119 protein-coding genes and 19 pseudogenes (1 of these 138 running past the window's edge) are annotated in these 114,107 nt (G+C 54.4%); 83 read left to right on the top strand and 55 right to left on the bottom strand.

Annotated elements, in window-relative coordinates; translation table 11 throughout:
• The 3 genes from cysC to GKE73_RS26330 form a co-directional block, all read left to right on the top strand.
• Positions 1–417: the 3' portion of an adenylyl-sulfate kinase gene (gene cysC / locus GKE73_RS21175; protein ID WP_230371668.1), read on the top strand. Its footprint begins 147 nt before the window's first position; 417 of the gene's 564 nt are visible here — the last part of the coding sequence; the start codon falls outside the window, past its left edge; its stop codon occupies positions 415–417.
• Positions 418–823: 406 nt separating this feature from the next.
• Positions 824–1,147 carry a phosphatase PAP2 family protein gene (locus GKE73_RS21170; protein ID WP_230371667.1) on the top strand — a complete coding sequence of 108 codons (324 nt, stop codon included), beginning with the start codon at positions 824–826 and terminating at the stop codon, positions 1,145–1,147.
• The gene (locus GKE73_RS26330) at positions 1,144–1,425 is read left to right on the top strand and encodes a phosphatase PAP2 family protein (RefSeq protein ID WP_376767461.1); all 282 of its coding nucleotides are present in this window, start codon (positions 1,144–1,146) and stop codon (positions 1,423–1,425) included. The genes GKE73_RS21170 and GKE73_RS26330 overlap by 4 nt, the downstream gene beginning before the upstream one ends.
• Positions 1,426–1,716: 291 nt before the next feature.
• Here the strand turns inward: GKE73_RS26330 and GKE73_RS21165 are convergent, their stop codons facing one another.
• Together GKE73_RS21165 and GKE73_RS21160 are read right to left on the bottom strand one after the other, a co-directional pair.
• Positions 1,717–1,950, bottom strand: a complete 234-nt coding sequence (locus GKE73_RS21165; protein WP_230371666.1) for a hypothetical protein — start codon at positions 1,948–1,950, stop codon at positions 1,717–1,719.
• A 321-nt stretch (positions 1,951–2,271) separates the two neighbouring features.
• Positions 2,272–2,733 carry an RrF2 family transcriptional regulator gene (locus GKE73_RS21160; RefSeq protein ID WP_230371665.1) on the bottom strand — a complete coding sequence of 154 codons (462 nt, stop codon included), beginning with the start codon at positions 2,731–2,733 and terminating at the stop codon, positions 2,272–2,274.
• A gap of 258 nt (positions 2,734–2,991) precedes the next feature.
• Here GKE73_RS21160 and GKE73_RS21155 point away from each other — a divergent pair, with 258 nt between their 5' ends.
• The 5 genes from GKE73_RS21155 (at position 2,992) to GKE73_RS21140 (ending at position 7,243) form a co-directional block, all read left to right on the top strand.
• Positions 2,992–3,942, top strand: coding sequence for an oxygen-binding di-iron domain-containing protein (locus GKE73_RS21155; RefSeq protein WP_245394146.1), 951 nt, complete (start codon positions 2,992–2,994; stop codon positions 3,940–3,942).
• Positions 3,942–4,385, top strand: coding sequence for a rubredoxin (locus GKE73_RS21860; RefSeq protein WP_245394153.1), 444 nt, complete (start codon positions 3,942–3,944; stop codon positions 4,383–4,385). The genes GKE73_RS21155 and GKE73_RS21860 overlap by 1 nt, the downstream gene beginning before the upstream one ends.
• Positions 4,386–4,409: 24 nt before the next feature.
• Positions 4,410–5,525 carry an FAD-dependent oxidoreductase gene (locus GKE73_RS21150; RefSeq protein ID WP_230371664.1) on the top strand — a complete coding sequence of 372 codons (1,116 nt, stop codon included), beginning with the start codon at positions 4,410–4,412 and terminating at the stop codon, positions 5,523–5,525.
• 486 nt (positions 5,526–6,011) lie between these two features.
• Positions 6,012–6,521 (top strand): PaaI family thioesterase, encoded by a 510-nt coding sequence (locus tag GKE73_RS21145; RefSeq protein WP_230371663.1) that lies wholly within the window; start codon positions 6,012–6,014, stop codon positions 6,519–6,521.
• Positions 6,522–6,850: 329 nt separating this feature from the next.
• On the top strand, positions 6,851–7,243 hold the full coding sequence (locus GKE73_RS21140) for a PAS domain S-box protein (RefSeq protein ID WP_230371662.1): 393 nt from the start codon (positions 6,851–6,853) through the stop codon (positions 7,241–7,243).
• Positions 7,244–7,639: 396 nt separating this feature from the next.
• Here GKE73_RS21140 and GKE73_RS26325 read toward each other — a convergent pair whose 3' ends face one another.
• From GKE73_RS26325 to GKE73_RS21130, 3 genes are all read right to left on the bottom strand, one after another.
• Positions 7,640–8,128 (bottom strand): peroxidase family protein, encoded by a 489-nt coding sequence (locus GKE73_RS26325; protein ID WP_376767460.1) that lies wholly within the window; start codon positions 8,126–8,128, stop codon positions 7,640–7,642.
• 102 nt (positions 8,129–8,230) lie between these two features.
• Entirely contained in the window at positions 8,231–8,731 is a 501-nt protein-coding gene (locus tag GKE73_RS26320) for a peroxidase (protein WP_376767459.1), read from the bottom strand.
• Positions 8,683–9,738 carry a peroxidase family protein gene (locus GKE73_RS21130; RefSeq protein WP_230371661.1) on the bottom strand — a complete coding sequence of 352 codons (1,056 nt, stop codon included), beginning with the start codon at positions 9,736–9,738 and terminating at the stop codon, positions 8,683–8,685. Before GKE73_RS21130 ends, GKE73_RS26320 begins: the two co-directional genes overlap by 49 nt.
• A gap of 566 nt (positions 9,739–10,304) precedes the next feature.
• Between GKE73_RS21130 and GKE73_RS21125 the strand changes: the two are divergent.
• Together GKE73_RS21125 and GKE73_RS21120 are read left to right on the top strand one after the other, a co-directional pair.
• Positions 10,305–10,865, top strand: a pseudogene (locus GKE73_RS21125) (hypothetical protein); the annotation flags it as partial.
• 271 nt (positions 10,866–11,136) lie between these two features.
• The gene (locus GKE73_RS21120) at positions 11,137–11,544 is read left to right on the top strand and encodes a diguanylate cyclase (protein WP_312854603.1); all 408 of its coding nucleotides are present in this window, start codon (positions 11,137–11,139) and stop codon (positions 11,542–11,544) included.
• A 427-nt stretch (positions 11,545–11,971) separates the two neighbouring features.
• Here the strand turns inward: GKE73_RS21120 and GKE73_RS21115 are convergent.
• The 13 genes and pseudogenes from GKE73_RS21115 to GKE73_RS21060 form a co-directional block, all read right to left on the bottom strand.
• A pseudogene (locus tag GKE73_RS21115) lies at positions 11,972–14,943 on the bottom strand (Tn3 family transposase).
• 2 nt (positions 14,944–14,945) lie between these two features.
• Positions 14,946–15,503, bottom strand: coding sequence for a recombinase family protein (locus GKE73_RS21110; protein ID WP_001162010.1), 558 nt, complete (start codon positions 15,501–15,503; stop codon positions 14,946–14,948).
• A 117-nt stretch (positions 15,504–15,620) separates the two neighbouring features.
• A complete protein-coding gene (locus GKE73_RS24400; protein ID WP_280955271.1) occupies positions 15,621–15,902 on the bottom strand; it encodes a TolC family protein in 282 nt (93 codons plus the stop codon).
• On the bottom strand, positions 15,839–16,507 hold the full coding sequence (locus GKE73_RS24395; protein WP_280955270.1) for a TolC family protein: 669 nt from the start codon (positions 16,505–16,507) through the stop codon (positions 15,839–15,841). The genes GKE73_RS24400 and GKE73_RS24395 overlap by 64 nt, the downstream gene beginning before the upstream one ends.
• 5 nt (positions 16,508–16,512) lie before the next feature.
• Positions 16,513–17,022: a TolC family protein gene (locus GKE73_RS21100; protein WP_230371659.1), complete on the bottom strand. Its 510-nt coding sequence runs from the start codon at positions 17,020–17,022 to the stop codon at positions 16,513–16,515.
• An 84-nt stretch (positions 17,023–17,106) separates the two neighbouring features.
• Positions 17,107–17,580 carry a cytochrome c gene (locus tag GKE73_RS21095; protein ID WP_230371658.1) on the bottom strand — a complete coding sequence of 158 codons (474 nt, stop codon included), beginning with the start codon at positions 17,578–17,580 and terminating at the stop codon, positions 17,107–17,109.
• A gap of 28 nt (positions 17,581–17,608) precedes the next feature.
• Complete coding sequence (locus GKE73_RS21090; protein ID WP_230371657.1) at positions 17,609–18,319, bottom strand: ABC transporter ATP-binding protein; 711 nt, start codon at positions 18,317–18,319, stop codon at positions 17,609–17,611.
• Between the two features lies 1 nt (position 18,320).
• Positions 18,321–18,509, bottom strand: a complete 189-nt coding sequence (locus GKE73_RS26840; RefSeq protein WP_230371656.1) for an ABC transporter permease family protein — start codon at positions 18,507–18,509, stop codon at positions 18,321–18,323.
• Positions 18,506–18,868, bottom strand: coding sequence for an FtsX-like permease family protein (locus tag GKE73_RS26835; RefSeq protein ID WP_230371655.1), 363 nt, complete (start codon positions 18,866–18,868; stop codon positions 18,506–18,508). Before GKE73_RS26835 ends, GKE73_RS26840 begins: the two co-directional genes overlap by 4 nt.
• Positions 18,853–19,233, bottom strand: a complete 381-nt coding sequence (locus GKE73_RS26830; protein ID WP_230371654.1) for an ABC transporter permease — start codon at positions 19,231–19,233, stop codon at positions 18,853–18,855. Before GKE73_RS26830 ends, GKE73_RS26835 begins: the two co-directional genes overlap by 16 nt.
• On the bottom strand, positions 19,208–19,426 hold the full coding sequence (locus GKE73_RS26825) for a hypothetical protein (protein ID WP_230371653.1): 219 nt from the start codon (positions 19,424–19,426) through the stop codon (positions 19,208–19,210). The genes GKE73_RS26830 and GKE73_RS26825 overlap by 26 nt, the downstream gene beginning before the upstream one ends.
• Positions 19,427–19,513: 87 nt before the next feature.
• The gene (locus GKE73_RS21065; RefSeq protein ID WP_230371652.1) at positions 19,514–20,671 is read right to left on the bottom strand and encodes an efflux RND transporter periplasmic adaptor subunit; all 1,158 of its coding nucleotides are present in this window, start codon (positions 20,669–20,671) and stop codon (positions 19,514–19,516) included.
• On the bottom strand, positions 20,661–21,206 hold the full coding sequence (locus tag GKE73_RS21060) for a TetR/AcrR family transcriptional regulator (RefSeq protein WP_230371651.1): 546 nt from the start codon (positions 21,204–21,206) through the stop codon (positions 20,661–20,663). The genes GKE73_RS21065 and GKE73_RS21060 overlap by 11 nt, the downstream gene beginning before the upstream one ends.
• A gap of 339 nt (positions 21,207–21,545) precedes the next feature.
• On the opposite strand from GKE73_RS21060, the gene GKE73_RS21055 reads away from it, so the two are divergent.
• The 4 genes from GKE73_RS21055 (at position 21,546) to GKE73_RS21040 (ending at position 24,905) form a co-directional block, all read left to right on the top strand.
• Complete coding sequence (locus tag GKE73_RS21055; protein ID WP_280955280.1) at positions 21,546–21,779, top strand: DUF932 domain-containing protein; 234 nt, start codon at positions 21,546–21,548, stop codon at positions 21,777–21,779.
• A gap of 791 nt (positions 21,780–22,570) precedes the next feature.
• On the top strand, positions 22,571–23,452 hold the full coding sequence (locus GKE73_RS21050) for a trans-sulfuration enzyme family protein (RefSeq protein WP_230371649.1): 882 nt from the start codon (positions 22,571–22,573) through the stop codon (positions 23,450–23,452).
• An 8-nt stretch (positions 23,453–23,460) separates the two neighbouring features.
• Entirely contained in the window at positions 23,461–23,754 is a 294-nt protein-coding gene (locus GKE73_RS21045) for a PLP-dependent transferase (protein WP_230371648.1), read from the top strand.
• Positions 23,755–23,972: 218 nt separating this feature from the next.
• Complete coding sequence (locus GKE73_RS21040; RefSeq protein WP_230371080.1) at positions 23,973–24,905, top strand: IS5 family transposase; 933 nt, start codon at positions 23,973–23,975, stop codon at positions 24,903–24,905.
• A gap of 148 nt (positions 24,906–25,053) precedes the next feature.
• On the opposite strand, the gene GKE73_RS21035 is transcribed toward GKE73_RS21040, so the two are convergent.
• From GKE73_RS21035 to GKE73_RS24390, 3 genes are read right to left on the bottom strand one after another with little or no spacing between them, the layout of a single operon-like run.
• Positions 25,054–25,812 (bottom strand): tyrosine-type recombinase/integrase, encoded by a 759-nt coding sequence (locus GKE73_RS21035; protein ID WP_230371647.1) that lies wholly within the window; start codon positions 25,810–25,812, stop codon positions 25,054–25,056.
• The gene (locus GKE73_RS21030; protein ID WP_230371646.1) at positions 25,796–26,008 is read right to left on the bottom strand and encodes a hypothetical protein; all 213 of its coding nucleotides are present in this window, start codon (positions 26,006–26,008) and stop codon (positions 25,796–25,798) included. Before GKE73_RS21030 ends, GKE73_RS21035 begins: the two co-directional genes overlap by 17 nt.
• A complete protein-coding gene (locus tag GKE73_RS24390) occupies positions 26,005–26,139 on the bottom strand; it encodes a hypothetical protein (RefSeq protein ID WP_280955269.1) in 135 nt (44 codons plus the stop codon). Before GKE73_RS24390 ends, GKE73_RS21030 begins: the two co-directional genes overlap by 4 nt.
• 171 nt (positions 26,140–26,310) lie before the next feature.
• On the opposite strand from GKE73_RS24390, the gene GKE73_RS21025 reads away from it, so the two are divergent.
• Entirely contained in the window at positions 26,311–27,162 is an 852-nt protein-coding gene (locus GKE73_RS21025; RefSeq protein WP_230371645.1) for a DNA-binding protein, read from the top strand.
• A 670-nt stretch (positions 27,163–27,832) separates the two neighbouring features.
• Positions 27,833–28,297: a hypothetical protein gene (locus tag GKE73_RS21020; protein ID WP_230371644.1), complete on the top strand. Its 465-nt coding sequence runs from the start codon at positions 27,833–27,835 to the stop codon at positions 28,295–28,297.
• A gap of 148 nt (positions 28,298–28,445) precedes the next feature.
• Here the strand turns inward: GKE73_RS21020 and GKE73_RS21015 are convergent, their stop codons facing one another.
• Positions 28,446–28,826, bottom strand: a complete 381-nt coding sequence (locus GKE73_RS21015; RefSeq protein ID WP_230371643.1) for an ATPase — start codon at positions 28,824–28,826, stop codon at positions 28,446–28,448.
• 443 nt (positions 28,827–29,269) lie between these two features.
• Here GKE73_RS21015 and GKE73_RS21010 point away from each other — a divergent pair, with 443 nt between their 5' ends.
• The 15 genes from GKE73_RS21010 (at position 29,270) to GKE73_RS20945 (ending at position 41,965) form a co-directional block, all read left to right on the top strand.
• A complete protein-coding gene (locus tag GKE73_RS21010; RefSeq protein WP_230371642.1) occupies positions 29,270–30,349 on the top strand; it encodes a type IV toxin-antitoxin system AbiEi family antitoxin in 1,080 nt (359 codons plus the stop codon).
• Complete coding sequence (locus GKE73_RS21005) at positions 30,349–30,552, top strand: hypothetical protein (RefSeq protein ID WP_230371641.1); 204 nt, start codon at positions 30,349–30,351, stop codon at positions 30,550–30,552. The genes GKE73_RS21010 and GKE73_RS21005 overlap by 1 nt, the downstream gene beginning before the upstream one ends.
• Positions 30,540–30,695, top strand: a complete 156-nt coding sequence (locus GKE73_RS21000) for a hypothetical protein (protein WP_230371640.1) — start codon at positions 30,540–30,542, stop codon at positions 30,693–30,695. The genes GKE73_RS21005 and GKE73_RS21000 overlap by 13 nt, the downstream gene beginning before the upstream one ends.
• Positions 30,695–31,246: a hypothetical protein gene (locus GKE73_RS20995; RefSeq protein WP_230371639.1), complete on the top strand. Its 552-nt coding sequence runs from the start codon at positions 30,695–30,697 to the stop codon at positions 31,244–31,246. The genes GKE73_RS21000 and GKE73_RS20995 overlap by 1 nt, the downstream gene beginning before the upstream one ends.
• A 9-nt stretch (positions 31,247–31,255) precedes the next feature.
• Positions 31,256–32,959: a DEAD/DEAH box helicase gene (locus GKE73_RS20990; RefSeq protein ID WP_230371638.1), complete on the top strand. Its 1,704-nt coding sequence runs from the start codon at positions 31,256–31,258 to the stop codon at positions 32,957–32,959.
• Between the two features lie 17 nt (positions 32,960–32,976).
• Complete coding sequence (locus GKE73_RS20985) at positions 32,977–34,266, top strand: hypothetical protein (RefSeq protein ID WP_230371637.1); 1,290 nt, start codon at positions 32,977–32,979, stop codon at positions 34,264–34,266.
• Positions 34,267–34,297: 31 nt separating this feature from the next.
• Positions 34,298–34,546 carry a P-loop NTPase fold protein gene (locus GKE73_RS27075; protein WP_280955268.1) on the top strand — a complete coding sequence of 83 codons (249 nt, stop codon included), beginning with the start codon at positions 34,298–34,300 and terminating at the stop codon, positions 34,544–34,546.
• Positions 34,507–35,919 (top strand): Qat anti-phage system ATPase QatA, encoded by a 1,413-nt coding sequence (gene qatA, locus GKE73_RS20980; RefSeq protein ID WP_280955267.1) that lies wholly within the window; start codon positions 34,507–34,509, stop codon positions 35,917–35,919. Before GKE73_RS27075 ends, qatA begins: the two co-directional genes overlap by 40 nt.
• Positions 35,843–36,145, top strand: coding sequence for a hypothetical protein (locus GKE73_RS20975; protein WP_230371636.1), 303 nt, complete (start codon positions 35,843–35,845; stop codon positions 36,143–36,145). Before qatA ends, GKE73_RS20975 begins: the two co-directional genes overlap by 77 nt.
• A 94-nt stretch (positions 36,146–36,239) precedes the next feature.
• Positions 36,240–37,127 carry a Qat anti-phage system associated protein QatB gene (gene qatB / locus GKE73_RS20970; RefSeq protein ID WP_230371635.1) on the top strand — a complete coding sequence of 296 codons (888 nt, stop codon included), beginning with the start codon at positions 36,240–36,242 and terminating at the stop codon, positions 37,125–37,127.
• Between the two features lie 108 nt (positions 37,128–37,235).
• On the top strand, positions 37,236–37,556 hold the full coding sequence (locus GKE73_RS20965) for a hypothetical protein (RefSeq protein WP_230371634.1): 321 nt from the start codon (positions 37,236–37,238) through the stop codon (positions 37,554–37,556).
• The gene (gene qatC, locus GKE73_RS20960) at positions 37,538–38,491 is read left to right on the top strand and encodes a Qat anti-phage system QueC-like protein QatC (RefSeq protein ID WP_230371633.1); all 954 of its coding nucleotides are present in this window, start codon (positions 37,538–37,540) and stop codon (positions 38,489–38,491) included. Before GKE73_RS20965 ends, qatC begins: the two co-directional genes overlap by 19 nt.
• 13 nt (positions 38,492–38,504) lie before the next feature.
• Positions 38,505–39,257, top strand: coding sequence for a Qat anti-phage system TatD family nuclease QatD (gene qatD / locus GKE73_RS20955; RefSeq protein WP_230371632.1), 753 nt, complete (start codon positions 38,505–38,507; stop codon positions 39,255–39,257).
• Between the two features lie 522 nt (positions 39,258–39,779).
• Positions 39,780–40,523 carry a hypothetical protein gene (locus GKE73_RS20950; protein WP_230371631.1) on the top strand — a complete coding sequence of 248 codons (744 nt, stop codon included), beginning with the start codon at positions 39,780–39,782 and terminating at the stop codon, positions 40,521–40,523.
• A 161-nt stretch (positions 40,524–40,684) separates the two neighbouring features.
• Positions 40,685–41,965 carry a hypothetical protein gene (locus GKE73_RS20945; protein ID WP_230371630.1) on the top strand — a complete coding sequence of 427 codons (1,281 nt, stop codon included), beginning with the start codon at positions 40,685–40,687 and terminating at the stop codon, positions 41,963–41,965.
• 48 nt (positions 41,966–42,013) lie between these two features.
• Here the strand turns inward: GKE73_RS20945 and GKE73_RS20940 are convergent, their stop codons facing one another.
• From GKE73_RS20940 to GKE73_RS20845, 21 genes and pseudogenes are all read right to left on the bottom strand, one after another.
• On the bottom strand, positions 42,014–42,163 hold the full coding sequence (locus GKE73_RS20940; RefSeq protein WP_230371629.1) for a hypothetical protein: 150 nt from the start codon (positions 42,161–42,163) through the stop codon (positions 42,014–42,016).
• Positions 42,156–42,638, bottom strand: a complete 483-nt coding sequence (locus GKE73_RS26820) for a site-specific integrase (RefSeq protein ID WP_446686360.1) — start codon at positions 42,636–42,638, stop codon at positions 42,156–42,158. The genes GKE73_RS20940 and GKE73_RS26820 overlap by 8 nt, the downstream gene beginning before the upstream one ends.
• Positions 42,631–43,128 (bottom strand): tyrosine-type recombinase/integrase, encoded by a 498-nt coding sequence (locus GKE73_RS26815; protein ID WP_446686359.1) that lies wholly within the window; start codon positions 43,126–43,128, stop codon positions 42,631–42,633. The genes GKE73_RS26820 and GKE73_RS26815 overlap by 8 nt, the downstream gene beginning before the upstream one ends.
• 41 nt (positions 43,129–43,169) lie before the next feature.
• Positions 43,170–43,226 (bottom strand): annotated as a pseudogene (locus GKE73_RS26810) (hypothetical protein); the annotation flags it as partial.
• A gap of 350 nt (positions 43,227–43,576) precedes the next feature.
• On the bottom strand, positions 43,577–43,900 hold the full coding sequence (locus tag GKE73_RS20930) for a hypothetical protein (protein WP_230371628.1): 324 nt from the start codon (positions 43,898–43,900) through the stop codon (positions 43,577–43,579).
• A gap of 151 nt (positions 43,901–44,051) precedes the next feature.
• Positions 44,052–44,216: pseudogene (locus tag GKE73_RS20925) on the bottom strand (IS256 family transposase); the annotation flags it as partial.
• A 182-nt stretch (positions 44,217–44,398) separates the two neighbouring features.
• Entirely contained in the window at positions 44,399–45,508 is a 1,110-nt protein-coding gene (locus tag GKE73_RS20920; RefSeq protein ID WP_312854602.1) for a TolC family protein, read from the bottom strand.
• Positions 45,509–45,990: 482 nt separating this feature from the next.
• Positions 45,991–46,335: a calcium-binding protein gene (locus GKE73_RS20910; protein WP_230371627.1), complete on the bottom strand. Its 345-nt coding sequence runs from the start codon at positions 46,333–46,335 to the stop codon at positions 45,991–45,993.
• A gap of 148 nt (positions 46,336–46,483) precedes the next feature.
• A complete protein-coding gene (locus GKE73_RS24380) occupies positions 46,484–47,101 on the bottom strand; it encodes a calcium-binding protein (protein WP_280955277.1) in 618 nt (205 codons plus the stop codon).
• Positions 47,099–47,307: pseudogene (locus GKE73_RS20895) on the bottom strand (putative Ig domain-containing protein); the annotation flags it as partial. The pseudogene GKE73_RS20895 and the gene GKE73_RS24380, both read right to left, overlap by 3 nt.
• The gene (locus GKE73_RS20890; RefSeq protein ID WP_230371626.1) at positions 47,252–48,133 is read right to left on the bottom strand and encodes a putative Ig domain-containing protein; all 882 of its coding nucleotides are present in this window, start codon (positions 48,131–48,133) and stop codon (positions 47,252–47,254) included. The gene GKE73_RS20890 and the pseudogene GKE73_RS20895, both read right to left, overlap by 56 nt.
• Positions 48,130–49,935, bottom strand: coding sequence for a calcium-binding protein (locus tag GKE73_RS20885; protein ID WP_230371723.1), 1,806 nt, complete (start codon positions 49,933–49,935; stop codon positions 48,130–48,132). The genes GKE73_RS20890 and GKE73_RS20885 overlap by 4 nt, the downstream gene beginning before the upstream one ends.
• A 27-nt stretch (positions 49,936–49,962) precedes the next feature.
• Positions 49,963–50,106 (bottom strand): annotated as a pseudogene (locus tag GKE73_RS26305) (calcium-binding protein); the annotation flags it as partial.
• Positions 50,049–50,726, bottom strand: coding sequence for a calcium-binding protein (locus GKE73_RS20880; RefSeq protein WP_312854605.1), 678 nt, complete (start codon positions 50,724–50,726; stop codon positions 50,049–50,051). The pseudogene GKE73_RS26305 and the gene GKE73_RS20880, both read right to left, overlap by 58 nt.
• 70 nt (positions 50,727–50,796) lie before the next feature.
• Positions 50,797–51,894 carry a calcium-binding protein gene (locus GKE73_RS20875; protein WP_230371624.1) on the bottom strand — a complete coding sequence of 366 codons (1,098 nt, stop codon included), beginning with the start codon at positions 51,892–51,894 and terminating at the stop codon, positions 50,797–50,799.
• Between the two features lie 85 nt (positions 51,895–51,979).
• The gene (locus GKE73_RS20870; RefSeq protein ID WP_230371623.1) at positions 51,980–53,758 is read right to left on the bottom strand and encodes an SPM autocatalytic domain-containing protein; all 1,779 of its coding nucleotides are present in this window, start codon (positions 53,756–53,758) and stop codon (positions 51,980–51,982) included.
• A gap of 4 nt (positions 53,759–53,762) precedes the next feature.
• Positions 53,763–54,272: a hypothetical protein gene (locus GKE73_RS20865; protein WP_230371622.1), complete on the bottom strand. Its 510-nt coding sequence runs from the start codon at positions 54,270–54,272 to the stop codon at positions 53,763–53,765.
• 88 nt (positions 54,273–54,360) lie between these two features.
• On the bottom strand, positions 54,361–54,684 hold the full coding sequence (locus GKE73_RS20860; RefSeq protein WP_230371621.1) for a beta-barrel domain-containing protein: 324 nt from the start codon (positions 54,682–54,684) through the stop codon (positions 54,361–54,363).
• Entirely contained in the window at positions 54,627–55,070 is a 444-nt protein-coding gene (locus tag GKE73_RS20855) for an HlyD family secretion protein (RefSeq protein WP_230371620.1), read from the bottom strand. Before GKE73_RS20855 ends, GKE73_RS20860 begins: the two co-directional genes overlap by 58 nt.
• Positions 55,057–55,782 carry an HlyD family secretion protein gene (locus GKE73_RS20850; RefSeq protein WP_230371619.1) on the bottom strand — a complete coding sequence of 242 codons (726 nt, stop codon included), beginning with the start codon at positions 55,780–55,782 and terminating at the stop codon, positions 55,057–55,059. The genes GKE73_RS20855 and GKE73_RS20850 overlap by 14 nt, the downstream gene beginning before the upstream one ends.
• Before the next feature lie 6 nt (positions 55,783–55,788).
• Positions 55,789–57,929 (bottom strand): annotated as a pseudogene (locus GKE73_RS20845) (type I secretion system permease/ATPase).
• Between the two features lie 212 nt (positions 57,930–58,141).
• Between GKE73_RS20845 and GKE73_RS20840 the strand changes: the two are divergent.
• The 3 genes and pseudogenes from GKE73_RS20840 to GKE73_RS20830 all read left to right on the top strand — a co-directional run.
• Positions 58,142–58,712 (top strand): annotated as a pseudogene (locus tag GKE73_RS20840) (IS5 family transposase); the annotation flags it as partial.
• A gap of 316 nt (positions 58,713–59,028) precedes the next feature.
• Positions 59,029–59,499: a DUF4172 domain-containing protein gene (locus tag GKE73_RS20835; RefSeq protein ID WP_230371722.1), complete on the top strand. Its 471-nt coding sequence runs from the start codon at positions 59,029–59,031 to the stop codon at positions 59,497–59,499.
• A complete protein-coding gene (locus tag GKE73_RS20830) occupies positions 59,397–60,053 on the top strand; it encodes a Fic family protein (protein ID WP_230371618.1) in 657 nt (218 codons plus the stop codon). The genes GKE73_RS20835 and GKE73_RS20830 overlap by 103 nt, the downstream gene beginning before the upstream one ends.
• A 321-nt stretch (positions 60,054–60,374) precedes the next feature.
• On the opposite strand, the gene GKE73_RS20825 is transcribed toward GKE73_RS20830, so the two are convergent.
• Positions 60,375–61,333 (bottom strand): IS5 family transposase gene (locus tag GKE73_RS20825; protein ID WP_230371617.1). Its coding sequence is split into 2 segments (ribosomal slippage): positions 60,375–61,261 and positions 61,261–61,333, totalling 960 coding nucleotides; the frame shifts between segments, so codons are not numbered across the junction.
• A 66-nt stretch (positions 61,334–61,399) separates the two neighbouring features.
• Complete coding sequence (locus GKE73_RS20820; protein ID WP_230371616.1) at positions 61,400–61,807, bottom strand: hypothetical protein; 408 nt, start codon at positions 61,805–61,807, stop codon at positions 61,400–61,402.
• Positions 61,808–62,161: 354 nt separating this feature from the next.
• On the opposite strand from GKE73_RS20820, the gene GKE73_RS20815 reads away from it, so the two are divergent.
• The 7 genes and pseudogenes from GKE73_RS20815 to GKE73_RS25150 all read left to right on the top strand — a co-directional run.
• Positions 62,162–63,283: an anti-phage protein Upx-like protein gene (locus GKE73_RS20815; protein WP_230371615.1), complete on the top strand. Its 1,122-nt coding sequence runs from the start codon at positions 62,162–62,164 to the stop codon at positions 63,281–63,283.
• 50 nt (positions 63,284–63,333) lie between these two features.
• Positions 63,334–64,418 (top strand): annotated as a pseudogene (locus GKE73_RS20810) (anti-phage protein Upx-like protein).
• Positions 64,402–64,872, top strand: a complete 471-nt coding sequence (locus tag GKE73_RS20805; RefSeq protein ID WP_230371613.1) for an anti-phage protein Upx-like protein — start codon at positions 64,402–64,404, stop codon at positions 64,870–64,872. Before GKE73_RS20810 ends, GKE73_RS20805 begins: the two are co-directional and overlap by 17 nt.
• 28 nt (positions 64,873–64,900) lie before the next feature.
• Positions 64,901–65,977 (top strand): anti-phage protein Upx-like protein, encoded by a 1,077-nt coding sequence (locus GKE73_RS20800; RefSeq protein WP_230371612.1) that lies wholly within the window; start codon positions 64,901–64,903, stop codon positions 65,975–65,977.
• 1,082 nt (positions 65,978–67,059) lie between these two features.
• A pseudogene (locus tag GKE73_RS26300) lies at positions 67,060–67,281 on the top strand (GGDEF domain-containing protein); the annotation flags it as partial.
• Complete coding sequence (locus tag GKE73_RS26295) at positions 67,262–67,594, top strand: GGDEF domain-containing protein (RefSeq protein ID WP_376767467.1); 333 nt, start codon at positions 67,262–67,264, stop codon at positions 67,592–67,594. The pseudogene GKE73_RS26300 and the gene GKE73_RS26295, both read left to right, overlap by 20 nt.
• Before the next feature lie 317 nt (positions 67,595–67,911).
• A pseudogene (locus GKE73_RS25150) lies at positions 67,912–68,022 on the top strand (IS200/IS605 family transposase); the annotation flags it as partial.
• A gap of 1,063 nt (positions 68,023–69,085) precedes the next feature.
• On the opposite strand, the pseudogene GKE73_RS20790 reads toward GKE73_RS25150, so the two are convergent.
• Positions 69,086–69,220 (bottom strand): annotated as a pseudogene (locus tag GKE73_RS20790) (IS3 family transposase); the annotation flags it as partial.
• Between the two features lie 195 nt (positions 69,221–69,415).
• Between GKE73_RS20790 and GKE73_RS20785 the strand changes: the two are divergent.
• From GKE73_RS20785 to GKE73_RS20715, 15 genes are all read left to right on the top strand, one after another.
• Positions 69,416–69,913, top strand: coding sequence for a 3'-5' exoribonuclease (locus tag GKE73_RS20785; RefSeq protein WP_230371610.1), 498 nt, complete (start codon positions 69,416–69,418; stop codon positions 69,911–69,913).
• Between the two features lie 372 nt (positions 69,914–70,285).
• A complete protein-coding gene (locus GKE73_RS20780; protein WP_230371609.1) occupies positions 70,286–71,068 on the top strand; it encodes a hypothetical protein in 783 nt (260 codons plus the stop codon).
• On the top strand, positions 71,043–71,258 hold the full coding sequence (locus GKE73_RS20775) for a P-loop NTPase family protein (protein WP_230371608.1): 216 nt from the start codon (positions 71,043–71,045) through the stop codon (positions 71,256–71,258). The genes GKE73_RS20780 and GKE73_RS20775 overlap by 26 nt, the downstream gene beginning before the upstream one ends.
• The gene (locus GKE73_RS20770) at positions 71,251–71,634 is read left to right on the top strand and encodes a hypothetical protein (protein ID WP_230371607.1); all 384 of its coding nucleotides are present in this window, start codon (positions 71,251–71,253) and stop codon (positions 71,632–71,634) included. Before GKE73_RS20775 ends, GKE73_RS20770 begins: the two co-directional genes overlap by 8 nt.
• Complete coding sequence (locus GKE73_RS20765) at positions 71,631–72,209, top strand: hypothetical protein (protein WP_230371606.1); 579 nt, start codon at positions 71,631–71,633, stop codon at positions 72,207–72,209. Before GKE73_RS20770 ends, GKE73_RS20765 begins: the two co-directional genes overlap by 4 nt.
• A gap of 194 nt (positions 72,210–72,403) precedes the next feature.
• Positions 72,404–72,790, top strand: coding sequence for an AAA domain-containing protein (locus GKE73_RS20760; protein ID WP_230371721.1), 387 nt, complete (start codon positions 72,404–72,406; stop codon positions 72,788–72,790).
• Positions 72,791–72,842: 52 nt separating this feature from the next.
• Positions 72,843–73,502, top strand: a complete 660-nt coding sequence (locus tag GKE73_RS20755) for a DEAD/DEAH box helicase (RefSeq protein WP_230371605.1) — start codon at positions 72,843–72,845, stop codon at positions 73,500–73,502.
• 49 nt (positions 73,503–73,551) lie between these two features.
• Positions 73,552–76,923, top strand: coding sequence for a VPA1262 family protein (locus GKE73_RS20750; RefSeq protein ID WP_312854601.1), 3,372 nt, complete (start codon positions 73,552–73,554; stop codon positions 76,921–76,923).
• Positions 76,924–77,017: 94 nt separating this feature from the next.
• Positions 77,018–77,659: a YkgJ family cysteine cluster protein gene (locus GKE73_RS20745; protein WP_230371603.1), complete on the top strand. Its 642-nt coding sequence runs from the start codon at positions 77,018–77,020 to the stop codon at positions 77,657–77,659.
• A gap of 243 nt (positions 77,660–77,902) precedes the next feature.
• Positions 77,903–78,079: a DUF3606 domain-containing protein gene (locus tag GKE73_RS20740; RefSeq protein ID WP_230371602.1), complete on the top strand. Its 177-nt coding sequence runs from the start codon at positions 77,903–77,905 to the stop codon at positions 78,077–78,079.
• Positions 78,080–78,375: 296 nt separating this feature from the next.
• Positions 78,376–78,693, top strand: coding sequence for a hypothetical protein (locus GKE73_RS20735; RefSeq protein ID WP_230371601.1), 318 nt, complete (start codon positions 78,376–78,378; stop codon positions 78,691–78,693).
• Between the two features lie 14 nt (positions 78,694–78,707).
• Positions 78,708–79,397, top strand: coding sequence for a type II toxin-antitoxin system PemK/MazF family toxin (locus GKE73_RS20730; protein ID WP_230371600.1), 690 nt, complete (start codon positions 78,708–78,710; stop codon positions 79,395–79,397).
• Positions 79,398–80,554: 1,157 nt separating this feature from the next.
• Positions 80,555–80,896, top strand: coding sequence for a hypothetical protein (locus GKE73_RS20725; RefSeq protein ID WP_230371599.1), 342 nt, complete (start codon positions 80,555–80,557; stop codon positions 80,894–80,896).
• A gap of 20 nt (positions 80,897–80,916) precedes the next feature.
• The gene (locus GKE73_RS20720) at positions 80,917–81,258 is read left to right on the top strand and encodes a hypothetical protein (protein ID WP_230371598.1); all 342 of its coding nucleotides are present in this window, start codon (positions 80,917–80,919) and stop codon (positions 81,256–81,258) included.
• A gap of 65 nt (positions 81,259–81,323) precedes the next feature.
• Positions 81,324–81,689 (top strand): hypothetical protein, encoded by a 366-nt coding sequence (locus tag GKE73_RS20715; RefSeq protein WP_230371597.1) that lies wholly within the window; start codon positions 81,324–81,326, stop codon positions 81,687–81,689.
• Positions 81,690–82,300: 611 nt separating this feature from the next.
• On the opposite strand, the pseudogene GKE73_RS20710 reads toward GKE73_RS20715, so the two are convergent.
• Positions 82,301–82,508, bottom strand: a pseudogene (locus GKE73_RS20710) (integrase core domain-containing protein); the annotation flags it as partial.
• A 210-nt stretch (positions 82,509–82,718) separates the two neighbouring features.
• Here GKE73_RS20710 and GKE73_RS20705 point away from each other — a divergent pair.
• From GKE73_RS20705 to GKE73_RS20665, 9 genes are all read left to right on the top strand, one after another.
• Positions 82,719–82,958 (top strand): hypothetical protein, encoded by a 240-nt coding sequence (locus GKE73_RS20705; RefSeq protein ID WP_230371596.1) that lies wholly within the window; start codon positions 82,719–82,721, stop codon positions 82,956–82,958.
• A gap of 332 nt (positions 82,959–83,290) precedes the next feature.
• Positions 83,291–84,163 carry a ParA family protein gene (locus GKE73_RS20700; RefSeq protein ID WP_230371595.1) on the top strand — a complete coding sequence of 291 codons (873 nt, stop codon included), beginning with the start codon at positions 83,291–83,293 and terminating at the stop codon, positions 84,161–84,163.
• Positions 84,164–84,178: 15 nt separating this feature from the next.
• On the top strand, positions 84,179–84,733 hold the full coding sequence (locus GKE73_RS20695) for a ParB/RepB/Spo0J family partition protein (protein WP_230371594.1): 555 nt from the start codon (positions 84,179–84,181) through the stop codon (positions 84,731–84,733).
• Positions 84,720–85,172: a hypothetical protein gene (locus GKE73_RS20690; RefSeq protein WP_230371593.1), complete on the top strand. Its 453-nt coding sequence runs from the start codon at positions 84,720–84,722 to the stop codon at positions 85,170–85,172. The genes GKE73_RS20695 and GKE73_RS20690 overlap by 14 nt, the downstream gene beginning before the upstream one ends.
• A gap of 759 nt (positions 85,173–85,931) precedes the next feature.
• Positions 85,932–86,204 carry a hypothetical protein gene (locus GKE73_RS20685; protein ID WP_230371592.1) on the top strand — a complete coding sequence of 91 codons (273 nt, stop codon included), beginning with the start codon at positions 85,932–85,934 and terminating at the stop codon, positions 86,202–86,204.
• A 242-nt stretch (positions 86,205–86,446) separates the two neighbouring features.
• Positions 86,447–87,100, top strand: coding sequence for a hypothetical protein (locus GKE73_RS20680; protein ID WP_230371591.1), 654 nt, complete (start codon positions 86,447–86,449; stop codon positions 87,098–87,100).
• Between the two features lie 662 nt (positions 87,101–87,762).
• On the top strand, positions 87,763–87,966 hold the full coding sequence (locus GKE73_RS20675) for a hypothetical protein (protein WP_230371590.1): 204 nt from the start codon (positions 87,763–87,765) through the stop codon (positions 87,964–87,966).
• Between the two features lie 22 nt (positions 87,967–87,988).
• The gene (locus GKE73_RS20670; protein ID WP_230371589.1) at positions 87,989–88,138 is read left to right on the top strand and encodes a hypothetical protein; all 150 of its coding nucleotides are present in this window, start codon (positions 87,989–87,991) and stop codon (positions 88,136–88,138) included.
• Between the two features lie 10 nt (positions 88,139–88,148).
• Positions 88,149–88,388, top strand: coding sequence for a hypothetical protein (locus GKE73_RS20665; protein WP_230371588.1), 240 nt, complete (start codon positions 88,149–88,151; stop codon positions 88,386–88,388).
• A 525-nt stretch (positions 88,389–88,913) separates the two neighbouring features.
• Here the strand turns inward: GKE73_RS20665 and GKE73_RS20660 are convergent.
• From GKE73_RS20660 to GKE73_RS20645, 5 genes and pseudogenes are all read right to left on the bottom strand, one after another.
• Positions 88,914–89,847 (bottom strand): annotated as a pseudogene (locus tag GKE73_RS20660) (IS5 family transposase).
• 4 nt (positions 89,848–89,851) lie between these two features.
• A complete protein-coding gene (locus tag GKE73_RS20655; RefSeq protein ID WP_230371587.1) occupies positions 89,852–90,133 on the bottom strand; it encodes a hypothetical protein in 282 nt (93 codons plus the stop codon).
• Between the two features lie 906 nt (positions 90,134–91,039).
• Positions 91,040–91,387 (bottom strand): type IV toxin-antitoxin system AbiEi family antitoxin domain-containing protein, encoded by a 348-nt coding sequence (locus tag GKE73_RS20650; RefSeq protein ID WP_230371586.1) that lies wholly within the window; start codon positions 91,385–91,387, stop codon positions 91,040–91,042.
• 149 nt (positions 91,388–91,536) lie between these two features.
• Positions 91,537–91,773, bottom strand: a complete 237-nt coding sequence (locus GKE73_RS26290; RefSeq protein ID WP_376767466.1) for an AbiEi antitoxin N-terminal domain-containing protein — start codon at positions 91,771–91,773, stop codon at positions 91,537–91,539.
• 488 nt (positions 91,774–92,261) lie between these two features.
• Positions 92,262–92,483: pseudogene (locus GKE73_RS20645) on the bottom strand (DUF2442 domain-containing protein); the annotation flags it as partial.
• Positions 92,484–92,752: 269 nt separating this feature from the next.
• Here GKE73_RS20645 and GKE73_RS20640 point away from each other — a divergent pair.
• From GKE73_RS20640 to GKE73_RS20605, 9 genes and pseudogenes are all read left to right on the top strand, one after another.
• Positions 92,753–93,829, top strand: a pseudogene (locus GKE73_RS20640) (IS5 family transposase).
• An 879-nt stretch (positions 93,830–94,708) separates the two neighbouring features.
• Positions 94,709–95,641 carry an IS5 family transposase gene (locus tag GKE73_RS20635; RefSeq protein WP_230371584.1) on the top strand — a complete coding sequence of 311 codons (933 nt, stop codon included), beginning with the start codon at positions 94,709–94,711 and terminating at the stop codon, positions 95,639–95,641.
• A 40-nt stretch (positions 95,642–95,681) separates the two neighbouring features.
• Positions 95,682–96,110, top strand: a complete 429-nt coding sequence (locus tag GKE73_RS20630; RefSeq protein ID WP_280955265.1) for a GGDEF domain-containing protein — start codon at positions 95,682–95,684, stop codon at positions 96,108–96,110.
• Positions 96,111–97,133: 1,023 nt separating this feature from the next.
• Positions 97,134–98,609 (top strand): AAA domain-containing protein, encoded by a 1,476-nt coding sequence (locus GKE73_RS20625; protein ID WP_230371583.1) that lies wholly within the window; start codon positions 97,134–97,136, stop codon positions 98,607–98,609.
• Complete coding sequence (locus GKE73_RS26285) at positions 98,567–98,725, top strand: AAA domain-containing protein (protein WP_376767457.1); 159 nt, start codon at positions 98,567–98,569, stop codon at positions 98,723–98,725. The genes GKE73_RS20625 and GKE73_RS26285 overlap by 43 nt, the downstream gene beginning before the upstream one ends.
• A gap of 53 nt (positions 98,726–98,778) precedes the next feature.
• Positions 98,779–98,982: a hypothetical protein gene (locus GKE73_RS20620; protein WP_230371582.1), complete on the top strand. Its 204-nt coding sequence runs from the start codon at positions 98,779–98,781 to the stop codon at positions 98,980–98,982.
• Complete coding sequence (locus GKE73_RS20615) at positions 98,960–99,226, top strand: hypothetical protein (protein ID WP_230371581.1); 267 nt, start codon at positions 98,960–98,962, stop codon at positions 99,224–99,226. Before GKE73_RS20620 ends, GKE73_RS20615 begins: the two co-directional genes overlap by 23 nt.
• A 144-nt stretch (positions 99,227–99,370) precedes the next feature.
• Positions 99,371–99,670 carry a DUF2726 domain-containing protein gene (locus GKE73_RS20610; protein WP_230371580.1) on the top strand — a complete coding sequence of 100 codons (300 nt, stop codon included), beginning with the start codon at positions 99,371–99,373 and terminating at the stop codon, positions 99,668–99,670.
• 411 nt (positions 99,671–100,081) lie between these two features.
• Positions 100,082–100,429, top strand: a complete 348-nt coding sequence (locus GKE73_RS20605) for a hypothetical protein (RefSeq protein ID WP_230371579.1) — start codon at positions 100,082–100,084, stop codon at positions 100,427–100,429.
• A gap of 639 nt (positions 100,430–101,068) precedes the next feature.
• Here the strand turns inward: GKE73_RS20605 and GKE73_RS20600 are convergent.
• Complete coding sequence (locus GKE73_RS20600; protein WP_230371578.1) at positions 101,069–102,241, bottom strand: aminotransferase-like domain-containing protein; 1,173 nt, start codon at positions 102,239–102,241, stop codon at positions 101,069–101,071.
• Positions 102,189–102,647 (bottom strand): GntR family transcriptional regulator, encoded by a 459-nt coding sequence (locus tag GKE73_RS20595; RefSeq protein WP_230371577.1) that lies wholly within the window; start codon positions 102,645–102,647, stop codon positions 102,189–102,191. Before GKE73_RS20595 ends, GKE73_RS20600 begins: the two co-directional genes overlap by 53 nt.
• 244 nt (positions 102,648–102,891) lie before the next feature.
• Here GKE73_RS20595 and GKE73_RS26280 point away from each other — a divergent pair, with 244 nt between their 5' ends.
• The 3 genes from GKE73_RS26280 to GKE73_RS20585 all read left to right on the top strand — a co-directional run bounded on the left by GKE73_RS26280 (position 102,892) and on the right by GKE73_RS20585 (position 104,700).
• Positions 102,892–103,260, top strand: coding sequence for an FAD-binding oxidoreductase (locus GKE73_RS26280; RefSeq protein WP_376767465.1), 369 nt, complete (start codon positions 102,892–102,894; stop codon positions 103,258–103,260).
• Complete coding sequence (locus tag GKE73_RS20590; protein ID WP_230371576.1) at positions 103,260–103,979, top strand: 2Fe-2S iron-sulfur cluster-binding protein; 720 nt, start codon at positions 103,260–103,262, stop codon at positions 103,977–103,979. Before GKE73_RS26280 ends, GKE73_RS20590 begins: the two co-directional genes overlap by 1 nt.
• 301 nt (positions 103,980–104,280) lie before the next feature.
• Complete coding sequence (locus tag GKE73_RS20585; protein WP_230371575.1) at positions 104,281–104,700, top strand: M24 family metallopeptidase; 420 nt, start codon at positions 104,281–104,283, stop codon at positions 104,698–104,700.
• A 432-nt stretch (positions 104,701–105,132) separates the two neighbouring features.
• Here GKE73_RS20585 and GKE73_RS20580 read toward each other — a convergent pair.
• Positions 105,133–106,066: pseudogene (locus GKE73_RS20580) on the bottom strand (IS5 family transposase).
• A gap of 211 nt (positions 106,067–106,277) precedes the next feature.
• Between GKE73_RS20580 and GKE73_RS20575 the strand changes: the two are divergent.
• The 6 genes and pseudogenes from GKE73_RS20575 (at position 106,278) to GKE73_RS20545 (ending at position 113,450) form a co-directional block, all read left to right on the top strand.
• Entirely contained in the window at positions 106,278–106,469 is a 192-nt protein-coding gene (locus GKE73_RS20575; protein ID WP_230371574.1) for a hypothetical protein, read from the top strand.
• Between the two features lie 264 nt (positions 106,470–106,733).
• On the top strand, positions 106,734–107,096 hold the full coding sequence (locus tag GKE73_RS20570) for an aminotransferase-like domain-containing protein (protein WP_230371573.1): 363 nt from the start codon (positions 106,734–106,736) through the stop codon (positions 107,094–107,096).
• A gap of 294 nt (positions 107,097–107,390) precedes the next feature.
• Positions 107,391–108,190 (top strand): annotated as a pseudogene (locus tag GKE73_RS20560) (PhzF family protein).
• A 69-nt stretch (positions 108,191–108,259) separates the two neighbouring features.
• The gene (locus tag GKE73_RS20555) at positions 108,260–108,403 is read left to right on the top strand and encodes a hypothetical protein (RefSeq protein ID WP_230371571.1); all 144 of its coding nucleotides are present in this window, start codon (positions 108,260–108,262) and stop codon (positions 108,401–108,403) included.
• A gap of 714 nt (positions 108,404–109,117) precedes the next feature.
• A pseudogene (locus GKE73_RS20550) lies at positions 109,118–110,505 on the top strand (transposase).
• A gap of 2,405 nt (positions 110,506–112,910) precedes the next feature.
• Positions 112,911–113,450, top strand: a complete 540-nt coding sequence (locus GKE73_RS20545; protein WP_230371570.1) for a hypothetical protein — start codon at positions 112,911–112,913, stop codon at positions 113,448–113,450.
• The last annotated feature ends 657 nt before the right edge of the window (positions 113,451–114,107 follow it).

The raw sequence follows: 114,107 nt of genomic DNA, 5'->3' as shown, positions 1-114,107 counted from the left end.
CGCCGTGAACTCAGTCAGGACTTGGGGTTTTCTAAAGCCGATCGCAGTGAAAATATCCGACGTGTAGCCAAACGTTGCCGAGAGATTAATGATGCCGGTCTCTGGGCGATTGCTGCGCTAATTTCCCCGTACCGCAACGATCGTGCACTGGCTCGCGCGACCATCGGCACAACACGTTTCCTTGAGATATATTTGTCCACCTCACTTGCTGTTTGCGAGGCACGTGACCCCAAAGGTTTATATCGCCGCGCCCGAGCAGGCGAGATTGCCAACTTCACCGGCATCAATGACCCCTACGAGGCTCCACAGCAGCCGGATCTCCAGTTGGATGGAGAGGCTTTAACCCAAGAAGCCTGCGTCGCTTCGATCATGGCTTTGTTGCAGCAGCGGCAGCAAATCGATGAACAAGGAAGCTAGTACGACGTTTTCATCCGTTTGCAGAGGGGAGCTCCTTCCATTAATGCTCGCAGTACACTTACCAGCTGCATACCAGCTGCCCCTCCCCCGGAACAGAAACTAGTAGAAGTAGGTCGAATGTAGTCTTGCGCTGCAGATGAAAATGACCATTGCTTGTCTCTATGGCGGAACGGCAACTAAGTGACACATTACCGCCCTGAGCTAACCAATAACCCAAAGTCGGCTTTGGCCGACCAACTGACGATGCGTCAGCTTGGTTGATGGCTAGTCTAGAACAGTCGCACAGCGTGTGCTGCCCAGGGGACAACAGATAGGCCAAAGCTACCAGTGAGGATTTGAACTAGTTCCTTCCCCCACTAGTCTTTTCAGTTGGTTAGAATGAGTCATTTGCTGAGTAAATAGAACAATGAACCAACTGGAAGTTTTGAACCGTGCCCTATTCCTGCAAATTAATGGGGGGAACGGCACACCGGTTTGGCTGATCCGGGTGGCCATCGGTATAGCCGATTACCTGATCTTTTTGATCCCCATATTGCTGCTTTGCTTATGGTTGTGGGGCAACCATGCGCGACGTAGTCTGGCCATCAAGGCATGTCTGGTTACGCTCTTTGCCCTTGGCATGAACCAGGTAATCGGTATGTTGTGGCAACATCCACGGCCATTCATGATTGGATTCGGTCACACTGGATACCGCACGCGGCGGATTCCTCTTTTCCGAGCGACCACATGACTGTTTTCTCCAGCATCGGCTTGACGCTGCTATTTGACGGGGCACCACTGGTAGCCGTGGTGACGCTGTTAACCGGGTTATGCGTTGCTTGGGCCAGAGTCTTTCTGGGCGTCCATTTCCCATTGGACATGGCCGGTGCGGTTGGCGTGGCGGCAGTGACTTATGCGGTGGTGTCGCCAATATGGCGGATGCTGAGCGCATCGATTACTGATCTTGCGGAGAGTATGTACAGACGCATCCTGGCCCGTCCCATCGGAATGGGATGGATACGTAGCTGATTTGCTCTAAGTTGCCTGCATCGGTAGAAGCGATAATCATGAGGCAGCTAGGCTATCTGGCAGGTAGCTGATTGAAGCGGGCTCTCAAATGGCTGGTTTGCAGGGGCGTATGTGGTCGCAGCCCTTACAGGCCACTCCCTATCAGTTCAACCGCGTGATTCAATCTACTTTTTCTTTAGTTCATCAAGGCTTGCCTTTACTTCTGTGGCTGAGCGGAAAACCACATCCAGTAGAGAGCGCGGAAAATCAGAACAGCCTGCACATGAGTTGTCGGTAACTCACCTGACTATCTCACCGGACAATCCGGTCAGGGGGCATCCATCCCATTAACAGGGCCATGAAATGATGAAAATCATTCTTCTTCTGCTTGTCGGCAACTATACTGAAACACCCGCCGCTTTTACGTGAAAAGCAAGTACCCTTGCCGTTCTCACCAGTAGGAGTTTGAGCATGAACAGTCATCTTACCGACCTTCTGGCCCAACTGTATGGCAACCGGACCATCGAATACAGTTGCGATACCCATAGCTCCTTAATCAGAACAGTCAAAAGTCCAGTCCCTGTTCAGCTTACACTCGACCTTGCCGCACTAGCGGAGCTTTTACAGCGAGACCTCGTTTGCCTATCGGGAGACTTGCTCTCTGCGGCCATTCAAGATGCAATCTCACAATTGTCTCCGGAGCGAAAGATCGAATGGGAAGAAATCAAGACGGCACAGGCTCAGGCAGAGCGGAAAAACCAGCTTGAGTCCATTTGGTGGGATGCCGGGTGCCCGTGAGTCCCATCCCTAAAGGTTTACCGCTACCGGCGGCACAAAGCTCTGTACCGATTAAGGACACCAGACGTGTCACGGTGATTCTTGCTTGATTTCCCGAATTTCGATCCCCAACGCTTGTCCCAGCCCAGTTCGCTGAACTAGCAGATCCGCCAGCGTATGGAGTGAAAGCTCGCCATAGAAAGCCTCCTGAGCCGAGTGCAGCACATCCATAAGGCGGCACCACGGGGTGATTCGGCACCGGGAGTGTTCTGGATCGAAACACTCAACCATCACATTATCAGCCTCGGCTGCCCTTACTAACTTGCCCAAGTTGATTTGCCGAGGATCCTCGGTCAGGCGCACGCCCCCACCCTTGCCGCGTACCGTGATCAGATAGCCATGTTGGCCGAGGAAAAACACCACTTTGGTCAGATGGCTGGCCGAAATATTGTAAGCGTGGGCTATCTCATTGATAGTTACCAGCCGCTCTCCCGCTAGAGCGCTGTACATCATCACCCGCAGGCAGTAATCAGTAAAAGCCGTCAGTCGCACGATCCGGACACTTCCATAGAGTTTTTCAGTCAAGCCAGCATGATATTGGGTGAAGCTGCATTCTAACCTGATGTCACTCCGACCATAGCCATGCCTGCCAGCATTCAAATTAATGAGAAAAGCATGCAGGTCATGAAGGCAATCTGCTTTTGATACACATCAAGCTATTCCATGAGGGCTAATAAGGTTCATTTACGATGAATGTTATGTGGCATAAGATTCATTTTACACGAATCTTTTGTTTAAGGAGTTCTCAACATGGCTTTTACCGTAAAGAACAATATCCGCTGGGTTGGCAAACAAGACTGGGAATTGCGCGAATTTCACGGGAGTGAATACAGTACCCATCGCGGTTCCAGCTATAACAGTTACCTTGTCAAAGAAGAAAAAATTGCCCTGATTGATACCGTTTGGGCGCCCTACGCGGAAGAATTTGTCGCCAATCTGGCTAAAGAGGTTGACCTCAGTGCCATTGATTACATCATCGCCAACCATGGTGAGATCGACCATAGCGGCGCCTTACCAGCGCTAATGGCACGAATCCCCGATACGCCGATCTACTGTACCGCCAACGGAGCCAAATCACTGCGCGGCCATTACCATCAGGACTGGAATTTCCGGATCGTCAAGACTGGCGATAGCCTCGATCTTGGCAACGGCAAGCAGCTGGTCTTTGTCGAGATGCCAATGCTGCACTGGCCGGACAGCATGGCCACCTATCTGACCGAAGACGCCGTACTCTTCAGCAACGATGCCTTTGGCCAGCACTATGCTAGTGCCCAGATGTTCAACGACCTGTGTGATCCGGTTGAACTACAAGAAGAGTGCATCAAGTATTACGCCAATATTCTTACGCCGTTCAGCCCGCTGGTTACGCAGAAGATCCATGAAGTCCTGGAGTTGAACCTGCCGATAGATATGATCGCCACCAGCCATGGCATCATCTGGCGCGACAATCCGACTCAAATCGTTGAACAGTATCTGAAGTGGGCCGACGATTACCAAGAGAACCAGATTACCTTGGTCTACGACACCATGTGGAATGGTACCCGCATGATGGCAGAGTCCATTGCCGAAGGTATCCGCAAGGCAGACCAGAATGTCGCCATCAAGTTGTTCAATCTGTCCAGCAGTGACAAAAATGATGTTCTTACCCGGTATTCAAGTCCAAGGCCATTCTGGTTGGCAGCCCGACCGTCAACAACGTGATGTTGCCGCACGTTGCTGCGCTGCTTGAGGAAATGACTGGCTTACGTTTCAAGAACAAGGCTGCGGCAGCTTTCGGAACCCATGGTTGGAATGGGGGAGCTGTGGAACGCATTGCCAAGCGCCCGGATGATGCCGGGTTCCGCGTTCTCAATGCAGGGATTACCGCCGAGTGGCGCCCAACCGAGGACGCCCTGAATCAAGGCGTGCAGTTTGGTGAAGCACTGGTCGAGCAACTGGGCAAAACTGGGCAGGATAAGACAAGCGCCTCCACCGCCTGTTCGTGCAGCGGCAAGATGCGATGCAAGACGTGCTCGTGGATTTATGACCCGCAGCAGGGGGAAGCGGCCCAAGGGGTTGCCGCCGGTACCGCCTGGCTGGATGTGCCCGAGACTTTCCTCTGCCCGGTATGCTTCATGGGCAAGAGCGACTTTGTCCCTGCGTAAACGACGGTCTTTGGAGAATACACGATGAAAAAGCCTCTGGTTATCATCGGCAGCGGCCATGCTGGCTACACACTGGCCCGCGCGTTCCGTCAATACGACACCACGACGCCCGTCATCGTCCTCACAGAGGATGGGGGGGAGTACTACTCCAAGCCGCAGTTAAGTCACGGGTTTGGGCTCCAGACCAGTGCGGAGCAACTGGTCCAGAAAAGTGCAACCAACATGGCCGCCGAACTGAAGATCATGGTGAGGTCAAACACCCGAGTGACCACGATTGATTTTGCCTCCCAAAAAGTTTTGGCAGGGGAAATGCAAATCCCATATGGCGATCTTGTCCCGGCCGTTGGCGCGGCCCCGTTCGTACCGCCTATCAGCGGTGATGGTGCGCAGGATATCCTGACCTTGAATAATCTGGAGCAATACCGACGTTATTTCGACCAGATCAATCAAAGCGAACGCGTGCTGGTGATCGGCGGTGGCTTGATTGGTAGCGAGATCGCTCACGATCTCTCGGCACACAAGGCAGTCACTCTGGTCGACATTAATACTCGGCTGCTCGAACAGCTGGTGCCGGAGGTTGTCAGCCAACGCCTCCAGTGCGCCATGAGTCCAATCACGTTCCGCTTTGGAAACAAGGTGGAACGAATTGATAAAACAGAAAAGGGATATCTGGTGGCACTGACAGACGGCAGTTTGCTGGAGGTTGATGCCGTGATCTGCGCGGCGGGCCTTAAACCTCGGATTGACCCGGCAATGGGGCTGGAAACGGGACGAGGTATTGTTGTCGATGCCTGTCTGCGAACTTCGCAAGCACACGTCTATGCCCTCGGGGATTGTGCCGAAATTGAAGGGCAGATTCTACCTTTCCTGCAACCGATCACGCTGTCGGCCAATGCCTTGGCAAGTACCCTCACAGGCAAACCGACGCCGGTACGTTTGGGGGCTCTGCCGGTGGCAGTGAAAACTCCACGTTACCCGATCCAACTGGCCGGAATGACACGAGGTAGTACTATTGATTGGCAGATCGACGAAGGGGACGATGGACTGACCGCCCTTGCGCATCGCGATAACTATCTGGTTGGCTATGTGACTACCGGCGCCCGTAACGGTTTCAGTTTACTACCCAGACTCGTGCACTAGTGTATTTGCCGTGCAAAGCCATTAAGAGCGCGTTCTGATCAAATTGGTGTCGTCCCAACCTTACACCACATTCAAAGCCCCTCTCAGAGATGCGGCTTGTATGGCTGGTTGGGACAGATCTGGTAAACCTGAAATTCAGTGTAAACCAGTTGTTGTCCTTAAACCTGTCGAAAAACTGCCTTGGCCGAACTGGTGACTTCATTAGAAGATATTTCTAACTACTGCTTTGGGTCGTGAATAGGCTTTCACAGTGGTAGAAAGCAGACGTTTGGTGCCGGAGACAGAAACACCATCAGTGGCGCGGTGACGTTGCCCAGCTCCCCATTGTCGAGCTGTACGATCCTTTAGTCATGCAGTTAACCGGATGCTGGGAAGGTAACATTTATGTCCTGGTCATTCCGGCAACACCGGCTGCAGGTAGCCTTGCATTCCCATAACACTCTGCGTCATAGTTTTATGCACTAACGATAACAAAGAGGAGAGTCTATGTCGGAACAGTTTGCGTCTTTGCAAGATCAAGTCGCCCCTGATGGCATTTGCTTTGGTTGTGGTTCAAAGAACCATCATGGACTACAGATCAAGAGTCATTGGGACGCGGATAAAAAACATGTTATTGCCCGTATTCAACCGCGTGACGAGTTCACCGGCTGGCCGGGTTTGGTTTATGGTGGCTACCTGGCCATGTTGATTGATTGCCATTCCAACTGGACCGTCATGGCAAACCATTATCGACATGAGGAAAGACAACCGGGCTCATTGCCCAAGATTGACTGTGTTACTGCCAATCTGAATATCAATTACAAGCGCCCCACTCCGATGGGGGTTGAACTCAGCCTGCGTGCCCGGGTTGAAGGTGAGGTTGGCCGAAAAACCAGAGTCATCTGCGAGATCTGGGCCGGAAATACGTTGACGGTGACGGCCGACTCCATTTTTGTCCGGGTAGATACTGCTATGCTGAAAGACAAAGCACATGGTTCGATTACTCAAGAAGGCTAGATATCCGTCCCTATCCGCATAAGCAGGACCCGCCGTCTGGCATGGCATGCCATGGATGCTCGTTCTTCTTCCCTGTCGTTGGCAAGTGGCTGAGCGAGCGACCATGGCTACCCGGACCGGTCTTCCAGACTGGCCATGTAAGCATATTTCTGAGCGTAGGGATGTATCTGAGAGGCGGCGGCTAAATAGTCCACTGCTAATCGTGAATCCTGGCCAAGTTGACTCGCATCAATCACCAACCACCAGTACCCGAGTATATTAGTCGGTCATTTTAAGCGTTGTTCAATGTCGTGGAAACGATATCCTGAACTACCTGAGAACCAATGACTATGAGTACACTACTCGACCTTCATCGCCGCATCATAGATCAGATCGCCGAGGCGATCATCTATGCCGATACCAAAGGAATCATCCGTGAGTGGAATGGCGCAGCTGAGCACATCTTTGGATTCCCAAAGGTCGAAGCTATCGGCCAGAGCCTTGATTTGATCATTCCAGAGCGACTTCGGCGCGCCCATTGGGAAGCCTTTGATCGCGCGATGGAACGTGGCTCGACTGCGCACAGCGGACACGCCTCGCTGACCCGGGCAATTAACCGGAAAGGCGAGACAATCTACGTGGAAATGAGCTTTGCAGTCGTCACCGATGACGATCATCTTGCCACTGGTTCAGTAGCGGTGGCCCGCGATGTTACCGAACGTGAACGTGCAGCACGTCAGTAGCATGCACAGGCAGTAACATCTCTGCCCTGTTTGGATACACAGCCCGGGCTCGCGACGCCAGCCATTCAGCCAGCATAACGCGCACGATGTGTAGAAGGGAGCTGTGTGAGCGATTCAGAAAGGTCGTAAAAAGAAGCCAACGCTTAGACAGATAAAGCATCTGCTTCGCATGCACCTACCTGTTATGGACTCAGAGTCCGTCCCAAGCGGGTATCATCTCTGACATACTGCATGCTTGTTCTGAAGATGAATTCGGTTATGCCGTTAAGGTCACCGAAAGCAATGAGTCCGGTTGCCAACACTTGCCATCAATGACATAAAGAAAAGGCCAAACAGCTAGTGCGCTGTTTGGCCTTTCTGTTTTTGCAACATGGCGGACGTACCCCGCCGACCACGTTATGCCAGATCGAATCGGTCTGCGTTCATCACCTTGCCCCACGCGGCAATGAAATCGTTAACGAACTTCTCTTTGTTGTCGTCCCGGGCATAGACCTCAGCATAGGCACGCAACACCGAGTTGGAGCCAAACACCAGATCAACACGCGTCGCCGTCCATTTGGTTGCACCTGTTTTCCGGTCCACGATAGCGTAGCGGCTATGGCCCGTCGGCTTCCAGCTATAGGCCATGTCGGTGAGATTAACGAAAAAGTCATTGGTCAAGGTGCCAACACGGTCCGTGAATACACCATGTTTTGTGCCCCCATGGTTAGTGCCCAGTACGCGCAACCCACCAATTAACGCTGTCATTTCACAAGCTGTCAGGCGCATCAACTGTGCACGGTCGAGCAGCAGCTCTTCCGCGCTCACCACATAGTCTTTCTTCAGCCAGTTGCGGAAACCATCGGCTAGCGGCTCCAACGCCTCGAACGATTCGGCATCGGTCATCTCTGCTGTCGCATCGCCACGCCACGGAGAGAAAGGAACAGTCACCTCCATGTTAGGCGGCCTTGGCGGCCTGCTCAATGCCTACATTGCCTGCCAGCACGATCACGTCGGCCACGCTGGCGCCTCGGCGGCGATCTTTTCATACACCGCCAAGGCCTTGGCTAGCCGGACCGGCTCGTTGCCTTCCCAGTCCTTTTGCGGCGTCAGACGAATGCGAGCCCCGTTGGCACCGCCGCGCTTATCCGAGCCACGGAAGGTACGGGCGCTATCCCGGGCGGTGGCCACCATCTCAGAGATGGAGAGTCCGCTGGCGGCGATCTTGGCCTTCACAGTCGCCACGTCGTAGTCGCGGCGACCGGGCACGGGGTCTTGCCAGATCAGGTCTTCCTGCGGAACGTCCGGGCCGATGTAACGGGACTTCGGCCCCATGTCACGGTGAGTCAGCTTGAACCAGGCCCGGGTGAAGACTTCCGAGAAATACGCCTGGTCCTGAGCAAAGCGCTCGGCGATCTTGCGGTAGTCCGGGTCGAACTTCATGGCCATGTCTGCGTCGGTCATGATCGGTTTGTGGTGGATCGATGGATCTTCCACATCCGCTGGCATGTCTTCTTCTTTGATGTTGACCGGCTCCCACTGCCGGCACCTGCTGGACTCTTCTTTAGTTCCCACTCGTGCCCGAGCAGCATTTGGAAGTAACCGTTGTCCCACTGGGTGGGGTGAGTTGTCCAAGCCCCTTCGATGCCGCTAGTGACAGCATCCCGACCAATGCCTCGTGTGGCGTGATTCATCCAGCCCAAGCCCTGTTCTTCCAGCTCAGCTCCTTCGGGCGCGGGTCCCGGGTTGCTGGCACTGCCGTTGCCGTGAGTTTTGCCGACAGTGTGGCCGCCAGCGGTCAGGGCTACGGTCTCCTCATCGTTCATGGCCATGCGGGCGAAAGTGACGCGAATGTCACGGGCGGTCTTGATCGGGTCGGGTTGACCGTCCACACCTTCCGGATTCACATAGATCAGGCCCATCATCACAGCGGCCAGCGGGTTTTCCAGGTCACGGTCGCCGGAGTAGCGGCTGCCTGCACCGCCACTGGGGGCCAACCACTCTTTTTCAGAACCCCAGTAAGTGTCTTTTTCCGGGTGCCAGATATCTTCTCGGCCAAAGCCGAAGCCGAAGGTCTTGAGACCCATTGACTCATAGGCCATGGTGCCAGCCAGCACGATCAGGTCAGCCCAGCTGATCTTGTTGCCATACTTCTTCTTGATCGGCCAGAGCAGGCGGCGGGCTTTGTCGAGGTTGGCGTTATCGGGCCGGGAATTAAGCGGAGCGAAACGCTGGTTTCCGGTACCCGCACCACCGCGGCCATCGGCAATGCGGTAGGTGCCCGCCGCGTGCCAGGCCATACGGATCATTAGACCACCGTAGTGCCCCCAATCCATTAGCCACCAGTCCCGGCTGCTGGTCATCAAGGTCTTGATATCGTTTTTGAGCGCAGCAACGTCCAGCTTTTTGAGTTCTTCACGGTAGTTGAAGCCCGGCCCCATCGGGTCGGTCTTGTTGTCGTGCTGGTGCAGGATGTCGAGGTTCAGGGCCTTGGGCCACCAATTCATGTTAGCCATGCTCGCCGACGTTACACCACCGTGCATGACGGGACACTGACCACCAGAACTTGCATTCTTGTTCTCCATCTCTCACTCCTTGAGCGGCGTCGTTAACGGAAAACGCTCCGGGCCTGCATGGCAAGGCCGTTGCAAAGGCTCACGATGAATCCGTTTCAATCACTATAGTCCGAGGTTCAATGTTGAGGCGCCTCGAAAATCATCATTGCTGTATTCATGGGCTCTATCACATGGAATGACTTCTAAAACTGTTGCCAAGCAAGTAGCATGACAGCGTGCCAAAGCTTGGAGTTGTTTTTTGATGCCCCGTCCTACTCGTCAGGCTATTCGTGGCTTTCTGATTCGGCACCCCAACCTCATTGTCGTTGTCACGGCGGTGATGGCACTTCTCATCCTCGGGCATCACCTACGTCAACCTGCGACACGAACGCGACAATGTTCGTGAACACGCCACCGAAAACGCTGAAAACATCGCCTTGATCATCGAACGCGATGTGACGCGTAACCAGCATTTACTGGACTTATCGCTCCACGCGGTGATTGAAGGCGTTCAAGATCCCGGCGTCATGAAACTGCCACCCCGTTATCGACGGCTGGTCCTGTTTGACCGTTCCGTTTCAGAAGGCCCTTACGTAGGTGCTTCTGTCTACGTCGATGCACATGGAGACGTTGTCACGGAAGCTCGCAGCGATACGCCCCGTGTGGCCAACTTTGCGGATTTCGCTTGGTTTAAGGGGCACCGCGCACATTCTGATATCGGTCTCTACATCAGCGCTCCCTATCCCCTACGCTTGCACAACCATAAGCTCGGGATTGTCATGAGTCGGCGGGTGAACCATTCGGATGGCGCCTTTGCCGGGGTGGCGGCCACCTCGATCGACCTCGATTATTTTGAGCGTTTGCTATCAGGCTTGAAGGTGGGGACCAAAGGGGTAATCACCTTGATGCAACCGGATGGCACGATTGTAATGAGGGTACCGGGGCGACAGGCATGGGTTGGCAAATCTCTTTTGCACTCCGAAACTTTCCAACGTTATCAGCGATGGCATGAGCGAAGTTTCGTGGGCCGGGCGACGTCCGATGGGGTCGAACGACTGTTCGTCATTCGTCAGTTCAAAAACGCCCCGTTTGTCATCAGTGTGGGCTTGGGCACCGAGGACATTTACGCAAACTGGCGAGAACATGCCCTGCGCGTGGCAGGTTTGATGGTATTGCTCGTCATCGGTTTGTTAGCGGCGGCCCGGCTACTCGCGCAAGAATTCAAGCATCGTCTGACGGTAGAAAAAAGCCTGTCATTATTGGCTCGTCAGGATGGCCTTACCGGGCTGAACAACCGACGCACGCTAGATGAAGTCTATCAACAAGAGCTGAAGCGCGTAAGCCGAACCGGCTCCCCCCTTGTCGGTATTGTTCGTCGATATCGACCATTTCAAACAATACAACGACACCTATGGTCATCAGGCGGGAGACAAAGTGCTGATCAGCGTAGCTGGGGCTATTGCACGCAGCATCAAGCGGCCACAGGATATTGCCGCACGTTTCGGTGGAGAAGAATTCGTGATCATCCTGCCTGACACCGCACTCCACGGCGCGCAAGAAGTAGCCGGACGAATCCAGAGCGCGGTAGCGGGATTGCAAATTGAACATTTGCATAGTGCATTTACCAGGCTAACCGTGAGTATTGGCTGTGCGTGCAGCCAAGAACTCCAAGAAACAGAACAGCCCGACTTGATGCAGGCTGCTGACCGGGCACTGTATCAAGCCAAAACCGCAGGGCGAAACCAGGTCATGGCTTACCAAATGTAGAAACATGCGGAAGACAAGTGAAGTAATCCTCGGTTACTGGATTCTTTGATGGAGATTTGTCGCTGGCTATAGTTTTGAATAAAAAAAGCCGCTCCAGTTTGGAGCGGCTGAACGTAGAACTTGCGAACACAACCTTGGATAGCTGCGAGGGCATGGTCCCATCTCCAACCGGCCGTATCAAGCTGGCCAGTTGGCCTAGTCACAATGAACCAACCGTCTCATCAGACTTGTTTGATCGTGTTTGAACCTGACACAACCTGACTTTCTGTTTCACCGATGCCGGTTTCGCTCTGGCCTTGTGGTTCGGCCCAGCGCCTTCTTCCCCACCGGCCGGACACGTCTTGCTGCGGGCAAACCAAGTATCCACTACATCTACCGTCCCACGGCACATAGTGGGGTCGTCTCAGAAAACGGAAAATAAAGCACGCTAAGCCGGTGGCAGCGGTCGCAATGGCCTGAACTTCCCCGCACCGACCTTGGCACTGCTGCGCCATAGGTAATCGCCGGTCAGGTTGATATGCTCCCACCCCAGCGGTGACAGATATTGCAGCAACGTGTCGTCCAGCGCCTTGCCGTGGGCACGCAAAGCACTGGTGGCACGCTCCAGATAGACCGTGTTCCACAACACGATGGCCGCCGTCACCAGATTGAGGCCGCTGGCCCGGTAGCGCTGCTGCTCAAAACTGCGGTCGCGGATTTCACCCAATCGGTAGAAGAAGACCGCCACGGCCAGCGCGTTGCGCGCCTCGCCCTTATTCAGCCCCGCATGGACGCGGCGGCGCAGCTCCACGCTTTGCAGCCAATCCAGAATGAACAGCGTGCGCTCGATGCGCCCCAGCTCGCGCAGGGCGACGGCCAAGCCGTTTTGGCGCGGATAGCTGCCGAGCTTGCGCAGCATCAGCGAGGCCGTCACCGTGCCCTGCTTGATCGAAGTGGCCAGCCGTAGGATTTCATCCCAATGAGCGCGAATAGCCTTGATGTTCAGCCTGTCGCTGCTAATCATCGGCTTGAGTGCATCGTAGGCAGTATCGCCCTTGGGAATGAACAGCTTGGTGTCGCCCGGTCGCGGATGCGCGGCGCGAACCGGAATCCCAGAAAGTGCATCAGGCCGAACACATGATCGGTGAAGCCCGCCGTGTCGGTGTAGTGTTCCTCGATACGCAAGTCAGACTCGTGGTACAGCAGGCCATCGAGCACATAGGTCGAGTCGCGCAAGCCGACGTTGACCACCTTGGCGCTGAAGGGCGCGTATTGGTCGGAGATATGGGTATAGAACGTCCGCCCGGGCTACTTCCATACTTCGGATTGATATGCCCGGTGCTCTCTGCCTTGCTGCCGGTTCGGAAGTTCTGGCCGTCCGACGATGACGTGGTGCCGTCGCCCCAGTTTCCGGCGAAGGGTTGTCGAAACTGTGCGTTCACCAGCTCGGCCAGCGCCGTCGAATAGGTTTCGTCGCGAACGTGCCAGGCTTGCAGCCAAGACAGCTTGGCGTAGGTGGTGCCGGGCAGGACTCGGCCATCTTGGTGAGCCCAAGATTGATACCATCAGCCAGAATCGTCGTCATCAGCAAGGTTTTGTCCTTGGCCGTGTCGCCGGTCTTCAGGTGTGTGAAGTGGCGCGTGAAGCCCGTCCATTCATCGACCTCCATCAGCAACTCGGTGATCTTGAGGTGCGGCAGCAACATCGCCGACTGGTCAATCAAGGCTTGCGCGGCGTCTGGCACCGCTGCGTCCAGCGGCGTGATCTTCAGGCCCGATGCAGTGGTGATGATGGCATCCGGTAAGTCGTTGGTCGCCGCCATGCGGTTGACTGTGGCGAGTTGCGCCTCCAATAATTCCAGTCGGTCATGCAGATATTGGTCGCAGTCGGTGGCCACGGCCAGTGGCAATTCGCTGGCCAGCTTCAGGGTGGCGAACTTCTCGATCGGCACCAGGTATTCGTCGAAGTCCTTGAACTGGCGCGAACCCTGCACCCAAACATCACCAGAGCGCAGTGCGTTCTTCAGCTCCGACAGGGCGCATAACTCGTAGTAACGCCGGTCAATACCCTCGTCGGTCAGAACCAGCTTTGCCCAGCGCGGCTTGATGAATGCGGTTGGCGCATCGGCGGGCACCTTGCGCGCGCTGTCGCTGTTCATGCCGCGCAGCACGTCGATGGCATCGAGCACACCCTTGGCGGTGGGCGCGGCGCGCAGTTTGAGCACGTCCGGGAACTGCGGCGCATAGCGGCGCAGCGTGGCGTAACTCTCGCCGATATGGTGCAGGAAATCAAAATCGGCAGGCCGCGCCAGCGTTTGCGCCTCGGTGACGCTGGCGGCGAAGGTGTCCCACGGCATGACCGCTTCGATGGCGGCGAACGGATCGCCGCCGCTTTGTTTGGCTTCAATCAGCGCCTGACCGATGCGCCCATACATCCGCACCTTGTCGTTGATCGCCTTGCCGGAAGCCCTGGAACTGCTGTTGATGCTTGTTCTTGGCCGCATTGAACAGCTTGCCGATGATGCGGTCGTGAAGGTCGATGATTTCATCAGTGACGGTGGCCATGCCCTCGATGGCCAGTGCTACCAAGGTGGCGTAACGCCGCTGCGACTCGAACTTGGCCAGGTCGGCGGGCGTCATCTGGCCGCCCTCGCGGGCGATCTTGAGCAAGCGGTTTTGGTGTACCTGCCGTTCGATGCCAGCAGGTAGGTCAAGCGCCTGCCGGGCTTTGAGGCGTTCGATGTGTTCAAGCATGTGGCGCGAGTTCGGCTTGGCGGGCGATTGGCGCAGCCACGCTAGCCACGTCATTTTGCTACCATCCTTGCGCTTGAGCAGTTCGTCCAGGGCGCTGGCGATGGACAGGTATCAAGGAATCGGCCAATGCCGCATGGATGCTCCGGTTGGCACGGGTAATGGCCTCGGCGCTTGCGCGCTCGATGGCATTCATGGCGGGTAGGATGATGCTCTGCCGCCGCAGGTTTTCAACAAGGGTGCTGGCCAGCACAATGCCTTTGTCTGTTTGCAAGGCCAGTTCGGTCAATGTATGCACGGCTTGCCGGTAGTGACTCATGGTGAAGGGCTTGAATCCAAACACCGTTTGCAGCTCGACCAAGTGCTCCCGCCGTGTCTGCTCGCGCTGGCCGTAATCGTTCCAGCTTTCCACCGGCACCTTGAGTTGTGCGGCCACCATGCGCAGCAGGGGCGGAAATGGAGGTTCATCGACGCCCAAGAAGATGCCGGGGAATCGCAAGTAGCAAAGCTGCACGGCGAAGCCCAATCGATTCGCGGCGCCGCGACGCTGACGGATCACCGACAGGTCGGTTTCGTTGAACGTGTAGTGCCGTATCAGTTCGTCTTTGGCATCTGGCAGTGCCAGCAGACTTTCGCGCTCGGTGGCGGACAGGATTGAGCGGCGTGGCATGGTCAGTCTTCCCGCAGGTACTGGTACAAGGTTTCGCGGCTGATGCCGAAGTCACGGGCCACCAAGGTTTTTTGGTCGCCTGCCGCAACTCGCCGTTTCAACTCGGCAATTTGTTCGCTGTTCAGCGATTTCTTTCGTCCCCGGTAGGCACCGCGCTGCTTGGCCAGCACGATTCCCTCGCGCTGACGTTCGCGGATCAGGGCGCGCTCGAACTCAGCAAAGGCTCCCATGACCGACAGCATCAGATTGGCCATCGGTGAGTCCTCGCCGGTGAACGTCAGCCCTTCTTTGACGAACTCCATGCGCACGCCCCGTTGTGTCAGCCCTTGGACGATGCGGCGCAGGTCATCAAGGTTGCGTGCCAACCTGTCCATGCTATGCACCACCACGGTGTCGCCCTCGCGGACGAAGGCCAGCAGCCTTTCAAGTTCGGGACGTTGTGTGTCCTTGCCTGAAGCCTTATCGGTGAATACCTTGCCGACTTCTATTTGTTCCAGTTGTCGATCAGGATTCTGGTCGAAGCTGCTGACGCGGACGTAGCCGATACGTTGACCTTGCAAGATGCCTCCAAAGGTAAAAATGTCAGGATGAAATCTATTACCCTTGGCTGAATGTGTCAATAAATATAAATTCACACTCTACTCTGACGTTTTTTGTGCTCAACATCTGACATCAGGTTAGGGCATAGCCTTAACTGACACCACCTCCCGGGCCTGATATAAAGCAACACTATCGACTAGGCGTTGTGCACGGGCCGCAACCATATTGATCCGGATTGACTGTGCCTGTTGCTGCGCGATGAGCAGTTGCAGGTAGCTGGCCGCGCCCAGCCGGTATTGCCGCTCGACCGACTGCAAGGAGGCCTGTGCAGCCATATCAGCGGCAGCGAGGGCAGTCAAAGTTTGTGCATCGCTTTCCACCGCGCGCAGGGTGTCGGCGACGTTACGCAAAGACTCCAATACGACGCTCTGGTAATTGGCTGCGGCGGCATCAAAAGCGGCGAGCGCCGCTCTTTTTCAGCGGGTAGCCCCGGATTAAAAAGAGGCTGGGTGAGCTGCGCAACCAGGCCCCACACTGCCGAGCCACCACCGAACAGGGTACCGGTGGTCAGCGCTTGAGAGCCAAGGTTGGCGCTCAGGTTGATCTGTGGGTAGAGCTTGGCGACAGCCACACCATAGTCTGCATTGGCCGCATGCAACAGCGCCTCTGACGCCTGGATATCCGGTCGGCGGCGCACCAGTTCTGAGGGCACGACGAGCGGCATCTCGACGGGCAGAGTGAAATCGGCCAGAGTGAAGGCCGGGATGCCACCCGTGCACGGGGCACGACCGGCTAGCACCGCCAGTAGATGTTCGGTTTGTTGCAGTTGTTTACGCAGCGCAGGCAGTTCTGCCCGCGTTTGCTCCGCCTGAGCTTGTAGGCTCAACGCTTCATCAGGTGAGGCCTGACCGATACGCACGCGTTCATGGGCTAGGCGCAGTTGCTCATCCTGCACGCGCAAAATGGCAGTAGTGGCTTCTAGTTGCGCGGCGAGGCGTGCTCGGGTAATGGCAGCGGTTGCCATGTTGGTTAAGCAAGGGCCGGGCGCGCAGCATTCAGTTCGAAGCGACGGTAGTCGGCGCGAGCAGCCAAGGCTTCGAGTGCGCGCCGGTTGCCGCCAGCCAGATCGAGGTTGTAATGCACGCCAACGCTGGCGTTGTAGAGGCTGAATTGACGTGCGTCTCCGCTCAACCCTTGGCTACTGGGACTCATTTGCTGGCGCTGAGATCCCAGTGCGACATCTACCTGTGGATATTGCGTCGAGCCCGCCTGTGCGGCAAGAAGCTCCTGCGCCTGTCGCAAATTGGCGCTGATGCTCGCCAGCGTCGGGCTGACATGGAAAGCTTCGTTGATCAGTCCGTCGAGTGTGGATGAACCCAAGCTTTGCCACCATTGCGTTTCGATCGGAAGCCCTTCGACTAGACGTTGTGTTTCGCCGAACTGCGTGGGAGCGGACGCGGTTCTATCAGCCACCGGTGTTGCAGTGTAGCGAGCCACATCGGGTGCGGTGGGACGCTGAAAATCAGGTAAGCGGCGCAACCGGCCAGACCGGCGGTGACCAGACCAGCTACCGGGTAAGTTGCCGCAAGCCGTCTTTCGAGGCTGATGGGGCGCTGGCATGTTTTAGCGTGCTCCATAAAAATGCTCCACGAAAGGTTTACGGAAAGCTTGGTGGCAGCCCAAGCAGCTTTCCTGCACGTGGGCGAATGATTGGATCACCGCCTTGCCGTCGCTGCTCGCAGCAGCCAGCTTCATGGCCAGCGCCGCCTCGTGAGTCTGCGCGTCAAAGTTTCTGAACTTGGTCGCATCAGCGCCGAGGTAAGCAAGGATGCGCATTTTTTCAGTAAGCGGTGGCTCGGGGTGTGCAGCAACTTTTGGGGCGAGCTGAACGACCTGAACCCATTCCTCCTGCGAAATCGCACCGGTAATAGCCTGCATGTTGCGCCCGAGTTCCTGCATGATCTTGCGTAGCGCCAGTGGCTCAACACGGGTAGCGTCACCAGCCCAAGCTGGCAACTGAAAACCCCATAAAAGCAGGCAGGCCGTAACGGTCAGGGTGATAGTTCCAAATGCGTGGCTGTGTTTGCGGTGGGTCATGAAATTCTCCTGTAATTCAATCGTTCTCTCATTCGAACTCCCGCCCTTCGCCAGCTTCCTCATGGGTCACACCGTCGCGGATGTGGTAGATGCGCTTGAAAGTGGGGATGATCTTTTCGTCATGGGTGACGACGATGATGGCGGTCTCGAACTTCCGAGCCATGTCATTGAGGATGCGGATTACAGCCATGGCGCGCTCACTGTCTAGTGGAGCTGTGGGCTCATCAGCCGGGATCACCGGAGGGCGATTGACCAAACCTCGCGCAATGGCGACCCGTTGCTGCTCGCCACCGGAGAGTTGCGAGGGCATGGCGCGAGCCCGGTGTTGCACATCGAGCGCGGTGAGCAGTTCCAGTGCCTTCGCGCGCGACTCCCCATTCGCGACGCCTGCGAGCATCGGCAGTAGCGCCACGTTGTCGGTGACATCGAGAAACGGAATCAGGTATGGTGCACGGAAAACGAAACCGATCTTGTCGCGCCGCAAGGCGCGCAAGTCGCGGACTTTCCAGCCATCGTCGTAGATCACTTCATCGCCCAGCGTCATGCGACCGGCGGTCGGATCAATCGCCGCGCCCAGACATTTGAGCAGCGTGCTCTTGCCGGACCCGGAAGGGCCAATCAGGCCCACCACCTCGCCGGGTGCCACCTGCATGTCCACGCCTTTCAAGGCATTGACCGCAGTATCGCCCTCGCCATAACGTTTTCTCAAACCTTCGATGCGAATGCCTTTGCCACTCATCTCAACCTCCAATGGCTTCGGCCGGGTCGACCTTGAGTGCCATGCGAATGGCGACGATGCTGGCTAGAACGCAGATCACGAGCACGGCGAAAAAACCGGCGATGGAGTCGAACGGCATCAGCAGTACGTACTTGGGAAACAGGGGCGCTGAGAAAGTGGCTGTGATCTTGCCGACCACGAAACCAATCACGCCCGGGCGAGCGCCTGCTGCATGATCATCGCGGCGATGGTTCGGTTGCGTGTGCCGATGAGCTTCAACACCGCGATCTCGCGGATTTTGTCCATCGTCAGCGAATAGATGATGAAGGCAACGATGGCCGCGCTAACGATGGCCAGAATCACCAAGAACATGCCGATCTGCTTGGCCGACGTGGCGATCAACTTGCCGACGAGGATGTCTTCCATCTGTGCCCGTGTGTAGACCGTCAAACGTTTCCAGCGTCGGATGGATTCGGCAACCTCGTCCGGCGCATGACCAGGTTTCAGAGTGACCAGCACTGCATTGACGAACGCGTTGGTGCTCTGTGAAGCAATCACGGCATCCAGCAAACCAGTAACACCGGGTCGATTGAAGGCCGGGTTGGCTTCGGTGCGACGCTTTGCCAAATGGCGTCGTTGTCCTTGAGGAACTGAGCCTCTTGGGCATCCTTGAGCGGAATGAATACCATCGGGTCGCCGCTGGACGACACCATGCGCCGTGTCAGCCCCACGACGGTGTAATGATTTCGGCGAATGGCAAGACGATCTCCCAGTTTGAAGCCGGTGGCGATGTCGGCCACCGCCTCGTAGTGACCGCGCGTGATCTGGCGTCCAGCGACGAGATAAGGAGGCCATCCGGGTGTAGCCCCCAACGCACCGGGCGCGATGCCGACCACCATGGTGCGTACATCACTCTCGCCCTTGCGTACCTGCATGGTCAGGTAGGGTCACGTTCGCTGCCTGTGAGACTCCCGGCATGGCGAGAATGGCGCGATACACGTCATCGTTGAGGCTGGACGACTCCGCATAAGGACCCAGAGTATCCTTTTGCACCACCCAAAGGTCAGCGCCACTGTTGTCGAGCAACGCCTTGCCGTCGTCCACCATGCCTCGGTACACCCCAGCCATGACCAGGGTAACGCCGATCAGCAGACCCAGACCGATGCCGGTGAAGACGAATTTTCCCGGGCATGGAGAATGTCGCGGCCAGGCTGATCATCGTGACACTCTCGGGATATGGTCGACCACATGGATGCGGCTGCGCGCCGTCAGTGCCTTTTCGCTATAGGTCACAACCTGGTCCCCATTCTTGAGCCCTTCGCGCACCTGCACGTAACCATTGAGGTCGGAAGTGCCGAGCTTGACCGGGGAGAAATGCAGATCACCATCCACGATTTGCCAGACACCAACTTTGTCGCCCTCACGCTGGACGGCAGCGTTGGGGATCAGTGGAGCGGCCGGGAGCGTAAGCAAGTCAACCGTGACTTCGGCCAGTTCACCCACCGGTGGCAAAGGTTCTGGTTTGTTATCGAATGTCACCTTGGCAAGCGTTTCCTCGGTTACCGCGTCGGCCTTGGGTTCCACCCGCAGCACGCGACCTTTCAAGGTCTGGCCACCACGCGAACGCAGGACGATAAGAGTCGGCACCCCCCCAGCCAGCCCCGATGCGCTGATCTGGTCGAAGCGCGCATTGATCCACAAACTCTTGGGGTCGATCACTTCCACCACGGCCTGGCCCGCGACGATGGTCGTGCCGGGATCGGCATCGCGCACGGCGACTACACCGTCGACCGGCGCGATCAGGCGCAGATTGCTCCGCTGCGCGACGAGTCCTTCGCGGTCGGAGCGTGCCCGGACAATATCTTCCCGAGCGGCAGATAAGGCGGCATCGGCGATCTGCAGTTCCTGCCGCTTGGTGGTGACGATTTCCTCGCTGGTCGAGCGCACCGCAAACAATTGCTCGTAGCGGCGCGCCCGGGTTTGCGCGTAGGCTTGCCGGGCTTCTGCCTCGCGCAAAGCCGCTTCCGCACGCTTGAATGCCGACTCCTGTGAGCGCACCCGATCATCGAGGTCGACCGGCTCCATCTCGCCGAGCACCTGTCCGGCCTTGACCGGTCGCCTACATGCACCTCCAGGGCGTTTGACGCGCCCGGCAAACGTCGGCCCGATCTTGTAGGTGTAGCGCGCCTCCACCGTGCCGATGCCGAACAGCGCCGGTGTGATAGCCCGTGATTCCACGCTTGCCACCGTCACAGCGACCGGGGCGAGCGGCCCTGATCGCAGACCGACATAAATAAAAAGCACCAGCAAAGGAATGATGACGGCAAGCAGCGCCGGGTGCGGCCTTGCAAGGGTAACTTTTTCATTGCGCACTCCTTATGCCACGCCGATAAATTGCAAAGACGCGCGGCGCATCGCGGTGCATACGTCCCACATCACCCGCCAACAGCGATTGCATGACCAAGCCCTGGATCGTGCCAATGAACAGTGTTGCCGCCGCCTCGTTGTCAAGCGAGGGAGACAACTCGCCGCTGGCCTTGCCTTTCTCGATGAGACGATGCAAACGTTCGCCGTAGCGCTGAATCAAGGTTTGCACCATGCGCTTGGCCGGTGTCGATTCGGCACGCTGAAGCTCACCAAACATCATTCTTGGCACGCCCGGGTGCTCAGCTACGAATTCGATATGACTCATGAACATCGCCTCCATGGCTGCCAAGGGCGACTCGATTCCTTGTGCGGATCGATCGATTCTGGCTAATAGGCGCTCTGCTACCCACTCCATGACCGCCTGCCAAATGGCTTCCTTGTTCGGGAAGTGCCGAAACAGCGCACCCCGGGTCAAGTTCATGTGTTTAGCGATAGCTGCAGTGGTTATCTCGCTTGGGTTTTGTGAACCGGCAAGCGCCACGACGGACTCGACAGTTACGGCACGACGTTCATCGGCTTAAGCAGATGCTTTGGATGGGTGTCCACGAGCACTCCTTGTAAGATAGTAATTGATTACTATCTTACCACAAGAGGCAACTCAAACAAGAGAAAACCCGACGTACTCGTCAATATCTAGCGTCTGCAATGGGCTTAACGTGCTTTATTTTCCGTTTTCTGAGACGTCCCCATAGTCACTTTGTGCGCCAAGCTCATGTCTGTGGGGTAGCGAGCCCAATGGCTGGGCTTCATCATTTCACATTCATTCAGCGCCGAGCGTGTCCGGAATTTAATGTGATGGTCAGTGTAATACGGTTTTGAGCTGGAAACGGCTGGCGTGTTGAAGGGGGACTGTAAGTTGTGGGCGCTGGTCAGGACCGGGCAGGAAGCGGGGTTGAAAGGCAGTGATCGGGTCAAAGCCTATTTGCTACTGGCCACCAGTTGTGACGGCCCGCTGTGTACTACCGCCCAGTTCACCTCGGTGCGGGTGGTGTGCAACTGTAGTGATCAAGCACACCCGGGCAGTCCAAGTGGTGAATTTCCCATGCTTTTATAGCCATTTTCAATTGACTGGTAAGCATCATAAAGTAGCTATCTAAAGCATACCGCCCAGATGGCTGCTTCGGCCTAAGCCCAGATACCCCTCACTTGCTGGTCAAGATTTTCTTGCCCCAGCACAAGGATCTAGAACTGGCCAGATGCTACCATGCTGCTAATCAGGTTCACCGGAATCCGCGTAATCTGCGAAATAGCTGAAAGAAGTGCGCTGGCGATTTCCAACGCGGTGGTGTAGCGTATTTGGGATGCAAAATGATGGCAATTTTCAGGCACGAAGCTATGCCGGTTTTGTGGTGTGAGTTAGTGGAGGAATCCGTACGAATACTCAAAACTGGACGGGGGGCGACCGAGGCTCCATCACGCAGTGTATTGGCGAGCTAGTCGACGCGCCCAGCTGTACAGGATCACTTGCGCTAGGTCGTACCCCACACCGAGAGCGATACTATCATCAAGGGATTCTTCGGATTGATGCCCCTTCCCTGCCCAGCTACCGCGTGACGACGTGCCAGATCACGCTCGCAGGAGTCCAACTACCACAAAGAGCACGCGCAAAACTGAACTGGACGTTCACAGACCGGGACGAACCGACCTTCGCCCCCCAGATGTTGTGGATCTAGAGCGCAACAGCGTAGACGGCACTTGAGCCGCAACAGTTGGCAGAGCATGCTCCCCCACCGGTCGGTGAGTGGGCCAAGGTGGCGGTCGTGCTGGTTTAGGCTCTTTGCCATGCCGTATGGGGTGACTGCGGCCAACAATCCTAGGATTATCCCCCATCGGAGTACATCTTCAATGACTCATTTGCGTACTCGAGCCGTTCATGCTGGTCAGAAGCCTGACCCGGTCAGCGGCGCAATTGCCACACCAATCAACCAGACCTCCGCCTTCGCATATGGCACGCTCGACAATGGTGCCGCGATCTTTGCCGGTGAGGCGGACGGCTATCGCTATAGCCGCTTCGCCAACCCAACGGTCAAATCGCTCGAAGACAAGGTTGCGGACCTAGAAGGAGCGGAGGCAGCAGTCGCCTTCAGCAGCGGTACGGCCGCGGTATCGTCGACCGTCCTCACGCTGCTCGCTCCCGGCGATGAGATCGTATTCCTTGGTCCGCTATACGGAGGAACAGAAAGCCTGCTCAATGCATTCGGCTCTCGATTCGGCATCCATGTGGTCGATGCTACGGAGCGGGGGCTCAAAGCAAGTCTTTCCCCAGCAACGCGTCTAATCTGGGTTGAGACGCTGACGAACCCCACACTCCATCTACATGACCCGGCGGCAGTGGCCGCACTCGCACGGCCCCGAGGAATCACGACCGTCGTCGACAACACCTTCTGTTCCCCTTGCCTTACCCGTCCGATCGAACACGGTATCGATCTTGTCATGCATTCGATGACGAAATACCTCGGCGGCCACGGCGATAGCACAGGGGGCATTCTGGCCGGGGTAAAACGCTTGGTCGAACCGGTGCGGACGACCGGACTTGGACACGTCGGAGGAAATCTGGCGCCGCAAGAGGCTTTCCTCCTCCTGCGAGGTATGAAGACCCTGCCCCTGCGCATGGCGGCACACTGCGAAGGTGCGGCCGAGGTCGCCGCCTTCCCGGCCATGCACCCTGCGGTTATTGCAACACACTACCCCGGGCTGCCAAGCCATCCTCAGCACGCGCTAGCTTAAGCCGACAGATGGATGGCGGATACGGAGGCATCGTTTCCTTCGAGCTTGCACAGGGGACTCGCCGCGCGGCGGCCGGTCTACTGGATAATCTGAGGCTTTTCACACAAGCCGTGTCGCTGGGCGATGTGGACAGCCTTGCCTGCCATCCTGCCAGCACCACACACAGTTTCATCTCGCCCAAAGCAAGGGCGCGAAGCGGAATCGGCGAGGGGCTGATCCGGCTCAGTGTGGGAATCGAGCACCCACAGGACCTGATCGCTGATCTGCGCCAAGCCCTCGCTGTAAGTGTTGCGGCGGCCTGACCGGGGCGAGCGGAGCTACTGCTAGGACTCTCGAGGCCACGACACTCCCATTCATTCTATTGGCATACCATATTCTTATGACATCTCGAGCGCCTCGTGATGAAATCTCAGATGCCTGCCCATGGGCGAGGTAAGCCCGGCCTCCGGTCAATCGCTAGATGATCCCGGCGGCTTTGTTGCACAAATCTGGGCTTGTATACGTCCGGTAGAATGACGGCATGAGCAAGCCCCTCCCTCCCAAGTACCAAACCACCAACTGGCAGACCTACAATCAGTCCCTCAAGCAGCGAGGGCAACTACTCCTCTGGCTCGACAAGGCTATGAACTGGCTAGCGCTTACCACTGGTAAACGGGGGCGCCAGCCAACGTTTACCGACGCCGCCATTCAGTTCTGTCTCACCATTAAATGCCTTTTTGGCCTCGCGTTACGCCAAACCACTGGCATGGTCGAAAGCATGCTGCATTTGGCCGGGCTCGACTGGGCGGTGCCTGATTTCAGTACGCTCTCCCGACGCCAGAAAGACCTACAAGTGCGTATCCCGGTACAGAAAAAGCAGGGTTGCCTGCATCTGCTGGTGGATAGCACCGGCATAAAGATGATGGGCGAAGGCGAGTGGAAGGTGAAAAAGCATGGTGCAGACTACCGCCGCCAATGGCGCAAGCTGCATCTGGGGGTAGATGCGCAGACGCTGGAAATCCGTGCAATGGAAGTGACGGACAACCGCACTGGCGACGCCACCATGCTGCCAGAGCTGCTATCGCAAATCCCAGCGTCAGAAGAACTGATGACGGTAACCACGGATGGGGCGTACGACACGCGCCTGTGTCACGCTGCGATTGCAGAACGTGGCGCAGCGGCCATCATTCCCCCGCGGCGAAACGGTCAACTCTGGAAAGGGAATTCACAGGGCAATCAGGCTCGCAATGAGTCACTGCGCGCGGTGAAGTACTTGGGAAGGACGCTCTGGAAAAAGTGGACTGGCTACCATCGCCGCAGCCTGGTCGAGACGAAAATGCATTGCTTCAAATTGTTGGCAGACCGCGTCAAATCGCGGGACTTTGACCGGCAGGTTGCAGAGCTTCAAATCTGTGCTGCGATACTCAATCGCTTTACTGCGCTGGGCACGCCGCACACGGTCCGCATGGGATAAGTCCGCCCTGGGGTTTGGGGTAGTTCGGCCTTTAACTGATTTGTGCAACAAAGCCGAATGGCGCTACCCGAAAACACCTTACCAAAAATTAAAACATCGTTAGCAAGAGAAAATTTAATCAGAACCGTTCGTCGGTAGAAGTTTCAGGCTAAGCCATCCGACTCGCTCGCAAGCCTTTTCGCTTGTGGGCATAGCGCTGAGTGGTATTGATGTTGATGTGGCCATGCTCATCAGCGACATCTTCAATCGGTACGCCAGCCTCTAGCTTGGCGGTGATGGATGCATGGCGGAACCAGTGCGGCGAGGCCTTTCGCAATTCCTCGGCCAAGTGGGGTAAGCCAGCATCAATGGCCCGAGCGGCGGCCCCGGCGAGTAGTTGCTTGACCAACTGATAGAGGTGATCTCCACCCATAGGGCGTGGCTCACGCCAACCTTTGCCATTTAGTTGGTGAATCAGGGGTAGATCCTCACCAGGTTCGGGCATGACTAGTCGGTTAAGGGCGTGCTGGCGATAGTACTGGAGTTCGGCCAGCAATTCTTCGGTTACGGTTACGTCCCTACTCTTATTACCTTTACCTGTCACACGTAGCGTCCATACCTTGTAGCTGGCATCGTATTGGAAATCACCCATACAGCCGGAGACGATTTCCTCTCGGCGCAGGCCTCCGATCAGCAATAGTGCGAGTAACCAGCGCAAACGGTAGTAGTGGTGAAAGTCCCGCAGACTCTCCTTTGGCAACTCGGCAATGGTGGCATTGATCTGCTCGATTGCCGCAGCCGACAGCATACGTTCTTCAAAGTGGCTGGTTTGATCCTTCTGTACGCGCACACGTCGGAACGGGTTGCGAGTGATGCTAGCTCGGTCATGTAGTTGCATCCAGTCATAGCAGTTATGCAGGATAGTCATGGCCTCGGCGAATACTGGAGGGTTTCAGAGGGCCGGATAGCATACCAGCCGTGCGGCGTTTGCTGATCAGTTCAACGGGAGGCCTCTGCAAAAACTGCTGGTAATGGTTAACGTGCTGTCGCAGCACCTGACGAAGCGGCAACTGCTGGATGGCCAACCAGCTCAGGAAGCGGGTCAGTTCCTTGCGGTAGTTCATCCGGTGGTGTGCGACCGGGTAGTGGCCACCTCTTCCAGCCAGTCTTGAACAGCGCGAGTGTCGTCATCGTTGATGGTAAGGCCACTGCTGATGGTAGTGGTGACATGGCCCGATTCAAAAGGGGTAAGCATGCTGAAATCCTTGCTGGGTAAGGCTTTCAAGAGGATGGCTGTCAGTATGGATCGAAGGTACTATTTCGTCAATATTATGGAAATAATAACATAAATACACCGATTTACTTTACGTAATTACGGTAATTATGTAATTATTTATCTAGAAAAACACCTAAGAAGGCTACTAGCATGCCGGAACGTAAAACGGTACGTGAGCAGGCCCGCGAGTTGGCTCTGCAAGCGCTAGCCAAGGGGCAGAAGCCAAGCGCCCTGGTCATCCGGGATGCCATCGGTACTGGTTCTCTGGGTACCCTCCAAGATGAGATCCGAAAGGCGAAGGCAGAATGGGAAGATGGTCAGCGTCGGCAGGCATCGTTCCCTGATCTGCCGACCGGATTGGCCGAGCTTGCTAGCCCGTTCATGATGCAGTTGTGGAGTGCAGCCTGCGAGTACGCCAGCAGGGTGTTTAATGAGGAACGCACAAACTGGCAGCAGGAGATAGAAACTCTACACAGAGATGTGGATGCCTCGCGACAGCAGCAAGAAACCCTAGCGGATGAACTGACCCGTGTACAAAGCAGTCTGGAGCACGCTCAGGCACTGGGTCAGGAGCAAGCCCGCTCACTGGAGTTGCTACGATACGAGTTGGAGCATGCGCGGGCTGAACTGGTGCAGGAAAAAGAAGCTGCTAGGCTGAAATTGCAGGATATGGAGCAGTTGCACGCAGAAACCGTACAACAGGCCAATGAGGAAATTCTCCAGCATGTCACCCGCCACACACTGTTGAACGATGAACTCATTGCGGCTAGGGCTGAGTATGAACGCAAGCTAGCCACGCTGACGGCCGCGCACCACCAAGCTATCAAAGGCGTCACCGAAGATCGGGATCTGGCGCGAGCGAAAACCAGCACGTTGCAGTCTGAACTACAACAGGTGCGTCATCAGTTGCAGCTGCAGGAGGAGAAAGCGCAGGCCGCCCAAATGCAACTAGCCGTTGCTTTGGGTCGGACCAGCGAGGCTGAACAGCATCTAGCGGCCTAAGCCGAGCTGAAAGCGAAGTGCTGCGGCAGCAGGTGGCCTGTATCACGGCAGGCAAGGACGAGTTGGCTAGGCTGTATTCTGCGCTCCTTGAGCGCCTACCTGTGCAGGGGAAGGCAGACTAAATATGCTGTTCAAAACGGCTTACCCGGAGTTGACCCAATCCCGTGGACGGTAATCCAAAGCGACCAGAACGACCAGACGTCGGCAGCGGTTTGGCCACCGGTAGCACCATGGCCATCAGTGTGTAGAAGTTAAGCGGCAGCACCGGCTACAGCCCCCCTGCCGACCGCCATTGCCACCAGACCGACGGCGACGGCGTGAGTCACCAAAAATCTTTGATTTTGGAGTGTTGAGGCGCACACTTTTTCCTGCCGCCTCCCTGAGTCCCAATAGCTCACACCAAGCTTCACACCGCTTCCGTACAAGTTAAGCGGTCGCTTCCAAGCCCTTCGCCACCACGACCATGTGTGGTGTTCGAGCACAAAGATTGGAAGCTCAGAGAGCGACATCGTATGCATAGATTACAAGTACCGGTAGTTATAAATCGGGATTGCCGAACGCAATCCGCAGACTATCAAATCTGCGATGGATTCTTTGAAATAGAAACGTGTCAACATAGCCCGAATGCGTATTTAACCAACACCTCTCAATACTGATGAGGAACTTACTCATGAGCAATGATCGGCTTCTTATTCCGCAAGACCCCAATTACTTTCACGCAATTGGCCTAGCGGCAGTGGCTTTTGCACGACTAGAGTGGGACGCGGTGTGGTGCTGCCAAAGACTAAAAGATGGCTACATCAATACCATCGAGCCTCGAAGGAAAACGGCTGGCAAGATTGCCGAAGACCTTGAGCGACTCTTTTCCAGAATCGCTGACACCGACCTCCGTTTGAAAGTTGTTCCGTTTGCGGCAGAGTTTTCAGCAGTCGTTCAGGAAAGAAATGGTTTGCTACATGGGAAGCCGGGCACTGCCCCCAATGGAGATCAACGGCTGTTCCGGCATGGTACTGAATGGACGATCGACAAAATCAATGAATTTTCTGACCGCTGTGTGAAGGCGGGAGCACCGTTGAACGCCTTGCTCTATGATGAGTTCAAGGAGCCGTGCAGCGTTGCACTCCGTTTGCCTTGATCGTTCAAGGGCAACAGCGACGATCTGCAAACACGCCTGTAGCCGCTCGTGGCGCGTAGAGCCGCAGGCGCAGAAGAACCCGCGCCGGGCGCAGCAAAAAAGTGCGCCGCCCCAGCAGGGACGACGCACCGAAGTCTGCGCGGCGCGATCAGCTCGCAGCTGGCGCCACCATCGACTGCAACTGGTCAATCACGCCAGGCTCTACGAAGACGCAAGTCTGCTTGTCATCGATTGACACGTTGAACACCTTGGCGAACAACGTGCGCCGCACATGGGCCAGCCGACCCGTCCGGTGCGCCTGGTCCGGCTTCATGCGGGCTGAGCCCGCCGGCGAACCACTGCGCTGCGGGTCGCATTCGACCAGCGCAACGAAGCCGTCATCGGACAGCTTCTGATGCTCGGGGCACAGGCCCCATCCCGTCTTTGTATGGTGCTCCATGCTCGCGCGCAGGCGCTTGTCGAGCAGGACAGAGCCGGTATCGAATGCCTTGCCACAGACCAGGGCAAACGTGTTGTTCGAGGGAAACATGTGATTTGTCGTTCATGACGATCTCCGGTTGCTCGGGCGGAATTGCCCGGAACCGGCTCCAGCACGGCGCAGCGCAAGCAGTCAGGGGGCAACGACGGCCGCCAGGACGCAAGCGCGCAAGGCGCGCGCAGCCCTTGACGGCGAGAACGCCGTGATACGGTGAAGGGAACAGCAAGACCGCCCACTCTCCCCCCCCCGACGACACCACGGATGGGCAAGCGCAGCGCGCAGGCCCATTGGGCCGGAGGCGTCAGGAATCAAAGCCGAATAGCCATGACTCGGTACTAGGCATGGGGCATGAGCCGCGAGCCCGACGACGGAACGCCGGGATGATCGTCGCATCCAGGCTACCAAGAAGGGAATTCGCTGTGCAGCGAATATGGCGTTTATACCGAATATTCGGTATAGTGCTGTTATTCGCTGAACAGGAAATAACGGCCGTCATGACCGAATCGACCTTCGTGGAACACGCTCTGATCGACCAGCTCTTGGATTCACTCCGGGAGTTGCCAGACGTGCATGCCGAGTTGACTCTGTCAGAACCTGCTGTTCAAGCCGCTGGTCGCGTCGACGCGAAGATTGATCTGCACGTCGCCGGTAGGTCGATTGTCTTGTTGGTTGAGGCAAAGAAGTCCGTCTATCCCCGAGATGTGCGCCGGGCGTTGTGGCAATTGAAGTCGCTGCAGCATGGTCACTACGCCGATGTGCAGCACCTGCTGATCGCCGAGTCGCTCTCACCGGGGGCGAAAGAATTGCTTAGAGCCGAGCGCATCGGCTACTTCGACAGCGGCGGAAGCCTGTTCCTGTTAAGCCTCTGGTGCCTACGTCTACATCGACAAGCCGCCTCCGAAGACTTTGGAAAAGTCGGTGCGGTCGCTCTTCTCCGGGCGGCGTGCCCGGGTTTTGTATGCGCTCTGGTCAATCACGAGGAATGGTTTGGTGTTACCGAAGTGGCCGAACGGGCGCAGGTGGCCCCATCCACGGCCTCGGACGTACTTAGTGAGCTGGAGCGGTTCGACTGGTTGGTGTCGCGAGGACAGGGGCCGAGTAAGGAACGGCATCTGCGAGAACCCAGTGCGTTGCTCGATGCTTGGGCGAAGCAGCTCGCCACGCAGCGCACGCCAGTGCTGCGCCGCTACTTCGTGCCTAGATTGAAATCTGATGCGCTGATCGAACGGCTCGGCCAGATGTTCGATTCGCATCAGGTCGCTTACGCGGTGAGCTACGAAGCCGCTGCACAGCGCTATACCCCCTTCTTGTCCGGCATCTCACAGGTGCGAGTTCGACTGCTACCCAGCACCAGTGCCGAGACGGCAATGGCGGAGCTGGGTGCGCGCGTCGTCAATGAAGGGGCGAACCTCGCGGTCATCGAGACGAAGTCGGCGGGAGAACTGCTGTTCCGGCAAAACGTCGGGGGCGTTTGGTTGGCCAGTCCGGTCCAGGTCTATCTCGACCTCTTGCGCGGTGAAGGCCGCGCTAAGGAAATGGCCGAGCACTTACGCAAGGAAAGGATCGGATTCTGATGGCAAAACCTGCAACGTTCGACGGCTACAGCGACCAGTACACGGTGGACTGCGAACGCGTCCTTGTGACGCTGCTGCGCGGACTCGGGCCGTGGAAAGAGTCGGTCTACCTGATCGGGGGACTCACGCCGCGCTATCTTGTTGCCGCACGGCCGCCGGTAGTGCTTAAGCGCACGCAGGCACTCTGGACGTGGACATCGTGATCGACCTGCAAATCCTGGCGGATACCGAGGCGTATCACACACTCGAAGACAACCTCAAGAAGATGGGATTCGAGCGGGCCGAGAACAGCGCCGGTACAAAGCTTTCCGGCGTTGGCAGACCCGCACTGAACATGGCGCGTTGATGGTGCTGGAACTGCTGGCGGATGCACCGGACATCGCTGGTGGCAAGGTGCAGCCATTGCCGACCGAAGGCACGATCTCGGCACTGAATATCCCATATTCCTCCATTGTTTTTGACCTTCACCAAGTTACCGAGATCCAGGCTGAACTCCTCGGTGGCAACGGAATCGCGACGGAACACATTAAGCATGCCAACCTGGTCAGCTTTACCTGCCTGAAGTCGTTCGCGTTCGATCAGCGCTTCGAACGCAAGGACGCGCACGATCTGATCTATTGCATTGAACATGCATCTGAAGGACTAGACGCCGTGGCTGCGGCTTTCCACAAGGAGCGCAACGGCAAGCACGGTACCGTCGTCGAGGCCTCGCTGGCAATCCTGCGCAGCCGCTTCGCAAGCGACGAGAAAGCCGAAGGCTATCGCAAGGATGGTCCGGTGTCGGTCGCCAAGTTCGAGCTGGGCGAAGGTGACGAACCAGAGCAACGTGAGGCGAGGACGTTGCGGCAGCGGCAGGCCTGCGACGTGATTGAACAACTCCTTGCTCGAATCGGATAAGGAACGCGTATGGCGATCAAGGCGATATTCGTAGGCATCAACAAGCATCTCGATACCTCCATACCCGAACTGGGCGGAGCGCGCCGCGATGCTACGGCTCTGTGGGCACTGTTCACCGATACGATCGAAGGCCTGAGTGGCCGCCTACTCGTGGACGAGGCTGCCACCCACGCGGAAGTGTCAGGAGCCATGCTAGGCACCTTGGCTGCCGCGAGTGTAGATGACGTGGTGGTTATCGCGTTTGCGGGACACGGATCTCCAGATGGCAACTTGGTGTTGTTCGACACGAACGCCGCACGACCTTGCTGGGACGGCCTTATCGATGGCTGGCTTGGCGGACGCCTTCAAGGCGACCAAGGCCCGCGCCGTCCTATGTATCCTCGATTGCTGTTTCAGCGGCCGGCACCGGCGCGCGTGCTGGAGACGGTGGCACGCCCGCGCAATGCATTCGCACTTACGGGCATCTATGGAGAAGGCCGTATCCTTCTGGCGGCTTGTGCGACGAATGAATCTGCGTGGGAACAGCCTGGCACCGGGCATGGCTTGCTCACCCACGCCGTGATTGAGGCGTTGACAGGCACGGTAGGCGACTCAGTCAGCTTTCCTGAGATCGCCGGGGAGATCATCCGACTGGTGCGTGTGGAGGCCGAGCGAATCAGCGTCACGCAAACGCCCGTATTCTTGGGCAGTGTGCAAGGCGGTCTGACGTTCCCGACGCTCAAGCGCGGCGACAACTACGCCACAGCTTTTCCTACAAGGGCTGTCCATCAAATGTCGGGATCGTTCGCGGAGTTTTCCGCCCACGGCTTCCCGCCCGAGATTGTCGATAGGTGGGCCACCGACTTTCCTCAAGGTCTCAACGCACTGCAACTCAAAGCGGTCAACGAGTTCGGCGTGCTCAGCGGAAACTCCTTGTTGGTTGTTGCCCCGACGAGTTCCGGCAAGACGATGGTCGGCGAGGTGGCGGCGATTCAGGCGGTCACGTCCGGCAAGAAGGCGGCATTCCTGTTGCCCTATCGAGCGCTGGTCAACGAGAAATTCGAGGAGTTCACTGAGCGCTACTCGGCTGCAGGATTGCGCGTGGTCCGCTGCAGTGGGGATGCAACCGACGGCATCGGGCCCGTTTTGGCTGGGCGCTATGACCCGGGCTTCTTTACCTATGAGACCTTCCTCAATCTAGCGTTGGGCTCGCCTCGCCTGCTGAGTCAGCTCGGTCTGGTTGTGCTGGACGAAGGGCAGTTCATCACGGACCCGCAGCGCGGCATCACGGTTGAGCTGATCTTTTCTCTGCTCTTGCGGGCCCGACAGCATGGCATCGAGCCGCAGCTCGTGATCCTGTCCGCAGTCATTGGCAATCTGAATAGCTTCGATCGCTGGCTCGGTGTTCCGCTACTGTTGTCGCGCGAGCGGCCCGTGCCGTTGATCGAAGGCGTTCTCGACCGGCGAGGAACATTCCAATACATCGATACCGACGGGACTACGAAGACCGAGGCTTTACTGCCTTCGTACCGCATCGTGCAGCGTCGCGACAAACCCAGTTCGCAGGATGTGATCGTGCCTCTGGCGCAGCAACTGGTGGGTCAGGGCGAGAAGCTACTGGTGTTCCGCAACATGCGCGGTCCGGCCCGGGGGTGTGCGAAGTACCTTGCCAAGGAACTTGGCCTGCCGCTTAACCAGCGCAATCCTCGGATTCACTTCCCACCCAAGACCTGACCGGCGCATCGCAGGACTTGCGGGAATGCCCGGCCGGTGGCACCGCATTCCACAACACCAATTTGCTGAGGGCGGAACGCGAGGCGGTCGAGCGAGGGTATCGCAGCGCCATGGGGGGCATCCATGCCCTGGTCGCCACCACGACCTTGGCCGTAAGCATCAACACGCCAGCCTCAACGGTGGTGCTCGCCGAGAATGAATTCGTCGGCGAGGACGGTCGACAGTTCACGGTGGCCGAGTACAAGAACATGGCGGGTCGCGCTGGGCGACTCGGCTTCAATGAGACCGGCAAGGCGATCATCCTGGCGGACACGCCAATGGAACGTGCACAGCTTTTCCAGCGCTATGTGCTGGGTGTCCCCGAAGACGTAAGGTCCTCCTTCCAGCAACGTGATCTGCCGACATGGACGCTGCGTCTGCTCAGTCAGGTGCGCGGCGTCCGTGCTGACGAGATCCCGGGACTGCTGGTCAACACTTTCGGAGGGTACTCGGCATCGCGAGCGAATCCACAATGGGTCGCGATGGTAGAGCGGGACGTGAGCGCTCTGGTTGAGCGCCTGTTGCAGGCAGGGCTTGCTGAGCGCGAAGGCGATCTCATCCACCTGACGCTCCTTGGGCGCGCATGTGGCGCCTCGTCCCTGTCATTCGAGTCGAGCCTGCGCCTGGTCGAATTGATGGGACGCCTGAACGTCGCGCAGACACCGCCCAGCCACATCCTAGCGATGGTCCAAGTGCTGGACGAACTGGATGCCATTTATACGCCGGTTATGAAGAAGGGGCAGTCCGAAAGTGTGCGCGCTGGCGAGGTGGCTCAGCGCTTCGGACAGCAAATGCCTCAAATGCTGCAGCGGTACTGTCGTGACCAGATCGAGTTTTGGGCACGATGCAAGCGTGCCGCACTGCTGCATGATTGGATTGAGGGGACGCCCGTCGATGTGCTGGAGAGGCATTACTCTACGACGCCGTTTGGCGGTGCCATTGGCTACGGCAACATCATCGGCATTGCCGACGCGACTCGCTTTCATCTGCGTTCCGCGCATCAGATTCTGGCAACGCTATTCCCCGATCAACCTGATTTTCTTCAAGGTCTGGACGAAATTCTTCAGCGGCTCGAATTCGGCTTGCCGTGCGACGCGCTGCCCCTCACTAAGGTTTCGGTGCGGCTGACGCGCGGCCAATACTTGGCACTACTGTCTGCTGGCGTTCGCAATACCGAGGACCTGAACAACTTGGACGATGATCGGTTGCGCCAGTGTGTGGGGTTGGGCGCAGCCGCGTTGTTGCGGCCAAAGGACGCCATAGCTTAAGCGCGGCACTGTATGCACAGGGAGGAAACCAATGATCCTAGCCGACAACGAAACCAAGGTTGATCTGCTGAATAACGAGGCCATCGCCACCACGATCATCGGGCTGCTTCGCGCAAAGCCCGAACATCCCGTAACGATCGGGGTACACGGCGACTGGGGCGCGGGCAAGTCCAGCGTGCTCGAAATGATCGAGGCGGGTTTCGCCAGCACGGACGATGTCCTGTGCCTCAAGTTCAACGGTTGGCGATTCCGGGGTTCGAGGACGCGAAGATCGCCCTGATCGAAGGGATCGTGACAGGCTTGATCGAAAAGCGCCCGGCCCTGACCAAGGCTGCGGCCGCCGTCAAGGATGTGTTCAGCCGGATCGACTGGTTGAAGGTTGCGAAGAGGGCTGGCGGTTTGGCGATGACCGCTTTCACGGGCATACCAACACCTGACCAAATCGGAGCCATTATCGGCTCCCTTGAAGCGTTGGTAGCAGACCCAGCCAAGATTGCGACGAAGGAAAACCTCACGACGGCCGTGGATGAGGTGAAGGCCGTGCTGAAGCCGGGCGAGTCCAAAAACGTGCCGGAGGAAGTGGAGGCGTTCCGCAAGGCGTTTGACCGACTTCTAAAGGACGCCGGTATCAGGCAACTTGTCGTATTGATTGATGACCTCGATCGTTGCTTGCCCGACACCGCCATCGAAACCCTCGAAGCCATCCGGTTGTTCGTCTTCACTGCGCGGACGGCGTTCGTCGTCGCAGCCGACGAGGCAATGATCGAGTACGCAGTGCGCAAGCATTTCCCTGATCTGCCCGACAGTACCGGGCCGCGGGACTACGCGCGCAATTACCTCGAAAAACTCATCCGGGTTCCATTCCGTATTCCGGCATTGGGCGAGACCGAGACACGGATTTATGTCACGTTGCTGCTGGCTGGCGCCGAAATCGGTGAGGACGACGCGGACTACGCGAAGCTGATCGGCGTGGCACGGGAGAAGCTGAAACGTCCTTGGACCAGCGGCGGATTGGATTCTGCAACCATCAAGACAGCGCTAGGAAAGCAGGCCGAGAAGGCGAATAACGCGCTCGCACTCAGCGATCAAATCGGCCCCATCCCGGCAAGCGGCGCGAAAGGCAACCCGCGTCAGATAAAACGTTTCCTCAACACGTTGTTGCTGCGCGAGCGCACCGCGACAGCACGCGGATTCGGTGACGACATCAAGTTGCCCGTACTCGCGAAGCTTATGCTCGCGGAACGCTTCATACCACGGCTGTTCGAGCAGATCGCATTTGTCGCAGCGGTCCATCCGCACGGATTTTGCGAAGACCTCGATGCCCTGGAAAAGCACTTGGCGACGGCTGATGGTAAGGAGCCTCAAGCTGGTGAGCGGAAGGGGCCGAAGTCCGTCGAACCTGTATCCGTGCCTGACAGCGCCGTGTTGGCTGAGTGGAAGTCCTCAGAGACGATATGCGACTGGGCATGCTTGTCGCCGAAACTATCGGGTATCGATTTGCGCCCCTACTTGTTCGTGACCAAGGACAAGAAGGACTACTTCGGCCCGGTGTCGGTGCTGGGACACTTGGTAAGCCGTGGTGGAAAAGCTGTTCGGCGGCAAGATGACTGTTCAAAGCTACGAGGCCGAGTTGAAGCAGCTTGTGCAGCCTGAAGCGGAGAAGGTGTTCGAAGCCGTGCGCACGAAGATCATGAGCACCGGCGCTTTCGACATCAAGCCGCCGGGTATCGATGGCCTCGTGGTTCTCGTGAAGGCGCAACCAGGCTTACAGACCCGGTTGATGGATTTCCGGAGGCGCTGCCAAGTGGCAAGTGCGGTCCTTGGGCTGTCAGCGGCTGGCAAGGCGTTATCAAAGATGTTGAGTGCGCCGCCCGCCTGACGAAGCTGCTTGGCGATTGGAGCAAAGCCACCAACAACCCCGGCCTCAAGGCCAGCGCCGAAGCGGCGCTCAAAGACGTGAAGGGAGCGCGCTGATGGGAACCTCAACGGCTTACGGAGGCCCCGGCGGAGGAACTCCGCTCGTCCCGTCATGGCTGGGCGGCGGTGATGGCGGTGACGCTCCTCCCAACCCTGCGAGTCCCGGCGTAGGCCCTGATGGCCAGCCTCCCGCAGATGGCGCTGCGCCCCCTGCACCACCAAACCGGCCACCCATTCCGAAGACGGCGGACCCGCAACGCTTCTCGGGCGCGCGTAACAGCTTTACTCGATTCGCCGGTTCTGGCGGCAGTGATCGGGCCAGTCTGGGGCGCGCCGTATCAAAGTACGTTTCAACGTCGGTAAGCGGCGCGCGCCAGGGCTGCACAACGCATGGGCGCCTCTCGCGGTGCTTAAGCGCACGACTCCTTGGCTTCTTGGCCGACGCGCAGGCGCGTGGTGTGCGCGAGGCGTTACGTGCACTGGACTTGGAGTCGCTGGCAGGTCGTCCGATCGCCGAGATATTCGTGGGCTTGGCCGACTACATCTGTCCGGGCGCAGGCACCGTGGATGAAGGAATTGCCCGCGAGGCATACATCGAGACCATCGTTGAACTGGCAAGCGAAGGGCTAACCGATCTAACCACGTTTACCCCGGATCAAATGCAAACGGTTTTCGAGCTGTATGCCACGCACGCGATAGAAGCGCGCATATGCAATGACATCGGCACCAAGGCCGTGACTATGCCGACAGACGCGCAAGCTGCGCATCGCGTTGAACAGCAGTTGCGCGATTTCATCCGTGGCGGAGTGAGCGACGCGCTGACGCGGGCTCGGTCGGAGACCCCCAATCTCACGCCCGAGCGGATTCAGGTCTTCGTAGACGCCGTGTACGAGTCGGCATTTGCGATCTTGCAAACTCTTGGTGATGCGGAGGCCGACCAATGAAGCGACAACTCCTAGCGGGCCGCTTCGGCCCCGACGACAGTCTCGATGTTGCGGTTGGGACCGATGAACAGAGGACGTACATACAACTCGTCGTAAGCCGAAAAGTCCTTGGATCATGGTATCGGTGGCGCGCTGACGAGCCTGAAGAAGATCGGCGTGTTTCCCTCTGAGATCGGCATTGATCTGCTGGTGCTGGCCGCGCATGTCCATGCAGCGGATACCCGCATCTCACGTGTCGAGCAGTCGCAGGATTCTTGGACGCGCGAGATACGCCTGGTCGTCCCAGTCAGCGAACCTGCTCGCTGGGCTGCGGCAGGACCAACGCTGAAGAAAGCACTGGACTTCTTAACGGGCGACCGCTGGATGATTGGGTTCAGGGCACGTCCGGCTCGATTCGCAACAATCGCCCGGTGGCGCCTTCGAGCTTGATTGCCCCACCATTTGATTCCATCAGCCTGTTCTCGGGGGGATTGGATAGCTTGATTGGCGCCATTGATCTACTGGAAGACGGCGCCACACCGTTGTTAGTCAGTCATTTCGGCGAAGGCGCGACAAGCGACGCGCAGGGCAAGCTGTTCACGGGTTTGAAGAAGCACTTCAACAAGTCGTCCTTCGAGCGTCTGCGGGTCGGAATGACCTTTGTGGATGGCCTTGTGGAAGGCGTCGGTTCAGAGAACAGCACGCGCGGTAGGTCGTTCCTGTTCTTCGCGCTCGGGGTGTTTGCAGGTACTGGATTGGGGCGGAGTTTCATTCTACGTGTACCCGAAAATGGACTCATTGCTCTGAATGTTCCTTTGGACCCACTACGGCTCGGATCGAACAGCACCCGCACCACGCATCCTTACTACATGGCTAGGTGGAACGACCTGCTCGGCATACTCGGCATAGACGGCGAGATCCGAAACCCGTACTGGGACAAGACGAAGGGCGAAATGGCCACAAACTGTCGGAATCCCTCACTGTTGAAGAATTTGGCAACCGATTCATTGTCGTGTTCATCCCCGACGAAGGGTCGGTGGCAAGGACTTGGCATCGAACACTGCGGCTATTGCCTTCCGTGCCTAATCCGTCGTGCTGCCCTGACTACGGCATGGGGTGTCGGAGGTGACGCGACGACATACACCGTGGAAGACCTACACGCACAGCCGCTGGACACGCGCGAATCGACAGGAAAGCAGATCAGATCATTTCAGTACGCGATTGAGCGCCTGCGGGCGAGACCGCAGCTTGCGAATCTGCTGATTCATAAGCCCGGCTCCCTCGCGGACGAGTCGGCTCATCTCAACGAGCTGGCCGATGTCTATCGGCGAGGCCTTGGTGAAGTCGAGCGTCTGATCGATGGTGTCGAGGCAAGACCGAGTTGACGAGGATGCGATCATGATTCCGTCGGCCGGTCTTGTGGACTTCCATTGCCACGTCGATCTCTACCCGGACCACGCTCTTGCGGTCCGGGAGGCAGATGCGGCTGGCGTATTCACCCTCGCGGTGACAACAACACCGTTAGCGTGGCCACGCAATCACGAACTCGCGCAGCGCACGAAGCATGTCCGAGCTGCGCTTGGGCTGCATCCGCAATTGGTCGCGGAGCGTGCGAGCGAACTTGAACTGTGGGATCGCTACCTGTCGGAGGCGCGTTACGTTGGTGAAGTCGGCCTCGATGCAGGTCCGCGCTTCTACAAATCTCTGGACCTGCAGAAGCAAGTCTTTCAACACGTTCTTCAGCGTTGCGCTGACGCGGGGGGCAAGGTTGTCACTGTTCACAGCGTTCGAGCTACCAAGGCTGTACTTGACCATATTGAATCGTTTTTGCCTCCATCTAAGGGGAAGGTCGTACTTCACTGGTTCACCGGCAGCAAGGCAGAAGCGCAGCGCGCTCTCGAATTGGGGTGTTATTTTTCGATAAACGCCGCCATGTTGGAAAATACCCGACATGCATCTATGGTCTCGCTGATTCCGCTCGATAGGCTATTGACTGAGACCGATGGCCCCTTCACAAAGACGGGCGATCGCCCGTCTAAACCTGCCGATGTTGCCATAGTGGTCGAAGCGCTCAGCTCTACACGGAATGCCCACTTCAACAGTTGCCGCAACGATACGAGCGAATCTGCGTGCCCTACTCGAACCGAATGATGGAGCGAAGAACGGTCCGCCCCCTCCGCCCGGGGTTACCGACTCTTAATGGAGACTACCGAAGTGCCAAAAAAATTTCATGTCGCCTTGTCCTTTGTAAGCGAAGATCGTGTGTATGTCGATGCCGTGGCCAAGGCGTTGCAAGCCGAAGGCGTCGATGTCTTTACGACAAGTTCGAGGAAGTCGATTTGTGGGGAAAGGATCTGTACACGCACCTGAGCGATGTCTACCAGAACCGAGCTGTCTTCACTGTCATGTTCGTCTCCGACGCGTACCGCAAGAAGTTGTGGACGAACCATGAGCGCAAGAGCGCCCAAGCTCGGGCATTCACCGAAAGCCGCGAATACATCCTGCCTTTTTTGATGAGAGCGTTGAAGTGCCCGGTCTCTTGAAGACAACAGGACACATTGCTCTTGCAGGTCGTTCGCCTACTGCCCGGCCGAACTCATCACCAAGAAGCTACGAAAAGCCGGTGTACGCCTGAAGCAGGCCTTTTCGTACTCGGATGAGGCCAAGGCAGATGTGGACTTCCCGCTAAAGAACGGAAACAAAATCGCCGGTCTCATTAAGGCGATGAAGACCTACAACTGGTATCAGCAGAATCCGGCCGTCGTGGCCGTACTGGAACTCGATTGGGGCAAGGTCAGTGCTGACGAAGCCTTTGTGCTGGGTCGCAATCTATATCAATGCGCATGTGGAAACGAGAATCGGGCGGTCGCGTTCTTGGACAAACTGCGTCAGGAGTTGGCTTCCATTCCAATCGAGCGGGCGCTCGATATGTTGAACGGAATGTTCTTCGAGGTCTACTTCAATGCTGCTGGCGAGTTCCGCTCCGGCAAGATCAAGGGACGGTGTTTGGAGAAGTTGCTGGCTATTCAAACGGTGAAGAAGTACGAGCCCGCAATGCTATTCATCCAACGGACGCTTGAACCGTATCGTGACGAGCTTCCTTTTGTTCCTTCCACCGCACCTCAGGAAGTGGTCGTGGAGTTGAGCGTTAAGCGGAGTGCGCCACCTCTCGTTAAGGCGCTGACGATTGGGGAACGCAGTCTGCTGAGTGAAGACAAGGACAACGATAGCCCAGACGGGCGAGTATGGCGTTTGTCATTCCGGGGCTTTACGGTTAAGGAACTGAAGGCGCAACTTGCAGATGAGTGGAGCATCCCCCTCGACTTGCTCACAATTGCGCCAGACCGGAAGCTGGACCCGAAACTTGAGCTTGAGCTTCCGGACGGCGTGAGCATTCGATGGCCAGCACACAAATGATGTGTGCCATTCAGAAAGCCCGTCTCAAGAAACTTCCGGGCTTGGTTAAGTGCCGCCATGAGGACGTGAAGAGTTTTCACGAATCGGTGGTGCGCAATCGTCAGCCCGAACAATGCGCCACGCCGAAGTTTGGCGGCATCCGTTTATAGCCGGACCGACTCGTGCCTGATATCCCAATCGTAGACGCCCTATTTTCTGCACTACTCAACAGCGACAAGGCCGCACTTGACGCCATCGAGTCCCTACGCGCGGCGGAATGCGCAGATCTTCGCGCTGTCATTTGCACCGATTCCCCAGGTGCGATCAACCTCGAACTTGGCCTCAGCCTGTCCTCCAGTGAGTACGTCACCCCGTTCTTCGAGGGGCCACGAGCGTTTTTCATGTCCGCCGGGACCAGCATTCAAGCACGATTCACTGGCGGCCAGTCGAATGCACTGATCGATTTTTCGCTGAGCTTCGATTCGAACTTTGCAGAGAAAATGCGTGCGGCCATCGTAGCAGAGAGCATCCAGCAGGTCGATCGCAACCGGGTCGACGAGGTCCTCATGCTCAAAGCTCGGAACCGCAACGTGCAATTCGATGTGCTGCCGTTCCTCATCGAGAACACCCGACTGACCCGCGACGATCCACGCAACGAACGACCCTTGAATACGTTGATCGCCTTCCGCATGCTCGATCACCTGGATTGGGATGCCTTTCGGGATGATCCCACTCGCTTCGTTTTCGATGTCCCATGCGAAGAGCTAAAGGCTTTACTCCGTCCCGAAGCCGAGGCCTTTCTGTCGGAGTTGCAGACCAGTGAGCATGTCATTCATCACGAAGCCAAGAGCGCTGGGACACAGGCGTTGCTCTTGCGGTTTGCCCGCCTGTGGCACGAGAAACGCAAGGCAGATAAGAGACGCATCTTGAGCGAACTGCTGCGTTTCAGCATCCATAACCCCGGGGCCATCCCTCTCACCGAGTTGCACCTCATATGGAGCGGCATGACTTCCGAGTTGGGGTCGCCGTTCTTCGGCCCGATCACTGGTCGATCCAAGACGATGTTGGAGGAGATTCGCGGCATGGCTTGGGACATGACTCTCCTCCGTGTCTTAGAGAAGAATGCTACGGCAAGTCAGCTCGGCTCGTTTTTCATTCCTTATTTCGTGTCGATCGACCGCCGCTGGCGTCACTTGCTGCGCCTGAATTCTGTGAGGTTGATGCTGATCGATGATGCACATCGGCGCGTACTCTTCGCCCGTACCGATGAACTGGAATTCCAGCACGTTCTGGGAGAATGCATGCAGACTGAGTTGCAGTCTGAGATGACTCCCGGAAAGGTTGAAACTCGTCGGAGGTCCGCGCAGGCAATCCGATTGGACGCAATGCAACAGCTCGTCGCCGAAGAAGAAAGCGGTTGGCTCGAACAAGCCTTGCAGCAATCGCAGAACGGAACCAGATAACACTTCTTCTGCGAATTGTCGTATCGCGTCACGACAATTCGTTGGAGTTCACCCTTCGCGTAGCGCACGCTGGTGGGCATGACGCTGCGCTGGTGGATGCTTAACCAAGCGCTGCCCGTTGGTTACCGCCGGATGTCGCCCAGCAGCATTGAAGGTGCTGCTGGCGACGGAACGGATATCTTGCACCGGATCAAGCATTCACCTCTTCGGTGCGGCGCCCCCCAGTGATTGCCTTGCGCCGATTCGCCACCAGTTCGGCGGCTTCCCGCACCGGCTTGTCCTCAGTGTGGACGTAGCGCATGAACATCACTACAGTCTTGTGAGCCGTCAGGGCCATGCCGACCTTGACCGGGATTCCCGAATTGGCAATGTCGGTCGCCGAGCGGTGGCGAATACCGTGCGTCCCCACATGTGTCGCCCCCGCCGCTTTGAGCGCACGGCTCCAGCCACCGTAATACTCGCCCGTGGTCAGGTGCTGCCCTGGATGGCGCGGCGACGGCAGTACGTAGGGATTGCCTTCCTGCCTCGGTGCCGTAGAAAGCAGCCGGTAGGCTTCCTCGCTTATGGGCTTGGACATGCCGCCGGTCTTGCTGTCGGGCCAGACGGCGCGGCGGTTTTCCAGATCGATCCATTCCCATTCGAGCGAAACGATTTCGCCACGGCGGTTAAGCAAACTCGAATTGCAGGCGGATCGCTAACGGGACGACGTAGTTCTCCAGCCCCTCGGCCTCGATCTTGTCGAGCTGCCGGAACAGCTTGCCCATGTCCTCGTCGCTGATAAGGTGGGTGGACTTTCCGGCAGGGAACATCGGTACATGGCGGCAAGGATTGGTACCGTCAGGCCGATAGCCCCATACCTCGGCCAAGTTGAACATCTTGCGCAGGATGCTGAACGCCTTGTTTGCCTCGGTCTGCTTGTACGAAAGTTTTTCCATCAGTCCGGCAATGTCAGGGCGCTTCACGTCGTGGACCTTCTTGCGGCCCAGCAACGGGATGATGCAGCGGTCGATGACGCCTTGATAGCCGACTCGGGTGCTGGGCTTGTTGCGCTTTTTGGAGTGATCCTCCATGAACTTCTTGCACAACTCCTCGACGGTGGGCGCTTTGCGCGCCTCCGCCTTGTCGGCGCCGGGATCACCACCCCGGCGTACCGGGCCAGCCATTCCTGCGCGAGCGAACGGGCCTGTTCGACGGTCAGTTCCCCGTACTGGCCCAAGGCGGGCTTGCGGCGCTCGTAGGCGTTCGTCCGATACTGGAGCATGAACACCTTGCGACCCGACGGGGTAATCTTGCACAAGAAGCCGGGCACCAGCGTATTCCGGAGTTCGACGGCCTGCGCACGGGGTGTGCCGCATCGACAGCGGACTTGGTGAGCTTGATTTTTGCCATGATGACTCCTCGGAAAGACCCGGTTCCCGGGGAGCCTTCTAGGGGCCAGCAGAGCGGAAGTCGGGTCAAGTTTCAGAAAGCACCGGCATATGATGAACTCGCCTAAGTTATTGATAAACCTGCTGTATCTAGTCTTGGCGTAGTCCAGCGAAGTGCCGAGCTGGAGTCATGGTGAAATAAAAAACCTCGCCAAGCGAGGTTCGACATTCCTGCCCAACTAAACTAGGCCGTTTTGAGGTTTCCCGGCGACACGGCAAAGCCTTTACCCCTTACCGTGGCTCCTGCACGTTTCGTGTTACCAACGAGCACACCTACCGTTTCATCAGCTTCATGGGGTGGCAGAATGCTCAGGGCGGCAAAAAAACGTGGTTTCGTCTTCGACGAGAAAGCTTCTACACGCGCTTTCGCAGCTTCTATGCTTAAAGAACCATCTTTCACATGCACACTCACTCCGACCCGGGCTATATTTTGTTTGCGGACTTTCATAAAAATCTTCTTTAAATTCAATATCTCAGGACTGTTCCGCATGGTCAAGCTGGCGTTCAAGGAGCAATACTCTTTGACTTTTCTTACCTTGTGGGTGAAACCCAACGCACCATAGAAACCGACTAAGTCGTCAACCGGCTTTGCAATTTGGTACAGCCAAGAGCGGCTGCTTGCAATTCAAGGTAACGTATCGCAACCTGGCATTCATGCCGTGGCCGAGATGATCGGCCATCTCCGCTTCCAGTGCCTTATCGACCAACAGTTTGGTGAGTTGCTTGAGTCGTCCATTCTCGCCAATCAGGTCTTCCAGCTTGCGGTAGTCCGCCAACAGGCTGTTCAACAATTCTTTGGGCACGGCTTTCTTTCCTACGGTCATCATCGCTCCCGGCCATGGGGCAGTTTCCTGCCGACTGACCGTTTACATAAAAATTTTTACACGCTCCTATCAAAGGGCTAATTTATCTGCTATAGCAGCCTAGAAGACTTGGCAATCTGATAAGTACTTTGGTTACAAAAAAATCGAGGTCTGACTGGAGCCCTCGATACATATTGCGGTTTTTATAACTTAGCAACTCTGCCCAGTGCTGCTGCAAGTTGATATTTTGCGGTATACCAATCTGCAATCGCTTGTACTTTCTGTTGACGGGCATTGGCCAGCGCTGTTTGAACACCCATCAACTCCATGATGTCGGCGATACCCGTACGATAGCGCTTCTGGCTAGCTGTAAATGCGGCTTCTGCATTACGCAACAATACCCCTATGGCACCAACGTTCAGACTAGCGGTCCTCAAGGCTTCATGGCTAGTCCAAATATCCCTCGCCACCTGCTGCTCGGCATCTGACAAACGTGCCTCTTGAAGCTCAACTTCCGCTTCCGCACTGCGGATTTTGTACGTCCGTCCAAATCCTTCAAAAATCGGAACATTGAGTTCAATTCCGAGATAACGATCCTGCGACCGCGCCGGAGTCGTCGACAAACCCACGCCCAGACTTTCCGGCTGGGTATTGTGACTGGCACGTGCTACCAGACTGATACTGGGCCGCCCCTCTGCTCTAACTTGTTCCACCCGGGCTCTGGCAGCATCCCTCTGCAGCCGTGCAGCCTTCAATGCAGGATGCTCACGCTGGGCCTCACCCAACAAGACACTAATCGCTTGTTCCACTTGGTCGATATTCGCTGCTGTCCTTTGCAAAGCAACTACCTTACGTAGCTGGTTAATTGGCAAACCCATATCCAGTGCCAGTACACCCAACGCATTATGCTGCTCTCCTTCCGCCTTAATACGACCGATCATCGCTTGGGTATAGGCAGTTTGTGCCTGCAGTTGATCGGTAATGGCCGCGACTCCACCAGTAACTCGGCCAGATGCGGCTTTGAGTGTTTGTTGAGTGGTCTGCTCATTCTCCACGGCCACTTCCAGAGCAGACTGTGCGGCAGCAGCCAAATAGTAGTCCCGGGCGGTATTGGCAAAGACCTTGAGTAATGCCTGGTCGTACTGCCCCTGCGCGGCCTGTAGCAACAAGCGAGCATTTTCCGTGGCGGCGGCACGAGAACCAAAATCGTAAAGCAGCCAATTCAGAGTGGCAGTATCGACATGGTAGGTATTGGCGATATCAGTACCAAGGTGAGGGAACTCAGGCGTGGAGGTACGCGCCCGATTACGCACCCCCGGATGCTGGCACTGATTGTTGGCAAATAGGCTGACTCTGCTACGCCAACTTGCATGGCTTGGGCACGAATGCTCGCCCACGCACTTTGGCTTTGGGGGTTATGGCACAAAGCCTGATCCACGGCAGTCGCCAGATCAATCTGCTCCCGCTCTGTCAGTGCCGGACACGCGCTACTACCTGAAAGAGGGGGCGCAACACGGGCAGGCATAACCCCTAACGGATCCCGTAGATAGGGGTCCCATGCATTGCAGACTATCGGCCACAACAGAAACCCAGAGAGTAAAAGAGACCATGTTTTCCTGCGGGCACTAGCAATTCTGGAGATCACAACAAAGCTTGATTTCATAACACGACACAGTTCATCAACAGGAATTTAAAACAGTCATACCCCCCCGGCTACGAGCCGGGGGAGGTCCTTACCGATAAGGTTTATTTCCAATTGGCAGCCAGAGTAGGCTGCAACGAACTGCCGTAGTTGCTAGGCAAGCTGGTCTGACCGGCTGCAGGCGGGTTGAAGGGAAGCCATGGCACTGACAAGATTCTGAACCTGGCTATTCAGTAGAACCTTGCCATCACCGGAACGAATCTGCTCAATCTGATTATTCGTCCCGCTGCCTGCCAGATACCAATTCTGGATTGTCACCTTGTCACTACTTCCAACGACACTGATCACCAAGTCATTGATGCTTTTCTGGAACCAAAGCTGGTCGTAGCGAACATCAGAACCCAAAATCAGTTGGTCGGTGTTACCTACTGTACTGTCCTGATCCTGAATGATGTCGGCACCATCTCCGCGCTGGAGGCGGTAGATATCATTACCCAAACCGCCCTTCAGCGTGTCACTTCCGGCGCCTCCCCACAGGTCATCATTGCTTAAGCACCTCCATTTAACACATTACTGCCGCCATTACCGATCAGGACATTGGCAAGACTATTGCCCGTGCCATTAATGGCTGCCACCCCCGTCAGGGTCAGGTTTTCCAGATTATTACCCAGTGTCCGGTCACCGAACTTTGCACCGTATCAGTCCCTTCATTGGTATTTTCGGTGATCTTGTCTCCCGTGTTATCCACGATATACAGGTCATCACCAGTGCCGCCGATCAAGGTATCTGCACCAGCACCACCGTCCAGACGGTCATTCCCAGCCCCACCAGTCAGCGTATTGATAGCCGAATTACCGATCAGCACGTTATCCAGCGCATTACCGGTGCCATTGATGGCAGCCGTACCGGTCAGGGTGAGGTTTTCAAGATTATGGCCCAAGGTAAAGCTGACCGAACTTTTGACGGCATCAGTCCCCTCATTGGCATTTTCTTTGAGAACATCGGCAGAGCTATCCACCACATAGGTATCGTTACCCAGCCCACCACTCAGGGTGTCATTCCCTGCCCCACCATCCAGCGTGTCGTCACCCGCCCCACCATTCAGGATGTCGTTACCCGCCAAGCCGCTGAGGGTGTCATTGCCAGCACCACCATTCAAGGTATCAACACCGGAAGTGCCGGTCAGGGTAAGGTTTTTGACTGAAACGACCAGATCAAACACATCAGAAGCCGTCAGGTTACCGCTATCACGAGCGGTAACCATGACACTAACTGAGCCAGAAGAGCCGACGGGCGGCATCCCACTGAATTGGCGAGTGTTGGCATTGAAAGTGAGCCGGAAGGCAAAGCCTTGCCGTCGGCCAAGGTGGCGCTGTAGCTCAGCGTGTCACCACTATCAGGATCGGTAAACGCATTACTCGCCACCGTATAGGTGAAGGCCAGACCTTCTCCTGCCGTTTGGTCTGGCAACGCTGCAGACAGCAGCGGGGCACGATTGGCCGCGCCAATCAGTCATACTGACGTATACCCCGGTGGAGTAGTTGTAATTGTCTGTCCCCCACAGTACAAACTTTAGGCTACCGACATCGGCGGTTCCCGGCATCCCAGTCAGAGTTCTGGTGCTAGCATCAAAACTCAGCCACGACGGCAATGGTGAACCGTCCTGCATCTTCACGCTGTAGGTGATCGAATCCCGGGCATCCGGGTCGGTAATCGTGTTGACCGGAACCACATAGCTGAACACAGAATCGGCCTTGGCCTGCAAGGTAGGCAAACCGCTATTGAGCACTGGCGCATGGTTGTTGTTGGCACGGTCCACCACGCTCTGGATTTTTGCCTGATCCCAGACCACTCCGTTGGCAAACTCAATGCGATCGATCTTGTGATCAGCCGCCTGCCCATTAAGCGTGGCATTGGCGGCGTAGTAGTCCAGGAAACCGATCTGGTCTGTCGAGTTCTTGAGCTTCAAGAACATATTGCTGCCAGACTGGAAAGCCAGTACATCGGCTTCGACAATCCCGGCACCAAACCGGAGGGTATCGCTGGCACCGATTAGGTCGGTATTATCGATGGTGTCCTGACCATCACCCTTGTTAAAGACATAGGTGTCATTGCCCAGCCCGCCCGACAGATAGTCGTTACCGGCTGCACCCGTGAGGACATTATTGCCATCATTGCCCCACAGGCCATTGGCCTGTGCATTACCGTTTGCACTCAGGTCCGCAGTTCCGTCCAGTCCCAAGCGTTCCATATTCTCGCCAAGCGTCCAGCTGACCGAAGCCCTGGACAAAGTCATCCCCCTTCACCAGCCTGCTCGATGATCACATCACCAACATCGTCGATCTCGTAGTAGTCATCACCACTACCACCAATCAGCGTATCCTGGCCTTCACTACCAAACAGCGCATCATTGCCTGCACCACCAATCAGCGTATCATTGCCAGCCAGTCCCAACAGACTGTTATCAGCATCATTACCAGTAATGACGTTATCCAGCTCATTACCATTACCATGGATCACATCGCCCTTTAGAACCAGGTTCTCGACATTGCGCTCCAGCACATAGAGCGTGTCGTAGCTACGCTCTATGGTATCGATACCCTCATCGTAGGATTCAAAAACGAGGTCGTCTTCGTTCTCAACCACAAAGGTATCGTTGCCAAGACCACCATACATGGTGTCTCGCCCCAGCCCCCCATCAAGAAGGTTATGACCATCATTTCCCATCAGGACGTTATCCGCCGCATTACCCGTCCCATCAAGATTAGCAGTCCCGGTAAGCGTCAGTCCCTCAAAATTATCCTGCAAGGTATAGCTGAAACTACCGGTTTCAATGGTATCAAAGCCTTCGTCCACCAATTCCACCACCACATCCTGCAAACTATCGATGACATAGGTATCATTACCAGCACCGCCAATCAGCGTATCGGCACCAAGACCACCATCTAGGCGATTGCCGCTGCTATTGCCATACATGATGTTATTCTGGGCATTACCAGCCGCCTGTTGCGACCAGCTACCCTCTTGCATGCGGAGAATCTCAACGTTATCCGCCATTTGAGTGAATCCGGCAGTAGTGTAAACAGTATCGATCCCTTGATTGGCCTGCTCCACGATCACGTCGTTAGTGTCATCAACATAATAGCTGTCATCGCCCAAACCACCGACCAAGGTATCCGGCATGGAGCGATCGACATTGCCATTCAGGGTGTCGTTACCGGAACCACCATCCAGCAAACCGGTACCGGTCAGCACATCATTGCCATCACCGCCATACAGTGCGTTGCGCCCTTGGCGGTCTTCGATGATATCGTCGCCGTCCTCGCCATAGATCGTGTCATCACCGGCCGGGCCATTAAGCCTGTCGTTACCTTTGCCTCCATGGATCACATCGTTTTCAGGGTGGCCGAAAATCAGGTCATCGCCATCGCCACCTTGCAATACCTGCAACCGTATGGCCTCCAGATCCCAACTAGTACCATCACCTAGCTGAACGGTATCAACTCCATAAGGATGGCTCTTGTCATAGTCGACGTAGAAATGGTGCTGAATGCGAATCTGATCTGCCGTTACAGTATTGGTGATGACTAAGTCATCACCATCCCGGCGCAGAATGGCCGTTTTGGCAGTGACGGAGGACAGCACAATGGTGTCGTTGCCAGCCACATCCAGAATGGTGTCGCTGCCATCACCGGCCACAAACACATAGCGGTCATCCCCCATGCCACCCAACAGGCTGTCATTGCCAATACCACCATTCAGGGTGTCATTGCCATCCATCCCCCACAGAGTGTCATTGCCTGCGGCACCGGATAGCGCATCGGCCTTGGCCGAGCCTTCAATCAAATCGTCACCTGCTGATGGAGTCTGGGTAGCGGCAATAATTGCTTGGGCATCTAGGGTCGCAACCGTATTACCTTCGATCATCTGGATGACATTGCGCGGCACATCGTCCCAGAAGAAACCGGACAATGTGATGCGGTCTTCCGAACTACTGGCAAAGCTGAGCACCAGATCATTGTTATGACGCCGGAAGGTCACTTCGCTGACCGACAAGTCGATAAGGGCAACGGTCGTCAGGTCCTGATAGTCGTCCATCACATAGTCTTTGCCATCCCCACGGGCAAAAACATACGTATCGGCTCCGGCATCTCCGGAGAAGGTATCGTCGCCAGTCCCGCCCTGCAGGATATCGTTGCCATTGCCACCGTTCAGCGAATCACTGCCGCTGCCACCGCGCAGGATATCGGCACCGTTGCCACCAAGCAGCCAGTCATCCCCATCGCCTCCATCCAGCGTGTCCGGCCATCACCACCATCCAGCACATCATTGTAAGCACCGCCTTGCAACACATCGTTGCCATAGTCACCAAACACGCGGTCATCCCCGGCGTCACCGTACAGCGCATCACTCCCCTCTCCGCCGTGCACCCAGTCATTGCCAGCTCCACCATGCAGGATATCGTTGCCGTCCATACCATCAATGGTGTCGTCGCCGCCCAGACCGTCAATCACATCATCGATGACATAACCACCAATATAATCATTCCCCTCTGTAGCGCGCTGCATGGCGACCAGCACATCATTCACCAGCCACACCTTGCCATCGGCAAACTCGATACGGTCTACGGCATATCCGGTTTGCCCATCGCCATCGAAATAACTTTCAACTGTGATGACATCCGTCGCAGAGGTATGAATCAGCAAATTATCGCCAACACGCTCGAGCGTAACCGCCGAGGATGCAATGGAAGCATCAAAACGGATGATGTCGATCGAACCTTCGTTATTGTCATAGTTACGGATGGTGTCTTTGCCATGACCGGCAGAAAACAGATAGGTATCCTCCCCTTTCCCGCCCACCAGCAAATCATCCCCCTCACCACCAATCAGGGTATCGTTGCTTAAGCATCGCCAGTCAGGAAATCATCGCCCTTGCCACCATCCAGCACATCATTGCTTAAGCATAGCCATACAGCCTGTCATTACCATCTAGCCCGCTGATACGATCATCAAGCGGTGTGCCATACAACTGGTCGTCACCTGCCGTGCTCGAACTGATCAGCCTGTTGACAAGGTCAACATAACTCCAGCTGCTACCATCGGCAAAACGGATGGATTCGATCAAACCTTCCGCGACATTGCCATCAAAATCAAAGAAGCTATCAATCTGAACACGGTCACCGGTATCAAGACCATTAGCATCCTGAATATTGAGCCACACCGTCGTAGCATCCCGCGTCAAGCGCAGCCGATCTGGTTTGATCTCGGGGCTAAGGAAAATCAATACATCGTTGCCCAAACTGTCATAAATACGATCACTCCCATCCCCTAGGCGAAACTGATAGGTATCATTACCGGCACTACCATATAGCAAGTCATTTCCTTTATTGCCTTGCAGGATGTCATCTTGAGCGTTACCAAAAAGAGTTTCAGCTTCATCTGACCCAAAGCCCGCATCAGGGCGCAGCAAGCCAAACTCAGTCAGTTTCTGCTCAAGTTGCTGGTTATAGAGTGCGAGGTCCCACAAAACGGAAGTAATCAACTTTACTCTGTCCGGATTACTTAGCGCCAAGGTGGTCAAACTGGTTTGCATGGCGGCATAGTCGATTGCCATGCCCTGTGAGGCAGAAGAAAACGAGCTATTAATGAATGCCAGATCTTCCGCATAGAGCGTTTGAGCTTGAAGCTCGGCATTAAAGAACTTCTTGAATTTCTCATACTCGGCAATGAGAACGGGGGCAGCTTTTCCATGCGGATTGGGATCACGTGCTCCCCAGCACCAAGTACCCAGATATCCCCGACCAGACAGATGCTCCAGAGTCACCAACTGGCGTGCATCCATCACGTGACCATAAATCATGCTGGGATCACGGCTATTGGGGGACACACCATCAGACCCAGTCCAGCGATAGATTATCGTGTCCAATACACTCTTGTCAGGAGCGGCGACAAAGTCCTCCATCATCTTGCGCAGTGTGGCATCCCCCGCCATGGCGGTACGCAAGTCATGCACCTGACCAAAACCGATGGCATCCGGCAACTGATAAAGATCCATATCGATTTCATCCGGCGTGCTATCGATACGGTTCTGGGTATTGGTCTTGAACCAGACATCAACCGCAGCCGCACTGGAGCCGTCACTACGGATAACCGGAAGCCTGCCCTAGGGTATTGCCATTGGCATCGAGGCTATTAGTGTCGGTGTAAGCGGTATTAATGGCCTTGATACCAGCCTGCGCCAACGTCATTAGCTCACCATCATCGGTCGCACCATCCTCATTGGCATCACGCCAGAGACGCAGATCATCAAAAATCTTGTCCGCCGCATCAATTTTGCCGTCACCATTATCATCAAATGACGCAAGAGCCCGGAAACCGTTGACCGCCGCCGAACCATCCGCTGCTAGCGTATTGCTGCCAAACAACTCGCCACCATTATTGATCTGGCCATCGCCATTCAAGTCACGCACCAGCAGGCCATCATCAGCCCCCACCCAAGCGGTTTGCTCTTGCAAACCATCCTTGTTGTGATCGAAGTAATGGGCACCAATACCAACGGTTTCAACTCCATCACCATCCAGATCAATCACAATAGGAGACGTAATGGGCTCTGCCTTGCCCATATTCGGCCCCGGAGGCAATGGTGGGTCTTCCTCCAGCAGATGAATACCCGGGTCATGGTTTTTGTACTTATCAATCACCAGGCCGTTGTTAACGGTGAGCTTGTCACCCACTAATACGTAAGTAAATCGACCATCCTTACTCTTATAGACGCCAGCTGGATCATCTTTGCTATGAACTCCGCCCGTCAATACTTCTTTACCCAAGAAAACTTTTCCACGTCCGTCAGAATCTTGAATAGTATCCAACTTATCCGTCTTATATATATCAAAACCTAAATTTCCATACAAACTATCACGACCATCGCCTCCATCAAGTATATCATCCCCCAAACCCAGATCTATAACATCATTACCATCACGACCAAAAGCGATATCAGCATTATCGGTGCCGGTTACAACATCACTGCCTGCTCCTGCATCATAAACAATACCATTCTTAACATATGCTCCGAGCTGCCTATGCGATGACAAGTCTACTCCGGTGACGGTCTGAGTCATTACAATCGCTTCACCACTGCTCGTACCAAATATTATTGGCTTATTATGATACAATGTTCTCGTAATTCCATCTTGAAATAACTTATCGGTAAACGACAAACCCAAATTGGCAATTTTAAGAGCAAGGGTAAAATCTGGAGCCGCCCGACTGGACAGGTCACGCGCATAATCAGCATACTCATATATAGGATTTAAACCAACCTTCCCATCAAAAACAATAGTTACTTTTTTCCCAAGCCCAGATGGATCAATAATAGGCTCAAGAACACCATTCACAAGACTTCCAAAGCCATCCCCAGCCACCAAATCAAAATTTTCATTATTATTATCATTCGAATACGGTGTTATTCCTAAATTTTTAATATATCGATTACCGTTCGAATCCACAACAAATCGCACATCACCAACCAATTGAAATGCTACCGTATTCCAGACGTAAGCACGTTCTAAAAAATTATCTTTTCCATCATCATATTGCCACTGCTGTTGCACAACAATTTTTTTATCAATTGAATTAATGCCAAAAATAGCATAAATTTGTTCTTTATTGTACTCACCAGGCGGTATCTGATACGAATTCTGAAATGAAGGATTTAAAAATTTCTCAATGACTGGAAAAAAACTGGCATTCACAAATCGACCAACCGTTGCCATGTAATCGCGTACCGGAATTCTCGTCTCCACGGGAGAAAAGTCTCTTCGTTTTCCATCCAGCCAATCAACAGGCACATTTTCACTACCATACAAATATGAACTTGTTATACCATTCGCACTGACACTACCCATGGAATTACTCATAACATCACCTCAAAAATGTTTGACTTGTACTAAGGGTTGGATTGCCACAACTATCTACCGGCCCCATCCATACAACCAAAGGACTTTTTACCTCGCCATTAATACGATATTTCAGTCGATACACTATCCTTACAAATCGCCACCCCCCTCCAAATATACTCTTCCAATATTCCAGCTCACCTTCATCAACATTTCGCCTCTTAACAACAGAACAGCATCCTTTATTTTTATCAATAAAATCCCTAACGCCATCGTAATAAATAACATCCTTCGGATTAATATAGTTGTCATGATTTTGAGCCACCCCTTCCCCCCGAAAGCTCTCTCTATAATCATCATAACCCGAGGCAGGCTGCGGATAACGCATCAGCAAATTTTCAACGGCAATATTAACCAACTCATCATCAGAATACCTCCGCCGATCACTTATGCAATAACCCTCAAGAGAATTAAATGCACACCAGAGACCAAAAAAAATAACAACCAATAACGTAAAAATAATCTTCCATTTCATACAAACTCCAAACAATAGAACCTCAAAATTAAATAAACATTAGCCGCACAATTTTCCACTCAACAATATGATTCATAAATAACCCCCTTTATCGCTCCCGCAACCCCTCACTCGCATACTCCTGCAAAGGACTCAGGAAATAACTGATCACTCTGCGCTTGCCGGTTTTTATTTCCGTACTCACTACCATGCCTGAGGTCAGATTTACCCGGGTGCCATCGATATCCAGATGGGTCTGTTTCAATTTCACCCGAGCCCGGTAAATCAGCCCTTTCTTTTCATCCTGCATGGCATCGTGGCTGACACTCTCCACCGTGCCTTGCAAATAGCCATAGCGGGTATAGGGGAAGCTTTCTATCTTGATGGTGGCGCTCTGCCCGGGTTTGACGAAGCCGATATCCTTGTTTTCCACCTGCGCTTCGACCTCCGGGTTTCGTTGTCCGGCACAATCGCCATCAAGGCCTCCGCTTCTTTCACCACCCCGCCGATGGTGTGGATCGCCAGTTGCTGCACAGTGCCGGAGACTGGAGCAGTCAAGCGGGTCAAGGCTTTGCGCTGCCCGGTTTTCTTGGCGTCTTCACCGGATTGGGCAATCTGGTCCTGCGCGGCACGCAGCTTATCCAGTGCATCGCTCTTGAAGTTTGCAGTCAGCGAGTTCAGCTCTTTTTGCTGATTGGCGATGGCGGCGCTGATTTCACGCAGGCGGCTGCGCTGGGTGGCCAAGTCCCCCTGTTGCTCAATGCGGTTTTGTTCTTTTTCCAGATAGGCATGTTTGGAGATGTAGTTATCCGCCAGCAAACCACCGGTAGTCCTTCTCCCGGTCTTGGGCGATTTTTACCGTTGCCTCCAGTTTGGCCACCTGCTGACGGGTGGTATTCAGCTCGGCCTGACGTTGTTGTAAGGTGGCGTTGAGCGCCTCTCGCTTGGCCTGAAAAGCCTGCCATTGACCGACGGCCAATGTTTCTTCGGCCAACCTTTGGGTTTCGGTCACACCGTCCACCTTACCCAGCTGTGGCAACTGGCCGGTTTGCAGTGCGGTCAACAAGGATTGGTAACGGGCGGCAGCCAGATTAGCAACGTCTAGTGCTTCATCGGCTTTCTGGTAATCAGCGCTGGCACTGGTGGAATCCAGTTCGATCAGGAGCTGACCTGCCTTCACATGCTGGCCATCCTTGACATAAATAGCTTTCACCACGGCGGTTTCCAATGGCTGGATGACTTTGGTACGCCCACCCACCGGGGTTTTGCCATTGGCTACGGCAACCACGTCCAGTTGCCCCACGCAGGCCCAGAGCATGGCAACGAGGAACAAAGCCACGATAATGCGCATGCTCCAGCGCGGCACTGGCGAAACCGGACTATCGGTCAGCTCCGGTGAGCAGGCAGGAAAGCAAGCTCCTGCTCCTGCCGCTGCGGCGGGTCCAGCGTATCGCGCAGCGACCAGCTGGCCTCGGAATGCCTGACGGTAGCGTTGAATGAAGTCGGCAGCGCCTTGCAGTAGATGTTTCATGTTGTTTTATCCTTGCTGCAGGCTGTGAAGATGGGCGTAGTAACCATCAGGCTTGCGCAGTAGTTCTTCGTGCTGGCCGCTCTCGACGATCCGGCCTTTGTCCATGGCGATGATGCGATGGGCTCCCCGCACAGTAGACAGACGGTGGGCGATGATGATGACGGTACGGTTCTGGCAGATGGTGCGCATGTTCTGCATGACTGCACGTTCGGATTCGTAATCCAGTGCACTGGTCGCTTCATCCAGAATCAGGATGCGCGGATTGGTGACTAGGGCGCGGGCAATGGCGATGCGCTGGCGTTGACCACCGGATAGGCTCGCCCCATGTTCACCCACCATGGTGTCGTAGCCTTCCGCCAGCTCCATGATGAAGTCGTGCGCGCCCGCCAGCTTGGCTGCCTGAATCACACTTTCAAGCGGCATGCCCGGATCAGACAGGGCGATGTTGTCGCGAATGGAGCGGTTGAACAGCAGGTTTTCTTGCAGAACCACGCCGATTTGCTTAAGCGCAACCAGGCGGGTTCTGCCGGGCCAGATCATTGCCATCCACCAGCACCCGCCCACTCTCCGGTACATAGAGCCTTTGTACCAATTTTGTCAGCGTGCTTTTGCCCGAACCGGAACGGCCGACAATGCCTACGGTTTCACCAGGGCGGATATCCAGCGACAGTTGTTTCAGGATTTCCGGACCATCCGGCCGGTAACGGAAGACCACATCTTCGAAACTGATGCGTCCTTGAATTTGTGGCAAAGCAGCACGGCTAGCTTAAGCAGTTCGGTACGGGTATTGAGGATATCCCCTAGCCGCTCCACAGAAATCCCGACCTGCTGGAAGTCCTGCCAGAGCTGAGCCAGCCGGATAACCGGGGCGGCAACCTGGTAAGCCAACATATTGAACGCCACCAATTGGCCAACGGACAAATCGTAAGCGATCACCAGCCGTGCGCCCAGCCACAGCGTGGCGACGGTGACCAGTTTCTGGATGAGTTGTACGCCATGCTGGCCGATATTGGCCAAACGGGTTACCCGGAAACCAGCCGCCACATAGGCCGCCAGTTGCTGATCCCAGCGACGGGTCATCTGCGGCTCCACCGCCATGGCCTTGATGGTGCCGATACCGCTGACCGACTCCACCAGAAATGACTGGTTATCTGCCCCGCGAGCGAACTTCTCATCCAACCAGCTTGCGCAGTACCGGTGTCAGCGATGCCGACCACAAGGCATAGCAAGGCAGCGACACAATGACGATCAGCGTCAACCAGCCACTGTAGTAAAACATCACTGCCGGAAAACAAAGGAGAACAGCAGGTCCAGCACACTGGTAAGTGCCGGCCAGTCAGGAAGTTACGGATGTTCTCCAGCTCACGCATCCGCGCCACCGTATCTCCTACCCGCCGGGTCTCGAAATAAGACAAGGGCAGCGTCAGCAAATGCCGGAACAAGCGTGCGCCCAGCTCTACGTCGATGCGATTGGTGGTATGGGAAAACACATAATTGCGCAGGGTGGACAGAATGATATCGAACAGGGAAATCACCAGCAGCCCAACCGCAATCACATCCAGCGTGGTAAAGCCCCGGTGCACCAGCACCTTGTCCATGACTACCTGAAAGAACAAGGGAGTGATCAAGGCAAATAGCTGCAGGATGAAAGATACCCCCAGCACCTCCAGCAACAACTTGCGGTATTTAATAACAGCAGGCACAAACCAGGTGAAGTCAAAACGCGCCAGGCTGGCGGCAACGGAAGCACGTGAGGCCACCACCAGCAAACGTCCGCTATACCGTTCCGCCAGACTAGCCATATCCAGCACCACCGGCTTACCTTGTTTCAGGTCGTGGATCAGCACTTTGTCCTGATCCACCCGCGCGATGATGAAATGCTCCCCGGTTTGACTCAATGCCAATGCTGGCAGAGCGGCATATGCCAGCCGTCCTATCGGCTGGCATATGATGCGGGCTTTCAGTTCCAACGACTTGGCTGCCAGCAACAGCTCGGTTTCAGTGAAGGGTTGTCCACATTGACCATACTGGTGAATCAACTGGGCAGGATCGGCGGCTATCCCATGAAATTGCGCTAACAGTACCAAGCCGATGAGGCCGGTATCACTCAGTGGTTGCGTCTCATCGTCGGGTGTGAACTGCTGCATTTCGGCTTGAGGCATGAGAAGTGTCTTAACATTAACTAATAATTTGGCCTAGCTTACCTCAAAAAATATGACATTAAACTAATTTTTGTCACAAAAATAATACAAACAGTCATGCTTAAAACATGAAAGCGACACTTAAATACATTTACTTTTAACCATTTTTAATTTTTATAGGATATGTTGCACAAATCGAGGTTTGTGTGGCCGGTTGAATAACTGCATGTGCAAGCCCCCTCCTTCCCAAGTACCAAACCACCAACTGGCAAACCTACAACCAATCCCTCAAGCAACGAGGGCAGCTCCTTCTCTGGCTCGACAAAGGCATGAACTGGCAGGCGCCAGCCACAGGCATGGTCGAGAGCATGTTGCACCTGGCTGGACCGTTCCCGACTTCAGTACGCTTTCCCGCCGATAGAGAGACCTGCAGGTGCCATCCCGGCACAGAAGAAGCAGGGTTGTCTGCATCTCTTGGTGGATAGCACCGGCATCAAGATGATGGGTGAAGTCGAGTGGAAGGTGAAAAAGCATGGCGCTGATTACCGCTGCCAATGGTGCAAGCTGCATCTGGGAATTGATGCGCAAACGCTGGAAATCCGGGCAATGGAAGTGACCGATAATCGTACCAGCGATACCACGATGTTGCCGGAGCGGCAGCCCCAGATTCCTAAAGCGGAGCAACTGGTAACGGTGACAACGGATGGGGCGTACGACACGCGCCTGTGCCACGCGGCGATAGCAGCGCGTGGAGCTGCCTCCATCATTCCCTCATCCAGGAACTGCCAATTGAATCGCCTCTCGTTTACTAGATACATTTATGGCTGCCTCCAAAGTGGAAGCAGCCATTTCTCATCTGGTATGTGAAGGACTGCTTCGGCCGGGGTTGTGTGGAAACGAAATGAATGGTGGACCGTCCAATGTGTCCTTTGCGGTGAACTTGCCGAATAATCGCCGCATATTGCGCGGTGAATTGCTTGCGTTTTGCAGTGAAAGCTGGCCATAATCGCCGCATGAATTACGGTGATTACAAGTATGTCTGGCAGGCGCCGGACTGGCCGCACTGGCAGTACGACCTTGCTGTTCTGGCCGGACCTTGGCCGAGGTGAGCCGGGAGCAAGGCTTGTTGCTCGGGCGCCTGGCGGACGTCGGCGCGGCCTTGCGCGATCAGGCTAGCCTAGTGGCGCTGACCGAGGATGTCGTCAAAACCAGCGAGATCGAAGGCGAGCAGTTAAACGTCGCATCCGTCCGCTCCAGCATCGCCCGCCGCCTAGGCGTCGATATCGGTGCCTTGGCGCCGGTGGATCGGCACGTCGAAGGCGTGGTCGAGATGGTGCTCGACGCGACGGCAAATTGTCGGGAACCGATGTCTTCGGAGCGCTTGTTCGGCTGGCATGCCGCGTTGTTCCCAACCGGGTACTCCGGGCTTGCCAAGATCCGGTCGCAGCCTGGCGGGATGATGCCAGCGGACCAATGCAGGTGGTGTCGGGTCCCTTCGGTCGGCAAAAAGTGCATTACGAGGCGCCTCCGGCAGATCGCCTGCTGGTGGAGGTCGAGCGGTTTCTGGCGTGGTTGAATGCGGATTCCGGTGAGCCGTCCTTAATCAAGGCAGGACTCGGGCATCTCTGGTTTGTCACCTTGCATCCTTTCGATGACGGCAACGGGCGGATCGCCCGGGCAATTGGTGACTTGTTGCTGGCGCGTGCCGACGGCAGTCCGCAGCGCTTCTACAGCCTGTCCGCGCAGATCCAGCGGGAGCGAAAGGACTATTACGATATCTTGGAACGGACTCAAAAAGGGACGCTGGACGTCACCGCTTGGTTGCTCTGGTTCTCGGAAAGCCTGCAGCGTGCGGTAGATCAGGCTCAGCTGACGCTTGATGCCGTTCTCCTGAAAACGCGCTATTGGCAACGCTGGGCGACTCTACCGCTCAATGAACGGCAGGTGAAGGTGCTAAACCGCTTGCTGGATGGGTTCGATGGAAAACTGACCAACAGCAAGTGGGCCGCCATCGCCAAGTGTTCGCCAGATACGGCGCTGCGCGACATCAACGACCTGCTGGCGCGCGGAGTGCTGAGCAAGACGGGAGCGGGGGGGCGTAGTACCAGCTATGAGCTTGCGGACGGCTAGTGTCCGGTGAAGTAATCCTCATTTACTAGATACTTTGATGGCTTCTTTCCTAAGGAAAACAGCCATTTTTCGAGTTCTGCAATATCCACTTCTACTTCTACGCGTCGAACATAGGGAGTCCCCTCCCTTGTTAGTTTTCTTAGGGGCCGCGCCACAAATCCCTCCCTCATCTTTGCTAGGGAAGGTCTGAACAAGCCTGCATTTGGCTGAGCAACAGTACATCCCGGCTATGGGCCGACTTGGCAGTAAACCAATTTTGGCATCAATGGGTATGAATGGGCATTCGGGTGGCACTGGGAATGCAGCCCTTGCCTTTGCATTTCAGGCCAGCAACGCTTTTCTCGCCTGCCAGATATTGGATAGTGCGAACTGCATGTACAGCTGCGACGTGTTTTTGGCGAGGCCTTTGTATCTGACTTTGCTGAAACCAAACTGCTGCTTGATGACCCGAAACGGATGCTCAACCTTCGCCCGAATCTTGGCTTTGACCTTTTCAACGGTCTTGGCCCAGCCATCATCCTCACTGTCGGTCAGCACTTTGCGTTTACCCGGACGCATGGCAATCCAGCAACTCACATTACGGTTTTCATGCTCTTTACGCTTGTGCACGCCGACATAACCAGCATCGGCAAAGACATCCGTTTCATGGCCGTGCAGCAGGTGGTCGACCTCTGTGACGTCTGCTGCGTTGGCAGGCGTGGTGTGGACGTGATGAACCAGGCCTGACTGCGCATCCACACCAATGTGGGCCTTCATGCCGAAGTACCACTGGTTGCCCTTCTTGGTCTGGTGCATGTCTGGATCCCGCTCACCCTTGGCATTTTTGGTGGAGCTGGGCGCATTGATCAGGGTGGCATCGACAATGGTGCCTTGTTTGAGCGTCAGCCCTTTGGCGGCGAGATGCTGGTTGATGGTGTGAAACAGGGTTTCGGTGAGCGCGTGCTTTCCCAGTAGATGACGGAAGTGGAGCATGGTGGTCTCGTCCGGAACCGCTTCAATCGTTATCTGCGCGAAATGCCGCATGGAGGCGATCTCGTACAAGCTATCTTCCATGGACGGGTCAGACAAGGCATACCACTGCTGCAGGCAATAGATGCGCAGCATGCTGGACAAGGGATAAGGACGACGGCCATTGCCGGGTTTGGGGTAGAAAGGTTCGATGGCAGCCTCGAGTTTGTCCCAAGGCATGACTTTGTCCATTTCGGCCGGAAGATTTCGCGGCGGGTCTGTTTCTTCTTGGTGGACTGTTCGAGATCAGTGAAGTTCAGCTGCTTGCTCATCGCCATTCCTCGGTGCGGTGGGATGATGAATTTTAACGGGAAGGCCGGGACTTGTTCAGACCTTCCCTAGTCAACATTGCCGACAGTTAGGCTGACGGTATTCTGGTGCGAGTCGATGCTGGCTTTGGGATGTGATTGGTAGTCGGTTTTGGAGTGCGACTGGATGTCAGCATTGGGATGCGAACGTGTGTCTGTATTCATGCGAATACTCAATTGAGTATTCGCATCAATTCCGCCAGTAATTCTTACTTCAAAACCGCCATGCCTTCGCACCTGAAAGCCATCACTATCTCGCATTCCAAATCCGCAACGCATTCGCGTGGAAATGCCTCCATCCAACTCCGCATCACCGCCGGTTATCTTTGCTGAGCGCTCTTCGGTCGAAGCGGCTGACGATGCCATTGCGCGAGATTGACAGTTCTCGGCCAAATGCAGCCAGTCATTACTTGGGAGAGCAGATGTTGAATGTTTCAATTGAATGGTCTAACTGGATGCCCTGAAGAATGGGGGGGCCCAGATTTGCTTATCGCGACCGGTGAGAATGCCAACGTCAATCTGGTCTATCCCAGTCCCGGTGGGCTGTAAGATAAGACTGGTTCTGGAGGAAAGCCGCCTGTTTCTGATGGAAAAACAGCCCGTTTCGGCTGTCGATCAGTCTGTTTCTAGTGAGCAGGCGGCGGTTTGGCCTTTGCGGGCATTTATGCCAAAGGGTTACAATGACCCCTAGCTTAGGGGGCCACCGTCTGGCCAACTTTAAATTGCCCCAGTTCCCTGATTGCTGCCTCACGTAAAGTCGAGCTAGCACAATCATCTTGCTTGGAGTTCCACTTGAACGAGCACCTCCCTTCGCCGGATTGGCATTCTTTTCTTGAGACAATGTCCGAGCAGGTCGCTTGGGCAAACTCTGAGTGGTCGTTCGATGATATCGCGAAGGACAACACTGGACTTGTCGCCGAGCTCGCCAGCTTCGAACGGGACGGCACAGTGGCTTTGCTTGCCAGCCTTCTCACCCTCCCCGCACATCAGTCCGAGTGCTTGCGACTTGAGTTTCTCGCTGTCCTTGCCCTCATTTACTGTAAGGGCCAGCAGGCCGCTACGGTCGACGATGCACGGCGATGGTATGCAGCCATCGGCGCGTCGAACAGTGTCAGTGGGGAGGACCCCGCAGAAGATGTGTTCGTCTCCCTTGTTGAGAACGAGAGGGGGGGATTACCGGGTACTAGAAGGGGTGTGGGAGGCAGCAGGCTTTTATACACAGCTGATGGTCGACATTGTCTTCGACATGCCGGATGCCGCTATCGCCCGCTCAAGCGCGCCGTTCAGGCACTCCTTCGCCTTTCGGACGTCGTCTGTGCTCGCTCTGATCTCCACCGTTTCGAGCCCGGTGGTCAAAACACCACCGACTCACTTGAGACCGGCGATCTTGATGCGGACGTGCTCCGCTCACGTGTCATGTTGACCAATGGCGTGCTAAAAGCGGCGGGCGTGGCAGTCGCAGATCTTGCTCTCTTCATTCTCGACCACACACAGATTTCCACTCTTGGCAGCCAGGTGCCCGGGGCAGGAGTGCTAGAGGAACGGCCACTGCTCCAAACGCGGGAGGGTCTTGTCGTCGTTCTGCCCACAGCCCTTTCCATCGCTCTTCGCCATGCGGTGATGGCATTCGCCATGCGGATGGGAGAGTTGAGTAACCTCGACAAGGCGCTGGCCAATGCGTACTCTCGCACCTTTTTCGAAATGCCGGTCTTCGGCAGCGGCGGACGGTTGCGGGTGTCCCGGCAGCAGTACAAGATGACTAGATCGGCGCTCGTCACCTCCTCGGTCGATGTGGGGCACTTTATGATGCTCCAATTCGTCTTGCCCCCCATGCAGCAGCACCCAAGTACAGGTTTCAGCGGCATGGTCAGGCTTGATGAGGAGACCGCGAATTTCCTTGACACCGGGTTGTAAAGAACAGCGTTGATTTGGCCAACCAACCTGGCTTTCAGCGTGGCCTAATCGTGCGCGTCGGTTGTGGCTGGGGTGCGGGCTTTGTCGGCACGGTACCCCAGCAGTTGCCCGAGGGATGGCAGTTCGAGTTTATGTCTAGTGCGGATTTTGTCCGCATTGGGTCTCTATCTGAGATGTCCCCGCTTGCCTTCTGGCGTGTACAGGACGCGAAAGAGATAATTGCACGAGCCGGTGTGCAACTCATTAACGTTAATGGCATCCTCAACCTTCTTGGCTGGGTTCGTAGCAATGACGGCCACATGGTGCCCCACGGCGAGTTGCCGGAGGGGCGTATCACGCCCGAGAGTCCGCTGATGCTGATGATTCCGACTAATCTGCTCCGTGACGTACGCATGGCAGCAGACACGGGATATGACCGGCATAGTACCCAAGACAACAGTGGCAAGTGGCACCGGGTAATGCGGCCGTCAGCGGAGGATTTTTTCCCGACCGAAAGCGAACGCAAATGCTACGCGTCCATCGATGAGCTTGACGCCCAACGTCTGACCTGTGTGTATGAAGGACAAAGCAATCTGTGGGTGACGATTGAAGCCCCCAGCATGCAAGATCGCTTACTCCAAGTCGAACTTACCAAAATGGTACACGTATGGCTTGGGCGGATTGGCCGGGCACTGGAAACGTTTAGTGGGACGACGACCAGAAAATCCGTTAAGGTCTACCTACATTTTTCGGATGGCGACGACATCGGCCGATTCGAGACGGAGGCAGTTCCCCGTGATCTGAACACCTTCTGGCGACTCGAACGTATCCGTGAACAGGGGGCGCTTCGGGTAGTACTCCGGACGGGTATCTTGCTGGTTTTCGTGCGCCGGACAACCGTGCAGAACGTGCTCTTGTACGCGCACTCAGCACCGCATTCTCTACTCTTCTTCGGATCGATTCACCAGTCGACAAGGCAATCGCCGTTGAGCAGATGGCTGTTCCCAATGACACAGCGCGCAGCTTCCACCTCATGCAGACGTTCGACTTCAGTGACTATGTGGGTAGCTCGCTGACCCGAAGTCTTTTGACCATCGAGAACGTCGAGTCGGGTGCGGCCCGAATTGAGCTCGGGTGGCGTGCAGTTGCAGCTTAGCGCACCAACACGGTACGAAGGCAAGAAGGCGGTCGGGAGGCTCCTCAACGACGTGGTGGATGTGCTCCTCCGTGACATGCAGGGCGAACTTTCCCGCTTTGATCGCAAGAAGACTCTCATGCGTCTTCTTGAGAACTGCGAGCGGGCACGCAAAGACCAGAACCACTGGCACCGCACGGCCGCAGCGGTCCTCGGCCTGCATGCTGGTGAGGAGGGTGTCGAGGCGACGATTGCCAATCAATTGGGACGTTTTGCCGGGGCGGCACTCACATCCCGGCTGATCATCGAACTGGCCATCTGCGTGTGCCCCCCAGACGGTGGGATTGAGCCCTCCGACATGGCACTCGGTCGGCTCCTTGCACGCGCGTCACTGCTCTTTCGCATCGGTGGCATGTCGGATGCGGTGCGCTTCGGCGCGCTGCTTAACCGTTGTCGGCATCTCGCCCCCGGGTGACCTTATCTTCCGCGACGAGCTTGGGGAAATGGTGCTCGAGCCCCTACTTTCGAAGGCGACCAACGAACGGTTCGAAGCGCATGCTGCACGATTCGAGCGGCACTACGCAAAGACTGGCGAGGCGGAAGACGAGAACGACAAGGCAGACCGTGCTGACGACGCCAAGATCGATGACGAGACCATGTCCTTCCTTGCTTTCTGGAAGGCTGAGATGGGCTTTACGCTCGAAGAAGGTCTCCGCTTCATTGATGCACTCGAGCAAATCGGCATGGAGCAACACTCGGCGATTTTCGAGATGAAAAGGAGCCAACTAGAGGTCGTTGGCAAATCGGCTGGGCTCGACGATAACATCGCTGGCGCGTTCCTCGACCAGTTCGTGCTCAGAACGCGCTCGAAGTGGGATGAGGTGCCAAGCGGCTTTGACCTTTCAGATATCTATCCTTGGCGGTTTGGGCGGCGCCTATCAGTTGTTGCTCGCCCCTTGTTGCAGATGGACGAAAGCCATGACCCGTTGGTGATCGTAGCGCCCGGGCTCCTACGCACGTCCCTGCGGTACGTCTTCGAAGGGGCGCATACTGGGAGGCTCAAACGAGAGTTCTTCCGTACGGAAGGGATGCGGGACGACTGGTTGGGGGAAGCTCGGGAAGGACACACCTTCGAAAAGACCTTGGAAAGTGGACTCCGTGACGCTGGATGGACTGTCCGGCGCGGCATCGGCTTTCCGGAAGTCTTAAGGCGAAAACTGTCAACAGACCCCGGCGACATCGATCTTCTCGCTTGGCGCCCGGACCGCAATCAGGTGCTCATAATCGAATGCAAGGATCTTTCACTTACCCGAAACTACTCGGAAGTCGCCTCCCAGCTCGCCGAGTACCAAGGCGATGACATAAATGGCAAACCGGACAAACTCAAAAAGCATCTGAAGCGTGTAGCGCTCGCACGGGAGAACCTCGCTGACATGGCTCGGTTCACGTCCGTGACCGATCCTGAGCTTGTGTCCTGGCTTGTCTTCAGTGGTGCGTCCCCAGTCGCTTACGCGCAGTCGCAGATCGCTGCACTGGAAGGTACCCATGTCGGGCGACCGAACGACCTTCTTGAATTCTGATGGAAGGTAACCGGTTCGTCACTGCGTGATGGGATCGCTGTGGGCATTCGTAGCGATCGACCCACGCGTGCCACTTTCAACCTAGCCGTTCTCAAGCACAGCGACATTGTCCGTACGACTCACGCGGGAAGTAGCATGGCATCGCTTTCAACTTGACTATCGACTTGCAGATATTCCTAATGTAGGGGGGCTCTGGCCACTCATTCAATAGTGGTCGGGGACAATCAAAGATCCAACCAGACCGGTTGTCCGCTCAGCCAAACCTTGCTCGTGCTGTGAAATCGAGAGCACAAGCATTTGGATGGCCGACCGGCGACGTGCAGCGCACGCAATACCTCTTCAGAGACCTGTTCGTGCCGATGGTGTTCTATTTCCAGTGCCTGTCGGCATAGGGCAGGATTGCCTACAGGGGACGGGACAGTCCAAAGAATCAACAAAAATGGACAAGAAACCAACGGTCACCCTCACCCAGAAGATCAATTGGAGGTTGACACTATTTGCCTGACTGCTCTGTTTGAGCGTGCTCGCAAGGCAACGATGTTGTCGCCGATAGGCACAGGATTCGTCTTCTGGCTGGTACACGATGTCGTGGCGGCGAAGCTCGTGCTGGCCTGAATCATCATCAATACTTTGCCAGATGTCATTACCTTCGTTCTAACTTCGAGTCTGATAAAGCGCCCACTCCACAACCAGCAGATAACCTATTGGCACAACTTGCAGATCGCCCTTCGTTCCTTGCAGGGATTGTGCTGGGGGTCCGCCGTAATTTTCTTCCATGTGGCGGGGCCAGATTCCTTGGTTTACGACATGACCATCTTGGTGGTGTTGGTTGCCGTTTCCGCCGCCCAAGCATCGTCAATACGGCCCCTTCATTTCGTACCTCGTTTGGTTTTACCTTCTGCGTACTCATAATCCCGATCTGCTATTACTTCTGGTTGGGCGACCCGATCTATATCAAGCTGGCTACTGGCTCGACCATACTGCTGCTGGTCATACTCCAATTTGGGTGGGATGCTTACCAACAGTTCGTCGATGGTGCGAAACAGTTAGTGTTGAATCGACGAATCTCCCTACAACTGGAAATGCGGAACAATGAGCTTGATGAGCTCAATAGACAGCTCAGTGTTACTGCCACTCACGACAGTTTGACTGACCTGTACAACCGGCATTTCATCGTTGCTCAATTGAAGCAACAACTAGATCTTTTTAGGCGTCATGGCAATCCATGCAGCATCGTTCTGATGGATATCGATCGGTTCAAACAGGTCAACGACCAGTTTGGGCATGCCTCGGGCGATGAGGTACTGGTTGTCTTCAGCTTCATGGACGGAGTCGCAAATACGATTAGGCGATACTTTCGGACGCTATGGAGGCGAAGAATTCTTGCTGATCTTGCCGATGACAGAATTGCCCTCTGCACTGAGTCTTGCCGAACGCATACGTGGTTATTTGGCAAGTACGCCTCTGCTAGAGCATCCTCGACCTTTGACGATTACAGCCTCATTCGGCGTTGCACAAATAAAGGCCAACGAATCAATCGATTCTTGGCTTATCCGAGCCGATAAGGCACTTTATCGCGCCAAGGAAAATGGTAGAAACTGCGTAATGGGTGATTAATTTCGACCAGAACTTTTAAGGGAGCGCGGCGTCTTCTCGTGTGTTCGATAGGGTGCCCTCACCCTCATGCCAGTCAACCAAAACTGGCCTTTTTTGATAGTGTGCCAACCGCGGATTAGCAACAACGACCGGGTAATTGCAGTTGATTTAGAGTAATGCACTATTTACGGACGTATTCCGCATTTTTACCGCTATTTTTCCGGCTAAGACCTTTTCATAACGCAAACTCTATCAAGAACCGATAAGTCTGGACGTATTTCGCAACAACCTCTCCTTAAGTTGGACATTTCATCTTTGACATCCTCCCCGCCCTCTCGCTGCGCAAGGAACGGCCAGATATCCAGAAACGCTACCGGAAAGGCGTGCAGTGATCGCCGTCCTGCTTCGCCTCATTCTGTGGTGGAGCACCGATTTCCATCGTGCGCTAGTACATCGAAAGCAGACACCACACTGAAAGGCAAAGACGGCTACGGCGTCCGCGCTATCCTTCCCCGCCTTGAACGGCGGGGCTTGTCGCGCTCCGGGTAAACAGATGAGGCGCCCCCTAGACCAATATTAAAACTCATTGATCGGTTTTTTTGCCATAGGCGGAACCGATTTTTAGGTTGTTTTCGGATACAGAGGAGCGCGTGGACTCTTTACTGATGCGGCTTTCCGGGTGGTTTCGGATACTAACGGCATACTAACGGAAATTTCCGAACGCAGAAAACAGCTTGACACGTATATATAACAACCCGAAAATCCAGATCACGATCAGTGCTCGAAGTTTGAGCCTCGTAGCGAGTCAAGCGCTCGCCTTAACCTGTAAGTAACCTCTAGCGCTCCAGCGCAAACCATCCATCGTTAGGCTGATGGATTCGTGTCGTGCCACGCACATAGGGTTCATCCCCTCTACGGCGTGCGTCAAAGCTGCAGGATTGAACGACAGTCATCTTCTGCTATACAGCAGACATACCACCAAAAAACATTGACGCTAACTCCCAACTGATACGCAACGCTGCGCATCTCATCGTGCATTCCTAGCTAACCTCGCAACGGAATGCTGGGTCGCCCTCATGGGGACGCCAACGGTGTTGGGGAGAACCGCCTGCCAAGCGGAAAAAGCTGAAATTTGAGCCCTTACGCAATGCAATAAGGGCGGCGCTCGTGTTGACGCTAATATTCAACACGCTGGATCTGGGAGTTTCCGCAGATGGCTGCATTAGCCCGTTATGGGAGTAAGAACCCACAACGCCACGAGTTTATTTAAGAACACTCTTTGGCAAGCAATACTCTGGCTAAAGCCATCTATTTAGCCTTCCCGGCGGTGCGAATCAGAAGTTCGTGAACACGCGCGCAAGAATATTCGATGGCTCGAATTTCTCGAGTACGGTCATCGGCATCGGGTGAAAGTGGTGCCACTGGTAAGACTGGATATGGACCTACAATCACGAGTGTCTATCGCACTCGGTAGCATGACACTGGTATGTCCCGCTCTCCGTGGACAGCGGGTTAAGCACTCAGCACTAAGCGACGTCGCTCGTATTCAACCGGGGTGACATACCCCGCGGTCGAATGACGTCGTTGGTGATTGTAAAAGCGGATGTAATCAAATACATCCGTACGCGCCTCCTCATAGCTCCGGTACGGGAGGAAGTCTGCTGCCCGTGCGCTGATCAACCGAGGGGTATGGCCCGTAACAGGTCCTGAGGTCGACGGGGGAACGACTTATCTTTTCTTGCGTTCCGATGTCGAGGCATTTCAGAGGCAGCAAGCCCAACTTTTTGGGGATGACGTCCAAAGAGATTTATCGTGCAATGTACTCGGAGAAGGAGACCAAATATGTTGATTTTTCTCGATACTGAGTTTGCCGATTTCGACGACCGCGAGCTGATCAGCATCGGCATGGTGTCCGAGGACGGTCAGCACGTTTTCTACGTGGAGCTAGAGGACTTCGACCGTGATCGCTGCAACAACTTCGTACGCACAACAGTCTGGCCCCTGTTGGGCCAGACACATGGTGCAATGGTCAAGAAGATCGACCTACCGGATCGGTTACGCAGCTGGTTCGACACGCTGCCAAGAAAAATTACGATAGCTTGCGATAGCTCTTATGACCGTGAGGTATTGGGCGCAGTAATCGGCAGGCCGTGGCCAACTAACTTGGTAGGCTGGTTCGACTTACGCCCGCTGATCGATACGACGGTTTTCGACCAAGCTGTGAGCTCTTATCACGATCAACCAGATCGGCCATGGCATCATGCCCTACACGATGCTCATGCCCACAGAGCGGGTTGGTTAGCTTGGATGGACAAACGCAGGCGGGACGACCCTAGTTAGGAATGAGAAGCTGGCCCAAAATGGCACAGCACAACTCGTATTTCATGAAAAACGGGACAGTTCAGCACCTAACAGGATACCCTTATAACATATGTCATTTCAATAATATAATTTAGCAATTTTGCAGATAAAACGTAAAAGCATATGCTCCGATTTGAACGGTGAGATCCAAACTTGAGCTCCACAAACGACGAACCCATACGTATCCTGCGCTTTTGGCGCGACCTAGAGATTTTCAATATCCCGGCCGCCCCTACCTCCCGAGATTCCAACGACCTAACGAAAATCTCCACGCTACGGTGCCGTAACTCACGTAGAAATACCCTACCTTGGCGGCAAGCCGAATTCATACCCACAGACAAGTTTGGCTACGTGCACGTCGTCTATCTGGGGGTCGCTGACACGGAGGATCTATCTCGACTGTTGCTCAAGAGCCTCCTTCCGGACCGCGACCTAAGCGAGCAGGAACGCCAACGCGTAACTGGTAACGGTTGGCTGGCCGCATTCGTGGTAGATGAACTGGGTCGGCCCAAACTCGACAGCTACCTACCCGCCAGCTTCGCGCACGGTGTGGCAGCTATGCGGGAAACAAAAGCACTGGACAACATCAACGCTCGTCTTGAGCGGGCGAAAGAGGAATTTGCCCAGCGCCGTCATCAGCTCCCAGCAAACCAGAAACAGGAAGATGGCAGTACGAATACTGCGAGTCGTGCTTCGGCCGAGGCCATTCTGGATTGGAAGGAACTCGATGAGGAGCTGCGCATCGTGGGCAGCCTGCTCGGCGAAGCTGCGAACGAGCCGAGTCTGGACTGGCGTGTTGTCGTGCGGACCAGTCGAGTCAAGCGGCGCTACCCGGATGACGGCCTGCAAGGCGCGACCGATTTCCTGAACTCGTTCTACTTGAATGACCTCGATCGATTGATCGCTCAGGCAGAAAAAAAATACCCCTTTGGCAAAGCATTGGGGGCTTATCTCGGGCCAGCGCTGACAGAAGAGCAGCGTGTCGATATTCTCACTGACAACACCGCTATGGCGGGGCTCGTCAGTGCGAAGCGCTTGCCCAGCGCACGATGGCTTAACTTCCCCCAAACACCCGCTCGTCCTCGCGCAGCAGGCAGCAGTTTCGCAGGTGGTGAACTCGCTTGGCAAGGCTGAGGGACTCATCGGCGTTAATGGCCCTCCAGGAACTGGCAAGACCACGCTTCTATGCGACGTCATCGCCGAGATCGTCACAGAGAGGGCGCGGCGAATCGCGGCGCTGGATCGCCCGGTTGCTTTGTTCGAGGACAAGATAACCGTTACGGGCAAGGGTTTCTTTCCTCTAAAAGCCGATGTGGTTGCTTAAGCACATCAATCGTTGTGACCAGTACGAACAACAATGCGGTCAAGAACATCACCCAGAGTTGCCCGCACGCAAGAAGGTCGCAGACGAGTTCAGTTCGGTGGACTATTTTGCGGATGTCATGTGCGAAGTCTTTCGAGCACAGAAGGTTCTGGACGAGAACAAAGAACCCATCGAAACCCGGGGACGATCGCCGCCGCCCCGGGCAATGCTGGCAACCGGCGCTCGTTCGCACAAGGCTTCTTTCGCGACGAATACCTGCCCCAACGTCAAGCAGATGGAACTAAGGCGCAGGGAGAGGAACAACTTGCTTACGCTGATCTGGCAGATGAAGAAACTGAAAAACCATCCACTGCAGATGATCGGCCGCCGTCAATGAAGCAGCTTCTCGAAGCGGCATCAGATCAGTACTGGCGGTACCGGGACGAATGGCAGAAGGCCAAGCAGGCATTTCTGGCGCTCCGTGCGGAATTTGAGAGCTGTCGCAAGGTGCTGGAGCGGGCTGAGAAGGCTGCCCAGCACATCGACGACGAGCAAAGCCGGTTGAGCAGCCTTTTGGCCGAAGAGCAGGCACCTAGCCGGGACATCCAAGCCCGCGAGCTGGCCCTTGCACAACAACGCGTTGCTGTGGCTACCCAGCGCACTGTCGTCGAAGGTAATCGGGTCGTACTGGAGCAACTACGTGCTGGCACGCCACGCAACCTGTGGGACCGCCTGATGGGGCTGTTTGGCCGCGAGACGCGCCGGATGGCAGACTTACGACAGTCCCCGGAGGCGCGGACGCAAGCTTTGGCTGACGCTTCGTTTGCCCTCGCGGAAATGTCCAAGGAAGTAGCGGTATCCGAAGCCCAATTGGGACAGCGACAAGAGCAGCAGAAAGCTGTTTCCTCCGGGCGAGTAGCGCTGGAGCGCGAACTGGAAGCCCATCGGCGAGCGCTGCAAGCTACGCAATAGGGGCCAAGCACTTCCCCGATACGCAGTTCTGGGCCTTGCTTAACCGATACACGTCACCGCGCCAGCATCACTGTCGGCCCCAAGTTGGATGAACTGCGCGCTAAGCTCTTTCTACTCGCAGTCGATCTTCACCGCCTTACCGTGTTGGCCAACGCTTAAGCAAGTTCATCGCCAACCTGCGGGCGGTGAATGGCATGCTAACCGGCGGCTCGAGCGACAAGCTGTCTCCCGAGCACCGTCCGCTGCTGTGGGATGCCCTCTTCTTCGTTGTACCCGTCGTTTCCACGACCCTTGCTTCGTTTGATCGGCTATTCGTTGGCATGGGGAAGAACAGCCTTGGCTGGCTGCTGATCGACGAGGCGGGTCAGGCCACGCCGCAGTCGGCGGCGGGTGCGATCTGGCGCAGTCAGCGTGCGGTTATCGTCGGCGATCCCTTGCAGATTGAGCCGGTTTTCACCGTTCCACGGAGCCTGGCTGAGGAGCTGCGACGCCGCCACGACGTAGCAACGCACTGGTCGCCCATAGACGAATCCGTGCAGACGTTGGCGGATCGTATTACGCCTTTCGGCTCCCCGGGTTGAGAAAACCAGTAGTTCATCCTCGAACGACACGCCTGAACGTCTGTGGACTGGCATGCCGTTGCGCACCCACCGCCGCTGCGATGACCCGATGTTCTCGGTGGCCAATCACATCGCCTACGCCGGGCAGATGGTGCAGGGTCGTGTCGACGAATCAGGCAAACCTACGCCCCGGGACTTCTCCTGCAGCCTAGGTGAAAGCGCATGGTTTGACGTGCGCTCAAGCCGCGTAAATCACCCCGTTTCAGAGGATGAAATCGCCTGTCTGCTCGACTGTCTGGCGCAGTTACAGCGAGAGAAAAGTGGCAAGACCAAGGTCTATGTGATCTCGCCTTTCCGCAAGATCGCTCAGGCGTGCCGGAAGCGTGTCAGCGACGCGGGATTTGGTGGTATCGAATGCGGCACCGTCCACACCTTCCGTGGCAAAGAGGCGCACATCGTCTTTCTGGTTCTGGGTACGGCCCCGCGCCAAGCTGGTTCGGGCGCCCGAAGCTGGGCGGCAAGCAAGCCGAACCTGCTCAACGTAGCGGTCACCAGAGCACAGTGTCGACTGTACGTAATTGGTGATGTTACCCAATGGGGGCAGCTGAATTATTTCTGGAACCTGCTATATCAGCTGCCAAAGAGAAGCGTCGAGGCTGCGCGAGAAAATGGCGACTGTCAGGAAAGTTGGTCCAGACACGTCGATATCCAAGAGTTGATCCCGGAGGAGTAGTGGACTGCCACGGGTCGATTGAGACGATCATAAGTTGTCGGAAAAACAGATGGTAAACAACAATAGAATGCGGAATGGTACTTGTAAGGAATCTATAGTTCCTGTTCTCGATGACCTTCTTAATGACGGCCGACTTACACGGCTGTTCTCGAAGGAGTCCCGCAACTGTGCGTTGCAGCTGTGGATCTTGCAGATCAAGTCCGATCAATCGATTGAAAATCTCATAGCTTATGGCCGCCTGCTCCCTTATAGCCATTCCAGCGACCGCTGGTACGCTCCTGACGACGAGAGCTTCGAGGCCATAGGTGGATGTCAGATTCAAGTCGTCCGACTAAACCTGTACATCAAAAGTACCATCTGCGCAGACTTTTTACGGCAATTGAGTGCCGGACGAACCCTTGCAGCAATTAGCGAAGACATGAAAATTGGGTGTTCAGCCAAGTTTAGATCACGATTCGGCGCAACGGCACTCCCTGCAAATCATCTGGTCTACCGTCCTGTTGCCTATTTGCTCAACCGCGATGCATATGACCGGAACTCTCTCTCCAGTCCACATGGTGGGGCTGGAGCATTCAGCGCTTCGATAACCCAAGCAGACAAGGTGACGATGTTCTGTCTCGAACAAGGCTGTGACGTCGCCTTAGCCGAATCGGTAATCAAGCACCTCAACGTCGATACAGGGCTGGACTTCGGTGGAGCTGACGCCACTCGCTTTGGGGACCTTGAACTACTAGTCTTTCCTGCACTGGATGATCTTGAACGACCCTTGCTAAGTGTGAACTGGACCCACGCTCCACACGCCCCGGTCGCTCGATTTGATCCTATGCAGATACCGTACTTTAGCGGTTTTCAGTTCCGTCTGAGCATAGAGAATAACGGCCAAATTGCTTACGCAGCTCTCGCTACTGCAGAACGCAGTACGGAGGGTGTGTTCGAATGCAAATTCGAGCTGAGCGACCAGTTGCACGCTAGAACCGACAGCACTGAACTGGAGATATTCGGCTTCTACGGTGACCAATCCCGCGAGAGCACTCTGTGTTGCCGATGGAGGATCGGGTACATTCGAGAGGTCCATCTTCAGGGCCATGCGGTAGGCCACAAAACCAACCCGGTCAAGTTCGATTGGTTGGAAAAAACCACTCATCCATCCGTGTCTGGGCGGGTGAAAGCAGCACTGACGATCAATCGAGGCGACCTAGGATTCACCAACCTTATTGGTGGGCGCGAGGTGGACCCTTGGGTTCCGGCTAACCGCGATCTCATTTCCCTTTTTGCACGGCTCCATCCACCGAAGTCAGAGGGGCAGTTCTTCCTGCGCTGGGGGGAGGGAAACGGCGAGGGCCTTCAATTCGTGGAGTGGTTCAAGGCGATGCTGGCAAAGTACCATCAGCATCAGATAGTAATTTTCGATCCCTATTTTGAGGCTGCCGGTCTGGGGTTAGTACTACTTTGTGCGGCCCAAGAAGCCGACTATATTGTCTTCACGTCTCTACCCAAGCCTGCCGGTGAAGGCCGAGCTATGCGTCGCAAATCCGACAGATATCCTCAGGAACGGATTAACAACTTGCTGGCAAACTGTGAGCGCAACAGCCCTTTACTAAAACCCATCAAACTACGCATCTATGGCCTAAAGGACGGCAAGCTACATGATCGCTACATCCTGATCATGGGGCAGGACAAGTTACCGATTGCCGGATTCCATCTATCCAACTCATTTCAAGCTGCAGCCCAAAATCAACCATTGTTGGTCACTCCAATCCCTGCAGATATTCTGCTCAAGGTTGAGCAATACAAGTCTGAGCTGGTTCGGGATGCAACAGAAGCACAGCCCGAAGGTGAAACTGAAACTCCATCGATGCGACTTCTCTTCGATTCCACAGCGTCTCCGACGGTGCCTCGACACTACGAGCCTCTTGGCTTCCTTGAGAAGGTCCAAGCAGGCGATGTACTAAGCGCATGGACCGGCGAGCTGTCGTTACATGGCCTAAGCAGCAAGCCGTTGAAAGAGCAGATGATCGTGCTGGGTCAGCTTAAGGATGACTCGCTTGTGCTGCCAGTAACGGCTAGCCTGCGTAAATTCCTAAAACAGCAAGAAGGTAACTTTGAGGGCTTCTCGGCGACATGGGAGGTGCTCGGCGAGGTGCTCGCCTATTCCCGTACCGAGAACCACTACGATCACGGGCTCGAATCTGCGCGTGACTTTCTGGAGTTCCTAGCTCAGTTTCTAAAAGAATCGTTCAACCGTGTGCATAACGAGGTAGATAAGGAGTTGGCAGTGGCAGAGGTCCGGTTCTTTCAGGACCCAGTCGAGGCCCTGCTACATAGCCCTTATTACCCACATCACTTGTCCCATCCGACAAAATTCACAGCCCTGACTTGGTCAGAGTACTACGCCATCAAGTTTCTGTGGTGGTACTTCCCAGACGCTCTGCTGGTAATCGCCGAAGCACAGATGGCTTGTGTGCCAATCGAGCCACAAGGCCGGGACGTGGTGAAGCTATCCCTATTGAGCCAGATCGTCAGTGAGATTTCACTGTCAGTGCAGTTTGACATCAGCAAGGGACAACGAGATCGGCTCGTTCGCAGTAGCAACGGCTTGCTACAGTGGATGGGACTGAACGCAATTGAGCAGCAGCTGGAAAAACCGGGAGGCCTCACCATCGTGCTGCAGTTGGTTGCCGCTTTTGCCTACCCCGAGCAGGTACGGGCACTGAGCTGGATGATTCATCGTGCGACAAGGGACCCGAAGAAAGTCGAGATCTACAACGGCCTAGTTGCAGCTCTACATGAGGTACTGCCGCCGACAATTCCCGCTGACGATCTAAGACATGTGGTTGACTCGATGCGCGGGCATATGCGAGAACTGACCCGGGCTGAGCCTTGGTTATTCCGAGATGTAATCTTCCCCTTGTTGCGGGATGACCGCGCCAACAACGATGATGCCTTCGAAATCTGGCGTGAGGAACTGGCTGCTTTGCTGGAGCCTAAACCTAGGCACCAATCGCGGCTGTTTGAGCTCGCTCGAGAGGGCCAGACGACCAACATCACCGCCTTCCTGTTTGCATACAGCAGCCCCGAACGACAACAGGCTAGCCTGAAATCAATGCAGGATATCCTGAAGTGGCAAAGGAGGATTGTGCAACAGCCTCTCGCCAGCACATCTGACTGGACCCGGTGGGATGATGCCCTAGTAGTATCGATGTGGATCCTGACCTTTGCCCGGTGGGGCCAGTACTACCTATACCAGCGCAGCATTACCAGTCATGAGCTGGACGAGCTGTCACGGTGTGCTAGCGCACTTGCACTGATTAGACCTATGGAAGAATGGCGATCAAGGGGGGACCCCAGCAATCCCGGCCAGCTTGCCTCGTTTCTAGATCAGGTGGAAACTCTCCCGGCCTCTCGCGACGAACCAAAATAAAGGTACGTCAGGTCTTGATCATGAACTTAACCCTTTGGGGACACTACCCATGGACTTTTCGCCTTCTATGAATAGAAGAAAGCAGGAGATGTGAATGAATGAGCTGATCAGGACTGCTAAGCAGCCCCCCTGCGACGAGGTATCTCAGGAGCCTTTGGCCCAGAGGAATATTCAAACCGCAAAGGCGAATAGCGAGAAATTCCCGGCAGCCATTCCTGCCAAGATCAAGCAACGCGAGGATACAATCCAACGACAGCTATCTCTGGAGAATGCATCCGCTTTCAGTAAGCTGAGGAAACTGTATCACCTGCTAAACGAATTAGGTGCCATCGCAGCACCGTACATCGCCTGCGGGAAAGGCTGTTCTGCTTGTTGCCACATGAACGTGATGGTATCTCAACTAGAGGTAGCGCTTATTGAGAAAGAAGTGGGTGCAAGACCCGCTCCTTTGCAGGGTAGCAGAGTACATAATTTGGAAACTTTCAATGGTGTCCCTTGCCCCTTCCTGACCGATGGAGCTTGCTCGATTTATGAGGTTCGCCCTTTTGCCTGTCGAAAGCATATGAACTTTGACTCCTCGGCATACTGGTGTGCTCCGGATCGGTCACACAAGGTGGAAATGCCACTTGTAGAGTACTCAAGTGCTGAAAGTGCCTATCTGGGGTTGACGCGCATTTGGGGAAATGGGTGCTTTGCAGATATCCGGGATTTTTTCCCTTTGACAGTCCAATCATAGGGCAGGATTGCCTACAGGAACCGGGGCGATTCACCCCTGATGAAGCAGTGTTCAAACTTGCTTATCGTGGCCGACTAAAATGCCAACGTCAATGAAAAGCCTCCATGATAAGGTCATTTGTCTAATCAAAACATTTCAACTTGCCTCTTCCCGGACAGAGTTGCAATGTATTCCTTCTTGAAAAACCCTGAACAATTCCCAATATGCATGAAGCCACCACACCGCCACTAAAGGAGTATTTTCATGCCGGACAATTTGAAGATTACGCGCCCTCTGGATGCCACCAGGATCAACATTCATGAGCCGTACGAAGTCAATTACTGGTGCAAGGAGCTTGGTGTGAGCAAAGATACGTTGATTGCAGCAGTCAAGGCGGTTGGGACCTCCGCAGCCCAAGTACGCTCACACCTTAAAAAATAGCGCGGACTATTGCTAGCCACCCAAGCGGGTGGCTTTTTTTGCCCCCCTTCACGTTCAACGACAACGAAGTGGTGGTAGCGACCCGTCTCGAAGAACTACGCAATTTGATGCGCGCCAAGAAAAAAGACGAGGTCGAAGTGCCACCAGAAGATTGGCGCCATGAATCGCCCCTCCTTTCCTAGATATCTCATGAGCCACTACCCTGAACTGCCCATGGCGGGTTCAGTCTAGGTCCAATTTGTGCAACGAATCGAAAGGCTAGTAAAATGACTTTTCGATTACAGTCCAGAACCCGCATGTCTTCTATCGTTATCAACTATTACGAACACTACGGTAATACTAGCCAGCAGACGCTACTTGGAACGGAGGTTCTCGATCGGATTGAGGAGGCATTGCTACCTACGAACCCAGAGTTTGTGACTGATTCGATTACAGGCGAGTGGCAGCAAGAAAAAATCTTCATGTCGAAGAAATTTGTCGGCCGAGTTGAATATCGGTGGCAAGTCTTGCAAGTAGCGGGGCATAGTGACGTGATAACCCATCAATTGGTCTTTGATGTTGCCCTCACGTCACGACGCCGGTGGAAAAAGATCGATGCCTCACGCAAATTATGAAACAGCGGAAAAAGTTGCAAAAGCAGATCCTGCAAGCCTTTTTACGCCCATTTCATCTAGTTGAGGTGGAATACGGCCACCCCATGTCGATTGGCAAAGTAACTGGGGAGGTAAAATCAAACAAGCGCTACCCAGAAAGCTTCCAACTTGGCAGCATGCCCAAACGCCGTTTGGCGATCGTGCTAAAAGCAACACAGCGGAAAGCGACTGGCTTGGTGCAAGTAGTTCCGATCTCATCGGTGCAACCATCTGGACACGATCAGTCTTGTGTAGAAGTGACAGACATGATTGCCCCCTTCGGATTCTCCAGTTACAAGAAGCAGTGTTGGGCGATCTGTGGCATGGTTGAACATGTGTCTGCTACCCGTATTTTCGCTCCTGAGATCGATTTTGGGGGGCGAAAGCATCCCCCTAGCTTCAAAGCCGTACTGAAAGGTGAGGATAAAAAAAGCATCCAGCGTGCTCTCGTTCATGGCGTAGAGGCACAAGCTGTGGTCGAAGAGAAAAATGACCAAATTGCACTGCGTGACAAACAGATTATCGAGCTACAGAAACAGTTAGAACAGTTACAAATGCAGTTAAAAACTGCAGAAATTCATGAAGCTATAGCACGGGAATATTCTGAAATACTTGAGGACAACTTCGAGGATGCTGTAGCCAGAAGGATAATGTCTGAGATGGCTTGCAGTGTTTCGGACGCCTAAATCTGACTTGACATTCACGTTGAGTCCATGTAAGGTTACGCCATCGGGTACAACGAAATGCGGACAGTGCCGTGTTGTACCGTCGGCCCTAAGAAGCCCACTGATGATGTCCTTAGTTAAAGCAAAAACCGCCTTCTGGCGGTTTTTGCTTATTCATTTCTGATGTTCATCAGTCTAACTTCAGCTGTCCCTACATATGCCATTGACGGCTTTGTTGCACAAATCGGGGCTTGTGTACGTCCGGTAGAATGATAGCATGAGCAAGCCCTCCTTCCTCCCAAGTACCAGACCACCAACTTGCATGCCTACAACCAGCCCCTCAAGCAACGAGGGCAACACTTTCTTTAGCTCGATAAAGACATAAACTAGCTGGCACCTACCACAGGCAAACGGGGACGGCAGCCAACTTTCTCCGACGCCACAAGCCACAGGCATGGATTGGACTCTAAAGTGACGTGCAACTCAATACAGGGAGGACGTCGGAGGCACAGCGCGAGATTTTCATGGTCATCGACGTGGGCGCTTAAGCACCACCGACTTTGGTGTCTTCCTGCTGCAACACAACCCGGACAAGGAGGTCTGCCTGACACGCATTATCCTCGGGCACGATTGAATACCTGCCAGAAGCAGGCAACCGGGTAGATGACCTGTTCAAGTTTTACGTATTGAACTCCGAGGGCATCGATCCTGCAGTGCTGAGGGTAGAAGAAACCTACCCGCAGTTTGCTCCCCAGTACCCCCAACTCGCGGTTGCGATAGGCGGCGCTGCGCCAGACCTTCCGGAGCAGGGCGCAATCTTTGCAGATTTCAAAGGACTCGGCGCGAGAACTTACGCGTGATCTCGCTCCTGTGCCCATACATCCATCAAACACTTGGTCGACTGCTTATCCCCCCCAACCATTCTTGGTGGACTGTCCCGGAAGTTGAGGCAGTCCATCCAGCTTAAGTTAGTGTCCACTGAAAGACCACGGCGAATTTATTGCAAAATGAAGCCCGTTCAGATAGATTAAGCGTAGCTATATCCTGCTTAGGGTATGGGCCCTGCACACGGGGTTGAGCTAGCCCGAGTCGGACAGTGTGTAAAACCAATTTTTCGCATGTACTTTCATGTCAGCGTTAGGCGTTAATCGGGCTGCCTGCTGATATTAGGAGAGCACATGTCCGTATCCCATATTGTGGATAGTCTTCGTCACGCCGCCGAGGAAGTTGGTATCTCGGCTGATCCGATGACTAAGGCACGAAACTTCGTTGCCAACCTCTTGTTTGACCGCAACTACGACCAAGTTAAGGCTGCCGAAAATGCTCGGAAATTTGTTCAGCCCCAGCTTGATCCATTACGTACGGCCAAACTAATCCAAGAGAGCCCCCATTTCGCCCCATTGGCTAAGTTCTGCATCGCGCACTTTGATGCATTTATGGGCCATTACGAATTCATCGAATCTGTCTCTTCTACCAATCAAGCTATTCGCCGGGGCTTATTCCGCCGCCCCCGAAAGTGACACTTGAACAGGTCAAAGCGATGGCACTTGAAGCTGAAAGTGGTGGTCTCGAACTGCACCGGCTGCCTTTCACGCCCACCAGTTTGCAACAGGGGCCTCATCTGCGTTTCATCCGCGAGGGCCATGGGCTTTGGCATGCCTTGTTTGATGCCTTCTACCAAGATGGTACGGCCGTGAAAACCGTCGAAGTAGATGGGGCAGTATTCCGCTACATGGAGCCGGAGGATGAGGATGAAGATGCCCATGAGTTCCTGTGCCAAATCTATTCCGATGGGCATTGGAAATTGGCGCCAGCCATTCACCTCATCTCAGACGAAGAGGATTTCGGCAGCACGCTGAACACTCTGGCCTGCTGGTTCTAATGCTAAACGTGGGGCTGGGTGCTTCCAAGTCCGCAAGCTCGTTGGAAATTGGAAAGAGATGTCGTATGTCTATCAAACATGAAATTCAGGCTCTCGTGATGAGCTTCGAAAAATTGGAAAATGAAGTACTCGTTCCTGAGGGTGATTACTCTAGTTCTGCACTCAATTCTCAGGAGATCTTTGACCGCTTGCCTCCCCAGACTCAGGCGTTAGTGGAAGAAGTAGTGGAAGAAGCCCGCACCACACTGCTACAACAAGGTGATGAGAGTTTAGAACTCAATTCTCGTGCACGTCGTACTCTTGCCAAGGAAGGGGGGCGTGTGGTCTACCAGACGGATCAGGATGACCCCTACCGGATGGTCGGTAACGTGACCATCGGGGGAGTCACTCTGGATCTAAGTGATCCGCCGTTGCAATCTCACGACGAGTAATCCCTGCCTATGCTTCCCCTACAACCTACTTGTGACTTCTGAGGGCAGTAATCCAACGACCGGCAGGGCAGTCACTTCGGTGAAGCCCAGCCGGTTTCCTGATGGCCTCATAAAGTGGAGTCGTATCAGCCTCTTCGGAACATCATGACAGCTGATTGGCTTTATGAGTTGGTGAACGAGGGTCTCTGCTGGGTTTGGGGCAATGCCCTGAAAGATGGATACAGCCAAACGGAAAGACTTTATAAGTCTTTGATTTTACCGCATTTGATACATTTTTTTTACAAAGAGCGCAAATTCTGTAGGAATTATTCACGTAGTCTGCAAGTTGGTAGGCTCCCCGCATGTGCACGTAAGTGAAAAATCCCTTACAAATCAAGGATCGCGTTTTTCACGAACTCTGCAAACCTACAATTCTTTCATCCCAAAGAGGCGGGGTCTCCAGCCCCGGCAATCCATCTTGGATCTGACGAAGCTTATCCTGCATACTACGCACGTTACAGAGTGAGAGGCGTGTACTGGATTGTGGCGAAATATCGCCGCATAGTGGTCGATGGAGACGCCATCAACCGCTTGCTCAACATCTTTTCCAAGACCTGCGCGGCCCCCCTTTTTTAGCTGTCGGCTAAAGTCGAGGTCATCTGGCTACGAGCCAGTTTCGGCTTCGGGGTCATGCCACCGAGTGCCATATTCGGCCGCTCGTGATTGTAGGTCCATATCCAGTCGGTGGCATAGTCCTGTACTTCGGCTATCGAATCGAACAGGTAATGCCCAAGCCAGTCGTAACGGACTGGTCAGGTTATAGTGTTCAATACAGGCTGAAGGTAAAAGCCCTGGTTCCGCGTCGCCCAAGTCCCCGATGGATTCTGCGTTCCCCCCCAAGAGCGGGTCCAACTCACTGACCGCTAGGTCACTGTCTCCCTGCCACGCGAGATTCCGAGCAATAGCTGCTTCTTCCGGGCAACCATCGAGCACGAGCACAAACACGCCAAAATTGCTGAAGACGGCATGGGCTAAATCGTCGAGGAAGAGGTGGCCACCATTCAGCGCGAATTCCAAGGGCAATATGGCTACTACCAAAATCTAAAGAATGCGCAGAGCCGTATTGATCAGCGGTGCGCTTCCATTGAGCGGCGAATGCAATTGGTGCTGGATCGTGTGGAACAGATGAACGGTGGCGTTGACACGCCGCAGGAATACGCCAGAGTCCAATCCGTATGCAAAGATCGGTCGGTACCCAAGAAATCCCTGTGGGAAAAATGGTTCGGCTAAGCCCCCCGAAGACAGAAGAATAAAGCGAGGAAATGAACGAGCAAGGCCCGTAGATACCGAGCCAGCACATAGAGGGGTGGAAAAACCCGGATTTTTGGCCTTTTTCCTCCCCTAACTGCGTGTCCATTCTGGATAAGATGCACGCTGGAGTAAGAATTCCCAACAAAATAATTACGACAAATAGGTAAACACGGGAAATTAGCCTCACGAAGTCGGCAAAAACAACGTAAATAAATCTTTGTAATCAACGATATATGAATGTGAAAAAATTATGTGTTGCGGCAAGTTCGGGGTAATGACACAATGCACCCCATTCAATAGAGGGGACCATCATGGCAGCAAAAGTCATAGTGATGATCAATAACAAGGGCGGCGTTGGCAAAACCACGCTAACAACCAACCTTGGTGATGGTCTCGGCCGTCTGGGCAACAACATTCTTGTTATCGACTTGGACCCTCAAGGGAACTCCAGCTCGTTGCTAAGCCCGGTCAATCCTGAGCGCCTAGGTATGAATGTTGGCGATCTGATGATGGCCGACGATCCCCTAATCCATCTGGGGAAATGCCTGATCGAAGAAACGGGGTTTAAGCGCGTAAACCTTCTTCCGGCCAACCTGCGGTTGGACATTCAGGCTGAAGAAATCCACATGAAGATGTTTAACGCTTCGTTCCGCCTGAAAAAGGTCGTGGACGAAGTGAAAGACCTCTACGACTACATCATCATCGACTGCCCGCCACGACTTTCCGGCGTATTGTTAGCGAATGCACTGGCCTGCGCCGATCACGTTATTGTCCCCATTGAATCTGGCGATGAATTTTCTATCTCCGGGCTGGAAAACGTACTGGTCTATGTCTCGCGCGCCAAGTCTCAACTCAACCCGGAAATGGCAACACCGTTCTGTCTGATGAACAAAGTTTCACGGCGAACGTTGGGGGCGAAACAGACTGAACACGCGCTTAGAACACGCGTTTCTGAGAAAGCCGATATCGAGCTGCTCGAAACATCCATCCCTGAGAGCGTTCAGGCAAAAAACTCTCTAATGGCGCGGACGCCCATTATCTCATTCAAAGACAATACGGCGATTGCAGATGCAATCCGCGACCCGGCCGACGAAGTCAATCACAGAGTCGGTGGAAAACCGCGAGTGCGTGGAACGGGTCACAAGTCGAAAAGCAATGAGTCAACTCGCGTAGATGCGGCTTAATTGAGTAGAGAAATCATGTCCGACAACCTTTCCATTGCAGACAAACTCGCCGCCAGAGCCAAAGACCGCGAGCAAGCGCTAAAAGATAATGGCGTATTCTCTGGCGATATTTTCCCGGGAGTTCGTTCAACCATCGCCGTCGGTGGTGAAGAAGAAATCAAACTCATCCCGATCGATCAAATTGACGAACCCGATATCCCACAACGCTGGCACTACCCGGAAGAAGAAGTGTCCGCGATGGCGCAAGCCCTACTTTCCGAAGGTGATGGCAATGCACTGGCTGGCCAGCTGCAGGCTGTCATCATCAGAGAAAAGGACAATGGCCGCTATGAAATGATCGAAGGATTGACCCGGCTAAAGGCGTTCAAAAACCACCATCTTGGCCCGGTTATTAAGGCAGTCATCCGCTCGGGGGTAGATGGCCGCTCCGCGTTCCGTATGGGTTTTAAGGCAAACGAAAAGCGTAACCCATTGACAGACTATGACAAAGGCATGTCTTTTGCCAAGTTGATCGAAAGAAAAACTTACGATTCCAGTGCAAAGCCTTGCTGCCGATTTGGAAGTTTCTGATAAAAAGGTTTACGCATTGCTGGCGTTCAGCAAATTACCAGAAACGACAAGAAGCATTATCGAGCAAGATAAATACCGCTTCAGCTATAACGTAGCGGTTCAGCTGGCATCGCTCAACAACAAAACCGAGAGCGAGGAAGAACTAAATAAAGTGGCCACCAAAGTCCTGACCGGCGCCCTGGACGGGCGACAAGGTGGCCAAGCACGTAGCATCGATCTCCTCTGGGAAAACGGCCAGAAACAACAGGAATGGAACCACCACCACATTGCCCGGGCTGGGAAAATGCGTTACACCAACAAAAGAATGTTGGTTGACTTAGATTTAAGCGCCTATCCACCAGATATGAGCGAAGAAATCGCCAGAAAGATCAAACTTGTCTTGAAGGATTATGAGACACCTGAGTTGCCACCCGATGATGGTCAAAGTGATGGTGACTAACACCTTCAAAACAAGGCATTCCATGCTTCGTTCTATAGCTATAGAAAACCGGCTCCATCATCAGCCGGTTGACGTTGTTTCTATAGCTATAGAATTCCCCTTCCCCTCGCCACATCAAGATCCCGTTTCTATAGCTATAGAAAAAGTTATCGCCAAACGCTTAGCCGTCAGACAGTTTCTATAGCTATAGAAAACAGACCGTGACCAACCTTACCCCTTGCGTTTCTATAGCTATAGAAAACCATTGCAGCGAAACGGGTGCTCAAAGCGAAACAGGCAACGAACAGAGCGAAGTAGATCAACATGCTTCGGGAAAAACTTTCTATAGCTATAGAAAGCCGGTGCCGACTCCAAGCTGGCACCCAGCAAGTTTTCTATAGCTATAGAATTCTGCCTCTCGTCCGCACATTCAGAAATGATTTCTATAGCTATAGAAAACAGAAAGCGCGGTATTGACGCGCTTCGAGATGATGGCAGAACAAATGGCAGCATCGCTCCGCATTCCTCCGGAGAGATGTTCTATAGCTATAGAAAGTCATCGACCAACATCCCACGTATGCCTCATCCAGTTTCTATAGCTATAGAAACCCGGCGAACTGCTAGGGAACGAACAAGCAGATTAAAACCAAGGCTACAAGCTGGCCCACCACTTAGACCCCCGAGAAACCCTCGGGGGTTTTTACTTTCCGATCAAAATTTCAACTTCGCCCGTCTCGGCCACTCCGGCTCAGACGGGCGAAGTCTTTTTGGGAACGAGAAATGAGCCTTTCCGAAAACTTCCCGCACAAGCTTGCCATCCTGCAAGTTGCACTGCGGGCTAAAAAGCTAAAGATCAACGAGTACCTGCAAGATATGGCCGAGCAGTCGGTTATCAGCAGTTTGCTGGTATTCCTTAATTCCAGTGATTTCCGTTGCCCGATAACGGTTCCACGCAAAATCATTGGCCAGTACAGCATGCTGGGGCGTAGCGCGCTGTATCTGAAATTGGCGAGCCTCGGAAGAACGAAAACTTATCGAACGATTCGACGGTGAACGAGCCATCCGCTTTACCGAACTCGGAGCGAGTCTGCTGACAGCGATTGAGGAGAAATCAGAAAACAGCACAAAGAAAGAGAAACGGTCTTTCTTCCGTGTTGGTAGATCAAATTTTCCGAAAGAAGTGATTCCGCTGTTAACGCGAGGAATATCAGAAAAACAGATGGTTTTCCTGATGTCCGAAGCAAAAAAAGCGAATGTAAAAATTCAGGAACAAATCAAGAAATTTGGAAAAATTATTGAACGATATGAAGGCAAAACCTTGTTCCCCGGTATTCAGAAATTTCCTGCGAAATCCAGAAAAGTATCTGGTGGCCGACAAGAAAAAACAGGAGAAACAGCAGTTCACCGACAAACAGCGCAAACTGTTAATACTGTTTCAAAACATGTCAGTTAATGACATGGGCATATTAAGACCGGGTGAAAAGGTCGCCAGCCATGAAGGCGTCTGGACACTCAGCTCACCGGAGATAAATGGAGGAGCTCCCATGCCAATCACCGATGAGATGCTGGCGGAGTTGGAACAGCGATTGGCAGATGTCTGCAGAAAAGCGGTCGTCAATATGGATGGGCACGTCGTCATTCCAATGGCTTGCCTGCCAACGCCGTTGATCTGGAAAGCCGATGAGAAGGATGGAAAACCTGTTGTCTACACGGGTGACAAGAAGCTGGTGGGCGCTTGGGAGTCAATCTACGGCGCATTGCTTAGCGGTATATCAACACTGGTCATTCCTGTTTGGCGAAGACACACAAGATCCTCGCCAAGGCACCAGCTTTATCAGGAAGGGAGTGCGTTACCCGGTAGAGCGTATCGCGGCAGGTCGAGCCCTGCTATTTGCCGAACGCGATGGTCGCACCTGGACAGAGAACATCGAAGCCAGGCTGTTGGGTGACGGCAGCCTGCAATGGTTGTGAGTAACACAGGGGGAGTCCATTTCGTGGACAGTATATATCCAGCCTACGGCAGACCAAAAAATAAAGGTTAAGACGAGATCGTTCGCGTTGCGATGGGAAAAACCCGGTTTGGGGTCTCTTTTCAGGGGATTAGCTCACCGACCAGTGTGACAAACGTGCCAAACGTACAAAACGTACAAAACAGTAAGGAGTCATCGTGGATAGGACCACGCTCCATTCGGAGCGAATGCAACGCCTTGAATATGCCCAACGGCAGCTGTGGCTGCATGACGAGTTTCAGGAGCTACCGAGCCGGTATTGGGGGATTGCCTGCCAGCTACTAGGTGAAGTGGATCTGTTGGCGCCGTCAGACTGGGTGAATGTTTCCATTCGGGACTTTAGTCAACGGCTTGGCCTGCCTCATACACGAATCAGAGATGCCCTCTCCCGGTTGGAAGATAGTGGTTATCTGAGTCTTCGCTTTAGTGCGGATCGGTGTTCTGTACGGCTGAAGCTCGAGGTGTGTTTATCGAACCTCTTGGTCTGAATGGCATGCCAGAAGGCGCCAGAAAAGGATAATGAGCATGGAGTACGCATTTGTTGGCAGGTTAAAAATGGATGCACAGTGCATGCCGTAGGCGATGGGCCAGACAAGAGTCTGGTGATCGCGGATGTGCTCGATATGCTGCACCGTGGGATACAGGTCGAACGGCTTCCCGTGCAGGAAGCCAATAACCTGATTGCCGGTTGTTCGATGTGTCCGCGCGGTCCATTTCCCAAAGGCGCCGGAGAGGCTATGTGTGGTCTTGAACTTGAGTCGTTGGTTGCTACCGTATTTGCTCAACGCAACGAACCGCCGAAATAAAGGTGGGAAAAGGAAACGGTATATGAGCAAGTTATGGATCATCACAGTGCTGGTAGTGACGGCCTCCTGCCAAGCTTCAGCAATGAAGCACGCCCCCATGCAATCAGATCCTCATTATTTGGAATGGCATCTGGAAAACAGCGCCGGATTTCTTGGCCCCTCGGGAAATTGAGGGCGCATTCATGGCGGATATGCATGCTGTGTTTAACTGCAGTGGCAAAGACAGTGCACCTGAGTCAGCCAAGCTGGAACAAGCCAATCAAATTCTGCTATCTGCGTTGAGAGAGTTGATGTCTACACATCGATTCAACATCGCCAGCCTACGTCCCAGTGAGGTACACAGCCGGGCGTTCAACGCTATCGAAGCCGCAGAGGCGGTCATGGCTGGGTTATCCAATGGCTTGAGTAAGGATTCCCCTTGAAATTATCCACAGAAACTTTGGATAACTCAGGGCAAATTATCAATGAGATCAGCTATGAGCCCGGTCATTCAATCATTGCACTAAATTGATTAAATATTAATCAGCAAGGATTGCGTTACCGCGCGGGTGCTGCCATTATCCCAAATGAATAACCTGTGGCGTTGAGAACAATGCAAACAACGAAATTGTGTAATCTCTGCCGAAAACCCGCGTCGAAAAGCCTTCACTGTCATGTTGATGGGGTCGACCAAGAGTTCCATGTCTGTACTTCCACCCGGTGCTATGCCCGGGCGGTCAATGCGGTCAATCGCCTGACTGAGCTGGCCAATCAGCGAACAATCCGGAGTTGCCGCAGGACTCAAGGCGTGTTGCCGAGCCTGAGCGTGACCCCGTCCTAGTTGATGGCACGCATAGTAAACGGATGTTTGATATTTTCGGAAAGGTGATGGTTAGGTGAGACCGTCGTGATTCGGCTTTGTTGCACAAATCAGTTAAAGGCCGAACTACCCCAAACCCCAAGCGGACTTATCCCATGCGGACCGTGTGCAGCGTGCCCAGCGCAGTAAAGCGATTGAGTATCGCAGCACAGATTTGAAGCTCTGCAACCTGCCGGTCAAAGTCCCGCGATTTGACGCGGTCTGCCAACAATTTGAAGCAATGCATTTTCGTCTCGACCAGGCTGCGGCGATGGTAGCCAGTCCACTTTTTCCAGAGCGTCCTTCCCAAGTACTTCACCGCGCGCAGTGACTCATTGCGAGCCTGATTGCCCTGTGAATTCCCTTTCCAGAGTTGACCGTTTCGCCGCGGGGGAATGATGGCCGCTGCGCCACGTTCTGCAATCGCAGCGTGACACAGGCGCGTGTCGTACGCCCCATCCGTGGTTACCGTCATCAGTTCTTCTGACGCTGGGATTTGCGATAGCAACTCCGGCAGCATGGTGGCGTCGCCAGTGCGGTTGTCCGTCACTTCCATTGCACGGATTTCCAGCGTCTGCGCATCCACCCCCAGATGCAGCTTGCGCCATTGGCGGCGGTAGTCTGCACCATGCTTTTTCACCTTCCACTCGCCTTCGCCCATCATCTTTATGCCGGTGCTATCCACCAGCAGATGCAGGCAACCCTGCTTTTTCTGTACCGGGATACGCACTTGTAGGTCTTTCTGGCGTCGGGAGAGCGTACTGAAATCAGGCACCGCCCAGTCGAGCCCGGCCAAATGCAGCATGCTTTCGACCATGCCAGTGGTTTGGCGTAACGCGAGGCCAAAAAGGCATTTAATGGTGAGACAGAACTGAATGGCGGCGTCGGTAAACGTTGGCTGGCGCCCCCGTTTACCAGTGGCTTACCGCTAGCCAGTTCATAGCCTTGTCGAGCCAGAGGAGTAGTTGCCCTCGCTGCTTGAGGGACTGATTGTAGGTCTGCCAGTTGGTGGTTTGGTACTTGGGAGGGAGGGGCTTGCTCATGCCGTCATTCTACCGGACGTATACAAGCCCAGATTTGTGCAACAAAGCCGGTCTCTATCGCACTGAGGCCGAGGCTGCAAATGCTCGCGATCAGTTGGGTGGTGAGTACGTGGCCAAGTTTGGCGAGCATCGACTCGGGACGAACGAGTTCATCTTTTCCTAAGAAGTCTGCTGGTCGCTGCCGGGCGTGCTCGGTAGCAACGAGCTGACTCGACAGGCGAGTTTCGCGGGCGAAACTCAAGGCGTTCGCGTTATTTTTCCCTGCCGTCCCTGTGCTGGCTGTCATGCCAGTCGAGACAAGTGCAGTGGAGGCGGAAGCATAAGCACTCGCCGTCCAGCAGAATGCGCTATCCTTGGTTGATTTTCACCGGGAGACGGTGTGGTGAGGGGCTACCGCTGGATGTCGCATTCCGCGCGCCCAACTCGCCTTCATCCCACTTGAAGGGGCACTTACCCTCGTGTAATCCCCGCATGGGCATCCGCGCAATACGGTACTTGCCAGATCGGTATTTTTCGGGGCTTAGATAGGCATGTTCGCAATCGTAGGCGAATACCGACAGTATGAGTTCCGACTTACCGATGCGTACTGTCATGGTTTGCTCATCTTGAGCAAGCTGCGTTTTCACCGTGAAAACATCGTGAGGAATGTCGTTCTGGCCGAACTACGGTCGGATCTCCTGTAGCAGGGGGGCGCCCTCAGGATTGGGGCTCCGACCTACCGATGCGTACTGTCATGGTTTGCTCATCTTGAGCAAGCTGCGTTTTCACCGTGAAAACATCGTGAGGAATGTCGTTCTGGCCGAACTACGGTCGGATTTCCTGTAGCAGGGGGGCGCCCTCAGGATTGGGGCTCCGACCTACCGGTGCGTACCATCATGGTTTGCCCATCTTGAGCGAACTACGTTTTCACCGTGAAAATATGACATCGATGATATCGACCGGGATTATCCTCAATCCAATATAAGCTTTTAAATCATGCCTCTTGGCGCTGGCAGGTGCTCAAGGAGTGCAGAATACAGCCTAGAAAATTCCTTTTTCCCGTGGTGATACCGGCCACCTATTGAGGTGGCGCTTTGCTTTCTCGTCGTGATGACACACTCAGCGCTCAGCTGTAAGGTTCTCGACCAGTGGCGGTAACATATCCAAGATTACCGAGTTTTCTTGGTATATCACTAGCTATGGCACATTTGAATCACGGCTTGAGCGTCAGCCGCTCACCATCAGGCCCAACCATCGACCATCGTTTCCCGCTACTGAGCGCATCAGCGCGCACCTGAGCGATTGTGGCCCAGTCATAGTCCTCTTGCTGGGCAAGATCTCGTACCAGCCGCACCACTTTCACCCGATGACAGTGATCAAGCAGCTCGGCCATTACCGCCGGGCGGATATTTCTAAGGCCCACAAACATGTTACGGACCTCCTCAAGGCTCTGCCCGCGGCCGATATCGCTTATGAGCTCAAGGATGGCTCGCTCGCGGCATGAGACGAAGACCTCGGGGTGTCCGCCGTGGAGGGTGCGAAGGTGTTGTTGATAGGGCATGCCTAAGATCGAAAAGTGAGGTGCTCTGACAGGTAATATGCACGCTATCTTTTGCCCATTGAGGGAGATCGATCGGCGTCGGTGACCAAAGCGTGAGCCGCTCTCTCATCATGATATTGTGACGGATACCTTGCCGGTCCAGTGCAGTTTTACCTCCGATGTGAAGTCCAGGGGGTACGACGTCCGAGGAAGGAGACAATGCCGTCAGATGTCAAATGATCCCCGGTTAGCAGGTAAGCGCCTCGCCCAAGTCGCTGAAGCCATCCTTGCCCGGTCAGGCGCGAGGCCTCAGCCGAGGATATCCCAAGATCTGCCAGCATTCTGGCATCGATTGGTTGGCCGCGAGGGGCTCGCCGCATGATGAGCTGTATGGTAAGACGTGACATGTATGGAATAATAATAGAAATAACTATATTTTTATTAACTTCTCCAAATAAATTACGCAAAATATCAAGTTAATTGGGTTGATCATGCTGATTTTTTGGGATGCCGAGTTTACGGACTTCATTGACTGCGAGTTGATCAGTATTGGCATGGTCAGTGAGGATGGCCAGCATGAGCTTTACCTCGAGGTGCAGGACTTTGACCTTTCGAAGTGCAGAGCCTTTGTGCAGTCCACCGTGTGGTCCCAGCTGGGTCAGGTCGCCGGTGCCAGTGTGAGCCGGGGGGGCTGGGAAAGCGCTTACGAGACTGGTTCGAGAGACAGCCCATTGCTTCCGATTCGCAACATGACAGAGATCTACTGGCGGATGCGCTGGAGGGGGAGTGGTCAGAGAATCTGGAGGGTTGGTACGACACTGAGAGTGTGCATGGCCAGTGCCGGATTTGAGTGTGCGGTGATGGAGTATCACTCGCAGACGCGAAGGCCTTGGCACTATGCGCTGTACGATGCCGAAGCTCTACGGGCGGGGCTTAAGAGTCGAAGTAGCTGCTCCATGTCGCTACGGCCAGCCAGCAAGCCGTTAATCGACAGGTCTTCGTCCAACTCATCCCAATGGATGCCGTGGGCGCTCAGCTCACACTTGGCCAACTGCTTTTCGCTGGTGGACAGCAGGCGCGGAAACCAAGCCAGCGGAACCCCCAACGTGCGGCCATCATATAGCTTTACCTACATAGTGTCATCGTCAAGCCGAACAGCGTTAACCAAAGTCGTCATTCCGGCCCTTTTCCGCTCCAAACGGTTTAGTCGCAGCTGATTCTGTTACTCAAAGCATCTGATGGGCCTCCAGCGCCTCGCCCGGATCCGCCTATGAGAGCGGCGTGCGCATATTTTGCACTCGTTCGCTAACAGGCTGTTGAAATACTGGCGTCTCGCGCACCGATCAGCGACGATGCGGACAAGTACTCAAGATGGAAGGATGCGCGATGCGCGGAGCAGACGGTTATAACGAAGCGTTGTTCACCACCATTCGGCTTGAGGAATTCGTTCCGGCCAACCATCCGCTGCGCCCCATCCGCACCCGGCTCAACGAAGCCCTCACCAAATGGATGGCCGCTTCTCGGCAATGTATGAGGCCGATGTCAAAGGAGGACGGCCGAGCTTGCGCCTGAGAAACTGATGCGCGCCATGTTGCTTCAGGTGCTGTATAGCATCCGCAGCGAGCGACTGCTGGTTGAACAGATTTCCTACAACCTGCTGTTCCGCTGGTTCGTCGGCCTCGCCATTGAAGACCCCGTGTGGAACCACTCCGTATTCAGCAAGAATCGTGACCGGCTGATGACCTTTGATGCCGTCACCGAATTATTCAATACTACGGTCGAGATGGCCGCCAGCAAAGGGCTGTTATCGGGGGAACACTTCAGCGTCGATGGCTCCTTGATCCGTGCGTGGGCCAGCCATAAAAGCGTGCGGAGTAAGGATGGAAGTGACGACGACCGCCCCCCAGACAACTGGCATGGAGAGAAGCGCAGTAACGCCAGTCATGCTTCGGTCTCCGATCCAGAAAGCAAGCTGTACCGCAAAAGTAGCGTCGCACCGGCACAGCTGAGTTACCCGGGCACGTACTGACAGCCAATCGTCATGGCTTGGTAGTCAATGTGCGCGCCAGCACTGCCGATGGCTATGCTGAACGGGATGTGGCGGCCACCATGCTGGCCGATGTTTGCCGACCGGATACCCGCGTAACGGTCGGTGCCGACAAGAACTACGACACGCGTGGCTTCGTCAGTGCATGTCGCAAGATGAAGGTGACGCCGCATGTGGCACGTAATACCCGGCGAACCGGAGGCAGCGCGATTGACGGTCGCACCACGCGACCGCTGAGTCAGCGTCGGCGCAAATGCATCGAGCAGTGTTTCGGCTGGGTCAAAACCATCGGCCCGATCCGCCAGGTGATGGTGCGGAGTTTGGCCAAAGTGGATCAGTTGCTGACACTGACGATGGCGGCCTACAACCTGATACGGCTACGTTCATTGGTCGCATTGCGTCCGCAGCTGCCGTGAGCGGGTCGTTATCGGGGAAATCCACCCCGCAAGCGCCGTCTGATGAGGGATTCTGGCTTGAACTGGCTGTGGGAACGGCAGCTGGGGGGGGCGATGTGAAGCATGGGTCACGCGCAAGCAGAAGCAGGAATGCGCCCGGCTTACCGGTATTTCAACAGCCTGCTAAAGCCATAAAATATGCTGAACGAATGTTCAAGTTTTGCACATACGCAACTACCGAGAAATGCTCGGTAGTTGCATGGGCCAGAAAACATTACCCTTTTCTTGGGAGTTGAAAATGGGAGAGAACGACTGTTTTACATGGCACAACTTTTATTTCCTGCAAATAATTTATATTTTTATTTTAAATTTACGTGTTATGTATCGAAATAGTAGGTGGAAAAAATATTTACACTTTTTGATGAATAATATTATTTTCCGATGGGGCAGAATTTTGACTTAAAGGGCGAGTTTTTCAGATGCTGTATCTGGAAACCGATGTGAAATAGTCACACATCCCACATAGATGTTGCTTATTAATTGATTTTGAGTGTCCGATAGAGCACTGACAACGGTTGCAGGACGCCCAAGACAAGACCCTACGCAGCACAGCAAGCTGTAGCATCCTGACATGATATTAAATTCTTACATGCGCCCCCGTGGAGATCTAACGCGTGATAACGGTTATTATCACGCGTTAAGTAGTCTTCACTCTCCGTTTGGTGGCATTTCTGGCGTGTAAAACAGCACACAAAAGTGACCTGCTGGTCAAAATTCGACGCTGATTGACAATCTGGGGCGCACGCTCTGGAAAAAGTGGACGGGCTACCATCGCCGCAGCTTGGTCGAGAGGCTTTGTTGCATTAATCGGGGCTTGCACCCATCCGGTAGAATGACGGCATGAGCAAGCCCCTCCCATCCAAGTACCGCACCACCAACTGGCAAACCTACAACCACTCCCTCAAGCAGCGAGGGCAGCTCCTTCTCTGGCTGGACAAAGATATGAACTGGCGGGCACCTGCCACGGGAAAACGAGGGCGTCAGCCGACCTTCTCCGATGCCGCCATACAGTTCTGCCTCACCATCAAATGCCTTTTTGGTTTGGCGCAACGGCAAGCCACCGGCATGGTCGAGAGCCTGCTGTGCTTGGCTGGACTTGACTGGGCGGTGCCTGACTTCAGTACGCTTTCCCGCCGTCAGAAGGACCTGCAAGTGCGCATTCCGGTGCAGAAGAAGCAGGGTTGTCTGCATCTCTTGGTGGACAGCACCGGCATCAAGATGATGGGTGAAGGCGAGTGGAAAGTGAAAAAGCATGGTGCTGACTACCGCCGCCAATGGCGTAAGCTGCATCTGGGTATAGATGCGCAAACGCTGGAAATCCGGGCAATGGAAGTGACCGACAATCGCACCGGTGATGCCACGATGCTGCCAGAGCTACTAGCGCAAATTCCGGCGGCAGAGGGACTGGTGACAGTGACCACGGATGGTGCGTACGACACACGGCTATGTCATGCCGCGATTGCAGAGCGTGGGGCGGCGGCCATCATTCCCCCACGTCGAAACGGCCAATTCTGGAAAGGGAGTTCACTGGGCAATCAGGCTCGCAATGAGTCACTACGCTCGGTGAAATATCTGGGGCGCACGCTCTGGAAAAAGTGGAGTGGCTACCATCGTCGTAGCTTGGTAGAAACGAAGATGCACTGTTTCAAATTGCTGGCAGACCGGGTTAAGTCACGGGACTTTGACCGGCAGGTGGCAGAGCTTCAAATCTGTGCAGCGATTCTAAATCGCTTCACAGCGCTGGGCACGCCACAAACAGTCCGTATGGGATAAGTCCGTCTGGGGGATTGGGGCGGCTCGGCCTTGAACTGATTTGTGCAACAAAGCCCATTTACTGTTTATTGACCTCGATGGTTTCAAACCAATCAACGACCAGCTAGGCCATGAAGCTGGCGATCAAGCTCTCATTGAAGTAGCCCGACGTCTTAAGTGTACGGTGGGAAAAAATGATTTTATTGGCCGTCTTGGCGGGGATGAATTTGTGGTTATCTTAACTCAAACAACTGATCATGAAGATGCCTTAAGCATGGCCAGAACCCTTATCTCAGCTATTTCCATACCTATGCATATACTCTCAGCGAAGATTCCCCGTACACTTGGGGCCAGCATTGGCATTGTTGCAATCTCGCCGTGGCAAGGAACTCGAACCATGATACTGACCGCAGCCGATCACGCAATGTATCGAGCGAAACACTTGGGTAAAGGGCAAGCTCAGTTTGGCCAGCTAGTTGCGATAGCCTGAACTATGTCTAGTGAAAGAGGCCCCGGAGTGGTCTGTCCCGCCCTTCGTGGACACTAACTTAAGGTGACTGGTCTGCTCCATCTACCATGGACAGCGGATTTAGCACTATGGTCGGCATATCCTCACTCTCCAGTTCTTTGCGTCGCTTGGTATCGGATACGCTCATGCCTTCGACATAGTCCATTGATGACAAGACCTATTTCTACTTTACGTAGGAAACCGATGATTTGTTCCTTAGGAACAACTGTGCATCTCCCCTCAATCGCAATCCGCCCAAGCTAACAGAATCAAGGTATGAATTCGCCCGCGCATATCCATTCGACTAAGAAAAAACCTATGTGGATATTCTGATCACCTTGAGCTTGACAAAAGTTGTCGATAATCTCTTTTGCTAACTTGCTGCCATCGATCAAGAGCGAGCACTCATCGAACAGGTGTGGTGGATGCTCCTGTAATCAAGGCAATTGCCGCGTTACGTGCCCGAAAGCGGGGACGCATCCGTGAACTGCCGGACGCAGGAGCCGACCTCTGAGTCTGGAGTAGGTTGCGGACATTCACAAACTATGAAGGGAGACCGCCCGGTTAGCAGGCGGGAACGGTCGTTGGTGTCAGATCAGGTGGGCAATAAATTTGGCCGATTTGGAGCCTTGCCGGTGGTAGTCCCATGAAAGTGGTCCTCCGCCACCTATTGCACCTCGCTGGTAGCAGGGCCATGTCTTTCTGGCTGCGATGTTGGCAAGATGATCTCTTATTGGAGAAATAACGGCATCCGGTATCTGGAGCGAGAGGTAGGTTCGGATGTCGTTTGTGCATGAGTAAGGAGCGTATGGTTTCTATCTATGTCGGCGAAGAGGATAAGACTGCGAAGATCAGCGACTGGACGATTTATTGAGTGACCAATACGCAGCACTGCAACTGTCCTGCCATTTCCCATCGATGAAAACCTACACACGGCCACTCAGTGAGTGCCGTATAGTTCCCTCCCGTGAGTTGGGCAAGACGTTGCTGACGAGGCAGGGGAGCGTGGTCGTCCAGCCTATCGAAAAGGGAACGATTTACGGTGAGCGGTATGCCGTCGTGCACTATCCGGGTGTTGCCAAGCCCTACGTCTACAAAATGGACGGAATCCAGTTTGTGACGCAGACAGCGATGAAGGAATCACCTGTCTTCCGCTATTTTTCTGACGTGGCGGATACCAGAAGGGATCGCGCTGGCTCGGCGGATCAAAGGCAGATCGCAGCCAATGTTGTGCGCCAACTGGGAAAACTATCAGCTAGCCGGGATACTGCCTTGAATGCTTACTGCACAGGGCAGAATGGAACGCAGGCGCAAGGCGGCAGTCTGATCTACCCATTCGGCGTGAACGAAAGTCAGCTTGCGGCTGTTGAGCAGGCGTTCAGTGCACAGATCAGTGTGATTGAAGGGCCACCCGGAACCGGTAAGACACAGACTATCCTGAACATCCTCGCCAATATCCTATTGCGAGGTAAAACGGTCGCGGTACTGTCCAACAATAACGCGGCAGTGGAGAACGTTTACGAAAAATTGGAGAAGTCCAGTCTGGGTCATCTGGTTGCCAAGCTCGGCAGCAGCAAGAACAGAGAGGATTTCTTCGCCAACCTGCCTCCTTGGCCATCGGCCGAATCCGAGCCTGCACCGACTATGGATGAAATCCAGACAATGCTCGCACGGTTAAAACAGCATCTACACGACCACAATATAGCAGCGCAACTGCAGACCGAAATTGATGAGTTGACCATCGAGCGTCGCTATCTGCAGCAGTGGCAGAACGAGAATGGGGTTCACGTTCCCCCGTCTCTGGATAAGTACGGACTATCCCCGCGCAAGACGGCGGACCTGATGGCCTACCTCGCCCATCTTCGGGAGCAGCGCATCCGGCTCAAGGACCGGATTGAGCTGCTGTTCAATTTCAGGATTTTCCGCACCAAACCTTTCGCGCAGGGAGCGGAGCGCCTGTCCTTCTTCCATGCCCTGCAGATGCATTACTACGACAAGGCGTTGAGGGACAAAGGCGCGGCTCTGCTGACTTGCCGCGAATCGCTGGCGCGTGGGAATTTCACTGCCTTGCTGAAAGCATTAACGGTAAGTTCGATGCGTCATCTGAAGTACCATCTGCATGCGCAGGACCGCGCGTTGGAAACCTTCGACGCCCAGACCTACCGGAAACAGTTTGATGCTTTCGTGCAACGCTTCCCGATCCTCGGTAGCAGTACCCACTCCATCGTCAATTCGATTGCGCAAGGGGTAATCCTCGATTACGTGATCATCGACGAGGCCTCGCAGCAGGACATCGTGCCGGGCGTTCTGGCGCTGGGCTGCGCGAAGAATCTGATCGTCGTCGGGGACAGCCGTCAGTTGGCGCACATTCCCGTAAAATTGGGCCTGCAGCCCCCTGCTGATGCCTATGATTGTGAACGATACAGTCTGCTTGATTCGTGCATTGGTGTATTCAAGGACACGCTGCCCAGACTTTGCTGAAAGAGCATTACCGTTGTCATCCCAGAATCATCCAGTTCTGTAACCAGCAGTTCTACGATAACGCACTGGTGCCAATGACCCAGACAATGGCGAAGCACCCCTGCGGCTACTGGTGACAGCCAAGGGCAATCATACCCGGAGGAACACCAACCTCAGGGAACTGGACTCCTTGCTCAAGGTACTCGACGACGAGGGAGGGCCCATCGAGCTGAGCGAAGATGGCCGAGGCTTCATTTCTCCCTTCAGGGCACAGGTCACACTCTCCGGCACGTACTTGCCAGCGGATTTCGTCAAGGATACCGTGCACAAGTTTCAGGGCAGGGAATGCGACGAGATTGTCTTCTACCGTGTTGGACAAAAAGCACCACAATGAGGAACGGCTAGATTTTGTTGATGATCCACGCATGGTTAATGTGGCGGTATCGCGAGCCAAGACTCGATTCACACTGGTGACAGGCGATGAAGTTTTCACTGCAAACAACAGCCATATCGCGGCATTGATGCGCTACGTTGAGTATTACGCGCAGGACGGACAAATTGTGCGTGCGCCCGTGGTGTCGGCGTTTGATCTGTTGTACCGAGAGTACGACCAGTCCCCCGGCACGGCTCCGTGCTAGGCTTCGCACCGAAGATTCCCGCTTCAGATCAGAGCAAATCGTGGTGCAACTGTTGCGGGAGGCTCTGTCCGAGGCGCCGTACCGGGCACTGACGTGTCACGCCCAGTTCTGCTTAACCGGGTCGCTTCATCGACTAACCCGGCCTTGGCGAAGGATGAGCTGGATTTCATGCGCAACCGTGCCAGTTGCGATTTCGTGCTGTATTTCAAGGTGGGTAAAACCCCGCTGGGAGTGATTGAAGTCGATGGCGGCTCCCATGACAGGCCCGAGCAAGCGACACGAGATGCTTTGAAGAACAGCATCCCCGGCGAAAAGCGATATTCCCATCCTGCGCCTGCGCACCATCGAAAGCCACATCGAAGAAAAGATCGATGGATTTCTCGCCCAATGGGCAAGCTCTGTGGCAAACGTGTGAAGCAACAAACGGGCACTGCGATGCGGTGACAGCCTCTATTCCAGTCATGTCGGACTGTTGTCGCCCAATTATTCCAGATATGAAATTAGCTTGTAGGTTTTGCTGCTGCTTCTGATACCTGATGTAGGCGGTAAAGTACAACGGACGCCGTTGATACAAATCAAGATTTTGCCCGCTGCCGATCAAGATTAAATGGAATTAATCCTGAGTTAAGGTTTCCCCTTACAACGTCCCCGCCACCTACCGATTAAGGCCGTGATATGCCTTTATTATTATAATTAGCCGATGGATGTACATATGTTCCAGAAAAATTTATTGCGAAGTAGTATGCTTATTGCATTAATCCTGCCCGGTATGGGTTATGCAGCTAGTCAATCTCTTCTTCCGCACGATCACAATGACCAACACACGCTGCAACTAGAGTTAAATTCTGGTAAGAAATGGCAACAGATGCTGCCTTGCGGCAAGGAATGGCGGCCATCTACCTACAACTTTCATCAGCCATGCCAGCGATTCACCAAGGTGAATTTCCCCCTTCAAAGCTTGATGATCTTTCGGTTGAAATCGAAAAACAAGTGGCTGGCATCGTTTCTAACTGCAAACTCAATGCTAAAGCAGATGCACAACTCCATATTATTGTCGCCCAATTATTGAAAGGCAGCACACAGTTAACAGGAAAGCAACCGGGCAGTAGTGCCAAGGAAGGGGTCATAACTGTATTAGATGCAATCAGTAATTATACTCGTTATTTCGACGACTCAGCGCTTCGCCATTCATTTCAACATTAAAATTAATTGACAAGCTGAATGGTATTTTGCTTTCGGTTTGCTATTAATAGCATAATGGTTCTAGGTATGAATACTCACAATGCTCGCCGAATTAGCTATAAACTCACCATGTTTGTAATGCTTTTATTTGGTTCAACTATCTTGTTAGTGGTTCCAAATTTATTAGAGAGTTTTCGCCGGCACAAAACAGCGAACCAATAGGTTATACGATAGGACCTATCAATAAACCTTTTTGGAACGAGCTGAATGAAACACGCAGCATTGTACAGATTGAGTTGAATGATATTTCTAATTCGAGTATCGGAACATCTTCTAATATTTTAACAAATGATGCTCAACTTCATTTCCGAACGGCAATGACAAAACTGCCCTATAGTGTTCGGTCACTACCCGCTCTTCGTGAGATTCATGCCGGAATTGGCGAATGACCTAGAATTGCTACAAGAGGGGAAAGGTATAATAAAAGAACTTGTGGCAAAACAGATTATTAATGACATTAATCTCATGGAGAAATTGATCAGATCTCAAGGGTATTGAAATAAAAAAGACTAAATATCGACTGCTTATTTTAGTGTAAGTCACTCTTCCCTATGATATGTACAGTTGGACTGCCTCGGGCAGTCCAACAACGTCTCACAACTATCTAGGTCGGTCGGGAAAATTTGACCTATCTATATTAATAGCCCCTGCCACTTGTTGCTTTAACGCTGCAGCTAAGCATCTGATCCCAGCGTCTAGTTCTGCCTCAGTAAGGTGGCCAAAGCCAAGTCGAATAGCTCGTACTGGCGTCGTCTCTTGTGAAAAAATCTGCCCATCTGTGATTTGAAGCCCTTGTTTGGCGCAATCAGCAACGAGCCTTGGCATATCAACCTGTGACACAAAACGCAGCCACAACGCGATGCCTCCAGCTGGCAGATCGAATTGTCCCCAGCCAGCTAATCGTTCAGTAATACAGGTAGCAACAAAGTCACGCCGGGCCTGATACACTTTTAGTGTACGGCGGATATGACGGTGTAACTCACCGCTGGACATCAGCTCACCTACTGCCAGCTCAGTGAGCTGATTACCCTGTCGATCAATTAGCATAATCTCGGCAGCACACCGTTCAATTACCCTTTCAGCAGCAACCAAATACCCCAGCCTTAGTCCCGGTGCTAACACCTTTGACAATGAGCCGATATGTAGCACTCTTCCATTGCGGTCCAAGCTTGCTAGAGGTGGGACCGGGCTATGCAGGTAGTGAAACTCGTGATCGTAGTCGTCCTCAACAATGGCAAAGCCATATTGTTCAGCTAGTGCCAACAGACGCATACGCCGGTCAGCAGGTAGCATCACTGTTGTAGGAAATTGATGATGTGGAGTCACATACACGATACGTACTGTGTGGGTACGGCATAGATCTTCCAATGCATCAGGTAGTAATCCGTTCTCATCTTGCGCCACATTCAGCACCGTAGCTCCGCAACTACGAAATGCCTCACGTGCTGGGGGGTAACTAAGTGATTCAAATACCGCGCAACTATCTCGATCTACCAGTAACCTTGCTGCAAGGTAGATGCCCATCTGACTACCTCGTACCACACATACTTGTTCAGGGCGCACATTAAGTCCACGCTCCATTCGCAGCATATTTGCGATGGCGGTACGCAATTCCGGTGTGCCTGCGGGGTCTCCGTAACCGAGCTGGTTATGGCGTACCAACGTCACCATTGCGTGGCGATAGGCTCTGGCTAGGACATCGTAGGGAATCAGACGGGTATCAGGTATGCCATCGGAAAACACCAATTTGCCAGTTTCCCCTTCTCGTTTCACCGAAATAGTCCGTCAGGGTTGGTGAGACCCTCCCAAGTGGTAACTCAGCGGGGATTATTGGTTCGCTGGCTTGCAACGTGAATGTGGGTAGACGAGCTGAGACGAACGCCCCACGGCGGGGTTGCTGCTCAATCCAGCCTTGTGCCTGTAACTCATCGTAAGCCAATACAACCGTCTTGCGGTTGATTGACAAATCAGCAGCCAGCACTCGGCTGCTGGGTAAGGCATCGCCCGGACGTAAACGTGCGGCGCGGATATCCGCTACCACTGCTTGAGTAATTTGCAAGTGCAGCGGCAGTTCGCTGCCTTGCTGCAAAGGCAGTTTCAAGGACCATGGTCTTAACATCAAAACCCAGTTGGACTGGTAAGAGTTCCAATTCTTGATGTTTCTAATGGTCCAGAGCAAGTCTGGCGTATGGTGCTATCTGCTTTAACGCTCTGCCCTAGTAGGTTCGAGTATCACCCACAGTCTTTCTGTGCTGTTTCAGTCGCTAGTCACGGTGTCTGGTGCAGTGACGAAAACCTCAAGCACACAATATATTCCCCTCTTTACTCCGGTATTCAATCCAATCTGGACCGGCAATATTTTGAAAACTGGACCATGTAATAGGGCCAGTAACTTGTTAGGATATTGTCAACAGTTCAATGAAATGCCTAGTAGGAAGGATGCCATGTCATCGTACGATAGTAACTTCTATGAGTTAGAGGTACTCGACAAAGAGTTCCTAAATAACTCAGTAGTACGCCTCCGCATGGTCTCGCCACAGAAAAGAGGCATGGAGTATCAGGCAGGCCAGTTCCTAAATATTGAATTAGCAGATGGTGACGTCAGGTCCTATTCGATGGCAAACGTGTGGGCAAACGATGGCGTTATCGAGTTGCACATTCGGTTGCATAAACACGGAAAATTTTCTGAGTTACTTCGAACAGAGATTGAGCCCGGAAGTCGACTGAAGGTCCATGGCCCATATGGAAACTGCACCGGGTCAATCCAGCAAGTACATCAAGCAAGATTCTAATGCTCGCAACGGGTACTGGATTGGCACCTCTGAAAGCGTTGTTGGAACAGATATTAGAGGCCGGGAGTAAGAACCCCGTATGGCTATATTGGGGGGGCAGGGGATCATCCGATCTCTATTTTTCAAAGCAAATGCGTGATCTGGAAAACGCCTTTGGGAAGTTCCATTACATACCCGTACTCAGCAATCCAGAGCCCGCTTGGTCTGGTGAAGTTGGATATATCCAACAAGTGGCAGCTCGTGATCACCCGAGCCTAAATGATGATTATGTTTATGCGTGCGGGGCTCCAGCCATGGTTAATGCAGCAAGGGTAATCCTGACAAAAACCTGCAACCTACCGGATCAGGCCTTCTTCGCGGATGCATTCGGGCAATTGGTTACAGGCTCTGTCACACCTAACCAACTGGTTAAGGTATCAATGCATGGTCCTAACGGCCAATCAACACAACTCAATCTTCCTGAGGGTAGCTCGCCCATGGAAGCATTGCGTATAGGCGGTCATATCAAGGGAATCTGCGGTGGACATGCCTCCTGTGGTACCTGTCGGGTAAACATAAACCCAAAATGGGTAGAAAAGTTAAAACCTGTAAGTCATGCGGAAAAACGCCTACTGACAACATTAGACGAATTTCGCTCAGGTGACAGGTTGGCATGTCAGCTAATCGTGACTAAGACACTCATGGGCCTTGATTTCACCATTCCGGACCACCTTTGGTGATGTCCAAATTTTCCAAAAAATCGATAGGAGACATTTATGACTGCAATAGCCAAACAAGAGTTGGAAACAGTTGGAAAAAACTATGATAGGGATAAGATGTTTAAAGTCAGGGGGATGACGCGAGATGCTATTCGTGCGATTGCTGCTGCAGTAAAACCAGCATGCTTGAAGAAGATGCCGTGGAGATGGCCAAAGATATTCTGGCGGAGAAAAAAATGCTGCGAGGGTGGCACGATGTCTATGTCCGCTTCGGAGCCAATACGACAAAAACTTTGGCGCCGCATCAGATCCGGGCATTCGTTTGGGAGAAGATGACATCTTCTTTATCGATATCGGGCCGATTTGGAATAATCTTGAGGGGGATGGTGGTGAGACCTTTGTTATTGGTTCCGATAAAGAGAAGCTACGTTGTGCCAATGACGCACGAGAGATTTTTCACGAGGTAAGAAAATATTGGCTGAAGACAGGTGGTAGTGGACGGAAACTATACGAAATTGCTGCCGCGGCAGCTAAACAGCGTGGCTGGGTTCTTAATTTGGATTTATCTGGCCACAGGATCTCTGATTTCCCTCATGCTGCTGTTTATGAGGGTCCGATGGCGGAGGTTGATTTCTGTCCTTCTGCTCAGTTGTGGGTTCTTGAGATTCATATCTGGAATGTCGACCATACTTACGGTGGCTTCTTCGAGGACATGCTGCTGGATGATTCCTATTTTTCGTAAATAGTATTAGTTTATAATAAAATACTGATTATTAGATAACAGACCATACAATGTGTGGTCTGTTTAGTCAAAATGGCCCTGTTTTATAAATCTAGGGCAAGATGATTTACCTCGTTCTCCAGCAGATTTATCCCATCACTACCGGGCATGGATGGCTTAGTATGCTGAAGCTGTTCAAGATGTTCCCACTCGCTTGCCGCTGTGCCTCTTGGCCATTGAAGCGCCGGATTGCCCCTCTTTCCCCCGCGGTTGCACAATGCATCTTGGTTTCCACCAAGCCACAGCGATCATTGCTGCTCCAACGCTTCCAGATCGCTCAGTTTGATCGCTTGGTAGCCGGGAGAATCGCGTTCCGGCTCTGTACGCTCAGTAAAATATGGCTTTGTTGCACAAATCAGTTAAAGGCCGAACTACCCCAAACCCCGTGCGGACTTATCCCATGCGGACCGTGTGCGGCGTGCCCAGCGCAGTAAAGCGATTGAGTATCGCAGCACAGATTTGAAGCTCTGCAACCTGCCGGTCAAAGTCCCGCGATTTGACGCGGTCTGCCAACAATTTGAAGCAATGCATTTTCGTCTCGACCAAAGCTGCGGCGATGGTAGCCAGTCCACTTTTTCCAGAGCGTCCTTCCCAAGTACTTCACCGCGCGCAGTGACTCATTGCGAGCCTGATTGCCCTGTGAATTCCCTTTCCAGAGTTGACCGTTTCGCCGCGGGGGAATGATGGCCGCTGCGCCACGTTCTGCAATCGCAGCGTGACACAGGCGCGTGTCGTACGCCCCATCCGTGGTTACCGTCATCAGTTCTTCTGACGCTGGGATTTGCGATAGCAGCTCTGGCAGCATGGTGGCGTCGCCAGTGCGGTTGTCCGTCACTTCCATTGCACGGATTTCCAGCGTCTGCGCATCTACCCCCAGATGCAGCTTGCGCCATTGGCGGCGGTAGTCTGCACCATGCTTTTTCACCTTCCACTCGCCTTCGCCCATCATCTTTATGCCGGTGCTATCCACCAGCAGATGCAGGCAACCCTGCTTTTTCTGTACCGGGATACGCACTTGTAGGTCTTTCTGGCGTCGGGAGAGCGTACTGAAATCAGGCACCGCCCAGTCGAGCCCGGCCAAATGCAGCATGCTTTCGACCATGCCAGTGGTTTGGCGTAACGCGAGGCCAAAAAGGCATTTAATGGTGAGACAGAACTGAATGGCGGCGTCGGTAAACGTTGGCTGGCGCCCCCGTTTACCAGCGGCTTAGGCTAGCCAGTTCATAGCCTTGTCGAGCCAGAGGAGTAGTTGCCCTCGCTGCTTGAGGGACTGATTGTAGGTCTGCCAGTTGGTGGTTTGGTACTTGGGAGGGAGGGGCTTGCTCATGCCGTCATTCTACCGGACGTATACAAGCCCAGATTTGTGCAACAAAGCCCACCCCGTCCCCCACAATGGAGACAAAAGCCTGCGTATAGCGTTGGCACATCGTGCGCTAACGGCCCAAATGCTTCTCCCCCCGACGACATCATCGTGACCCATGGGTGTATTGAGGCCTTGAACCCTGGCCTTACGTGCGGTCACCCAGCAGGGAGATCTGGTGGCCGTGGAATCGCCCACATTCTTTGGTTTGTTACAGGTTCTGGATAGTCTGAAGTTGAAAGTGCTGGAGATCCCGACGAGTCCCTCTAGCGGTATCTCACTGGAAGCGTTGCAGCGGGCAGCCGATCACTATCCCATGCTGCGTGCCTTGGTGGTGGTCCCCAATGTGCAGAACCCCTCGGCTGTGTGATGCCGGATGGCCACAAGCAGGCCCCGGTGGCATGGTGCGAATCACGGAATCTTCCTTTGATTGAAGACGACACATACTCAGCGCTGGCCTGCCAGAAGCTCCTCTCCGTGCACTCAAATCGTGGGACCTCCGTGGCAACGTGATTCATTGTGCCTCCTTGAATAAATCGTTGTCGCCCGGCCTCCGGATCGGCTGGATTAGTGCCGGACGCTGGCACGATAAAGTGGAGATGCTCAAGTACGCGCAGTCCCATTCCACGAAGCGGTGGCCCAACGGGCCATTGCAGAGTTTATTGCCTCGGGAAACTACGAACGCCATCTGCGTCGCTTACGTCTGACGCCGACGACGCAGCGTGATCACTATGCCACCGCTATTGCTGAGCACTTTCCAGAAGGCTCCCGCTTGAGTCATCCGTGCGGTGGATTATTCTTGTGGATAGAGCTACCTCCCGCAATTTCAGCTGAAACGCTCTTTTACCAAGCTTTGGAAGAGGGTATCCATCTGGCGCCCGGTGGCTTGTTTTCTAATACCGGCCGCTTTGAGAACTTTCTGCGCATTAACTGTGGCACCCCATTCTCACTAGCGATTGACGGGGCGCTCTCCGTGCTGGCGGGCTGGATGAAATGACACTGAATCGCTTCTGATTTTCTGTTTTGAAATATGGCGGACTTTTCAACCATCTACGACCAGTTGACGCTGCACCTGCTTAGTCGGCTGGCCGTTCGGCCAAAGCGGCTGGTCGAGCAATAACTGTTATATGGGAGCTACCGGCCAGAACGGGCTACTAGGGATGTGGTCGCGATAGACTATTGGCATAATTTGATTATTTATCTAGCCCAAAGCAAATGATTGGACTCGAAACAGTTCAAGGAATGGACTGCCGGTTGCTGACTAATCTATCAATTTGAACAGGGACATCTCATGAAATTGCCGATCTATCAGATTGACGCATTTACGGATAAGGTATTTAGAGGCAACTACGCTGCGGTAGTGCCACTCGAACGCTGGTTGCCCGATAGTTTGATGCAGGCAATCGCCGCTGAGAACAACCTGTCAGAAACAGCATTCTTCGTGAAAATGCCGACGGCGCATTTGATATCCGCTGGTTTTCTCCACTAACCGAAATCGCTTTTTGTGGACATGCCACGCTGGCAAGTGCATATGTGATCTTCCAGCAATGTGCTGATTTGGAAGTCATCGAATTTGTTGCGAAAGCGGTCGGTCGACTTACCGTTTGCCATACACGTGACGGTCTGATCGAAATGAGCTTCCCGCAACGTCGGTCTGAAAAGCTGGACGAAATACCCGCAAACCTGATCCAGGGGCTTTCGATACGGCCTCAAGAAGTGCTGATAAACCAGCAAGCCTATGTTGCCATCTACGGAACAGAACAGGAGGTACGATCCGTTGTCCCTGAACTCAATCTGCTGTCGGCACTTGGCCCGCTCGATGTCGTCGTAACAGCGCGCGGAGATCAACATGATTTTGTGTCCCGCTACTTCTGGCCTGCCAATGGCGGAGATGAAGATCCGGTGACCGGATCTATTCACGCGGCGCTCGCGCCATTATGGTCTGACCGTTTGGGTAGGTCAGAACTCGTGGCCATGCAGGTCTCACGCCGCAGCGGATTACTACATTGTCGCGTACAAGACGACCGGGTATATATCTCTGGTCACGCTGTTCAATATCTTGAAGGGACAATCGAAATACCGGAAGCGTAGGAGCGAAAGCCCGGATTTACCCGGCTTTTTTCTTTGGAATGTCGTTTGATGCGTAATAGGTCAAGAAGGATGTGGCCGCACAGGCAGGACGCCACCCTGCGTGTGCACGCCCTTTCGGAGTTGCAATACGTACAGCGCTATTTCACGTATTCCAGTGCGGCCAAATGGATTATCCCCAGCAGTAACTTGGAAATCAACGTGGTGTGCACCTGAGGAGGACAACCGCTCGGTGGGACGGCGAGAAACGGGCAGCAGCTATAGCTGCTATGGAGATGTGGCGGGCGTTGGCTTGCACACGAGCATGCATTACGCGTAAATTTGCATGTAAATTACAAATGCATATTTCGTGCGACATCCATCATACATAAGCAAGGTAGTATCTTGAAATTCATTACCTATTTACCTCTGGCGCTTGTATTGATTTTATCGGGATGTCTCTATGGCCAGTGCATAAACGGACCTTGTTCATTAGAACGAGAAAGGCTAATTAAGTCGATTAAGCCTTTCGTTGAACTATGGAGTAAGCCTGAATCCTCACCAGAATCACGCTTGAATGACTGGGTAGCATGCGGAGGCCGAATAAATGGGGGCGTCGGATTCGATACAAGGAATCAGATGCATGCAGGAGAAGACTATGAATCAGCCCGAAAACGCCCTGGAAGACAATTTTTACCGCTGTCTGATTGGCAAGGGGTACCACTACACAGGATGTGACATAGGCTTGTTCAAAGGGCGGGCAATCTGCGGTGGCAAGTAGTACCACACGTCACGTGTTTGGTGGGTAATTTATCTTTAATAGTTGACTAGCAAGTGTGGATTAGTCTCCTGCCGTGAAGAACTACTATCGGCCGATTGTGTTGAAAAACTCCCGCTCCTCTGATGCGGCGGTAAACTATGCCTAGTGCATTGAGACGCCGAGGTGTCGATATGATGGGGCAGCAGACAGGTGGTCAGGGAGCGATTGTTCTATTCCTTCAACATTGAAGGCCACATCCCCCCAAAGCACCTCTTGCGCGGCATCGATCGCTGTCTCGACCTAAGCCAACTACGCCACCACCCGGTTGACCACTACAGTCACACCGGACGGCCGTCCATCGATCCGGAATTGATGATTCGCATGCTTATCATCGGCTATTGCTATGGCATTCGCTCTGAACGCCGGTTGTGCGAGGAAGTCCATCTCAATCTCGCCTACCGTTGGTTTTGCCGCTTAGGCCCTGGAAGATGCGGTGCCCAACCATTCGACTTTCTCCAAGAATCGGCACGGGCGTTTTCGGGAAAGCGAGACGTTCCGTTGGCTGTTTGACCAGTGTGTTCTTCGTTGCATGGCTGCAGGGCTGATCAAAGGAGAAGGCTTTGCGGTCGATGCCAGCCTGATTGCCGCCGACGCAAGCCATGACCTGAGTATTGCTCCGGGTGAGCAAGTGAATTGGCGGGATCCTGCGCACAACAAACGAGCGGTCCGGGAGTATTTAGCCGCCCTCGATGCTGACGCCGAGGCGCAACCTGTCACGCGGAAGACCTCCTTGAGCGATCCCCAGTCCCGTTGGACTGCCGCTACTGGTGGGATCGCCTTCTTGCCTACTCGACCACTACCTAATCGACACCGCGCATGGTGTCATCCTAGATGTCGAAGCCACGCTTACCATCGTACGGCAGAGGTCGACTCTACCAAGACCATGGTCGATCGTGTTGAGGAGCGCTTCGAACTGCGTCCCAAACGGCTGATTGGCGATACGGCTTATGGCACCGCCCATGCTGGGCTGGATGGTCGAGGAGAAAGGAATTGAGCCGCACATGCCAGTCTGGGATAAGAGCGCGGAAAGGATGACACTTTCAAACAGCGACTTCACATGGGTCGCTGAAGCAAACGAATATCGCTGTCCGGCAGGCAAACCACTGCGGAGCAACTGGCGCCCATTCAAAATCCGCGCAGCCACGTCACACAGGCCGACACCATCATTTACCGGAGCCAGCCAGTCGGACTGTAAGGATTGCGCGATGAAGCCGCAGTGCTGTCCGAATATGACTTTCCGGAAGATTGCCCGCAGCATCCATGAGAACGCTCGCGATGTTGCCCGACGCCCGTGAAACTGAGGGGTATCAGCAATCTCGGTGCGAACGTAAGAAAGTGGAAATGCTGTTCGCACACCTCAAGCGGATCCTGAAGCTCGACAGACTTCGCCTTCGGGGCTGTCGGGTGCGCAAGACGAATTTACCCCGCCGCCATTGCCCAGAATTTGCGTCGATTGGCCAAGCTGGCCAGCCCGATTCACCCCTTGGTGGGCAAGTTGCGCCTGCTGGAAACGAAATGAGATGAAATAGCTTAGAAAAGCGGTCTTTAGACCGTTTTTACGATTAGATCCATGAAAATGGCCTCTACATCCACAGGAATCGGCTGTGCTACCAGGTTTTTCAACAGAATCGGCCAGAGCAGCCATTGCTGGGATACGGGGCCAAGGTCTCAAGCTCGGCCTTTGTAGCCAGTAAGCACAGTACCGAACACCGGCAGGTTTACACAGAACTTCGGACATGCAATGTTGAAGAAAAAAATGACATATAGCAATAACATGTACTACTCTAATGTCATTTAGATATATAATTATCAATTCCACTCTTTGGGGGTGATAAATGAGCAACAGCCAGATCGAAGAAGTCTCACCGCGTCGCTACCCGCAAGGACCTTACAGAGACCGGCGACTGGCACAACCAGAAGGGTGTCGACTTTCAGCGGGCATGGGCTTGAGTTTTCAGCGAGACGGCGTCCGCCTCCCCAAACACTGCCGACGTCCAGTTGGCCTAACAGGGTTGTCGTTTCGCGGGCGGACAGCGAAGTGTCGACAAATAGTTGAGCCGAAAAGACAGCTGTTGTGCCGAATCAAAAATTTGTATATCATCTAGAAAGCATTGATATATCTATATTGTGTCTTGATCGGGTCTTGACAACGACTTCGTCAGGGTACGTACCCTGCAGAAACGACCCGAGTGTCATGTTCAGACCTCACGCTTAGTCTTGCTCCAAGTGCTTCCCAGGCCAGAGGGGAGTAGTGATGGTCTGTTCTGACTTAACCTGAAGGAGAGCAAACCTGTGTGTCATTCCCCGTCAAAAGTCGGCATCGACCGACGATCTGTTCAGCTTACCTGAGACCTCATCCCAGTACTGCTGGAATTGGTGTTACTCACCTCAGGATGGAACTGCGTTGACAACACTTGCGCAGCAACGACCCGGATCGCCCCTTCCCATTTGAAGCAAGCGTGGCAGCCTGAACAACGCTACTGATTGCTTCACTTGCCGGAACTACTCCTTGTGGAAGTACTACCTCTCAATTTTGGGAAAAACATGATAAAGCAGTATTGGTCACCGGTTCTCGCGGCCTAGTGGGGGGCGACTTTGGGTGTCGCTCAGAGATGATGGTTTTGGGTCAAAGAACTGACCCACAGTGCCTCGGGAGAGTCTCGGTGATGTGACCCGCCAAGCCGACATAGATGTACATTCAGGAGGTGCCGTTGTTCACCGGCACGTTTCAAGGGTTGGTTCGGGGCAACGAGATCCAGACCTGTGTTGGCTCACAAATGTTACGGGCCTGCAAAACCTCATTAAGGCAGCGTTGGCCCAGAGTTCTAAACCGTGGATTCTGGTTTTCGAGTAGTCGAGAGGTTTACGGGCAGACTTCATCGCTCCCAGTTGTTGGAAACGGCCGCGTTGAATTCCACTCAACGTCTATGCATCGCTCCAAGGTTGTAGCCTTCGTTCTGAGGCAGCCATGCGCCCACAGTCTGCTGTCGTCCGGACTTTCGAATGTAAAATGGTCGTATCGAAGATTTAGATTGAGTTGTTTCGGCGCTTGTTGGGCGCTGCTGAAGGCTTGCCCTGCGCGTAGATGGCAGCAATCACACCTTCGACTTTACCCACGTCAATGACGTCGTTCGAGGTCTTCGTGCCTTGGACGGACTGCTGGAGTCCGGGAGAGTCATTGTCCCCAGTGCATCTTTGGTTTCAGGGCATCCGACTTCGCGGCGAACTCGCAGCGACCTGTTGCCGACTTGCAAAGAGCGGCGCTGCCGTTACAGAGGCGGCACCACGGTCTTACGACGTTGCTCGGTCTTATGACCCGGCGCGAGCGCAGGAGCTTGGCTGGAAATCTGAAACTTTCAGCGGGCTTGATGCGTCTCATCGAAGACTTCAGGCACGAACTTGAATTGCGCAGTGCGTATGGAGGCATCTGTATGAAAATTCTGAAGGTAATTCACGGTTATCCGATGCGCTACAACGTCGGTTCCGAGGTCTATAGCCAGACGTTGTGTCAGGGCTGGTTGATCGACACGAGGCTTACGTCTTTACCTGCGAAGAGGATCCCTTTCGCGCCGGACTATCGTCTTCGCAAGGAGTGAGAGATCCCGATGACGCAAGCGATCACTCTGCATCTGGTAAACAACCCGCGGCTCAAGGACAGATATCGGCTGATAGATCAGCGCTTCGCCGAGGTATTTTGGACGAGGTAGCCTGATATTTTTTGTACATGTGTCGGTCACCTCTAATCATCTCTCGACGTCGTTACTGAGGGCTGCGGCCAATCGCGGATACCGATTTGTCTAATGCTTCACGACGATGCTGGGTCATGTGTCCGCGCGGCCAATCATAAACCCTCCCCGAAGATCCTGACAATCTTTGGGCGGCATGTATGGGCAGTGGAAGATCGCAAGTGTGCCGAGCGTTGTTATGCGTTACTTCAGCGGTGCCGCCGATGAATATGAAGCGGATGTGACTTACTGGCAAGACTGGGGTGACGCATGGCACATGCGTGAGATGGCCGAACTGGTGGATGTGTCTACGCCCTGGGCGTTACCTGTTGCTGCTATCGCCATGACTTCGGCCTGCCCGAGCGCCAACTTATCTATCTGGACTACGGTTTCGACAGAAGGCGTTCCGCCAACCGCATCAGGGTTCAGGAACCGGAATTCACGTTTGGGTACATTACAACTCACATGCCCTGCCAAGGGAATTCATGACCTGATCCGTGCTTTGGGCAGCTCACCGGCAGTTCCTCCGGCTCAGGATCTGGGGATGCCCGCGTGGTCAGGAAACGGCCGCGTCGCCGCAAGCCTGCCAGCCGAGATCGCAAACAAGATCGAGTGGATGCCTGAATACAGAATCAGGATATCGTTCGCGATGTTTTTGATCGCGTGGATGCGATTGTTGTTATCGGTATGGGTGGAGAACTGCCGCTGGTCCATGAGGCTCGCGCTCGCGTACCGGTGATCACTGCCAATACCGCGGGATGAAGCCGAGCATGTCCACCACGAGGTTAATGGGTTCTGCTCTGAGCATTACCATTCGCCGCACTGGCGGAGCAGATGCAGCGTTTTGTCGATGCCCTGAACTGGCGGCCAAACTTTGGGAGTCGGGCTATGTTTTCAGCCGTGATGGGTATTCCCGATAGCTGATACCCACGTGCAGGATATCGAAGCCTTGTATCAGCGAGTCCTTCGTCGGCGAGACAGAACAAAGCTTTCGCATGCGCAAGCACCCTCGCGCATTACTTTGATACCAACCCGATACCTGCAACCTCAAGTGCGTGATGTGCGAAGAGCATTCGCCGCACAGCACGTTGCAACCTCTTGCGCAGCTCGATGGGCGCTTCGCCATCGTCGCATGCCCTTCGAGATGCTGAAGCGTGTCGTCGAGGAAACGGCTGGTAAGACCGGTGCGTGAAATCATCCCTTCAACCATGGGTAGCCTTTGCTCTATGAGCATTTCGAGGACATCCCCGGGCTTTGTGTGCGAAGCACGACGTCAAACTGAATCTGACGACCAACGGGACCTTCCCGAAGTACGGGCTGGCGATTGGGTCGCACCGCATTGTGCCGGTCACCTCCGGATGTGAAGATCTCCGGAACGCCGCCTGCAAGACCACTA

It is taken from the genome of Paludibacterium denitrificans, from assembly GCF_009707705.1.
Classification (GTDB): Bacteria; Pseudomonadota; Gammaproteobacteria; order Burkholderiales; family Chromobacteriaceae; genus Paludibacterium_A; species Paludibacterium_A denitrificans.
This window is presented reverse-complemented; position numbering and strand designations above follow the sequence as displayed.

What these genes read in the sequence shown, in the direction of transcription:
- GKE73_RS20885 (WP_230371723.1), bottom strand. Translation starts at nt 49,935, where the DNA reads ATGGACGACTATCAGGACCTGACGACCGTTGCCCTTATCGACTTGTCG.
- GKE73_RS20765 (WP_230371606.1), top strand. Translation starts at nt 71,631, where the DNA reads ATGAAGCAGCTTCTCGAAGCGGCATCAGATCAGTACTGGCGGTACCGG.
- GKE73_RS21150 (WP_230371664.1), top strand. Translation starts at nt 4,410, where the DNA reads ATGAAAAAGCCTCTGGTTATCATCGGCAGCGGCCATGCTGGCTACACA.
- GKE73_RS21145 (WP_230371663.1), top strand. Translation starts at nt 6,012, where the DNA reads ATGTCGGAACAGTTTGCGTCTTTGCAAGATCAAGTCGCCCCTGATGGC.
- GKE73_RS21170 (WP_230371667.1), top strand. Translation starts at nt 824, where the DNA reads ATGAACCAACTGGAAGTTTTGAACCGTGCCCTATTCCTGCAAATTAAT.
- GKE73_RS20700 (WP_230371595.1), top strand. Translation starts at nt 83,291, where the DNA reads ATGGCAGCAAAAGTCATAGTGATGATCAATAACAAGGGCGGCGTTGGC.
- GKE73_RS21005 (WP_230371641.1), top strand. Translation starts at nt 30,349, where the DNA reads ATGGCAAAACCTGCAACGTTCGACGGCTACAGCGACCAGTACACGGTG.
- GKE73_RS20665 (WP_230371588.1), top strand. Translation starts at nt 88,149, where the DNA reads ATGGCGGATATGCATGCTGTGTTTAACTGCAGTGGCAAAGACAGTGCA.
- GKE73_RS20555 (WP_230371571.1), top strand. Translation starts at nt 108,260, where the DNA reads ATGTGGCCGCACAGGCAGGACGCCACCCTGCGTGTGCACGCCCTTTCG.
- GKE73_RS26280 (WP_376767465.1), top strand. Translation starts at nt 102,892, where the DNA reads ATGCCTAGTAGGAAGGATGCCATGTCATCGTACGATAGTAACTTCTAT.
- GKE73_RS21140 (WP_230371662.1), top strand. Translation starts at nt 6,851, where the DNA reads ATGAGTACACTACTCGACCTTCATCGCCGCATCATAGATCAGATCGCC.
- GKE73_RS21045 (WP_230371648.1), top strand. Translation starts at nt 23,461, where the DNA reads ATGGATGGCGGATACGGAGGCATCGTTTCCTTCGAGCTTGCACAGGGG.
- GKE73_RS20750 (WP_312854601.1), top strand. Translation starts at nt 73,552, where the DNA reads ATGGTAAACAACAATAGAATGCGGAATGGTACTTGTAAGGAATCTATA.
- GKE73_RS20590 (WP_230371576.1), top strand. Translation starts at nt 103,260, where the DNA reads ATGCTCGCAACGGGTACTGGATTGGCACCTCTGAAAGCGTTGTTGGAA.
- GKE73_RS21165 (WP_230371666.1), bottom strand. Translation starts at nt 1,950, where the DNA reads ATGGGTATCGCAACTGTATTCGATGGTCCGGTTGCCATACAGTTGGGC.
- GKE73_RS24380 (WP_280955277.1), bottom strand. Translation starts at nt 47,101, where the DNA reads ATGGTTACCGCTCGTGATAGCGGTAACCTGACGGCTTCTGATGTGTTT.
- GKE73_RS20890 (WP_230371626.1), bottom strand. Translation starts at nt 48,133, where the DNA reads ATGACTTTGTCCAGGGCTTCGGTCAGCTGGACGCTTGGCGAGAATATG.
- GKE73_RS20695 (WP_230371594.1), top strand. Translation starts at nt 84,179, where the DNA reads ATGTCCGACAACCTTTCCATTGCAGACAAACTCGCCGCCAGAGCCAAA.
- GKE73_RS20545 (WP_230371570.1), top strand. Translation starts at nt 112,911, where the DNA reads ATGCGTTACTTCAGCGGTGCCGCCGATGAATATGAAGCGGATGTGACT.
- GKE73_RS26330 (WP_376767461.1), top strand. Translation starts at nt 1,144, where the DNA reads ATGACTGTTTTCTCCAGCATCGGCTTGACGCTGCTATTTGACGGGGCA.
- GKE73_RS20995 (WP_230371639.1), top strand. Translation starts at nt 30,695, where the DNA reads ATGGTGCTGGAACTGCTGGCGGATGCACCGGACATCGCTGGTGGCAAG.
- GKE73_RS21130 (WP_230371661.1), bottom strand. Translation starts at nt 9,738, where the DNA reads ATGGCTAACATGAATTGGTGGCCCAAGGCCCTGAACCTCGACATCCTG.
- GKE73_RS21030 (WP_230371646.1), bottom strand. Translation starts at nt 26,008, where the DNA reads ATGAACTACCGCAAGGAACTGACCCGCTTCCTGAGCTGGTTGGCCATC.
- GKE73_RS20800 (WP_230371612.1), top strand. Translation starts at nt 64,901, where the DNA reads ATGGTGCTCGAGCCCCTACTTTCGAAGGCGACCAACGAACGGTTCGAA.
- GKE73_RS20940 (WP_230371629.1), bottom strand. Translation starts at nt 42,163, where the DNA reads ATGCTTGATCCGGTGCAAGATATCCGTTCCGTCGCCAGCAGCACCTTC.
- GKE73_RS20605 (WP_230371579.1), top strand. Translation starts at nt 100,082, where the DNA reads ATGGCAACAGATGCTGCCTTGCGGCAAGGAATGGCGGCCATCTACCTA.
- GKE73_RS20650 (WP_230371586.1), bottom strand. Translation starts at nt 91,387, where the DNA reads ATGCCCTATCAACAACACCTTCGCACCCTCCACGGCGGACACCCCGAG.
- GKE73_RS21040 (WP_230371080.1), top strand. Translation starts at nt 23,973, where the DNA reads ATGAGCAAGCCCCTCCCTCCCAAGTACCAAACCACCAACTGGCAGACC.
- GKE73_RS20870 (WP_230371623.1), bottom strand. Translation starts at nt 53,758, where the DNA reads ATGAGTAATTCCATGGGTAGTGTCAGTGCGAATGGTATAACAAGTTCA.
- GKE73_RS26320 (WP_376767459.1), bottom strand. Translation starts at nt 8,731, where the DNA reads ATGCCAGCGGATGTGGAAGATCCATCGATCCACCACAAACCGATCATG.
- GKE73_RS27075 (WP_280955268.1), top strand. Translation starts at nt 34,298, where the DNA reads ATGATCCTAGCCGACAACGAAACCAAGGTTGATCTGCTGAATAACGAG.
- GKE73_RS20760 (WP_230371721.1), top strand. Translation starts at nt 72,404, where the DNA reads ATGCTAACCGGCGGCTCGAGCGACAAGCTGTCTCCCGAGCACCGTCCG.
- GKE73_RS20755 (WP_230371605.1), top strand. Translation starts at nt 72,843, where the DNA reads ATGCCGTTGCGCACCCACCGCCGCTGCGATGACCCGATGTTCTCGGTG.
- GKE73_RS20725 (WP_230371599.1), top strand. Translation starts at nt 80,555, where the DNA reads ATGTCCGTATCCCATATTGTGGATAGTCTTCGTCACGCCGCCGAGGAA.
- GKE73_RS20785 (WP_230371610.1), top strand. Translation starts at nt 69,416, where the DNA reads ATGTTGATTTTTCTCGATACTGAGTTTGCCGATTTCGACGACCGCGAG.
- GKE73_RS26830 (WP_230371654.1), bottom strand. Translation starts at nt 19,233, where the DNA reads ATGCAGGTACGCAAGGGCGAGAGTGATGTACGCACCATGGTGGTCGGC.
- GKE73_RS21860 (WP_245394153.1), top strand. Translation starts at nt 3,942, where the DNA reads ATGTTGCCGCACGTTGCTGCGCTGCTTGAGGAAATGACTGGCTTACGT.
- GKE73_RS20720 (WP_230371598.1), top strand. Translation starts at nt 80,917, where the DNA reads ATGGCACTTGAAGCTGAAAGTGGTGGTCTCGAACTGCACCGGCTGCCT.
- GKE73_RS20655 (WP_230371587.1), bottom strand. Translation starts at nt 90,133, where the DNA reads ATGACAGCCAGCACAGGGACGGCAGGGAAAAATAACGCGAACGCCTTG.
- GKE73_RS21015 (WP_230371643.1), bottom strand. Translation starts at nt 28,826, where the DNA reads ATGTTTCCCTCGAACAACACGTTTGCCCTGGTCTGTGGCAAGGCATTC.
- GKE73_RS20685 (WP_230371592.1), top strand. Translation starts at nt 85,932, where the DNA reads ATGAGCCTTTCCGAAAACTTCCCGCACAAGCTTGCCATCCTGCAAGTT.
- GKE73_RS21090 (WP_230371657.1), bottom strand. Translation starts at nt 18,319, where the DNA reads ATGAGTGGCAAAGGCATTCGCATCGAAGGTTTGAGAAAACGTTATGGC.
- GKE73_RS21035 (WP_230371647.1), bottom strand. Translation starts at nt 25,812, where the DNA reads ATGACTATCCTGCATAACTGCTATGACTGGATGCAACTACATGACCGA.
- GKE73_RS21025 (WP_230371645.1), top strand. Translation starts at nt 26,311, where the DNA reads ATGCCGGAACGTAAAACGGTACGTGAGCAGGCCCGCGAGTTGGCTCTG.
- GKE73_RS20990 (WP_230371638.1), top strand. Translation starts at nt 31,256, where the DNA reads ATGGCGATCAAGGCGATATTCGTAGGCATCAACAAGCATCTCGATACC.
- GKE73_RS21010 (WP_230371642.1), top strand. Translation starts at nt 29,270, where the DNA reads ATGACCGAATCGACCTTCGTGGAACACGCTCTGATCGACCAGCTCTTG.
- GKE73_RS20830 (WP_230371618.1), top strand. Translation starts at nt 59,397, where the DNA reads ATGCAGGTGGTGTCGGGTCCCTTCGGTCGGCAAAAAGTGCATTACGAG.
- GKE73_RS20735 (WP_230371601.1), top strand. Translation starts at nt 78,376, where the DNA reads ATGTCTTCTATCGTTATCAACTATTACGAACACTACGGTAATACTAGC.
- GKE73_RS24390 (WP_280955269.1), bottom strand. Translation starts at nt 26,139, where the DNA reads ATGCTTACCCCTTTTGAATCGGGCCATGTCACCACTACCATCAGCAGT.
- GKE73_RS21155 (WP_245394146.1), top strand. Translation starts at nt 2,992, where the DNA reads ATGGCTTTTACCGTAAAGAACAATATCCGCTGGGTTGGCAAACAAGAC.
- GKE73_RS20865 (WP_230371622.1), bottom strand. Translation starts at nt 54,272, where the DNA reads ATGAAATGGAAGATTATTTTTACGTTATTGGTTGTTATTTTTTTTGGT.
- GKE73_RS20875 (WP_230371624.1), bottom strand. Translation starts at nt 51,894, where the DNA reads ATGGATCTTTATCAGTTGCCGGATGCCATCGGTTTTGGTCAGGTGCAT.
- GKE73_RS20850 (WP_230371619.1), bottom strand. Translation starts at nt 55,782, where the DNA reads ATGAAACATCTACTGCAAGGCGCTGCCGACTTCATTCAACGCTACCGT.
- GKE73_RS20635 (WP_230371584.1), top strand. Translation starts at nt 94,709, where the DNA reads ATGAGCAAGCCCCTCCCATCCAAGTACCGCACCACCAACTGGCAAACC.
- GKE73_RS26325 (WP_376767460.1), bottom strand. Translation starts at nt 8,128, where the DNA reads ATGACCGATGCCGAATCGTTCGAGGCGTTGGAGCCGCTAGCCGATGGT.
- GKE73_RS21050 (WP_230371649.1), top strand. Translation starts at nt 22,571, where the DNA reads ATGACTCATTTGCGTACTCGAGCCGTTCATGCTGGTCAGAAGCCTGAC.
- GKE73_RS21095 (WP_230371658.1), bottom strand. Translation starts at nt 17,580, where the DNA reads ATGACCCACCGCAAACACAGCCACGCATTTGGAACTATCACCCTGACC.
- GKE73_RS20670 (WP_230371589.1), top strand. Translation starts at nt 87,989, where the DNA reads ATGAGCAAGTTATGGATCATCACAGTGCTGGTAGTGACGGCCTCCTGC.
- GKE73_RS26825 (WP_230371653.1), bottom strand. Translation starts at nt 19,426, where the DNA reads ATGGCTGGGGTGTACCGAGGCATGGTGGACGACGGCAAGGCGTTGCTC.
- GKE73_RS26815 (WP_446686359.1), bottom strand. Translation starts at nt 43,128, where the DNA reads ATGGCTGGCCCGGTACGCCGGGGTGGTGATCCCGGCGCCGACAAGGCG.
- GKE73_RS20715 (WP_230371597.1), top strand. Translation starts at nt 81,324, where the DNA reads ATGTCTATCAAACATGAAATTCAGGCTCTCGTGATGAGCTTCGAAAAA.
- GKE73_RS26295 (WP_376767467.1), top strand. Translation starts at nt 67,262, where the DNA reads ATGCCTCGGGCGATGAGGTACTGGTTGTCTTCAGCTTCATGGACGGAG.
- GKE73_RS20740 (WP_230371602.1), top strand. Translation starts at nt 77,903, where the DNA reads ATGCCGGACAATTTGAAGATTACGCGCCCTCTGGATGCCACCAGGATC.
- GKE73_RS20745 (WP_230371603.1), top strand. Translation starts at nt 77,018, where the DNA reads ATGAATGAGCTGATCAGGACTGCTAAGCAGCCCCCCTGCGACGAGGTA.
- GKE73_RS21020 (WP_230371644.1), top strand. Translation starts at nt 27,833, where the DNA reads ATGAGCAATGATCGGCTTCTTATTCCGCAAGACCCCAATTACTTTCAC.
- GKE73_RS24395 (WP_280955270.1), bottom strand. Translation starts at nt 16,507, where the DNA reads ATGGCAACCGCTGCCATTACCCGAGCACGCCTCGCCGCGCAACTAGAA.
- qatB (WP_230371635.1), top strand. Translation starts at nt 36,240, where the DNA reads ATGGGAACCTCAACGGCTTACGGAGGCCCCGGCGGAGGAACTCCGCTC.
- GKE73_RS26290 (WP_376767466.1), bottom strand. Translation starts at nt 91,773, where the DNA reads ATGTCACGTCTTACCATACAGCTCATCATGCGGCGAGCCCCTCGCGGC.
- qatD (WP_230371632.1), top strand. Translation starts at nt 38,505, where the DNA reads ATGATTCCGTCGGCCGGTCTTGTGGACTTCCATTGCCACGTCGATCTC.